This is a genomic window from Enterococcus sp. GC34 (assembly GCF_040886645.1).
In the GTDB taxonomy this organism is placed as follows: domain Bacteria; phylum Bacillota; class Bacilli; order Lactobacillales; family Enterococcaceae; genus Enterococcus; species Enterococcus faecalis.
In genome coordinates this window covers 115,344-230,686 of sequence record NZ_JBFOEF010000001.1, presented here as the reverse complement: position 1 = coordinate 230,686, position 115,343 = coordinate 115,344, and the positions used below count along the sequence as shown (strand labels likewise).

Sequence of the window (115,343 nt, the reverse complement as noted above, 5' to 3'; positions counted from 1 at the left end):
TTCTGGGAAAGGTACCCAATTTGATAATCACTTGGCTGCTGAATCGCAGCAAGATCACCATCACCGCTATCTACGCCAGCAATAATATTTAATAAACTGGTTTTCCCTGTGCCGTTAATCCCAATTAAACCAATGCGATCTTTTTCATGAATCAAAAAAGAAAGATGATCAAATAGTGTTTTTTCCCCATATGTTTTGGTTAAATCTGTTACTTTTAATTCTTTCACCGACACTACCAACTCCTTCTATTTTGGTCTTGCTTATTGTATCAAAAATTGGATTATAAAAAAAGTGCATGAGATAAAAATCGTCTTGGTTTCATCTCATACACTATTACTTATTCTTTATTAAAATTTTTAACAAATCGTTTCAGCGGAACATTATTCACTTCGCCGCTAATCGAATAACTCTCTAATAAATTGACATTTTTTCGTAACTCGTTCGCTTCGATAATTGAAATGCGTTCAGATTGTTCGTAATGATCAATCATCCGTCGTTCTTCTTGGAAGCCTAATAATAGGTCTTTGACATAGTCTGTCTCCGTATGAACAATATAAGAATCAATAAATTCGCCTTTTTCAAACTTATGGGCTAAATCCAAGCGTCCGTCAATGAAGAAATCAATTAAATCATCATCATAGACACCGCGCAAATTATCTAAACTCTTTAGAATAACTTGAGAATTTCTTAGAAAAACTTGGCGAATATTTTCTAGTTCTTCATTTCGTAATTCTTTTTCTTCTTCAGAAGCTTCACCACGATTGAAAAATAGCTTAGGATGTAAAAGAATCGAAATGATTTGTCGAGCAAATAATAACCAAAAGCCTACAATCGATAATAATTGTTTGGCAATCGACCGTTGCATCCGTGTAATCAAGCGTTGATACATACGATAACTTCTGACACTAATTTCTCCTTGTTTCAGACTTTCTTCTAGGCCGTCTCGTTCAATGGACACAATTAACGTCCGCAACTCTTGCACTTCTTGTTTTCGTTCTGCACTTAGCTGCTCGGTATACAATTCTTTTAAACGATCTTGATAATTTTCAATGACCGCATTCATTTCACCACGAGGATTCTCTTCATTTTGCTGTTTTAAGACATCAATGACATCACGTAATAAATCAATTTCGACTGACTCTTCATTTTCCACTTCCGTCTCTGAATCAGTTAAAAATGGTAAAACTAGAATCCCGCCAATCAGAGTCACCAAAATAACACAAGCCGTAATGAATAGTAATAACGGTCGTTCTTTAAAATGCTCGCCGTTAATCGCTGTTGGCAAAATAAAGATGGTGGCTAAACTCACTGTTCCTTTAACACCGCCAAAAGTTAAAATCAGCATTTCATTCATTGCGTTTTTAACTTTCTTAAGGCCATGTTGAAGCGTGTAAACACTGAAAATGGCTAAGAAACGAATCAAAAAGACAACGGCGCTAATAATTAGAACAACCAGTAGTAGGAACCAGTTTGAATATTGTTGGTCAATCCAAATTGGCGAAAACACTTGAGAAAGTTCAATTCCTAAGAATAAGAAAACTAAGGCATTTAAAGTGAACTCAATCATACTCCAAATACTTTCGCCAACATTTGACAGCTCTGCTTCAAAAAGCGAAACTTTTTTCAAACTAGACGCTTGCATAATTCCAGCAATCACAGCGGCAATAATTCCAGAAACGCCAATCAACTCTGAAATTAAATAAGCAATAAATGGCAAGAGTAATTCAATCAACAAGTAGCCTGTAACATCTTTTGCCACTGCAGTTTCAAGTAAATGAACAATTTGCTGTTTTAATAGAACTAACACGATTCCGACTACCGCTCCACCAATACTGGAAATAACTAAGGTCCCTGCCGCTTCCACCGGCGAAAATGACCCCGTTAATAAAGCCGCTAATGCAAATTGAAAGGCTGTAACGCCTGATGCATCATTAATGAGTCCTTCACCAGATAAAATGTTCATCGAACGTTCAGGAATGTCAATTCGACCTGATAACGAACCTACCGCCACCGCATCCGTTGGCCCTAGAGCCGCTCCAAAAGCGAAGCAAGCGGCTAATGGTAAAGTAGGCAAAATCATATGCAAGGTCCAGCCGACTCCGACTAAGGTAATTAACACACCAAAAAAGGCCAAGAAAAGAATCATCCCGAAATTTTTCATCATTGCTTTCAGATTGATTAGCTCCCCTTCTCTAAATAAAAGCGGTGCAATAATCATTACTAAAAACACTTCAGGCTCAAATTCAATTTCCTGCCCCATTTTAGTTAAACCAATTAGAACGCCTACAATAATTTGCACAATTGGCAGCGGAATGACGGGAACAATCCGGTTGAATATGTTTGAGAAGGTAATAGACAGTGCAAAAACAATGATTAGAAAGGTAAATTCCATCCTATCATTCCCTTCTATATTAAATTTTTATTGACTTACCGATCAAAACATTTAAGTAATTTTTTCTTTTTAAGAATAATTTTCTTTTCGACTTCTTCTAACTCAGAACTGCGTTCGCAAAGTTCCAATTGAGCGCGTCGTGCTTCTAAACGAAGAAGTTCTCCTTTAATTAATTCAATTTTTTTGTAGCGTAAGAAATTTTTCTTTTGCATACGTTCTGCAAAGTGTTGTCGTTTTTCTTCAGGGATTGCTTGATATTTCTTTTTCAAGTCAGCGACACACTTTTCAAATTCTTCACTCACCGAAACAACTTCCTTCCAAAATTTAATCTGACTAATTATAACAAATTTCACCAAAAGTACAAGCAAAATTGCTTTCTTTTTTTCAAAAGAAATTCAGACAAAACTTAACGCGGGAAAAGCTGATTTCTAGGAGCTGAACATGGTTAATCTTCATTAACAATAATATCAATTTCTGCCTCTTCATTCATCCGTGTTGAAAGAAAAAGAACTATTTCTTCTAGTGGCGCAGAAAAGCGTAAAACCACCCCTCTTCTGCCTTTTTTTAAATACCCTAAACGAATACCGTTCGGCTTTTGAACAAGGACAATCTTTTCGATATCTTTAAAGGCCGTGCCCCGATTGTCAAAAGGATGCGTAATAATACAGTCCTCCGCAAAACCTCTTGCATCGTAAAGAAAACTGAAGATAATCAAAATATATAACACACTTCGAATCATTTCAATTTTATCTCCTGCCGAAAATGCATTGGCCAGAATCATTAAACTAAAAAAAGCAACTAAATATTTTGTTGTAGGATGTTTTGCAGCCGGAATTACAATACTTTTACGTACGAAGTAAAAGTAACCATACATAACGACGACAAATAAAAATAGCAATAACGTAAATCCATCGATAATCACAAACGACTCCTTTATTTCTTTTTCTTTTGAATATCTGTTAATATATCATTTATTTCTTTAATTTCTTTTTTTGATTCATTAATCTTTTTGATAACCGCCTCACGGTTTTTTCCAGGCGGTAAGTCAATTGATTCTTGGTAGTAGTTTGCTAAAGCTTGAACTTTTTTCATTTTTTCGCTTTGCAACAAGGCTATATTTCTTTTCATTTAACCGCCTCCTCTTCCTTAGTATACATTACTTTGTAAGGAATTGCTTAATTTGCAAGATATTTTCTAATAAAAAGGAGTAATTTTACATTTTCTTATAAACAAAAAGTATTCGGCTGAGTAACAGCAGCAAACGACAAAATAATAGAATAAAAGATGAGACAGAAGTAGTTTACTTTTGTCTCATCTTTTATTATTGAGCTGAAATCGCTAAACCAATTGCTTTTTCCCCTAGGTGGGTCCCAATAACTGGACCAAAATGACCGATTTCAATTTCTGCATTTGGGTATAGCTTTTGTAATTTTGCTTGTTCTTTTTCAGCAACGATGCGGTTATTAGCATGAATCACATACAGTTTAACTGGTGTTTCAATCCCAGCGTTTCGTTCACCAATAATCTTTTCTGCACGAGCAAAAGCTTTCTTTGTTGAACGGATTTTTTCAAATAATACAATCTTTCCATCTTCAAAAGTCAAGATAGGTTTAATCTTCAATAGTCCAGCAATCAAGGCTGCGCCATTCGTTAAGCGACCGCCACGAACTAAGTTGTTCAGATCTTCTACAATTAGATATGCATACGTATTGTCACGAATTAAATCTAATTTGGCAAAAATTTCTTCTAAGCTGGCTTTTTCTTCTGTTAAATCTAAAGCAGCTTCTACCATGTGTCCCATTGGCATACTTGTAATTTTTGAGTCATATGGATACAAAGCAACGCCTGGGATTTCATCAGTAAGTCCGTGCAATGTATGAACAAAACCAGAGATTCCTGAAGAAAGATGAATGCTGATGATGGTGTCGTACCCTTGTTCAGCGATTGATTTGTAAAGCTCTAACACTTCTCCTAAAGCAGGTTGTGAAGTCGTCGGAAATTCTTTACTATTATTTAGCAATGCATAATATTCATCTGCTTCAATGTCAATGCCTTCGTTGTATATTTTTCCATCTAAAATGACTGGGATGGGAATTACAAAAAGATTCGGATGATCTTTAATGCGCTCGGGTAAATAAGCTGTACTATCTGTCACAATAGCAATTTTCATTTTGTAACCTCGTTTCACTAATTTTCCACGTTGTTTCTAATATAGCATAAAAAAGGATATTTTAAAATGCTTTCCTTATTCGTTCAGGAATTTTTCGATGGCGTCAGCATTTTTTTGTTCATCTACTTCTAAAATACTGCCTGCATAAGAGGATTCACCAAAATTCCAAGAATCTGGTACCGGAACCGATAATGACTCAACCCCTGCTTTTCCTTTAATCAGCAATGATGGTCCGTTCGTTAGCATGAAACTGACAGGCACATCTGTCGACATATAGCCGACTAATTTCCCAAGTGATTCTGGGGTTCTTAATAAAGTCATTGGATTTTTCATCTGGCTCATTACAGCTGACATAACTTGTTGTTGGCGACGAACCCGACCAAAGTCGCCTTCTTCATCCATCCTAAAGCGAGCGTATTGAAGTAAGACATGTCCATCCATGACCTGTTGCCCTTTTTCAATATCAACGCCATCTAAATTCAGTGATTTTTCTGCATCGATTTTGACACCTTTTGGAAACATAGAGTCAACAATTTTTTCAAATGATTGGAAATCTACCTTAGCATAATATTTCGTATCTAAATTAAAATTTTGTTTTAACGTTTCACGAACCAATTCAGCACCGCCATAAGCGTATGCGGCATTAATTTTATTCGGCCCGACACCAGGAATGTCCACGAATGTATCACGCATAAATGAAATTAATTTCGGTTTTTTTGATGGTCCATTTAGTTGGAGAACCATTATTGTGTCGGCTCGTCCAGCATCTTCCCCACGTGTATCGCTGCCAAGAATTAAAATATTCTTAGCCCCGTTGCTACTTTTGACACCATTAAATGTTTCTACTTTTTCTTGAGGCAACGAGTCATCATGTTCTGCTGCAGATTTTCCTTTTAAAAACATGACTGTACTATAGGCAAATAACAGAATCAATAGGATCACTAGCCATTTGAAAAAGCGTTTTGTTTTTGATTTTTTACGTTTCTTTTTTGGTTTCTTGTCTTTTTTTCCGCGGGGTGGTTGGTCAGAACCGTTGCCACCACCTGAATCTGTTTGATGTCGCCTCTCACTTCTGCGACTGTCCTCAGTATAGCTGTCTTCGTAAACTGGCTCTTGAAGGCTTTCAGCTAGTTCTTCTGGTTCTTCTTCTCTATGTTCACCCATTGATTTTCGGGGATTAAAGGTCTTTTTATGCTCTGCTGGTCTCGATTTTTCATGAATATGTTTATAACGATCTACACGACTCATCGTGTCACTCCTTTACCTCTGTGTTTTATCACCTTTATTAGGATACCTCATTTCGCAGGAAATTCCTATTACAAATATGTAATTTAATAAAAAATGAAACTCACTTTATCTAATAAGTAAGCTTCATTTTCATTTTTAACTCTTTAAAGTGTGGACAAAACATAGATCGGGTAATCCCCTAAAATTTTTATTTCTGCGCCAATCAGTTCCAGTTCTGTTAAAGCTGCTTCAATTAGTTTTTCTGGTTGATCATTCACTAAGTCCATTAAAAAGAAGTACTCTCCGAGCTTTGTTTTCAACGGCCGCGATTCTATTTTGCTAAGATTAATCCCTCGCCAACTAAACACGCTTAATGCTTTGTGTAAAGAGCCAGGAACATTACTTGGCATCGTAATCGCCAGCGTTATTTTTTTCTCAGATAGCGGGAAAGAAATCGCTAAATTTTCAGAACCAAGAACCCAAAATCGGGTTTGATTTACCGATAAATCTTGTATATTTTTTTCAACAATGGTCAAATCATACATTTTCGCAGAAAGTTTTGGTGCAATAGCTGCAAAAGGCAATTCTGGATGTTCTGCAATGTATTTGGCGGCGTAAGCTGTTGAAGGCGTTGCTTCTAAAATCGCTTCTGGAAAGTTTTTCTCTAGAAACATCTGCGATTGAGCTAATGCTTGCGGATGTGATAAAATTTTCTGACTTTGTTGCCAGATCGCTTGATTCTCTTTTGCCACCATTAATTGTTGTTGAATCGGTAAAACTAACTCTGCTTGGACAGGTAACTGCGCTTGATGATACAAATAATCTATCGATGCGTTAACAGTTCCTTCAATCGTGTTTTCTATTGGGATAATGCTCCATGCCACTTCTTGCTGTTCAATTGCTTTCAAGCAAGCTGGAATCGATGCGTACGGCATCAACGTAGCTTCAGGAAAAGCAGCCAACGTTGCACTGTACGTAAAGGAACCCATCGGACCTAAATAACCAACTTTCATCGTTTCTCTACTCCTTTAATTGTTGCATAATTTCATTGATAATTTCTTCTGGCGAGCGATTGGTCGTATCAATTGTCATCTTCGCACATTCTTCATAAAAATTTTTACGAGACTCAAATAAAGTAATGATTTCTTTTGAAGAACGTTCTATAGCTAAGGGCCGCTGGTTTTCAGTATCTTCTGTGATTCTTTTTAACAGCTCTTCTGGTGTCGCATGTAAATAAATCACTTGCTGAAAAGATTTTAATAAGCTACGATTTTCTGGTCCGACAACAATCCCGCCCCCAGTTGAAATGACGGCTGTATTTTTTAACAGCTCCTTTAAAAGTTGGGTTTCCTGTTCTCGGAAAGCTGCTTCACCATATTTTTCGAAATAGTCAGGAATTGAGCGTCCTATTTTTTCAATTAACGCTGTATCTAAATCAAGATGAGACATCTTTAGTTTATTGGCCAAACTTTGACCAATAGTTGTTTTACCCGCACCCATGAAACCAATTAAAACAATGCTTTCCATGGTTCGTTATCCTCCTTCGTTAACAACTTAAACGTTCTAAGTCGTCAAAAAATGCTGGATAAGAAACTGAAACTGCTTCAGCCTTATCTAATTCAACAGTGCCTTCTTTTACAAGTAATGCAGCAATTTGTAACATCATCCCGATACGATGATCCCCATAACTGGTAACTCTTCCACCATGTAAAGAAGTTGGTCCATGTATAATTAAGCCATCATCAGTAGGCGTGATGTCGGCGCCTAAAATTGTTAATTCTTTCGCTACTGCATCAATCCGATTGGTTTCTTTGACTTTCAATTCTTCTGCATCTCGAATGATTGTCGTGCCAGTAGCCTGAGTAGCTAACAAAGCAATAATCGGTAACTCATCAATTAAACGTGGGATAATAGCGCCACCAATCTCTGTAGCTGTTAATTGACTCGTTTTTACAAGTAAATCGCCAGAATGATTGGCCTCATCTTCATTTAAAATAGTGACGGAACCGCCCATGTTTTTAATCACATCTAAAATACCTGTCCGCGTTTGATTTAAGCCAACATTTTTCAGAAGTATCTCGCTATCTGGGACTACTAAACCCGCAACTAAAAAGAAAGCTGCAGAAGAGATATCACCAGGAACTACCACATTTTGACCTGTTAATTGTTGCGGTCCAGTTAACATAATTTTTTTATCATCTACTTCAAGCGTCCCACCAAATTGTCGAATCATCTCTTCTGTATGATCACGTGTCTTTTCTTTCTCAACCACTACAGAAGTGCCCTCGGCTTGCAAAGCGGCGAATAAAATAGCCGATTTCACTTGAGCACTCGCAACAGGCATTGTGTAGTCAATAGGTTGCAAATTTTGAGTCCCGCGAATAGAAATTGGCGGAAACTCCGTTTGTTGAACCCCTTGACATTCCGCTCCCATTTGGTTTAAAGGAAGCATCACACGATTCATCGGTCGTTTAGCAATAGACGCATCACCAGCTAGGCGCGTTTCAAAGGGACAGCCAGCTAAAATGCCTAGCATTAGACGAATTGTTGTCCCTGAATTTCCAACATCAATTGTATTCTTCGCCTTTTTTAAGCCTGCAAATCCTTGCCCCTCAACGGTGATTGTCGTCCCGTCATCTTCAATGTTCACACCTAAAGAACGAAACGCCGCTAAGGTACTTAAACAATCTTCGCCTCTTAGAAAATTTGTAATCGTCGTTTTTCCAGAAGAAATCGCTCCAAACATAATACTTCTATGGGAAATCGATTTGTCGCTAGGAACCATCAGAGTCCCTTGTAAATGTTTCACATTTGTACGTAGTTGCACCCTCATCACCTCTTATTTTTCGTAACACGTATAGTTCGTTTTTTTAGATAAAATTTGTTTTGCAGCTTGGCAGTCTGATTGATTTTTAAAAGACAATTGAAGAATCCCATAGATTTCTTCTCTCGTTTCTAAAATTTTAATATTTGTAAGAGAAAGGTCCGCTTCGCCTAAAATTTGCGTAATTTCAGCAATTATTCCTGGTTGATCTGGTACATCAACAAACAGATCATAGAAAGCTGGGATTGCGCCTTCTTTGTGAATAGGCAATTGAGCACGTGTTTCTTTGGCCTTATCAAAAAAATTACGAATAGCTGGGGCGTTTTTTTCTGTTAACCATTGGCAAACAGTAGTCATCTCTTTTTGCCAATTTTCTAGTAAGTCCAATAATACTAAGCGATTGCTTAATAAAATATCCGTCCACATCGTTGCATCAGAGGAAGCAATTCGAGTAATATCTCTAAATCCTCCAGCCGCTAGCTGCTGTGCTCTAGGGTAAGTGGTATTCAGTTGCTGACTTTCGTTCACTAAAGCTGCGGCAACAATATGTGGCAAGTGACTTAGAGCACCAGTAATTTCATCATGTTCCTGTGCAGGCATCGTAATAAACTTCGCATGCGTTCCTTTTAGTAACGTTTGTAACTCCTGAATCTGTTTGTTTTTTTCGCCATGGTCATCGGTAAAAATATAGTAGGCATTTTCAAACAAACGTTCATCAGCGGCTGTTACGCCGGATTTATGTGAACCAGCCATTGGATGACCACCAATAAAATTTTTCATGTTAAGCTTTGTTGCTAACTGATTAATTTCCACCTTGGTACTACCCACATCTGTGATCAGAGCAGTTTCTAGTGATAATTGGTTTAATTCTTCTAGTTGTACTAAAGTTGCTTTAACTGGGGAACAAAGAAAAATAATCTCTGCTCGTCTTGCCCCACTTGTTAAAGATTCAGCTATCTCATCAATTAGACCCGTTTTCTTAGCAAATTCAGTTGACTCCGCTTGATTATCGAAACCGATAATCTCACTGTTGGGATGCCCTTTTTTGATACACAAAGCCAGTGAACTTCCGATTAGCCCTAATCCTACGATTAAAATACGTTTCTTCATTTTTTCCCTCCATATACTTGCGACTTTCTTCCATTAAAAGTTTTGAGTATATAGACGATAACGTTTCACTGCTTCTTTCATTTGTTCAAATGAGTCACTATCAAATTTTTCGAGCATTGCCTTCGCTACTTCCGTTGCAACAACGGCTTCACAAACAACGCTAGCGGCCGGTACCGCCGTGCTATCAGAGCGCTCAACGCTAGCCTTATAAGGCTCTTTTGTATCAATATTCACGCTTTGTAATGGTTTATAAAGGGTTGGAATAGGTTTCATGACACCACGAACGATGATTGGCATTCCGTTGGTCATTCCTCCTTCAAAACCGCCTAAATTGTTGGAAGTTCTGGTATAACCTGTACTTTCGTCCCAAACAATCTCGTCCATCACTTGACTACCAGGGCGTTGCGCCATTTCAAATCCAATGCCAAACTCAGCACCTTTAAAAGCATTGATGCTTACAACGGCTTGCGCAATTTTGGCATCTAGTTTACGATCCCATTGAACATAGCTACCTAAGCCAGCTGGAACGCCACCCACAAGTACTTCTACTACCCCACCAATTGTATCGCCATTTTTCTTGGTTTGGTCAATTAGTTCTTTCATTTTTTCTTCTACGGAAGGATCTAATACGCGAACGGCAGATTGTTCAGACCGTTCTTGAATTTCACGGATCGTTAAATTTTCAGGAATCGTAGCTTCAATCCCGCCTAATACCGCGACATGCCCAGCGACTTGGATATCCAGTTCAGCTAAGAGTTTTTTAGCAACCGCACCAATCGCCACACGCATCGTTGTTTCTCGTGCCGAAGACCGTTCTAAAACATTCCGTAAATCATCATGTTGATACTTTATGCCACCGACTAAATCAGCATGTCCTGGACGTGGTTTGCTGACGCGGCGGATTTTCTTTTGTTTTTCAGGAACTGGCTCTACTGACATCACGGAGGTCCAATTTTTCCAGTCTTTGTTTTCGACAATCAACGTTACTGGTGAGCCAAGTGTTTTACCATGCCGAATGCCCGAAGTAATACGTACTTGGTCTTTTTCAATTTTCATCCGTCCCCCACGACCGTAACCGCCTTGACGTCTTGCTAATTCTCGGTTAATCTCTTCGCTACTTAAAGGCAGACCGGCTGGTAAGCCTTCAATAATAGCAGTTAATTCAGGTCCATGTGATTCGCCTGCTGTAATAAAGCGCATCTTAAATTCCTCCTTCTCTGTTCAAAAATGCTCGAATTTCTTCCGTTGGTAAAGAGACAATTTTCGCTTGACCAATTTTTTCTAAGACAATGATTTTAATCTGTCCCCCACGTGTTTTTTTATCATGTGTAATTGCTTGATAGAGACGTTCTTCTGACCAACGATCTGTGGTTACTGGTAAATGGAACTTTTCTAGCATGGTGACCAACTCTTGGGTAGTCCCAAGTGGAGAAAGCCCTTGTTGTTCTGCGACTTGAGTTATTTGAATCATTCCTAAAGAAACGCCTTCACCGTGAGCAATCACCCCGTAACCAGCTGTATTTTCTAATGCGTGGCCGATCGTATGCCCAAAATTCAGAATCAAACGTAAGCCCAAATCTAGTTCATCTTCTTCGACGACATCACGTTTAATCTTGCAACAGGCCGTGATAATTTCTTCTGCATGTGCCACTAAATCTTGTTCATTTTCCAAAGAGAATAAACGATGCCACAATTCAACATCAGCGATAGCTGCTGATTTTACAATTTCTGCAATTCCTTCACGCACACGTCTAGGTTCTAATGTTTTAAGTGTATTAGGATCAATTAAAACCCCATCTGGTTGGGCAAAAGTACCGACAAGATTTTTGGCTTTTTTAGTATTAACCGCTGTTTTACCTCCAATGCTACTATCTACTTGTGCCAGTAAGGTTGTTGGTACTTGCAAAAAGTGAATGCCGCGCATATAGGTTGAAGCGACAAATCCAGCTAGATCTCCCACAACGCCTCCACCTAAAGCAATTAGACCATCACTTCGAGTCAATTGCTGTTCCGCTAAAAAATCATAAAGCAGTTGAGCTGTTTCGAGGCTCTTACTTTGTTCACCTGCCGCTACAGCAATCAATGATGTTTCAAAACCAGCAGCTTGCAATTCTTTCTCAACAGCTGCGCCATATAATTTATTCACCGTTTCATCGGTAATAATCGCTACCCGTTGTGGCTGCCACAGGCTACGTACCCAGGTGCCAATTTTATCTAAGGCACCTGTTTCGATGGTTAAATCATATGAATGTGTAGGTAACGTTACGGTTAATTTCATGTCCTCTACTCCTCTGTCTTTACTAATCTTCTAAAGCATTAATTTCTTTCATTGCTTTTTCGATGATATGAACTTCTTTCATCATACGTAGGTAAGTTTTTTCATTCAAGGATTGTGGCCCATCTGACCACGCATTCGCTGGATCTGGGTGAATTTCTACAATCAAGCCGTCCGCACCTGAAGCAACACCTGCTCGGGCCATTGGCGGTACTAAATCCCAGATACCAACACCATGACTCGGATCAACAATAATTGGAAAATGACTTAATTTTTTAATTAAAGGCACCGCACTTAAATCAAGTGTATTGCGCGTAGCGGTTTCGTACGTACGAATCCCACGTTCAATGAAGATCACATTGAAATTTCCTTGCGCAGCAATGTATTCAGCTGCGTTTAGCCATTCATCAATCGTACCGGCAATCCCGCGTTTTAAGCCAATAGGTTTTCCAGTTTTACCAACCGCTTGTAATAACTTGAAATTTTGCATGTTGCGCGCACCGATTTGTAAAATGTCACTGTATTTTGCGACAAGTTCTAAATTCGCTTCATCCATCACTTCTGTAATGACTTGCATATCTAATTCATCAGCCGCTTGGCGAATGTATTTCAGTCCTTCTTCTTCTAGCCCTTGGAAAGCGTATGGCGACGTTCTAGGTTTGAATGCACCACCTCGTAAAATTGTTGCACCGCCAGCTTTAGCAATTCGCGCACATTCACGAATCTGATCTAAGCTTTCGATTGAACAAGGGCCCGCCATCATGGTCATACTGCCGTCACCGATTTTAACACCGTTCACATCAACCACTGTATTCTCTGGATGAAATAAACGACTCGTTAGTTTGTAAGACAACGAAATGCGGACACTTTTCTCCACGCCTTCTAATGCTGTTAACTCTGCTTCAACTAATTTTTCTGTATCACCAATCAAGCCTATCACTGTTTTTCCATTATCTTGACTTGTTTGAGTAGTTAAGCCTGCACCTGTTACTAAATCAATGACTTGTTTCATTTGCTTTTCGGTTGCATTTTCTTTCATAATTACGATCATTATATTCTCTCCTCATGCCTTTAAACGGCGCTCTTTTTATCTATTTTCAATTTTACGTTTTACGACTGATACAGGCATTTTTTGTCCTGTCCATTGTTCAAAAGCAGCAGCTCCTTGATAAAGTAGCATGTCCAAGCCGTTGCTTGTTTCTGCGCCACGTAAACGGGCTTCTTTTAATAACTGTGTTTCTCTGGGATTATAAATAGCATCATACACGAATAACTTCGGTTGAATCATTGCATAATTTTCTATAGGACTACTATGTGCATGTGGATGCATACCCACACTCGTTGCATTAACTAACAAGACGCTTTCAGCAACATCTTTTGCTAGTTTTTCAGTATCTGCTAAATCGTTTAAATGAATTACACAGTTGGTTCGTTCAGTGAAATTTGCCAGTTTTTTTTGACTGTCGTTAAACCCCGCGCTTTTCCTGTTGTAAACGGCGATTTCTTTCACGCCATCTAAAGCAGCTTGGGCAATGATTGATAAGGCTGCACCACCTGTTCCTAAGATGGTCATTTTATTCTGAAAAACGTCAACCTTTTTCTCTTTCAAACTCCACATAAAACCAGTACCATCCGTGCTGTCTCCGTAAAGTTTTCCATCTTTGTTGACAATCGTATTAATTGCGCCAACCAGTTGAGCGGTAGGACTTAGTTCATCCATATAACTTACAGCCGCCACTTTATTGGGCATTGATAAGTTGGCCCCTAACATGTGAAACGTTCGAATCGCTTCAATTGCTTGTGGCAATGTCTCTTGTCCAACGTCAAACGCCAGATACCGAGCATCAACTCCTAAATTTTGAAATGCTGTATTATGAATCAACGGTGAAATACTGTGTTGGCTGGGTTTCGCGAATAGCCCAGCTAAACGAGTAGATCCAGTTATTTCTTTCATCCTGTGTGCTCCTTTACGAAATTTTTTTAGTAAGTTTCTGAAATCCTAATTTTTGGCCAAACAAAAAGGATATTCACAGTAAATTTTAAGAAAAATCTACAGTGAATACCCTACAAAAAAGCAATATAAAAGCCACTATAGATTTTCTTAAATCTACATGGCTGAAAGTCATCTTAAATTTCCCTAGCCATTATAGATACAAACGTTTGTTGTCTGTACCCATAATGTTATGAATACAAACCTATCTAAAATAGCTAAAGTAAAAGTTATTCAGTTGTGTATGGTTTTTCTTCGTTGTTGTCATAAGAATCACTCCAAAACTGATTTAATTAAGAATTGTTAACAGTATACCGCTAGAAAAAACATGTGTCAACACTTATTCGCTTATTTTTTTGACTATTCTATTAAAAACAATGTTATTTTATTCGCCAAAAGACTAAAAAAGCCACAGGAACCAGTCATTTCACTGATTCCTGTGGGGCAAAAATTATTTTAATTCTTCAGCGTATACATCATCAACTGTTTGTGTTGGGTCGATAACAATGTATAAGTTTTTAGTTTTTTCGCTGACTTTTGTAGATTGATAGATGTTATCCAAGCCCTCATCTGTTTTATCTTTGTAAGGGAAATAAACTAAATCTGGTGTGCCATTTTTGTAAAGAATTTCCATACGTTCGATATCTTCATATTTTAAAGCACGAGAGAACATCCCTAATTCTAAGCCACCTAAGTTAATATCGTGGGTTTGAACATGATCTCCTTCTTGGAAAATTTCAATTTTGAACCCTTCACATGGATGAATTTCAACAAATTCACTACCATGGATACGGCCAAAACTTGTTGTAATATGTTTAATCCATAAATCACCAATAAAACGACGATCAATCGTCCAAGTTTCACCATTTCTGAAATAAAATTTAAGTCCTGTCATTTCTCTAGCCATAGCACAAATCTCCTTACTTAAAAATAATTTCTTACATTATTAGTTTACCATACTTTTGATAAACGGTCACAAACTTTCGCTGTAGATTCTTAATCTTTTGTTATTCTTTTTAAAAAAGAATCAATCTCAACTACTGCACGTTGGTGAGAACCTTTGGCAATTTGTCGTTCTCCTTCATAAGCAACAAATTCATAGCGTATTTTGTGTGCAGTCTGTTCAATGCTGGTCATCGTAACAACGATTGTCGCCCCTACCGCGGATGGATATAAGTGGCGCAATTCTAACACCGTTCCGACAGTTGTTTTCCCAACTGATAATTGGTCCTTCACAGCTTCTTTGGCTGTTTGTTCAATCATGGCAGCTAAAGCAGGGGTTCCTAAAACTTCTAAGTCACCAGAACCGAGCATTTTAGCCGTTTGTGATTCTTTCACCAAAAATTCTTTTGTAAACATTTCTGTTGGCATTATGCTTTCTCTCCTTTTGAACGTTGTTTTTTGGCAAAAGAAAGCAGAACTTCTTGTTTATTCTCTAAGCTACCTTCAACAACGTGTTGCTCGATTTCAGCAATCAGTTCCCCTAACCATTTGCCTGGTGTTTCTTCTAAGACGGCTAAAAGGTCTTTTCCTGTAATGGCCAATTCATGTCTTTGATGGATGGGTAATGCCTTAACTAACTCTTTTGTTACTTGTACTTGACTCTCTTGTTGGTAATAATATAAAAGCCTTTCAACAAGTACGGCTGATTCTTCGCCTAATTCATAAAGCATCATTGGCTGCCAGTCGTTATTCAAACGAAAACGCAGACCACGTACTAATTGTGAAACGTTTTGAATTAATTGATTTGAAAGTTTCCAAGCCTTTAAGAAGGAGCGGATTTCTGCTTCTGGTAAATTCAATGATTGGATAAGTAACGTCCACGCTTCTGCTTCTGTTTCAATTTGACGAGCAGGCAAGTCCATTAAACGAAAAAGTCCAGCCCCTTGTTCTCGTAATTTGGGACAATATTGATAGCATTCTGTTTCAATAAACGGAGCTAAGCCACCTTGTCGATTAACCCCTAAAAGCATTTTTACAAATTCAATCGTAATGCGTTCTACTGAAATTTTTTCTAATAAAGGATGAAATTCAGCGATAGCGGCTAAGGTTTTTTCTTCAATTTTAAAATCTAATTGGCTAGCAAAGCGTAAGCCCCGCATCATCCGCAGAGCATCTTCATGAAACCGCTCATGGGGATTGCCGACTGCACGAATGGTTTGATTAGTTAAATCTTCGATACCATCAAATAAATCAATGATTTCGCCTGTGCTGTCAAGCGCCAAGGCATTAATCGTAAAATCTCGCCGTTTTAAATCTTCTTTCAAGGAGCGAACAAAGGTGACTTCATCTGGTCGGCGAAAGTCTTGATAAGTTGACTCGGTACGAAAGGTTGTTACTTCATACTGTTGGTCTTCCATCAATACAAGGACTGTGCCATGTTCGATGCCCACATCAACGGTTCGTTTAAAAATTTGCTTAATTTCTTCTGGATAGGCACTTGTCGCAATATCGACATCATGGATTGGTTTATTTAATAAAGCATCACGGACACTGCCCCCGACAAAATACGCTTCAAAGCCCTGTGCATTGATTTCACGAATAACGGGAGCGGCTTCTTTAAATTCGTTTGGAATAGTTGTCAATTTCATAGCATCTGTTCCAATCCGTAAAGTAGTTCTGTTCTCTGTACCACTTGCCGACAAGCTAACGCTACTCCTGTCATGAATGAACGCCGATCATAAGAATCATGCCGAATAGTGAGCCCTTCACCTACACTGCCAAATTGGACTTGTTGGTGTGCCACTAAACCAGGTAAGCGTACACTATGGATTCGCAGACCCTCGAAATCAGCCCCACGTGCCCCTGGTATTGATTCTACCTCTTGCGGATTCCCTTGTTTTTTTGCTAGCCGAACTTCTTGAATCATTTCTGCAGTTTTTATAGCCGTTCCACTTGGTGCATCTAATTTGTTATCATGATGTAATTCAATGATTTCCACATCCGGAAAATACTGTGCCGCTTTTTGGGCAAATTGCATCATTAAAACTGCCCCAATTGCAAAATTTGGCGCAATTAAGCCGCCGATGGCTTTTTCTCGAGATAGGTTTGTCAATTCGTTGATTTGTTCCTCAGTAAAGCCTGTCGTCCCAACAACTGGCGCCATACCGTGTTCCAACGCAAAACGCGTATTTGGATAGGCAGCTTCAGGAACCGTAAAATCAATCCAAACATCTGGTTTGACAGCTAGGACTTCTTCTAAGCGCTGAAAAACGGGAATTGCTGTTTCATCATTGAAAGAAACAGTTTCTTGTGCTTCATGAGGATCATACACACCTACTAATTCAAAGTCTGCGGTTTCTAAGACCATTTGTGTAGCAGTACTGCCCATCCGTCCTTTAAACCCAGCGACAATTATTTTAATCATGTGTTTTCCCATCCTTTCTTTCAAAGCGATAGCGATCCCGCTTGTTAAATTTGGCCATATTTTCTTCAAAAACTTCGGTTAAATCAATCTCTAAAGAATTTGCCATGCTAATCAATACAAAAAAGACATCTCCAAGTTCCTCTGATACTGTCTTTGGTTTTTCGTCTGCTTTTTTCTGTTTTTCACCATAATAATGATTGACTTCACGGGCTAATTCTCCGACCTCTTCCGTCAAACGAGCCATTTGTCCTAATGGTGAAAAATAGCCTGTTTTAAACTGTTGAATATAATCATCAACTTCTGTTTGCATCGATTGCAAACTACGTTGTTCTGATTCTGACATTTTACCCCAACCTTTCTTACTCTACCTCCTACATCTTATCAAAAACTTGGCTATCTGGAAAGGTTCTACTTGTTGTTTTATATAGAGAATGATACAGTTTATACTGTAAAAGGACGTGATTAAATGGAAGAACAAAGATTTTATTTTAAAGATGTGTTATTTATTGTATTAGGAAGCTGTATCTATGCCTTTGGTTTGGTTACTTTCAATATTGCCAATGACCTGGCCGAAGGTGGTGTCACAGGGATTACTTTGATTTTAAGAGCCTTATTTCATTTTAACCCAGCATATACGACATTATTAATCAATATTCCGCTCTTATTAATTGGTGGTAAAATTTTAGGCAAACGTTCCCTCTATTATACGCTAATTGGTACCGTGTCGTTATCGGTATTTTTGTGGTTTTGGCAAAAATTTCCTGTTGAAATTAATTTAGATCATGATTTATTGATTGCTGCTCTCTTAGCTGGTTTAGCCGCAGGATTCGGGAGTGGCCTTGTTTACCGCGTAGGCGGAACCACTGGTGGGACCGACGTCATTGCCCGCATTTTCGAAAAATACTTTGGGATTAGCATGGGCCGCTCGTTGTTACTTTTTGATGTTGTAGTCTTACTCCTCTCGTTGACCTATATTGATGTCAAACGAATGATGTATACTTTAATTGTGTCCTTTGTTTTCAGTCGTGTTGTCGATTCTGTACTCGACGGAGCCTATGCTGCGAAAGGAATTTTAATTGTTTCCAATCATTCCGAAGAAATCGGTCAAAGTTTAATGGCTTCTTTAGAACGTGGGGTAACATATTTAAATGGTGAAGGTGCTTATTCACAAGTGGAAAAACGGGTTCTCTACACGGTAGTCAGCCCTCGAGAAATAATGGAAGTCAAACGAATTGCTAATGAAATAGATGAAAAAGCCTTTGTGTCCATCATTAACGTACATGAAGCAATTGGCGAAGGCTTTACTTATGCAAAACCCAGCAAACAACGGCGCTTTAAATTAAAACAATAAATAAAACCCAGCATTTATTGAAAATGCTGGGTTTTATTTATTGTTGTTTCAAACGATTTAATTCATCGGATAATTCTAAAAACGCTTCTTTGTTGCCTGTTTCTAAAGCATCATCAATTTGAGCTTTAAGTAATGCCATTCGTTGCGTTTGTTCTTCTTGCTTAAAGTATTGATCAATCGCTCTGGCAACTTCCTCATCCACTTGTTCATTCCATGGCGCAAACGGATTATCTTCTAAAACAGATAAATACTGGCTCGTTTGCCATGCCTCTGGAAATACACATTCTAAATAAAGAGCTTTCCGCCAATTCATTCGAATCTCATGAAAAATTTGTTCCGGATCTGTAAATTCTTGTGCTTGGATAAAAAGCAATAACGGCTCCTTACCTAAACCATCTGCTACCACGCGGATCCCTCGATCAGTCTTCTCTACGTTCTCAACAAAATGAACATTATTTAAAATCGCATCGTGCGTTAATAAGTAATTTAAAATCCACAGTACTTCTCTTCTTCCAAAAGGCACGGTATTCACTAACCAAGTTAAAAATTTTTTCTTTTCTGATAAACTAACAAACATCGTCGTTTCCTATCTTTCTTCCATATCTGCTAGTACAGATTGCATGTCGACATCACCAGGTTCATGTTCCAAATAATGGTGCAACAAGTGTTTTGCTTTTTCAAGTTCGCCTTCTTCTCGTAAGAACAATGCGTATTCTTTTAGAAATTCTGGTTCGTGAGACAATTCTTGCGCTGCTTGTTCGTAATGAACTTTAGCGACGGCAAAGTCTTCTAATTCGTTGTACGCTTTTGCTAAGTTCCATTCAGCATAAGGATGATCCGTTTCCTCTAAATCATTTAAGATAGTAATTACTTCCTCAAAACGCTCTTCCGTGATGTAGAGATTACTTAAGGTCAAACGACTTTCATCTGTTTTCTCACCTAATTCCAAAGCTTTTAACAACCAATTTTCAGCACCAGCAATGTCGTGTAAGCGATAGGCATTTTCAGAGGCAAATTGGTATAACTCTACTTGGAAGGGATTTTCCGCAATTCCTTCTTCGATCACCGCTTTTGCTTCCTCTAATTGCTCTTCTTCTTGGAGCGCTTCCGCTAAATATAGATAAAGTGATTGAAAATGTGGGTTTAGTGTTTTTAATTGCTGGAACAACGCAATGGCTTTTTGATTCTCATGTAACTGTAAATAAGTGAAAGCTAACTGGAATAAACGATCGTCTGTTTGTTCTTCTTTGACCGCGGCTTCCAAATAAGGAACTGCTTCTTCAAAATCACCTAACATGCTGTAACTACTTCCTAAGCGTTCATTCAAGGAAATAGCAGAGATTTGCGCTGTCCCACTTTCTACAATGCTTTGATAACGAGTAATAGCCTCGACAAATTGACCATTTGTAAAATATAGTTCTCCCAAAGCAAATTGAATTAACGGCTCTTCTGGCATAAGATTGGCTGCTTCTTTTAATTTCGCTTCACTGACTTCTGGAATCCCTAAAACTTGGTACAAATCCGCAGTAACTAAGAGACTTTGGACATAACTGTCACTAGTTTCTGGAATTTTTTCTAAATAGATGAATGCGTCATCTATTTCATTATTTTCAATGGCGATTTCTGCTAATGGAATGTTTAAGCCATCTGCATCGGGAAATTGTTCCAACAATTGTTGGAAAATTTGTTTGGCTTCTTCTAGAAAACCTAAAGATAATAACGTTTCCCCTAAATCAGCTAAGGTATTTTCATCATCTTTCTTTAATGCTTCTTCAAACATTAACTGTGCTTCTGCTAAATTTTCAGCTTGTAATGCTTGAACCATTTTTTCACTATATGACATAATTTCCCCTCAAATCTCTTTTAAAATTTCTTGGTATCTTTCAATCGTTGTTAACAGTTGATCGGGCGTTGGCTTTAAAGCTGCTCCTAGTTGACCGATTTTTTCCAACACCATAGGAGGACCTAGTGTTTCTGTGTGAGCCAAGACTTGTTCTGCGTAATCAGCACTTAAAATTTCTTTTGGAAACGCCACCGGAAAACCTAAGCGAATAAACCAAACGATAAAATTCTTAAATTGAAAGTCAAAGTGATTGACTTGCTGGCTCCATAAAACTTGTAACAATAATCCCAATAATCGTTTCATGGGACCTGATAACAAATGGCCGTTTTCGGTTGTAGCAAAGGCCGCTTCAAAAACTCGGCCAAATTGATCCACTTTTTCCCCTGCTTGTTCATAAAAAGATAACAACTCGTCTAAAATACCATTAAATGACGTTTGATTCAACCGTTTTTTATCTGGATACGTTTGGTATAGCATTTGTAAATAAGTATAATCACAGACAAGACCCGCTCGAATAAAAACGAGCAAATCAATTAAAGGAGCGGCACCTTTTTTATTGGTCAAGGTACTATCAAACAAAATTTCTTCTGAATGATTTTCTATATGCATAGTTGCATGCTGTGCTTGCTGAATTGTGACACTTGGTAAAAGTCCTTGCCGTAACGCTTGAACAGACACAGGCATCAGCCAACATTTGGAGGAACACTTACTTACTTGGTGCAAAAATGCGGTTAATTGTAGTACCCCTTCATTACCTAAACCAATCAATAAAACATCCTGATTTTCTGGCCAATCAGCTAAGAAACGTAACACACTTTCTAATTCTGATAAGTCATTGCAATGAACATCATTGCGACAAATATACCAGTTTAATCCCAACTGTTCCCCAAAGGCATAATTAATCTTCTCCGAAAAAAGATCATAGTAACGCTGATTCGCCAAAACAACGATTGACTCCGTCGTTACTGGTCGTTTTTTTAGGACGGAAGCAAATGTTTCTCCATAAATAATAGCGACCTTGTTTTCCCCTCTAGAATAGTTGTATTTCATTGATTCACCACCTTAAGACTGTTTCCTCTTCCTTCACCCCAAGTCTAGCATAACCACTAAAAAACAGCTACTGGCAACAACTTATTTTTGTCCTTCATTCATAAATCTTTCTCTTTTTATCAAAAAAGCAAGGAGCGAGTGTCGAACCGTTCCCGCTTGATTCTCGGAGCGAAGCACGTTTTTCTCACCCAAGGTTCGTTACAGTTTAGCCTTTTAGCGTGCTGTTTCGACCACCTCTTAAAATAACATTTTTTATGTATGATTCAAAAAAGAACCCTTGGAAACCAAGGGTTCTAATTGTCTGTCTTATTTCACTGCATCTTTCAATGCTTTACCTGGTTTGAATGCAGGTACTTTGCTTGCAGCGATTTGAATTTCTTGTCCAGTTTGTGGGTTACGTCCTTTACGAGCTGCGCGTTCGCGAACTTCAAAGTTACCAAAACCGATTAATTGAACTTTTTCACCTTTAGCAAGAGTTTCTTGAATTGTTGAAAAGACAGCGTCTACTGCTGCAGTAGCATCTTTTTTAGTTAAACCAGTTGAAGATGCAACGTTTTCGATTAATTCTGCTTTATTTGCCATGGATCATTTCACCTCCTCTATAAGAGATACGATGTTTTTACACACCTAAAGTTCCGTCTATTTTTGAGTGGTCCAAAAACAGACAGCAAATATTGATCTGGTTCAATATTCTGTTAACAAGATAGCATAAGAAAGTTGTAATAGCAAGGTTTTTAGTGTATTTTAACCAGTTTTTTCAAAAAATAATCATTTTTTCTCAAAGTTGATAAATTTATTTGAATATCTAAAAAAAGTATGGTAGAATGCACTATTTTCGGCGTCGCGGAATGATTTTAATTGGCGTGCCCTCAAACGTAAATGCTTTTCTGATTTGATTTTCTAAAAACCGGGCATAAGAAAAGTGCATTAGTTCTTCTTCGTTGACAAAAATAACAAATGTAGGTGGTTTGACTGCCACTTGTGTTGCATAAAAAATCTTCAAACGTTTTCCTTTATCGGTTGGTGTTGGATTAATTGCTACAGCATCCATTACAACGTCATTTAACAACGCTGAAGGAATCCGTAAGTTTTGATTCATACTTACTGTTTCAATTAGTTCAGGCAGTTTGTTTAAACGTTGTTTGGTTAATGCAGACACAAAAATAATGGGTGCATAATCTAAATATTGGAATTCATCACGAATTTCCGCTTCAAAATCACGCATTGTATTTGTATCTTTTTTGACTGTATCCCATTTGTTGACCACGATAATAATACCACGACCTGCTTCATGGGCATATCCCGCCACACGCTTGTCTTGCTCACGAATACCTTCTTCTGCATTCAAGACCATTAAAACAATGTCTGAGCGTTCAATCGCCCGCATTGCGCGCATGACGCTATATTTTTCAGTTGATTCGTATACTTTCCCACGTTTACGCATACCAGCCGTATCAATCATTAAGAACTTTTGACCTTCTTCAGATTCAAAATACGTATCGATTGCATCTCGCGTTGTTCCTTCAATATCTGAAACAATCACGCGATCCTCACCAAGAATAGCATTAATCAATGATGATTTACCGACATTTGGACGCCCGATTAAACTAAATTTAATTGTATCTTCGTCCTCTTCTTCTGAAGTGTTAGGAAAATGTTTAACTGCTTCGTCTAACACATCGCCAATGCCTAACCCGTGACTACCAGAAACTGGGAAAGGATCCCCTAGTCCTAAAGCATAAAATTCATAAATATCATTACGCATTTCAGGATTGTCAACTTTATTAACAGCTAAGATCACTGGTTTATTACTACGATATAAAATTTTTGCTACTAACTCATCTGCATCAGTAATTCCTTCACGGCCACTAGCAACAAAGATAATCACATCTGCTTCATCAATCGCAATTTCTGCTTGGTGTTTGATTTGGTCCATAAATGGTTCGTCACCTAAATCAATCCCACCTGTATCAATAATACTAAATTCACGCCCTAACCATTCTCCAGTTGTATAAATACGGTCGCGTGTTACACCAGGAGTATCTTCTACAATCGAGATACGCTCACCGGCAATGCGGTTAAAAATAGTCGATTTACCGACATTCGGTCTACCGACAATCGCAATAGTTGGATTTGCCATTTGATTCCCTCCTTGAGAATTTCAATCCTTACTAGTTTACCTAATCAAACCTTAAAGTGCAAGAAAAGTTTTAGTTTCTGCTGATTTTCTAACCAATTCAAGAAAAAATGAGTTTGACATAGCCGATCTGTTTACGGCTATGTCAAACTCATAAATTTCAAGAAAGTAACGGGTTATTCCTCTTCTTTCGCATCAGATAAAGCGTCACCTAAAATATCGCCCATGGTAAAGCCAGTATTTTCTTCAGGCAATTCATATTCCTGTTCTTCTTTTGGTTCTTCTTGAGACTCAGGTTTTGGTTCTAACGCTTTGATACTTAAAGCAATACGATGTTCCTCTGGATTAACTTCTAAAACTTTCACTTGTACTTGATCCCCTTCATGAAGGACTTCATGAGGCGTTGCAATATGCTTGTGAGAAATTTGAGAAATATGCACTAATCCTTCCACACCAGGGAAAACTTCCACAAACGCACCGAAGCTTGTTAGGCGTTTTACTGTTCCATCTAAAACAGTCCCAGCGGCTGCTTTTGTTTCGATATCTGTCCATGGTCCAGGCAATGTTTCTTTAATAGATAAAGAAATACGTCCTTCTTCTGGATTAATTGAAAGAATTTTTACTTGAACGTCTTCGCCAACAGTTAACGCATCACTTGGTTTGCCCACATGCTGATGAGCAATTTCAGAAACATGAACTAAACCATCCACGCCACCTAAATCAATGAATGCGCCGAAATCTGTTAAACGAGCTACTTTCCCTTCAACAACGTCTCCGTCATGTAAAGAAGAAAGTAATTCTTCTTTTTTCGATTCTTTTTCAGCTTCAACAACTGCTTTATGTGAAAGAATTAAGCGGTTTTCTGAAGGTTCGATTTCAATAATTTTAAATGCTAGTGTTTGACCTTTATATTCAGAAAAATCTGCAACAAAATGATCTTCAACCATTGAGGCAGGAACAAATCCGCGAACACCGACATCAACAACCAAACCACCTTTAACAACATTTGTAACAGGTGCTTCGATTACTTTGCCCGCTTGGAAATCTTGTTCAATTTCTTCCCAAACTTTTTTAGCATCTAAACGGCGTTTTGACAGTAAATAACTGCCGTTTTCTTTATCTTTGCCAATTGATGTGATAACAACTAAATCTAGCACATCACCGACTTTCACAAGTTCGTGTACATCTTCAACTGGTAAAGTCGATAATTCCTTTGCAGGAACAACGCCTTCAACGCCCGCTCCTTCAATGCCGACAACAACTTGTTTGTCTTCGATGGCTAAAACTTCGCCTTTAACAATATCGCCAACACTGACTTCTTGAACGCTGTTCATTGCATCTTCCATTGTTTCGTTGTTTGCTACTTGTTTGTCTTCAAAATCTGTCATGCCTCTTATCCTCCTATGCCAACAAAAATTCCAAAACTTAGCTATATATACTTACATAGTACGAGATTTTTGTAAAAAAATAAAGCGATTTCTTCTATTTTTCTTAAAATTCTTTAAAAAAGTTCAAAACCTTTTTGTTTAATCACATTTTGTATGGCGGCGACGACTTCTTCAATCGTCAAGCCTGTTGTATCGATTTTCACAGCATCACTTGCTTGGACAAGGGGTGATACTTCTCTGGTTGAATCTAAATAATCCCGACGTTCAATCTCCGCCTTCAAGGTTTCAAAATCCGTCTCAATCCCTTTTTCTTGATTTTCTTTAAAACGACGTTCTGCACGTTCTTCAACGCTAGCCACCAAGAATATCTTTACTTCGGCCTTTGGTAAAACTGCAGTACCAATATCTCGACCATCCATGACAACTCCGCCGGCTTGACCAATTTTCTGTTGTAACGCCACCATTTCTTCTCTAACTTTTGCATGTTTTGAAACAGCTGAAACAGCATTCGTTACATCTGGCTGGCGAATCGCTTCGGTCAATTCATGACCATCGATAAAAACACGTTGGCCATTCTCTGCTTGCTGAAAAGAAATAGTGTGGTTTACACAAAGCGCTACTAATGGTTCTTCCGCTTGAATGTCGATTTGATTTTGCAAGGCCAGATACGTAATCGCTCGGTACATGGCCCCCGTGTCACAATACACATAATTCAATTGTTTTGCTAAAATTTTTGCAACTGTACTTTTGCCTGACGAAGCTGGTCCGTCAATAGCAATACTGATTTTCCCCATGAAAAAACTCCTTAACTGATATGCATCCTTTAAAATGCGCTTCTTCTTTTATATTAAAATCAGAAGAAAAGAACTTGGATTTAAACTGATGACGAGTCTCTAACGAAAAAGCAATAAGCCGAAATCCCTCGAAAGACGCAAAACATCTTTCGGAAATTTCTGCTTATTGGCATTCTCATGTAATCATCCGTCGCGGTTTAGCCCTTGAAAGTGCTGTCCAAACCTCTTTTTCTGGATTATTTAATACGTAATGGTTGTCCTGGATAAAACACAGATGTATCAATCCCAGGATTTAACGCTAAAATTTGTTCTAATGTCATTCCGTTACGTTCGGCAACTTGACGTGCCCCTTCGCCACTTTGAACGGTATCATAAACAGGTTGTTGGTTCTGCGCTTGTTGCTGTTGTTGATTTTGAGCTTCTTGTTGTTGTTGCTGCTCTTGTTGTTGTTGCTGTTGCTGTTGTTGTGCTTGTTGGTCCTGTTGTTGCTGTGCAGCAGCATCTGAACTTGAAGGTGTTGTATTTTCAGCTGGTTGGCTGCTTGCTGGTTCTGAGCTTTCCACTGATTTTGACGTACTTTCTTTTTTCTTCTCTTTTGATGATGATTGGACTAATGAAGAAGATGGCTGGCTATTTTTGCTAGCACTTTCGTTCGGTTTCTTGTCTTGCATCATCCATAAGAAAGTCCCAATTGGAATGGCAATAATTAATAATAGCAAAATAACTAAAACAGTTAGAAATAATGAATTTCCTCGTTGCTGTTGGCGTTTTGCTAAACGAGAACCACCACCATTTTGATCAGGTTCATAAATTGATTGTTCCCATGGCTCACGAGCTTGGTTTTTCTTTTTGTCCTTTTTACTCACTGCTAATTTCCTCCTAAACTTCTCTCGCTTGTTATTATATCATAGCTTTTGCCAACTGCCGACTAAAAAAATGAATTAATCACGTTCTTTAAATAATTTTAGAAATTTAGAACGCCAATCTTCTTCATTTTGATTGCTGGTCTTGTTCGATTTTACTATTGAATCTTGGTAAATGTCAAAGAATAACGCACAATTATCACAACAAGTTTCCGGTGATTGTTTTACAATCGATTCTTGAAAATAAGTTTGAATCAACGTTCTTCGACAGGTTGTGGTTTCAATATACGTCAGCATCCCTCTTAATTGTGCTTGACGATCTTTTTCTTTCTCCTCTAAACGATGCTCTAGCTCTTCAAAAGAATAATCCTTGGCTAAATAGCCTTGGACCCATTTTTGTTGTAACTCGGTGGCATTTTCTAGCAAATCTGCTTGTTCTTCTCCTTCAATCAGCGATTTTAAGGTCGCTCGATTCGCTCTTGTCTCTTCTAAGAAAAACCGATGAATAAATTCATCCCCTTTTTTATACAATAATAGCGCCCAACTTTTTTGACCATCACGTCCAGCTCGCCCGATTTCTTGCAGGTAATTTTCTAAGCTATCAGGCAAATCAAAATGAATCACTCCACGAACATCAGGTTTGTCGATTCCCATCCCAAAAGCATTCGTTGCACAAAGAATATCGATTTGATTATCAATAAATTGTTCTTGCAAGCGACTACGTTCACTAGCCTCCAAGCCCCCATGATAATAGGCCACCTTAAAACTGGTTTTCGCCTGAATAAGTTGACTAATTTGTTCTGTTTTGTTGCGCGTGGCGCAATAGATAATGATTTTACCAGCCGTTTTAGATAAGTAATCTAGTAACACTTCTTCTTTTTCTGACGTTTCCTTCACGAACAAGCCAATATTTTTTCGATTCACTGAAGAAAGAACTTCTTGATAGCTACCATGAGAAAATAATTGTTTTATAATTGCGTGCTGTACAACGGGTGTCGCTGTGGCAGTTAACGCCAAGGTCAAAGGAAAGTCTAGCTGTTTTTGGACCAGATCTAATTTACTATATTCAGGGCGAAAATCGACGCCCCACTGATAAACACAATGGGCTTCATCCACCACAAATAATGCAATTTTTTGGCGTTGTAACACACTAAGTACTTCTTGCTGCAAAAGCATTTCTGGGCTTAAAAACAGATAATCGTATTGGAACATTTTCGCTAAAATATAACGCTTTTCTGAATATTGTAACGTACTGTTTAAGGCAACCGCACCTTTAATTCCTTGTCTTTGTAATTGACGCACCTGATCTTCCATTAACGAAAGTAAAGGAGAAACAATTACCGTTAGTCCCTCTAACTTCTGGCCCACAAATTGATAACACAATGATTTACCGGTGCCTGTTGGCAAAACAGCCAATGTATTCATACCGTCAAGTAAGTTTGTAATCACTTCTTTTTGACCAGGCTTAAACGCTGCATAACCAAATCGAGTGAATAATTCTTGTTCTAATGTCAACAACACTCACTCCTTTTCTTGCCAAATTTGTTGGATTTGATATAAGCGGAAATCTAAATAAGAAAGCGTCTCTTCTTGCGCTCGCCAATCCCGATACACCCACAACCGCGGATCTTGTTCTGTTTGAGCCAATTTTTGGAGCATTGCCTCCTTTTCAAGATAAACAGACGCCTGCAGCTGCCCTTGAATAGCCAACTCTAATAGATGATCATGAATGGTACTCAGTTTTATTTTTCGCTGCTCAGCAATTTCTTGAAGCGTCTTGCCTTCCGTTAACAAACGTTGAGTTTCTTGCATACTTTGGTTTAGATTTTTTTCTAGATACGGCCATACAAGCGTTTGTAAAGCAGGATAGTTTCCTCCGTACATTATCAACTGCAGTAAATGATGAACCGCTTGCATATGCCATAAACGCTGTTCAAGAGCTGTCTTATGGCTTGTTAATTGCTGAGGAACTTTGCCAGTTTGCTGATAACCAGAAAGTTGCGCAACCAAATAGTCGCTTTCTGCTTCAGGTAGTAACTCAAACCCTCGCAACAGTTCTCCTTTGATTGATTGAATGCGCTGCTCTTTCTTGTCTTTTTGTAACCATCGTTTCAAATATAGTTGCGGAATCGGTGTTGATAAAAGTGGAATATACTGTTTTTCCTCAAATGATAAATACGAAGTCACTTGCACGGCAAATTGAATGAGTTGCCAACTTTCTCGATCACTTCTGCCAAAACGATAAAGATCAATTGCAGGATAATCCAGCAACGAAAAATGGTGCTCCTTTAAAAATAGTTGCCCTTCTTTTGTTAGTTGAATTTCATTTGTCTCTTTGTGATACTGAATTTGTTTCGCCTTCGAAACTTTTTCAAGAAATTGAAAATAGGCTTGTTCGGAAATCGTTGGCCACCAGCCAATGAATCGTAAACAATCATATAAAAAACCATAAATCAAAACAGAGCTAGTCCGTTTGCCTTTTAAAAGATGATACAAAGTTGATGCACGTACCTTGTATCCATGAGATAATAACGCTAAAATAAAAGTTGCTTCCATAGTAAACCTCTTTTAGATAGGATGTGTCACTGTTTATGCAATCACGTTTAGTTCCTGAAAAATGTATTGCTTGTGGACTTTGTCAAGTTTATGCGCCCAATATATTTGATTATGATGATCATGGGATTGTCCTTTTTAAAGACGAGCCGCATGCTCGACAACAATTTATTCCAGAAAACGAACGCGAGAATGTGTTAAAAGCGTACCGCAAATGTCCCACGCGTGCAATAGAAATAAGCAAAAATGAGTGCTAAATAATTTAGCACTCATTTTTGCTTAGAGTATTTTTTCGAGCCAAGCAAGTGTTTGCTCATCTATCGAAACAAACTGTAATTGTCCTTCTTTTAGCGGTTCTTTGACTAAATGAATTTGATCATTTAGGCCATTGATCCATTCATAACGAAGACCATTTTCTTTTGCTTTAGAATTTTTGGTTTCTAAATAATAATTGACATGGTAATTTTCTTTACTATCCAATTGTAGCGTATTAATGGTCACTTCAAAATCTGGTGAACCATCGGTCGATTTCTTTTCACGTAATCGTTCAAGTGCTTCTATAAAAGAAGGAAATTGAGGATTATTTTCCCCACCAACGAGATATTTTTTAGCAAATTCTGCACTATCCGTATGACTTTTCACTTGTTTGGCAAATGCTTGATAAAAGGTTTCTAGCGCTTTGCGGGCATCATAGTCGCTAGCTAATGGAAAATTCAATTGTAGCGTAGGATTATCGGAGAGCGCTTCGACAAAATCATTTTCACCAATCGTTTCTTTTGATGTTTGAATTTCTTCTCCATTAATCGTCTTTTTAAGTTGAATCGTCATCCCTTTGGACCAGAACAAAGGGCCAATCGTTTTGCTTCCATTCGTTAGCGTACCAACTTTCCGATCATTAATATAAATATCTGCGTCTGGCAGATTGCTCTCCACAACAAAATTCATTCGTTTAAAATCTAAAGGTATACTAGAAATATAATTCTCTTCTTCTAATAAACGATACTCTTCTGTGATAACAGGTTCGCCGGTGCTATCTTTCACTGTGGCTGTAAAGGTATATTGTCCTGGCGCTAAGGGTCCCAATTCCTTTTGATAAGTAGTTGAGTCGGAAGTGCCCACTTCCCGCCCGTTCATTGCCAGCGTCACACCGCGCTGATTCGTCGTTAACTGAACAGAAACAGGCGTTAAAATGAATTGATAACGGTGAAAGAAAAATGCTGTTTGACTCGTTTCACGAATAGTTAAACCATGTAGCTTTTTATCCTTTAATAGCGCTTTTTCTAATTTTTTTAGCTCAGTTGGATTTTTTTGATAATAAGTGATTAAAGGCTTAATGCTTTGCGGATTCACTTGAAATTCAGACTCGTTCGTCCTCATTTTTTTACTTAATTCTTGGGCATCACCATTCTCAATCGCTTCAATAAAATGAGAAATTTGTTGTTCCTTAGAAAAATAATGCGTCCCGAGAAAATAGCTACCCGTTCCAAGAACGATGAACACAAAAAGAAACACCCAGATCCAGCTTCTTTTTGATCTGAGAGGAGTAGATTCGTTCCCTTTATTCATTGATGGTTGTGCTTGGTTTTCCTCTTGATGCATTGATTCATTCATTAGCGGAGCGCCGCATTCTTCACAAAAGGACTCCGTATCACGATTCACGTGACGACAATTTTTACACTTTTTCACTCAGGAAAACTCCTCTTTCTTTGATGGTCTCTATCATACCAAGGGAAAGTTAAAATTACAATGCAGATGGTTTAGTATTTTTTAACAGAATGATGACAGATTATGACAACCTCTTTTCTTTTAGGCGTAAATTTTAAAAACCCACTGTCAAACATTGTTCAACAGCAGGTTTTTTATCATTTATTTTGTTAACGGTGTTTTTTTCTGAATAGTATGTTGTTTTTTTGATAGCCATGGCAATAACTTCGCATGTAGTACTAGAAAAACACCACTGACTAAGAGGCCTTTAATAAGGTTGAATGGCACAATACCAATCGCCACATAGCTTGCTAAAGATGTTCCTAAAAATTGTTGTGTGGTCACACCATATAATTGTAAGTAAATGGGTGTAATGACAAAATAATTCGCAATACTCATGAAAATTGTCAAGGCTAAAATCCCACTTACTAAGCCCACTATCCGATTTGTACGGATATTTTTCTTTTTACCAAAGAAATAAAAAATTGGCAAGGTGAAGATACTACTTGCTAAAAAGCTAGCGAAATCTCCCACCATATTTTGCGGTGCTAGTCCGGTTAAGAACAGGTGTAGCAACGAACGAACAAAAGCAGTAATTACTCCTGCTAACGGTCCGTACAAGAACATTCCGAGTAGAATCGGAATATCACTAAAATCGATTTTCAAAAAACTAAACGCCGGCATAATCGGAAATGCCACAAATTGTAATACTGTACCGATTGCAGCCAACATTGCAATGCTGACCATTTTTTGTACCTTGTTGTTCATCTGAAATCCTCCAATTAAGGACCCATCTTCAACGAACTTTTTGATTCGCTTCTTTGTCATACAAAAAAACCCTATTTTTCTGCAGGGAAAAATAGAGTAGGATTATCTGATGAAAAAGCGTCTCAAATAAGCCCTATCTTCTTTATCCAGACTATACTGTCGGTATTGGAATTACACCAATTCAATCGTTAAAAACGAGTCGTGGACTATAACCACCGGTCGGGAATTACACCCTGCCCCTGAAGACGAACCTTGTATTATATTTTTTTACTTACTTAGTGTAACCGATTTGAACAATGAATGCAACTAACTAAGCTTTTTTATTAAATTTCATTGATTGTTTCGTTTCTCAAAAAAAAAAACAATCCCTCCGCCATAAGCGCGAAGAGATCGAGTCATTTTATCTTATTTAGCTTGATTTAATAATTGACTGATTTCTTTTTTAGTTAAATCACGATATTGCCCTGGTCGCAAACCTTGTAAGGTCAACTCACCGTAACGTTCACGTTTTAATTTTTGAACAGGGAAACCAACAGCTTGAAACATTTTCTTCACTTGATGATTACGTCCTTCATGAATCGTTAATTCCACGACACTGCTACCTGTTTTAATGTCCGCTGAAAGAATTTGAAAATTGGCTGGTGCTGTGCGTTTGCCATCAATGCGAATGCCTTTGGCTAATGGCAATAGATCCCGTTTAGTTGGTACACCTTTAATTTTTGCTACGTAGACTTTATCTACTTCATGTTTAGGATGGGTTAATTTTTGTGAAAAACTTCCATCATTCGTTAAAAGTAACAACCCAGAAGTATCATAATCCAGACGACCGACTGGATAAATTCGCTCAGTAACATCTGTAAAATAATCCGTTACTACTTTACGGCCTTTATCGTCAGACACCGCAGAAATAACCCCTCTTGGTTTATAGAATAAATAATAACCATATTCTTCTTGATAAATTGGTACGCCATCAACCTCAACAGTATCTTGTTTACTTACTTGCGTTCCTAATTCTTTGACCACTTGGCCATTGACTTTTACGCGACCTTTGACAATTAATTCCTCTGCTTTGCGACGCGAAGTCACCCCAGCATGAGCAATTGCTTTTTGTAATCTTTCCATTGTTTAAGCTTCCTCGCCTTCTGTTGTTTCAGACATTGGGTTCGTTTCTTGATAACGATCAAAAAATAGATCCATTGGTAGTTCTTCTTCTAATTCATCTTCCATTTGTTGGATATCTGGTAATTCATCTAAACTTTTCAACCCAAAGTAATCCATAAAATACTTCGTTGTGCCATACAAAATCGCTCTACCAGGACCATCTACACGGCCTTTTTCTTCTATCAACTGACGGGCAACTAACTTTTGGATAGAGCCAGAAGTCTGTACGCCACGAATTTCATCAATTTCAATACGCGAAATTGGTTGCTTATAAGCAATAATGGATAATGTTTCTAGCGCCGCTTGTGATAAGGCGTTCGACATAGGCGATTGCGCATATTTTTTTAGTAATGAGGCATATTTTTTCTTAGTTGTTAAGACAAAATGATTGCCGACTTCTAAAATATTCAACGCCGATTTATTGTCAGAAGCATAATGTTCTTTCAATTTCGTTAATTCTTCATAGGTTTTTGCTGTTGACTTCTCTAATAAGTACGCAAGCTCTTCCAAGCCAATTCCTTCTTCGCCAACCACAAATAAAATTGCTTCAATTTGACTAACTAATGTCACTGTGTTTCCTCCACCTCTGTTGTATCTTCCTGCTGGGTTTCTGTATTAAATAACAAAATTTCACTATAATTATTTTCTTGTTCAGCATAAATCACGCCCGTTTTCATTAATTCTAAAAGAGCCATGAACGTTGTCACAATTTCTTGTTTGGAATAAGAATCGAAGAAAGAATCAAACGACACTGCCTTCCCTTTCTGTACTTGACGCATACGCTCTGAAATAGCGGAGATTTTTTCTTCGATGGAAACATCGTCACTGGCAACAGTTGTTTCAACAGGCTGGCGATTTTTTTTCTTTTCTAACATGGAATGAAAGGCTAGAAATAAATCAATTGTATTGATTTGATTAGGCGGTAGTGTTGTATCTTCCTCTTTATAATCATCCATATCCATTGGTTCTTTTGTATAATAGAGTTTACGTTCTTCTTCTTTTTCGTGTAAAACAGTCGCTGCATATTTAAATTTCCGATACTCCAATAACTGAGCTACTAAAGCTTCCCGTGGGTCTTCCTCTTCAAAAAAATCTTCATCATCAATGATTTCAAGCTCTTGTTTTGGAAGCAACATCTGACTTTTAATAGCCATTAAGGTGGCAGCCATGACTAAATATTCTCCAGCGACTTCTAACTCTAAGGTTTGCATCGCATGAATATAAGACATGTATTGTTCAGTTACTGCTGTAATGGGAATGTCATAGATATCGATTTCTAATTTTTGAATTAAATGTAGTAGAAGATCCAGTGGTCCTTCAAAGACATCTAGTTTTAAATTAATTTCTTGCAAAAACGACACCTACTTTCTTTTCTCGACTTCCTAGTTTACCATAAATTTATTCGTTTGTGGGCATTCTCGCAAATTAAGCCCGAGGAAAATGTTCCTTATAAACATCTGCCATTCGTTGTTTGGTAATATGTGTATAAATTTGTGTCGTGGAGATATCTGCATGTCCTAATAATTCTTGCACGATTCTAAGATCTGCGCCATTTTCCAACAAATGTGTCGCAAAGCTATGCCGTAATGTATGCGGCGTAATATTTTTCTCTATCTGGGCTTCTCGAACAATCTGTTTTAAATTTTTCCAAATGCCCTGTCTAGATAACGGTTCGCCATGATGATTAACGAACAGGTGTGTTTCATTCGGATGGTTTTTAATCAATTGAGGTCTGGCTTCGTTCATATAGCGCTCAATCCATTGAATCGCATAATCGCCTAAAGGAATAATTCGTTCTTTGTCGCCTTTTCCGATTGTTTGCAATAAACCAATGGATAAATGCAGATCCCCTAATTTTATTTCAATTAGCTCACTAACTCGCAGGCCCGTTGCATACATCACTTCTAAAATAGCACGATTCCGCATACCTAGTGGTTTACTTGTATCAGGCGTTTCAATTAATCGAGTCACTTCGTCAACAGATAATGTACTTGGCAATTTTTGAACTTTCTTGGGGGAGTCAATATGTTGCATCGGATTATGTTCGCTTAAGCGTTCTTGACGTAAAAATTGATGAAATCCTCTCAAACTAGAAATCATCCGAATCACACTTGCTGAAGCTTGCTGTTCTTCGTGAAGGGATTGCAAAAATTCTGTAATCATGTAACGGTCAACTTCGTCCCAAGAATGCAAGCCTTGTTCTTGTAAAAAGGCTACGTATTTTTTTAAATCTCGTTCGTAACTCCGTCGTGTGTTATTTGATAAGCCCCGCTCTATTTGTAAATAGTGTAAATAATCGACTAATTGTTCTTCCATTATCCTTCCCTCATTTCTAGTACTATCCTATCAGATTATGCCCTAGATTGCATGGGTAAATTCCAACTTATTAAAAAAAATCAACTGACAACAAAAGACTTGTTCACTAAGTCGTTAACTTAAGAACAAGTCTTTTGTTTTTGCTACTATTAGTAAAGAATAAATTTGTTATTTTATATATTTATCTAGAAAAGCAGCTACTGTTTCCTTATATTTTTCTGGGTTTTTATTATAAGCTTTCGCATGCTCTGCTCCAGGCACGACATATTTCTCTTTAGGTCCTTGGGTTGCATTATAAACTTCGTCTAACATACTAAACGGCACAAACGTATCATTTTCACCATGAATAAAGAGCATTGGTAAATGATTCTTTTGCAATTGCTTAACAGCGCTTGCTTCCCCAAAGAAATAGCCAGCTCTAAGTTTCGTAATCCCGCTAGTAACATTAACTAATGGGAAACTTGGTAAATTGAAAAGCTCTTTCAATTGATATTGCAACTCCTGATTGACTGTAGAATAGCCACAATCTTCCACAATGGCTTTCACGTTATCTGGTAATTTTTCCCCGCTCGTCATCATGACTGTAGCAGCACCCATACTGACACCGTATAAAGTGATTTGTTCTTGCTGACCATTTTCGGTTAAAACTTTCTCAATCCATTGGACATAATCTTTACGATCGGGCCAGCCGAACCCAATATAATCTCCTTGACTTTTCCCGTGACCACGCGCATCTGGCGCTAACACATTGTAGCCCCAATCATGATACATTTTCGCAAAGACAGACATCGTTTCTGCCGAACCCATATAACCATGCGCCATAATAACGGTACGATTACTTTTTTTGTCGGCTGGTAAATAAATAGCCTTTAGACGTAGCCCATCTTCCGAAGTAATTGACCATTCTTGTCGATTTTTGTCATCTTTAAACCACGCGCCTTCAGGTGTCTGGACCACTTTTGACCCTGGGGTATTTTCATTTATAAAGTCTTTCTTTCCTGGAACTACTGCATAATTATAAAAATATAAGCCTGCCGCAATTAAACCAATTGCAATTACTACAATAAGCGCAATCAAAATTTTTAACCATCGATTCATCTACGTACTCCTTTTATTTAAACTGTATGATTCATTATAAGTTGTCACCCTTTTTTTGACAACTACCATTCAAAGATTCAACCATCTTTCTTTACCACTACAATGGGACAATTTTGTTGCGACAAAAAAGCATAGCACAAAAATGTTACCTTTTGCGCTATGCTCCACTTATCTATTTATAGGAAACTAAAAATTATTTATTTTCAATAAGTTTAAAACTTGACCATGGCTTCAAAAATTCTAATAAGAAACGTTCGTCATCAGAAATACGACCAACCACATTTACACGGCCATCATTTTTCATTTCTTTTAAAGCAATTTGTGTTTCCCCTTTGTATTGTCCATAGCCAACGTTGTCAATCAAGACATCGCCTCGAACAATATCTCTCGTTGTATGAGCTGGGAAAGGACGATCTTTATAGTAAACACGTGTCATTGTTGAACGCAAAACGTAATCAGAACGATCTCCACGATAACTGTGTAAGTTATCGAACAATGCAATTCTTTCATCTTCTGTGATTTCTGGTTCTGTATCCACTTTGATCGAAGGATACGGTGCACGAAAGGCTTCTGCCATTGCTGCTAATTCTGCTTCTGAGGCATAAGCATTTCCGACAGAAATATCATCGATTAATCCTGTTAAAACTAAATGCTTAACTTGCGTTGCAATTTCTAAATCGCGGTGGTCTTCCAAAGAACATAACCCATCTTGTGTCGGCCATGGCCCAAATGTAGCATCGTGTGAGTTCACAAACGCCATCGTATTTAAATTATATTTTCTAAATTTTTCTGAACAATAAACAAAATGATCATAGCCTAAGCCTGTATAGCGATGTGGATAGAAATTATGTGAGCCTAGTAAATTTTCTGTGTTTGGTGAGTAGGCCATAATATTATCAACATAACTTGTGCCTGAACTCATATTAATTTCAATTTTAATGCCATAAGGGTTTCTTGTCATATTCGCCTCTTCTTGCCCAGTAAAGCCAAGATCTAAACGAATACCGTAAGCGCCCATATCATGGAAAAATGATAAATCATCATAAGAGATGCCTAATTGTTCGAACAATGCAGGATTAATATCGACCATCACTTCCATACCTAATTGGTTGGCGTAATCTACGACTTTTTTAAACTCTGCTAATACCTTTTCCCGATCATCATTGATTTGCAATAAACTAGTAAAGACACGCTTAAAGCCGTATTTATGAGCCAAATCCAAATATGCTTTGTCCTTTTCAAATGTTGAACGTTCTGGATAAATTGAAATACCTAATTTTCCCATGTGATTGCCTCCTAAATTGTAAAACATAATAATGTATCTGCTTACATTGTAACAAAAAAAACAAAAGTGGTCTACACCTTTCCTATAGGAAATCTTATAAAAATTCCACTGGTTTGTTATCTTCTCTTTTGTTATGATAAAAAAGAACCTAATTGTCAGTGTGAAAGGAAGAGGAAAACAGATGAAACATAAGAAAATGCTTGCTGTTGCTTCAGTTGCAGCATTCACCTTGCTTTTAGCAGGCTGTAACACAACCAATAATAAAAGCACGACCGCAACGAGTGATTCTATCGCTAAATCCAATGAAAGCAAAACAAAGGATTCGGTCGACTTAAATTCACTAGATTTACCACAACTAGATGACAAAGTTGCCGAAGATCAAGACTTAGTCCAAATGGTTACTTCAATGGGAAATATTGAAATCAAATTATTTCCTAAACAGGCTCCAAAAACTGTCGAGAACTTTATGAAACATGCCAAAGATGGCTATTATGATGGCTTGACTTTCCACCGCGTCATCAATAACTTTATGATCCAAGGTGGCGATCCTAGCGGTGATGGAACTGGCGGAAACAGCATCTGGAATAAACCATTTGAAGATGAATTTTCAAACCAGTTATATAACATTCGTGGCGCATTATCAATGGCGAATGCAGGACCTAATACTAACGGCAGTCAGTTCTTTATTGTCCAAAATACAGATGATCAATCTGATGGTCTTTTATATGATGATTATCCAAAAGCAATCATTGATGCTTACAAAAAAGGCGGCTATCCTTCTCTTGATAAAAAACATACTGTTTTCGGTCAAGTAACCAAAGGAATGGATATTGTCGATAAAATTGCCAAAGTCGAAGTTGGTGCCAACGATAAACCAAAAACTGATGTTAAAATTGAAAAAATCAATATTCTTCAAGAAGCAAAAAAATAACAAAAAGTCAGAACGTATCTTCAGCGTACGTTCTGACTTTTTGTTATTTTTGAATCGCTTGTAATGCCTTTTCTGGCACTTGGTCTTGATTGACCTCTTCATACGTATTGATGTGGGCCCCTTTATTTGAGACTTTTAGATAATGATCTGTTTTTAATTCATGGTCCGCTGTGAAAGTAATTTCTCGCGTTTTGCCTTCCTCATCTGCGGCTACTTGCGTATAACTAGCAATTCCATAGCCATTAACACTATCGGCTTTCTTTGTTTTAACATACACATTTCCTTCTTTAACCAATGGATTTAATTGATCTAACACACCAGCTAATTCGCCAGAGTTCTTCTCTGCGTAAAACTTGGCCCCAAATAAACCACCACCAATAACAATTGCTGTCACCACTAAAAATTTAATAAATTTCATCACATAAATCCTCCCGAGTAATTATTCTCTGTTACTTCTTCCAAAGTATAGCAAGTTTTAAACAATCCTTCCTCGGGCGCAACGACCAGTTTTTTCTCAGACTTATGTCGTATTTTTGTTATTTTGAATAAATAACAAAACACTACTCTTCTATCAATAATTGACTTAATAATTGAATTTCTTGATTCTTAGTTAAGTCAATTGTTTTCATTGTAACCGCTGTGGCTAAACCTAAATAGATTACCACCATTTTAGGAAATAATTCGACAAATTTTCCTTTGTCCATTTGTACATATTTTTTATCCAATAATAAACGCTCTTCAAAAAAAGTTTGAAGCATTTGCTGCAATTCTTCTTCATAACCATGTGCTTTCATAAATAACGCCGTATAGATTTTTTGATGTTTTTGGGCAAATAATATAAAGTTCAGACCCAATGCAATCACTGGGTCTGAGGCACCGACATCTGCTTTATAAAATAATTGCATACGATGAAATAACGATTTAATTAAGGTTCGTTTTAAATCGTCCATGTTGACAAATTCTAAATAAATTGGCTGCGTAGAAATCCCCATAGTATCTGCAATATTTCTAGCAGTTAAATTAGAAAAACCTTTATCTACTAAAATTTTTTCAGCTACGTTTAAGATTTTTTCCTTTGTATATACCTTCGTTCTAACCATTTTCATACCCCTTTTCTCTTTTAGTTAACAATAACTTTATTATGTTCACACAAAAGAAAACCATTTTCATTATATATATAATATTTTACACTTTTTTATGCGTTTCTTTTCTCAAAATTTTCTATACATTTCAAAAAAATTGAGAATTTTCATCACCTATAAACAAATAGGTCCAGAACAAAAGGTCATCACCTTTTGTTCTGGACACTAAACGGCTGCACTCTTTATTCTTCTATTTGTTTGCCTTGCTCTTTGGCAAGCTCATTTTTATCATAAGCTACAAAGAACGGATAGTAAATCAAGATGGCCACTAGAATTAAAACAATATTCAAAACAGCAGCACGCCAATCGCCACCTGTCGCCATAAAGGCGCCAATTGGTCCTGGTAAGGTCCAAGGTGCGGTAAAGACAACTTCACTAACTAAACCTAATTTAGTGGCAAACCAAGCAATCGTTGCTAAAACCATTGGTGCAAAGATAAAAGGAATCATTAAAATCGGATTTAAGACAATCGGTACACCGAAAATAACTGGCTCATTAATATTAAAAATAGACGGTGCTAAAATAGCTTTTCCTAGTTTTGAACCATATTCTGATTTTGCCCGAAAGGCTAATAATATAGCTAAGCCAATTGTGGCTCCAGCACCACCAATCCAAATGAACCATTGGTAAAATGGCTCTGCCGCAATCCGAGGCAATGCTTCGCCAGCTGCTTTAGCAGTCGTGTTTTCCTCTAATAGTTGTAGCCATAGAGGACGCGCCAACGATCCTACGATTGAAGCACCGTGAATCCCAAAGAACCAGAAAAATGTGGTTAAAAAGACTAACAGCAAGACACTCAATAAAGAATCTGCTGCTTGAACTAGTGGTCCTACTAAGTTCCCTACAAATGTGTGCCAATCAAAGCCTAAATAATAAGTGATTGAACCAATCAATAACATGACAATTAACGTCGGCGTCAATGATTCAAATGAACGAGCAACAGCAGGTGGAACGTTATCAGGCATTGTAATTTTGAACTTAGACTTATCTGTTACTCGATAGATTTCGACAGCAATAATTGACGTCACAATCCCGACAAACATCCCTGCACCACCCAAATTAGCCATTGGTAAAACAAACCCAGAAACGCCAGCTGCTTTACTGGCTTCTTCAGGAATCGCTACAGGTACTAATGTTAATAAAAAAGCAATCGTAGCCAAAATCCCTCCAGAGACTTGATCAAGATTATATGATTTCGCTAAACTAGCGCCAATGCCAAAAGTCGCATATAACGCCATAATGTACATTGTCATTCGGTAAGGCAGTAAGATTGTAGCAGCATTACTTGTTAAAAATTGAGTAATGCCCCAAGATTCTGGTAACGGCGGAAACGCAATAATTAGAAAAAAAGAACCGACAATAATTAAAGGTAATGTCGCAATAATTCCATCCCGCACCGCACGTAAATGGCGCTGATTGGCAATTTTAGCCATTGGTCCAGCTAGATGATTTTCAATCCAAACAGTCAGTTTATCTAACATAAATAACACTCTCCTCTGTTTTTCTCTTAAAAAATAACTCCTTTAATCAGCCATAAATAAGAGATAAGCTCTAATAAAATAAGAGAAATTAAAAACAACCAAATAAAACGCTTACAAAAACCTGTTTTCGTTTCAATAAAATAATGACTATACGCTAACGCAAAAGCAATCCCAACAGGCAAAAAAATCATGGCACCAATATTAAACGGCAGATTGAAAGTCCATAATAAAACACTCGGCAACAGGACACCACATAAGAGCCCCATACTAAAAAGAAAACCAGCACTTTTAACTGAAAACTTAGGAACAATTGCTTGATTGTTTTCCATTTCAATTTCGCTCCTTTCGTTTGTTATTTTGTTACATTTAAAATTATAAGCTATTAAAAATATTATTTCAATCTATTCGCTGATTTAATACTAATTTTAAAATAAAAAACCAGTTCACTGAGTGAACTGGTTTTATGCTTATTCGACAAATTCAAATTCAAAATTACCAATCCGAACAATGTCGCCATCTTTCGCGCCACGTGCTCGTAATGCCTCATCGACACCCATACCACGTAATTGACGTGCAAAACGCATTACTGTTTCATCATGATCGAAATTCGTCATTTCAAATAATTTTTCTAATTTTTCACCAGATAAAACCCATGAAGCATCTGGTTCACGATCAATCGTAAATTCTGGACCTTCTGGTTGGAAGCCATAACGAACGGTTTCTTCCTCTACTACTTCATCTTCATATAATGGGAATTCAGGCGTTACTTCCAACAAGTCAGCTGTTGCATTTAATAAAGGTTCAATACCTTTACGAGTAACCCCAGAGATTGGGAAAATAGGTAGCTCATCAGCATACTCATCTGTGCGTTCCTTCGCAAGTTGCTCTTTAAATTTCGCTAAATTCTCTTCTGCTTCAGGCATGTCCATTTTATTGGCAACAATAATTTGAGGTCGCTCCATCAAACGTAAATTGTGTGAAGCCAATTCTTTATTGATTGCCAAATAATCTTCATAAGGATCGCGTCCTTCCATACCACTCATATCAATGACATGTAAAATAACACGCGTCCGTTCAATGTGGCGTAAAAACTGTGTTCCTAAGCCGACACCTTGAGAAGCTCCTTCAATTAAGCCTGGCAAATCTGCTGCAGCGAAGCTTCGACCGTCACTAGTAGTCACCATCCCTAAGTTTGGAACTAACGTCGTAAAATGATAGGCACCAATTTTCGGACGAGCGGACGAGATAACAGAGAGTAACGTTGATTTCCCTACAGAAGGAAACCCAACTAAGCCAACATCTGCTAAAACTTTTAATTCTAATTCGATTTTACGTTCTTGGCCCGGTTCGCCGTTTTCGGCAATTTCTGGTGCAGGGTTTCTTGGGGAAGCAAAGCGAATATTCCCGCGACCACCGCGTCCGCCTTTTGCTACTACTAAGGTCTGACCATTCTCAATTAAATCCCCAATTAAAGCTCCAGTTTCTGCATCACGAACTGTTGTACCTGGTGGAACTTTGACAAGTAAATCTTCTGAACCACGACCGTGCATTCCTTTACTCATACCATTTTCTCCAGGTGTCGCCTTAAAATGACGATTAAACCGGAAATCCATTAATGTGCGTAATCCTTCTTCAACAACTAAAACAACGTCGCCACCGCGACCGCCATCACCACCAGCGGGACCCCCGTCTGGTACATATTTTTCTCTACGGAAAGCAACCATTCCGTCGCCGCCTTTACCAGCTTTGACATCAATCGTCACTTGATCTAAAAACATGGACATATAATTTGTCCTCCTATTCTACTTCTACTATCTTTAATCACCTCAAAAAGCATGATTCGAAAGTCTTTATTATTGTATCGGGAAAACAACCGTTTGTCTAGCAATTCTAGTTAGTTATCGTTGGAAAAAGCAAAATTTCTCATGAATCTTTCGCTTTCTTTTTGTCGCTTCGCTATCAGTCTTTTGACAAAAAAATTTTAGAGGTTCATACTATAGATAGTTGAAGAAAATCACTTTTTCAGCAAGGGTCCAAAGAAACACAAACATCTAAAGGAGGAATTTTTGTTATGACAGTCAAAGTAGGAATTAACGGTTTTGGAAGAATTGGTCGTTTAGCCTTTCGCCGAATAAAAGAAGTTTCTGATGATATTGAAGTTGTGGCAATCAATGATTTGACTAGCCCAACAATGTTGGCTCACTTATTACAATTTGACTCTACGCATGGCACCTATCCTGGCACCGTGACAGCCACTGAAAATGGCATTGTGGTTGACGGCGAAGAAACCCGTGTCTACGCAGAACCAGATGCAAGTAAAATCCCTTGGGTTAAAGAAAACGGAGTAGACATTGTCCTTGAATGTACAGGTTTTTATACCTCTGAAGAAAAAGCACAAGCTCATTTAGATGCAGGTGTGAAACGTGTGGTTATCTCTGCTCCTGCAGGCGCAATGAAAACAATCGTTTACAACGTCAATGATGATACACTTGATGCCAACGATAAAATCATTTCTGCTGGTTCATGTACGACAAACTGTCTAGCACCGATGGCTTACTTCTTAAATAATGAATTCGGTATTGAAGTTGGTACCATGACAACTGTCCATGCCTACACATCAACACAAATGCTATTAGATGGCCCTGTTCGTGGCGGAAATCTTCGTGCGGCACGCTCTGCTGCAGACAATACTATTCCCCATTCAACTGGTGCTGCTAAAGCAATTGGCTTAGTTATTCCAGAACTTAATGGAAAATTACAAGGCCATGCCCAACGTGTTCCCGTTGTGGATGGATCCTTAACAGAATTAGTTAGCATTTTAAAAACAAAAGTAACAGCTGATCAAGTAAATGAAGCAATGAAAAAACACACCATTGATAACCCTTCTTTCGGTTATGATGATCGTGAAATTGTTTCTGGAGACATAATCGGCACGACAGAAGGTTCGATTTTTGACCCAACGCAAACAGAAGTAACGACAGCTGGCGATTTCCAATTAGTGAAAACTGTGGCTTGGTATGACAATGAATATGGTTTTACTTGCCAAATGATTCGCTTATTGGAAAAATTTGCTAATTTATAATGCCAATAAATAAAAAACTGCCTTGCATAAATTAATGCAAGGCAGTTTTTTTAATGTTTACTTTGACAACTTTGACAAATACCATGAAAAGTTAAGCGATGATCTTTGACTAAAAAATGATACCGACTTTCAACAATTTGCTCTACTTCACCAAGCAAGTCTTCTTCCACTTCCTCAATTGTGCCACATTCTAAGCATAACAAATGGTGGTGAAAGTGTTTGGCGCCTTCTTTTCTTAAATCATAGCGAGCTAAACCATCGTTAAAGCTCACTTTATCAACGACTTTTAAGTCTGTTAAAATTTCTAGCGTTCGATAGACTGTTGCTAGACCAATTTCCGGACTTTTTTGTTTTACCAAGAAGTAAATTTCTTCTGCTGATAAATGATCTTTTTCATTTTCCAATAATACAAGTACGGTTGCTTCCCGTTGTGGTGTTAATTTAAAGCCTGATTCATGTAATTGTTTTTTTGTCTTTTTTAAAGCAGCAGTCGAATCCATTATTACAGCTCCTTGTTTAGAATGATTACAAATTAAGAAACTTAATTTATCAATCAAATTAAAATAATTATAAAAGAAATAACTGTAATTTGCAAGATATTCTCAATTAGCTACCTTAATTTTTTTCTTTTGATTGTTCCAACGAGCCAATTAGAATTGTTTTACCATCTTCTTGTTTAATTAATTTTTGTTTCATTAAATGGCCTAAGGCGCGTTTAAATTGAGCTTTACTAATGCCAAAGGTTTGTTTAATTTCATCAGGGCTTGATTTATCGGTGAAAGGAATTTGGTGATCGTTTGCTCTTTCTAAGAAAGTTAGAATCATTAACGCATCATCGCTGATTACTTCATGACTTCTTGGTTTTAATGAAAGATTCAATACGCCGTCTGGCCGCACGCCAATCACACGTCCCACTACTTTTTCACCTAAACGTGGTTCCTGGAATCGTTCAGAAGGATGGATAAATCCAATGTATAAATCATCAGTTAAAATATACGTTCCTGCAAGTTTCAGACGATACACATGCCCAGTTAAGTTTTGGTTTTGCATTTCAGCATTCCCGCGTTTTGCCATTGCCTTAAAGACTTTTTCATCTGCTAATTCGCCCCAAATGCGGTCTTTACTGTCCACTTTTAAAGTAACCATTACTCGGTCTTCTTTTTTAGGCCAAAGTTCCCGCATGGTTGGTAATTCATCCAACGAAATAACAACATCTTTATCTGGTAAGCCAACATCCACAAAAACACCTAAATCACGTCTCGTTCCTGTGACAGTACCAAAGCCATAGCTACCAATGCGCACAGTAGGAATTGTAGTTGTCAGTGCTGGCTCTTGTTTTTGATTTAAATAACCAAAGCCTTCTACAGCCTCCCCTATAGCATGCGTACCTTCTTCTTTTTTTAAACGGAATGTGATGCCATTTTTTTGAACAAAATAAAATTGTTCATTTTCATCGACCACAATGCCGGTAAATGTTGTTGCTAGTAATTCTCTCATTTATCATTAACTCCTCAAGGAAAATCAATCGAACAAAAGATTTCTGCTTTTGTTCGATTGTTTCTATTTTCTTTTATTGCCCTGCATTACGAGAAGCGTTCCCTTTGAACCAACCTGTTTTAGCATTGATTGTAACTAAATACATGTGAACATTTTTCTCTGTAGTGCCTTCTAATAATTTTGATTGATTGTTTGTTGCATAAAGATTGTAGTAACCTTCGCCATTCACAATTTTGGCAGGTTCTAAAGAATATCCGCCAGGAACCACATAGCCACGAGCAATCACTGTGTCTAAGACTTTTTCTTTCACACCTGGTGCCCATGTCCACGCTGGATTGCTACTATCAGCGATATCGGCAGCATCTGGCGCATAAAGCGGACTAGTGTAAACCCCGTCACTATTCGGCGCCGTGTAGCCATTCGCTTCTGTTTTTGCTGTTTCTTCCTTCTTAGCGTTCTCTTTTTTCGCGGCAGCAGCTTGTTTCGCTTGTTCTTCTGCTTGTTTTGCTTGCTCTGCGGCAGCTTGTTCTTCTGCAATTCTTTTCTGTTCTTCTTCAACCTTGGTTAACGCTTGGTCAGCTGTCGTGACTTGTTTGACCAATTCTTTTTTCAGCTTATCACTTGTTACTTTATCTACTTCTGCCTTAGCAGCTTGATACGTGTCTCGATTCAGCTGATTGGTAGTTTTTCCATCTTTATAAATGACCTCAACCGCTTTTTTAGCTTTTTGTAATTGGTTGTATTGTTGGTTCGCTTGATCGATTGCTTGGTTCATCAATTGGTCAAATGGATCATTTCCTGTTAATTTCTTTACGGAAATTGGTTGATCAGCCGCTAGAATCGCCGGTTTCAACTCATTGCCATTGACAATCGGCGCCTCAAATAATTGGTTGATTTGTTGAATGGTTTGTTGCTTCTCTTTCAATGTTTGAATTTGTTTATTTAATTGAGAATACTCTTCTGAATCTTTAATTTCCGCGACTTGTTTTGAGAGTTTTTCTGGACTAACAGTCACCATATCTGGTTTAATAAAAACTTGCTCCTTCGTGGTATAAAAGGCTGCTAGTTCATCTTTCAGCGTATCTGTTTTCTTGGTTAGTGCCGCCGCCTCTTGCGCGGCAGCTTTTTGCGTTTGATCATGATACGCCCAAGCACTACCTCCAGCTAATAAAACAACCGCAAGCGCAACGAAAGCCACTTTTTTTGATGGTTTCTTCGGAGCAGGCGCTGGTTGAGCATTCCCGGTTTCATTCATCGGTGGTATCACACCTGAATCTGAAACTTTTTCCTCGGTTGCATCAGCGTCGCTCGGTGCCTCTAGCGACGCTGCACTTGTTAACCCTTCTTCAGAATCTGAAATGGATTCAGTTGGTGTTTCGGCTTGGGTTAATACTGCCTCACCGCTGTTTTCTAACTCTTGGGTCTCTGCTGTTTCTTCTGATGGATTTTCAGACATTTCTGTATCTGCTCGATGCGCTTGAATATAAGCTTGCAAAGTTTCGTTTGGTGTTACATCTTGATCTTCTATCGGTGGTTGTGAAAAAATTTCTTCTTCAGAAGTAGTAGAGATAACTTCAGTTCCTGAAATCTCTGTTAAAGCTTCCTCTTCTGACTTCACCGTCTCAGATACCTCAGCTGTTTCTGCTTCAACAGTAGTTGTTTCTTCTGTTGTTTCTTCTAAATTAACTGCTTCGTCCGTTGCTAGTTTTTCTTCTGTTGAATGAGTAGGCGTCGCTTCTGTCGCTGGTATCGTTTCCTCCACCGAATCATGAGTCTCCTCACTAGCCCCTTCTTGAAGCGCTGCTTCTGAATCAGAGCCTATTAAGTTATCTTCTATCGACTCTTCTTTTTTGTCATCATTACTTTCTTCTTCTGGTGATTCGCCAAACAGTTCCATCACATGGCCTAAGCTCATATCTTTTAACTCAGACCATTCAATATTCTCATTTAATTGATCTTCGTGTTGTTCATTTTCCTGTGTTTCAAAATCTATATTTGTTGAAGTCGTTTCCACTTCTTCTTTATCAACTGTTGTGTCAGTTAGTGAATAGCCACATGTTGGGCAGGTCGTTAATTCTGCATCGAATTCGTTCCCGCACTTCGGACATTTTTTTGTCATTCTTCCGCCTCACATTCTGCTAATATTCCATTACTTCTAATTTACCACAACTTGCGCCTTCTTCCAATAACTAGCAATGACATTTAGAGACTTTTTAAAAAACAAAAGCGGCTCTTCTCGCATGCACGAAAAGAGCCGCTAAACGGTATGTTTATTCTAAAAAGTCTTTTAATTGTTTTGAACGAGAAGGATGTCTTAGTTTTCTTAACGCTTTTGCTTCAATTTGACGAATACGTTCGCGAGTGACACCGAAAACTTTTCCGACTTCTTCTAGCGTACGTGTCCGACCATCATCTAAACCAAAACGTAAACGTAAAACATTTTCTTCACGGTCTGTTAAAGTATCCAGAACATCTTCTAGTTGTTCTTTTAACAATTCGTAAGCTGCATGTTCAGCAGGACTTGTAGCATCTTGGTCTTCAATGAAATCACCTAAATGTGAATCATCTTCTTCACCAATTGGTGTTTCTAAAGAGACTGGCTCTTGTGCGATTTTTAGGATTTCACGAACTTTTTCTGTTGGTAAATCCATTTCCGCACCAATTTCTTCTGGCGTTGGTTCTCTACCTAAATCTTGCAATAGTTGGCGTTGAATCCGAATCAATTTATTGATTGTTTCAACCATGTGAACAGGAATTCGAATCGTTCTAGCTTGGTCCGCAATTGCCCGCGTAATCGCTTGACGAATCCACCAAGTAGCATACGTAGAGAATTTGAATCCTTTACGGTAGTCAAATTTTTCAACAGCTTTCATTAAGCCCATATTACCTTCTTGAATTAAATCCAAGAATTGCATACCACGACCTACATATCGTTTGGCAATTGAAACAACCAAACGTAAGTTAGCTTCTGCTAAACGTTGTTTTGCTTCTTGATCGCCTTCTTCAATTTTAAGTGCCAATTCAACTTCTTCTGCGGCAGTTAATAATTGAACGCGCCCAATTTCTTTTAGGTACATACGCACGGGATCATTAATTTTAACACCTGTTGGCGCAGATAAGTCTTCTGCTTGGGCCTTTTCCGCTTCTTTTTCATCTTTTTTTAAGCTATGTTCACTTGGGTCTCCATTTTCATCGACCACGCTGATACCAGCATCTTCAACTTTTTGGATCAATTTTTCCATAGCTTCTGCATCCAAAGTATACGGTGTGGCTAATTGATTCGCTAAATCATCATAAACCACTGTTCCTTTAGGCTTGTTTTCTTTGATAAATGCTGCCACTGCAGCTTCATATTTTTTACTTGTTTCTTTTTCCATGAAAGAAGGCCCCCTTCATTTTTCGGTTCACGCTTGAAATAACTGATAAATCACTGGGACTTATCAAAATAAAATGAACAAAACGCTTAGTTCTATTCATTTATTGCTTAAGTAAATGTTCGTTGAGCTTTAAGCTGTCGAGCCAATTGGATAATCTCCATTGTTAATTCGGCTTCAAGCTGTTGGTTGCCCACTCGTTTTGCTTCTTGCTGTTGAATCTTTTTCTGCTCAATTGCCTCTGCAATACTTGATAAGGCAATTACATGTAATAAATCGGCAACTTCTCGCTCAGAGCTTTCTTCCGATAAATTCTGATATGCAATTTCAATTGCTAATTGTTTGGTTTGATTATCTTGCAAGAAATTAATAAAATCGGCAATGTCGAAACTTTGATGCAATGTCGCATAACTTTCTAGCAAGAAATATAATTCTTGGTATTCATCATGAGCGAACGAAAAATCTGGCAATTGTTGAACGGTTTGCCGTACTCCTTGTTCATTCATTAAACGAAATAATAAAGAACGTTCTGCTTTTTGAACTTGGGTTAACGGTAACTTGTTTTGGACGTGATTCTCTTCAAAAACAGGTTCTTCTATTGGTGGTGGCATCATTTCATCTTGATAAAATTGTTGCCTTTCTTGCCGTTGGACTGAACGTTGCTCTTGCTTCAATTGATTGAATTGTTCTTCTAAACTATGAACAGAAAGTTGAAATTCCTGAGCAATTTGGTTTAAATAACGATCACGTTCCAAGGGAGATTGAACATTGGTTAACTCCCGTAACAATTCGTTCACATAATCCAATTGTTCTTTTTCGTTATTCATGTTTCTAGTTAACCGATGATAATTCATTTTAAAACTAAAAACTGTTTCTCGGCCATGATTGGCTAAATTTTGAAAAGCTTCTGCGCCATATTTCCGCACATATTCATCAGGATCCAGCTTTTCAGGGATGCTGACAATACTCAAGTCAAAATGACTGTTTTCTTGCAATAATTGAATCGCACGGTTTGTGGCTTGAACACCGGCATTATCGCCATCGTAACAAATAACTACTTCCTTAGCGACCCGTTCCAAACGCCGAATTTGTTCATTGGTCAAACTAGTCCCCATTGAAGCCACACCACTTTTTACACCTGATTGCCAAGCAGCGATAACATCCATGAATCCTTCAAAAAGCAAGACTGTATTTTCTTTACGAATTTCTTTTCTGGCTTTATCAAAGTTAAACAGCGTTTCTCGCTTATTAAAAAGTGTTGTTTCAGGACTATTCAAGTATTTAGGCATCTCATCCCCTGGAAAATCAGCTGTTTTTAACAAGCGACCAGAAAAGGCGATGACATTGCCTTGGGGATCATTAATTGGAAATATGATTCGTTGATAGAAACGATCCAAAAACGTACCGTTATCTCTTTGGACAAACAGACCAGAAGGCTCAAAAAGCGTTTCATCCAGTTGTTCATTTTTAAAAACTTGACTTAAGAAATCACGTTTTTGCGGCGCAAATCCAATTTGAAAGGTCTCAATTAGTTCTTGTGTTAACCCCCGCTCTAATAAATAGTTTAATGCGGGTTCGCCAATTTTAGTATTCACTAAAATATGATGGTAAAGTTCTGCGGCTTTACTATGCAGTTGTAACAAACTCCGTCTTTGTTGGTTTTCTGGGGTATCCGCTACTTCACGCGGCTCTGACCAATCAAAGTCCACAGATAAATGTTCCAAATCTGCAACACGTTTCACGGATTCTGGAAAACTAATGCCTTCAATTTCTTGCAAGAAATTAAAAACAGTTCCACCTTTCCCGCAGCCAAAACAGTGAAAAATTTGTTTGTCTTCTGCTACTGAAAATGAAGGGGAACGTTCTTCGTGAAACGGACATAAACCCATATAATTTTTACCGGATTTTTTTAACTGGACATACTGCCCAATAATATCTACTATATTCGTTCGGTGACGAACTTCCTCAATGACTTCCTGAGGAATGCGTTGTGCCATTGTCCTCACCTCCTAAGAATAGCATTGTGCTAACTCATGTGATTGACCGTTTAAAAAACGCACTGTCATTTCAGTGCGAATTCCAATGGACACATTTACACATGATTTATTGTATCACATAATCTCTGTTTTTCAAGTATCTTGTTTCAACTCAACAAAAAAAGAAAGTATCTAGGACAAAAGTCATCCTGACTCCTGCCCCAGACACTAACTCTTAAAATAATCAATTAAACATCAAACTTGCTCCGACTCCCTTCAAGATTTAAAGAAGAACTGCATTTCTGGAGACGAATGCTTTTAACTCAACCTCTGTTTTTTATAAATCTTTAATTGTTTTTCCAGCACGTTTCATTTGTACGAAACCAATTGCTACACGCACCACAATATTAATGGCCATCATAATAAAGAAGAGACCCATTGTTTGCGAAGTTAAGAAACCAATTTCTAAAATGTTGTGGAATAACATAGCTGCTACATAAATACCAATAATGGTACTGAAAACCAAGAAAATGCGTAATGGATTGAAAGGCAGACATGCTCGAACAACAGCCATACAGCTAATTCCAACTAATAAATAATACATTAACGTCGTGGTGTCTAAAGAAGAAAATCCTTGATTTTGTCCAATCAGATAAACAGCAATGATATTCACTACAACTAAAAGCGCATTAACAGACGCATTTTTCAAAGCCGTTGGTAAAAACTTCCCGACAACTTTTCGTTTGTCCCCTTCGAAAGATAAGAAGAAAGCAGGATACCCTTCAATTGCTAAATCAATCAAGGTCACTTGAATCGGAATGAACGGGAACGCAATGGCCGTTAAGGCACAAATGATTGAGAGAATAAACGAATAAATCGTTTTAATGAAGAAAACGCTGGAAACTCGAGTTACATTATTTACCACACGCCGTCCTTCAAACAAGACATCTGGTAACGTTGTAAAATCAGAATCTAGTAAAACTAGATTAGAAATTTGCCGAGTAGCGCCATCTCCTTCTGCCATAGCGATACTACAATCCGCTTCTCGTAACGCCAAAACATCGTTGACGCCATCGCCGGTCATCGCCACCACATGCTCTGTGTCTTTCAACTCACGTACAATGGTTCGTTTTTGCTGAGGAGATACACGTCCGAACACTGTGTATTGCTGAACTGCTTCACGCACTTCTGCTTCTGTCGTTTTGGTCGACAAATCAACATAAGACTCATAACCAGGTAGCCCAGCACGACGAGCAATATTTGAAACAGTCACCGGATTATCGCCAGAAATTACTTTTAAGTCGATTCCTTCTTCTTTTAGATAAGCCAGTGTTTCTTTGGCATTTTGGCGAATTGGATCATCAATTTCTAGAATTGCTAACGGCTCTAAATAAGGCATTTTGGTTTCGTTTAACGGTTGTTGCTCCGCAATAGCTAACATCAAGACGCGATACCCATTCTCTTGTGCTGTAAAAACAGCTTCTGGCAACCGACTATCGTCTACCAAACGCTCAGGAGCCCCTAAATAAACTGTCCCAATTTCTGGAAATTCAATAGCTCCCCATTTTCGTTCAGAAGAAAAAGCCAAGACTTCTTTTGCGCCAAATCGATTGGATACTTCATAGTGATCACGAATTGCTTGCATTGTAATATTATTATCCGTACTTTCAGATAGGTAGCTTCCGATAATCTGCGGGAAAAGTTCTTCATATTTGTCATGCAAGATAATCGCCTTTTGCACTTTCATTTTACCTTCTGTAATCGTTCCAGTTTTATCTAAACACAAAGTGTCCACATGGGCCAATGTTTCAATTGAGTACATGTCTTGTACTAGAATACGTTTTTTGGCTAACTTAATGACACCTGTTGTCAGCGCAATACTAATTAATAGTACTAATCCTTTTGGTAACATCCCTAACAAAGCAGCTGCAGAAGCAACAACAGATGTTTTAATGCCAGCATCTCTTAACCAAAAAGCTTCAACAAATAAAATAATCCCCAGAGGAATAATCACCCAACTTGTAAATTTAGAGACTTTACGAATCGAATTGACTAACTCTGATTGAATTGGTTTATGCACTTTGGCTTCTTGGGTGATTTTCACAGCATAGTTTTCGGCACCAACGTGGATAACACGGGCATAGGCTTGTCCGCTAACAATGAAACTTCCAGAAAGCAAGGTATCGCCGATTTCCTTTTCAATTAAATCTGATTCACCTGTTAACAACGCTTCGTTCGCTTCGACTTTACCGTCAATAACTTCCATATCAGAAGGAACTTGTTCCCCTGCAGAGATAACAACAATATCTTCCATAACTAGTTCTTTTGTATCAATTTCTTGTTGTACGCCATTTCGAACAACATGAACATTTTCTTTTGCCACAATAGATAATTTTTGAACTAAATTACGGGCATGAATTTCTTGGAAAATCCCGATTGACATGTTCACAATAATAATCGCTAAGAAAGCCAGATTGGAATACGCTCCGACAAATAGTAAACAAACAGCGATTGCAAAGTTTAAAAAGTTGAATAACGTCATGACGTTATCAAAAATAATATCTTTTGTAGATTTTGCTACATTTTCCTCATAATTATTTTGAAGGCCTAACTCTTTCTGCTTGGCAACTTCTTCTGTACTTAACCCTTTTTTCAGGTCGACTTTATTCAACATCCAGCTCTTTCCCTACCTTTTCAATTAATCAGTTACATCCCTTCTAGTTTACTTGCATTTTCATGAAACTGCAAGAAAAGCCTAAAAAATTCCTATAAGTTGAAAGAATTCTTTAGACTTTTCTCGTTTTAATTTAACTTTTCAATAAACCAACGATTCATTTTGACAATTTCCGCATAGAACATATTGCCACCATTTTGATAAAGGTAACCACCATTGTAAACTAACGCTTGCCAACGATAATAACGATATTTCGTATTTTGGTCATTCCCTAGCAACGGTGAAAGGACTTCTCTTGAATATTCTTCTGCTAACTCTGTCGTGTGTTTCCCGCCGCGTTCTTTAACAAACTGAATATAATCCAGTCCATAATTATATGCTTGTACGCCTGTCCACTCATCACAGCCAGCTTCTTTTGCTTTCGCTAACGCTTCCGCGAGAAATTTTACGCCATGTGCGATACTTTCCTCTGGTGTTTCAATCACTTCTTGTTGTCCATAAACACTTTCACTGCTCTGCATAATATCGCCAGATTTCCCTTTAGATTCTGTATAGATAATCGCTAAAGCTAATGTTTTGTATTCAGGTATTTTATTTTTTTTGACTTCTGCTTCTACTTGTTTTTCAAAGGTCATTACCGTTTCAACATTTTGATGTATTTTATAGCCAAGATAGCCAAGACCAGCAACTAAACCAACAAACAAAAGTAGCATGATTTTATAAATTATTTTTCTTACTCTACGCATCGAATCATCCAAACTTTTTCTTTTAAGATACGTTCTATGTTACTTGAAATAACTGAAAAAAGCGAAGTTTTTGTTACTTCTTTAGTTTTATTTAATAAAAGTAACTTTTTTGTGAACAAACCGTAACTTCGCAAGATTGAACGTTTTCACCTAGAATAGAATAACAAGTAATTTTATCGAATTTCATCAAAAAAAGGGCTGCCTTACGGCTAGCCCTTTTTTACTTTTATTTTACGGTAACATTCCCGATTACATCATTTATTGAAGTCGTTTGACCTGCTTTTTGTAAATCGTATTGAGCAACGATATCTTGATTTGTGAAAACAACAATTAAATCTGATTTTTTGCCAGCTTGTTCTAATGCGGCTAAATCAATGGTTGCAATTTTATCGCCTTGTTTTACAACTTGGCCTTCTTCAACATGTAATGTAAATGGTCCACCTTGTAACTCAACAGTATCTAGACCCATGTGTAATAATACTTCAATGCCTGAATCTGTTTGGATACCTAACGCATGCTTTGTTGGGAAAATGCTAGTAATTTTACCAGCAACGGGTGTTGAAACTTCGCCGTCTGTTGGCACGACAGCAAAACCGTCACCCATCATTTTTGCTGAGAAAACATCATCTGGTACTTCAGAAATAGGAATAACTTTCCCATTCGCTACAGAATATAATTCAGTTTCTTTCGTTGAAACTGGCGCTTTTTCTTCAACAACTGGTTTAGAAACAGGTGTTTCTTTGACTGGTGTTGTTGGTGCTTGGTGGTTATATAATCGTTGCATTTCATCAGCAACAAATTGTACTTCCGTACCAACGATCACTTGGATATTGGTGTCATCAATGACTTTCACACCAGGAACCCCAGTTGCTTTAATTTTTGCTTGATCCACTTTGCCTGTATCTTTCACTGTTAAGCGTAAACGAGTTGTACAGTTATCAATAGAAGTTACATTGGCATCAGCGCCTAAACCATCATAAATACGACGAGCTAGAGAAGCAAATTTGTTGTCACCTTCTGCAACATCTGGCGTTTCTTCGCCATCGCCTTCTTCACGTCCTGGTGTCATTAAGTTAAACTTAGTGATTGCAAAACGGAAACCGAAGTAGTAAATTGCTGCAAAGACAAGTCCTTGAACCACCAACATCATTGGATGATTCGCGACTGGGTTTTTCAAACTTAAGAAGAAGTCTACAAAACCTGCACTAAAGGCAAAGCCAGCTGTCCAATGCATAAACGCAGCGAATGCTAAAGAAATACCTGTAAAGACTGCATGTAAAACATATAAAGGCCAAGCAACGAACATAAATGAGAATTCTAAAGGTTCAGTAACGCCTGTAAAGAAAGCCGCAAAACCAGCAGCTAACATTAATGAAGCTGTAACTTTTTTCTTCTCAGGACGTGCACATTGATAAATAGCAAACGCGCCTGCTGGTAACCCGAACATCATTACTGGGAAGAAACCAGCTTGATACATCCCTGTTTGCCCTACAATTGCTTTACCAGTATCTAACGCTTGTTGACCAGCTAAAAAGTTCCCAATATCATTGATACCAGCAACATCAAACCAGAAAACAGAATTCAAGGCATGGTGTAAGCCTGTTGGAATTAATAGTCGGTTAAAGAAACCATACAAGCCAGCTCCTACGAAACCTAAGCTAGAGATTCCTTTACCAAAAGCAACTAATCCGTTATAAACAACTGGCCAGAAGAAGAATAAGACAGCTGAGATTGCTAACATCGAAATAGCTGACATAATAGGAACTAAACGTTTTCCACTAAAGAATGATAAAGCCATTGGCAATTTCACACCAGAGAAACGATTATACATTGCCGCAGCAACTAAACCAGCGACAATCCCGACAAAGACATTGTTGTCCATGCTGTTGAAGGCTGGGTTTACTTCAGCAATATCCTTGAAGCCTTTAATGGCTTGGATAGAAGCAGGCGCTAAAACAGTTTTTGGCACTAAATAAGCGACTAAACCAGCTAATGCTGCCGATCCATCTTTATCTTTTGACATTCCTAACGCCAAACCAACCGCAAATAATAATGCTAAGTTGTTTAAGATAGCCAAACCACCATTCATTAGAAAAGTTGTGGCTGGACTAGCGCCGATTGTTCCCACGATCCAGTTAGCAATACCGACTAATAAAGAAGCCGCCGGTAATACAGCAACTGGTAACATTAACGAACGTCCCATTCTTTGCATATACGCTTTCATTATACGTAACTCCTCACATACACTATTTAATTTTTATTATTTGGTCATTCTTAATCGTTCAATGTGAATCGATAAATAACCAAGTTCTTCATTTGGTACTTGATAATGAAAATTTCTCATTAATAAGACTTGTACTTTTTTTGAGATTTCATAGCTTTCAGCATACTTTTTCTTTACGACTTCCAAAATTTCTTCATCTAAAACAGCATATTGATTTTGTTGGAAGCGATGAATAAACAAACGTAAATGATTCACCAGACGTGAATAACTGAGACTATTTTTATCATCATGAATATCAATAGCCAATTCCTGCTCGATTAAATGAATAATTTCAGAAACGATTGTAACTTCACGGATACTTTTACTATTATCAGTACGCCCGCTGCGAGCACTATGGATATGAATTGCAATATATCCCGCTTCATCATAACTAAATGGAATTTCTAAGGTTTGTGTTAAATATTCTACAGCCCATTGAGCAATAGCAAATTCTTCACTATATAAAATCTCAATTTCACTTAAAAGCTTGTTCCGAACAATAATATTATTTTGAATATTTTCAGCTGCAAAAGCAATGTGATCACTCAACCCAATATTAATATGTTCATTCAACTTTTCACCCAATACCGTTTCAGCATGTTGGATAATTTCTTCACTCGCTAAAAAGTATTTGTCTTCAATTTGTGATAGCAATACTTGAAGTTTTTTCAGTCCTTCTGGCTCCATCACAAACATCCGCTCCACCAATTGTCGAGATAAGACATCATTTTTAGTCTTATTAAACCCGACGCCTTTACCGACAGCTACTTTCTCCTGTCCTTCGTCAAGAACAAGTACAGCATTTTGATTTAGCACCTTTTTAATTTTCATAAATGACCCTCTTCTGCAGAAGTAATTCTAACATTTTCAGTGAAAACAACAAAAAAAGCATAGAACAATCCCGTTAAACATGTTGCGTAACCATTGTACACCACATTGTATTACGAAATTCTTCCATGCCTAGTATTATCTAGTCACATGAAAACGCTATTCATTTGTTAACAGTGCTTATTCTAACGAGTATCATTATTTTTGTCAACCTTTTTCAATTATTTTTTTATTAATTGTTGACTATTAACAAAAAAGAAGCTCTTATCGGGAAGAGGTCGGGACAGAAGTGTTTAACTCCGAGAACCAAGTAGGTACTGTTCAACATCTATTTGCTTTGCAAATAGTGTTTCTCAGCAATAAGAAGGAATTTCCGAAAATTGTCATAAAACACAACGAGGTACGAGTTGATGTTGCATGATACACTACACTCCGTTTCGTTCGCATCAATTTCTACGCATGGAACATGCTAGAATTGAAGGACCCGGTGTTCTTTAATTTTTGGAGACCAAGTAGGTATTGTTCATCATCGAATCACTACGTTCTTCGTGATTCTCAACACTTGGAAGGATTAAGATACGCCGAACACTTGTGTGAGAAAGTCAATTTCGGCTTATTGTTTTCTCGCCAAAGGCTCGTCACAGTTTTATCCTTGTAAGTTCCGAAGTACCTTCACCAAGTAGGTACGATGATTTCATCTGTTCATGCTTCACAGTGAAACATCGCAACTCTTAGAGCTGTAGCTCTTTTGAAGGCTGTACTGTGACGAGACGCATGTCGAGAAAACACCTTAGAAGTTGTTGAGATCGGAGCAACGCGTAGTGTTGCTTCTGTTCCCGCCGTTTATCAGTTTTTGAGCGTGGAGCAAAAATCCAAAGTGATTTTTGTCCCACGCTCGTTCACTAATTTATTCTTTATAGGCATACTTATATGTGCTCGTTGCACCAAAGTTATGATACTGAATACCTTTGACACCTGGTCGTACAAGCTGACTACGGGCCTCTTGGTATAAAGGAATTAAAGCGGCATCTTCTTCCACCAATACTTTTTCAGCTTTAATTAATGTTTGCCAACGAGTTTCAGGATCATTTGCGTATTTAGTTGTTGCTTCTTCAATTAGTTGATCAAACGTTGGGCTAGAATAGTTCATACGGTTACCACTAACTGAGCTTTCTAAGAAAGTCATTGGATCCTGATAATCAGGTCCCCACATGCCAACAGACAATTCATAATCCCCTTTTCTCATTAATTCAATCGCATTATTTAAAGGAACTGTTTTGACATTAATAGTGAGACCTGGCAACGTTTCTTGTAACTGGCCTTGGATAAATTCAGCAACTTTTCGGTCACTATCACCATCTCTTGAAAGAAGTTCAATGGCTACATCTCCGTTTAGCTCTGCTTTTGCTTTATCTAAATACTCTTTGGCTTTTTTGGCGTCTGTTTTGACAAGGGCGCCTGCTTCTTGACGAAAATCTTCATTCGTTTCTGGGTTATATACAAATTTTTCTGGAATGTACCCATAAATTTCTTTTGAACCATCTGCTAAAATATTGTCGACTAAACTTTTTTTATCCAAAGCATAAGCTAAAGCTTTGCGGACATTCTCATTTGCAAAAATGGATGGTTTTTCGTTTCTTTTTTGGTTTAAACGTAAGGAATATACTTTTGACCGTTCGATTGCTTCATAGTCTGGGTTGTCTCGATTTTGTTTAGCAAAATCTCCTGTTAAGACAGCCACATCTAATTCACCTGATTCGTACAAATTATAAACGGTATTGGTTTCTTTAAGAACTTCAAAATGAATCGTTTCTGATTTTACTTTTTCTTTATCGTAATAGTCGGGATTACGCACAAAATCCCACGACATCGCTGACTGATCCCAATTTTTCATTAAAAACGGACCATTAGATACAATCATTTCACTAGAAGTGCCATAGGCTTGTCCTTTTTCTTTCACGAATGCTTCGTTTTGTGGGAAAAATGGAGAAAATGCCAATAAGGACGTAAAATATGGTACAGGCTTTTCCAAAGTAACCTCCAAAGTATAATCATCAAGCGCTTTGACACCCAATTCCTCTGGTGCTTTTTCCTCTTTTGTAATAGCTGTTCCGTTCAGAATCGTTCCTTCTAACAAGAAAAAGTAATTGGCTTGGTTTTTGGGATTCGCTAATTTACGCCAAGCAAAAACGAAATCATTGGCTGTTACAGCATCACCATTGGACCACTTGCCATCTTCTCTTAGTTTAATGGTATATCGTTTGCCATCCTCAGAAATTTCTGGCATCTCTTTAGCAGCAGCAGGTATTAGTTGATCTTTTTCATCCAATTGATATAACCCTTCAAAGACATTGGACTGTGCGTTTATACTGGCTTCATCTTGTGTAAAAATAGAATCCATTGAACCAATTTCCGAGTTCTCCATTAAATTTAAAACTTTTTTCGAGACACTGGTTTTCTCAGTTGCTTTCTCGTCTATTTTTGTTTCTGCTGTTGTGCCACAACCTACCAAGACCGTACTAACAAATAACATAATCCCCATCATTTTTAACTTTTTCATACTATTCCCCCTATGTGTCAATCAAACGGCAACTCTTCCATGGAAAGCCGTTCTTGCGAAACTATCAAGCATGCGTAGGGCAAGCCCTCATTTTCGTACTCAAATTCTCCCCGCTGGTTGTCAATTGGGTCTGCACGCAATTGCATTTTTGCCGGCTGAAAGTCTGCCTGGATCTCACTATTTGCGACCATTCTAAAAACATCTAAATTGCCGAAATAATGATTCCACCGCTGTCTATCCCCGTCTCGGTAAGCACCTCCGCCAAAAGATAAATCCGCAAAGAGCCAGCCGTACGGTTCTATATAAAATTGTGCCCAATCATGACAGCCTGTATAATGTGTAGAAACATATAATCCCGATTGCCATTTGGCTGGTATCCCTGCAATCCGACAAAGCGTGATAAACAAAATCGCTTGCACGCCGCAGTCACCTTTTAAATTAGTTGCAGCATACTCTGAAATATTGGAAATTGTAAAATATTCACGCATGAAAGAATAATGAATCTTTGTCGTCACAAAGTCATAAATCAAGCGTGCCTTTTTTAAGGGATTACTTTCATCGCCCACAATCTCATCTGCTAAATTTCTTAAATAAGGCGTGAATCGAATATGCGGTAACTGTTCCTCTAAATCAAAGCTTGGTTGCATTTTGTCTACGTTATTTTCTTCTAACTGTTGGTAAACCATCCGATTAACATAACAATATTCAACTGTAAACGTTTGATTTTCTTTTAAGATTGTTTCAAAACACAGTGTTCGTTGAGGCGCATCTTCTGCCGCAATATAGGTTGCCTCAGGTGACGTAGCTAGGATTTCAATTTCTGATTGTTGTTGACACGCTTTGGGCAGCGGCAAATGGACACGAACACGCTCACCTGGACGCTCAAATTCTTTTTTCACCTGAATGGTGGCTTTAATTGTTGTTTTCACTTTTCTACCACCGTTTTTTTGCATTTGTTCGATGTTCTCTTTTAGTTCTTTTTTGCGGAGAATTTCTAATTGATTGCTTTCTGCTTCCCGCAAACGTGCAACATATGCCGCATTTGTTTTAATTAAATTGGCCAAAAATCGAAGTTGGAAATACGGTTCACCGTCAATATAAACCCAGTCCACTAATCCCGTTTCTTTTAAACGAATTAATTCCTCTGTTTGATAATCCTGAAAAGTGTCTCTCATCATTTGATCAGCTTTTGCAAAGCTATGAGGATACTCATTCATACGCATCATTTTAATGACATCTTTTTCAATTATCAAACGTTCTTTTAATGCCTGCGGAAGTTCTTTTGTCAACCAAAAATCAATGGCCATATCCGCACTTGCAAAATCGCCAAATTCTTTCACCCTTTGAATTTCCTCAGGCAAAGGGACACTAAGATACTTTAAATCATACTTCATTTGCTTTACTCCTTTTTTAATGAGAAATGCCTAATCCAGCTGCTTCTCCTAAATCCAATAGTGGTTTTGCTTCTAAGGATACGCCCCCAGTTACGGGCGCAGTTTCTAAACCGAATGTCGCATCTAAATCTGCTCGTGTGATATTCTTTTGAGCAGCAGCTAAATGGGCAGCAGCCGTGATGCCAATGGTTGTTTCTTCCGCCATGCAACCAATCATGCATTCGATGCCTGCTGTTTCACAAATCTGATTAATTTTCAGCGCTTCATGAATGCCGCCACACTTCATTAATTTTATATTGATAACATCGACTGTACCCTTTTTAACTAATTCCAACGCATCTTGGGCATCAAAACAGCTTTCATCAGCCATAATTGTCGTATTGACTTGTGAGGTAACGTATTTTAGACCTTCTAAATTGCGCCTTTTAACTGGCTGTTCCACTAATTCAATTTGATAATCTGCCAATTCTTGAATTGCTTTAACAGCATCTTTGGGCGTCCAAGCCTGATTTGCATCTAAGCGGAGCTTGATATCAAATCCAACTGCTTCACGAATCGCTTTTACTCTTGCAATATCAGCTTCAATTCCTGTTCCGACTTTAATTTTTAACGTATCAAAACCTAGTTTGACTTTTTCGACGGCTTTTTGTGCCATCACATTTGGTTCATCAATGCCTAGTGTAATATCCGTTATTACTTGGTTATCATAGCCGCCTAACAATTGATAAAGAGGCAGTTGGGCTTTTTGACCCATCAAATCATAACAAGCAATATCGATTGCTGCTTTTGCCGCTGGAGCGAAAGCAGATATTTTATCCATCACTTCATGAATTTTCTCAATATTAAAGGGGTTTAAGCCAATGATTGCTTGGCCAAATAATTCGATCGTTTCAAGCGTGCCAGCTAACGTTTCACCGGTAATAAAAATGCCTGGGCCTCCTTCTCCATATCCAATAAGGCCCTCTTCTGTTTCAATTTCCACAATTGCACTATCCGCGGATTCAATCGTCCCCAAAGCGATTGTAAATGTTTCTTTCAGCTTGATTTTCGATGCCCTAACATGTACCTGCTTAATTTTCATAAAATCCTCCCTTTGATATTTCCAATTGATTGAAAATTCAGTTTTTTAAAACACCCAAAAAAATTAAATTTAGATTGTTATCGATCATTCTAAACTCATTGTTTTCTAATGTCAACAAAATAATGAGATTTAGATTAAAATAAAATGAATTTCGAGTTTTACGAGCTTTTTTATAAATCAGTAAATTCCAGACATGTGAGATACTTCTCATTTACAAACATTCTTAAAAAAGGTATGATAGTAAAGAGGCAACTTGCAAAGGAGTAGAAGACGAATGAGTGAACAACCTCAACAACGCTCAACCGAAGAAGTTGAAGCAATTAAAGAAGATATTTTAACTGCATTAGAAACAGTGATTGACCCTGAATTAGGCATCGATATTGTTAATTTAGGACTAATTTATGAAGTTGAATTTGCAGAAGAAACTGGTGATACTGTCATCAAAATGACCTTAACCACAATGGGTTGTCCGTTAGCAGATGTTTTAACAGAACAAATCCATGGTGTTTTAAAAGATATTCCTGAAGTAAATAATATCGAAGTAAAATTAGTCTGGTACCCTGCTTGGACAACGGACAAAATGAGCCGTTACGCACGAATTGCTTTGGGTATTCGCTAGTTATTTCGAGACTAATGATAAAAAACATATGAAAGAACCGATTGGTCCGTTCTTTCATATGTTTTTTTGTTTGTTTAATTTACTTATTTGAAACAAATTGCCTAATGGCATCAATACTTGGCTTTTTCCAAATTTTTGCTACTGGATGGAAGTCTAATAAAAACTGTAGCTGCGTTCCACTGAAGCCTGATGCTCCAGCAAACATGATATGAAAAGTGAGCCCTCTATCCATAATCAGATACCCTGTATCCTGCACGCCATTTCTTTCATAAAACTGATAACGTTTTTCTCTTTGGGCTTCGTTCACTGCATTTTTGCCAATTTCTTCACTCTCTAAAAGAACTCCCTTAGGATAACGTGTCTTCAATAACGCTAACACGGTTGAGCCTAATCGTTTGTTCCGATGGTGCTGATCAATTGCGAAGAAAAAGACATAAGTTGCTTCAGGTGCAATTGGACTATTTAACAAAATCCCCACGTTCTCATCCGCCTCTTGAATAACAAACAAATGAAATTTTCCTGCTTGAGAAGACGTCAATAATTGATCAAACGGCAGTCTCTCTTCTTCTGGAAAAGCTTCTGTGTAGGTTGCTTCCCAATAGGCTTGATTTTCTTGATTTAATAATGTGAATTGCATAAAAGCTCCTTTCTAAAATGATTGCTTCGTACTAATAACTTTTGTTACTTACATAATACCTAAAAATTATTTAAACATGCGACTGGTTATTCCTATACGCAATTATTTTTTGATACTAATCTAGTAGTTTAATCGTTCTCTGTTCCTGAGTCAATACAAGAGCACACGATTCGAGACTTTCAACGTTTAGTGAAAAGGCGATTCTTATTTCATTGCAACCGATTCACTATTCGCTGCCCTCTTTTTTCTATTCGTTGATTTACTTGAACTAAATATTCATTTATCTCCTCTAGATTCTGAGGTAAGATAAACGAGTCTTTTTTCAAATGAGTTTTCCATAGCGCTATTGGTTGATACTGTTCATTTAAAAATGGTTGCATCTCGTACATATGAACGTAGTTTTCCCATGAATGAAACGAAGCTAAAAATATCGAAAGTTGTTCTAAGGAATAATCCCAATAATCTTTAAACGATAAGCTTCTTCCGCTGTTAAATCCTAGTGGAACTACTGTAATGTTTCCAATTGAATGGGTAAGTTCGGCAAAACGCTTTAATTGTGGGTCCTGATGGACTTGATTAAATTTAGTAAAATTGTCGAGAAGAAATTCATTCCATGTATATTTTTTGGGTACAGGATTTGGTAAATAGTCAGGAAAAACTTGATCAAAATAAGTTAAATATCGGTCCGAAATCACAGCCGATGTCCCGGAATCATGAGGCGGATACTTGCTATTTACTGCAAGCAAATTCTGTTCAGAAGGTTTTTCTAAATAGCTTTCTTGATTTTCCCCAATTACTTCCGCTGGTCTAAAGAAATCGGGATAAACAAGTTGTAACATAATTTTATACGTTGTCCAAAATGAGTTCATAATATCTTTGTGCGCGGTCGCCTTCCCAGTTAACTTTAAAAAAACATCCTCCACAACCTCGTACTTTTCAATATGGACATTCGATGTTCTAGCTTTTAAAATATTTTTAACTGGCTGCTGTTGGTCATACTCTTGACCCAAAAGCAACTTCTTTAAATCATCTTTCGCTGAAATTGTCTTAACTGTAATTTCCGCCACTTTGAATAACTCCCATCCTACGATTTTCTCTATATTCTTTTATATTATTATACTAGAAAAACGCTCCCTCCTGCCCTTTTTTAATCAACAAATCAGCAATTAGAAAACACCAACGAAACAGAAGTGCAACACTAGCATGCGAAAAAATGCGATCGCAACTTATTTTTTAGACACTCTGTGTGTTTCGTATAGTCGAGGCTGGTTGCGTGTATTTTTTTCAAGAAAATTGAGAACAGCTATGGTATAGTCAAAACTACGATTATTTCAAACACGGAGCGACAGTTTATGGAAATGTACCAAGTAATTAGATATTTTTTAAATGAAATGGAGAAAAAGATTTGGCATGCCTTGTTAACATTAGTACTTTTTTGTCTTTATATTTCCATTTTTGATGTTCCTTTTACAATTAAAAATACATTCATCGGCAGACTACTTTTCCCGAAAGCTTTTATGAATGCAGGAAGTGCGAATCTGATTTTTTATTTGATTAGTTTTTTTGGTTTTTTATGGTCAATTTTCATTTTTGCTTATCTATTGAATAAGACACGCCTCAAATTATTAAATAAAACCTTTCCTTATCTTTTGGAAATATTAGAAGTCTGTATTTTGCCTTTAGTGATTCTTTTTGCTTACATTTATATTTATTTGCGGGTCCATGGCGAAGGTTTCAGCTATATACGAGAATCTCTTTTACAGCAAGAGTTAACTTATTCAATGAAATGGTTCCTTTGCCTTGGTAGTTTGGCGCCGTTATTTTTCTTTTTAAGCACTTTAAATTTAGCTAAACGAGTCAGACAAAAAAAAGACATGGAATCATGAAAATCCATGTCTTTTTTAGTCGGATATTGTTTTTACCGCAGGACAGTTTTCTTCCAAAAACTCAAAAATACTACTGTAATAATTTTCAGGTTCGTAGACACTTGAAGATAAATGTGGTGCTTTAGCAACAATGAGGCCTTTTTTTATCCCCTGAGTTGCCGCTAAATTTTCTTCAAACATTGTCATTGGAACAAAGCGATCACCTGTACCGTGAATAAAAAATGTCGGCAACGTATTTTTGTGTAATTGTCTCACGGAAGAAGCGGTTTTCAATTGAAAGCCATAGTTATTTAATGCTAATTGATTAGCAATTGTTAAAATAGGAAAAGCGGGTAAATGAAAAGATTCATGTAGGACATATTTAAATTCATCATAAACAGAAGTGTAGCCACAATCCACTATTAATCCGCGGACATTCGTTGGTAACTTTTCACCACTTGCCATCATGACAGTAGCCGCTCCCATGGAACCGCCCACTAAAATAATTTCTGCTTCCATATCAATGGCAAGAACTTCACTAAGCCAACTTAATAAATCTAACCGATCCAGCCATCCCATCCCAATTTTATCCCCTGAACTTTTCCCGTGCGCACGCAAATCGGGAACTAAAACATTGTAGCCTTCTTCTGCAAAACGTAATGCAGTATATGCCATATCGCGTTTTCCGTTTGAACGATAACCATGCACACAAATCGCCCAACGATGGTTATCTGGATAAGGAATAAAGCACCGTGCATACAATGTTTCATCTTTAATTTTCAACCAACGATCTTCAGCAAAAGACTCTGTCCAAAAAGCTTCGCCTTCTTGTTTTTGTTGTTCTTCTATTTTTGTATATCTTGTTTCTCGTTCTTGAAAATTATCAGGATTTAATAACCGATGCCCTTTTTTATGATACCAAGGGTTGTCTTTAAGCAACGCGATTTTCAAAAAATAATTGGCAATGTAAACAGAAAAAACAACGCCAATCATTGCAAAAATGATCAGTAACCCGAGGAGCCATTTCATCTGCAAATCACACCCTCTTCTAAAGTATTTCCTTCTTCATTTAATATACTATGGATTTTTCATTTCTGAAAGAAATCACCCTTACATTTTGTTATTTTTTGAAAAAAAGCAGCCGTCTCAAAAAGAGGCGGCTACTTTTAATCTATCAACAATCCAACGTTGTCATATCTTCATATGTCTCACGGCGAGCAACTAATTTTGCTTGTCCATCTTCGACAAAAACCACCGCTGGTCGAGGATTTCGGTTGTAATTACTTGCCATTGAATAACCGTAAGCCCCCGTACTACTGATGGCCAATAAATCCCCTGCTTTAACTTCTGGCAATAAAATATCTCGAAGTAAGACATCGCCTGATTCGCAATATTTACCAACTACTGTGACTTTCTTGACTGAATCATGCCCCTCACGATTCGCTAAAAATCCATCATAAACCGCTTGATACAAAGCAGGCCGTATATTATCACCCATGCCACCATCTACGGAAACAAAATGACGAACACCAGGAACCTCTTTTTGCGCGCCAACTGTATATATCGTTGTGCCCGCTTCGGCAATTAAACTGCGGCCTGGTTCAATCCAAAGCTCAGGCAGTGGATACCCTAATTGTTCACAATGACCTTTCAAGGAATAAACAATTTTTTCAACAAAAGTTGCTGGTGCTAATGGCTCATCTTGCTGCGTGTACTGCACACCAAAACCACCACCCATATTTAAAACACGTGCTGTAAATTGATGGACTTGCCGCCAGTCTTCTAAAATAGTGAACATTTTTTCAACAGCAGCTAAAAAGCCTTCCACAGCAAAAATTTGCGAGCCAATATGGCAATGGACCCCTTGTACATCAAAAGAGGGGTTTGATAAAAGACGAACGAGTGCTTCTGTTGCCTGGCCACTTGCAACATCAAAACCAAATTTTGAATCTTCTTGGCCTGTCAAAATGTAATCATGTGTTTCTGCATCCACGCCAGGACTCACCCGAAAAAGAACTTTTTGTGTTTGGTTTCGTGTAGCTAATAATTCTTCCAACAAGTCAATTTCGTAAAAATTATCAATGACAATTGTACCTATTTTGTTATCCAAAGCATAACGTAATTCTTCAGGGGTTTTATTATTTCCATGGAACTCAATTTCCGCTGGCTCCATGCCCCCTTTTAAAGCTGTGAATAGTTCTCCACCAGAGACAACATCACAAGCAATATCTTCTTCCTTTAACACTTGATAAATAGCTAAACAACTAAATGCTTTACTTGCATAAACCACTTTATTTTTGATACCTAATTGATTTAACGTTTGTTTAAAACCACGTGCCTGCGCGCGAATATGAGCGACATCATAGACAAATAACGGCGTCCCGAATTTTTGCGCCAACTTTACGGTGTCACAACCACCGATTTCTAAATGATTTTCCCGATTCATTTTTGCTGTACCAAATAACATGTTTTCCCGCCCCTTCATTTTGTTTTATTAAAAATCATAGCATAAAACCCAGTAGCTTCCTATAATTTTCCACATTTTTCTCTGACTTTCTCCTGTTGCTTTTTTTCGCCAAATAGCCTACAATAATTGGCATACGAATAAAAAACCTTTATTATCAAGACTTTAATCTTTTAAATAAAAATTGGTATATACGAAAAAGAAAGAAGGCAGATGACTTGGCTACACTGAACCGTGATCAACAAATTGAAGAAATTATTAATTTGGAAGCAATTTTGAATTTACCGAAAGGAACAGAACATTTTGTCAGTGATTTACATGGTGAATTTGAAGCTTTTGACCATATTTTAAGAAATGGTTCTGGGCGAATCCGAGAAAAAGTTCAATTTTTATTTAAACAAGAATTAAATGCCCATCAGATGGACGAGCTTTGTTTTATTATCTACTATCCAGAAGAAAAATTAACACTTTTAGAAAATGAAAGCGCCCTCTCTTATGAATGGTGGCTATTAACGATTCGCCGTCTGGTTGAAATCGTCCGTTCTTCTTCGATGAAGTACACACGTTCTAAAGTTCGCAAAGCCCTTCCTGAAACCTATGGGTATATTCTCGAAGAATTGATTTATCAATATGATGAAACAACAACCAAAAACGGTTACTATCAACAAATTATTGAAAAAATTATTTTACTAGGTGAAGCCAAACGTTTCGTGACAGAATTAGCTTATCTAATCCAACGTCTGATTATTGATCACCTACATGTTATTGGTGATATCTATGATCGGGGGCCAGCACCAGATAAAATTATGGACCGATTAATGTCCTATCACTCCTTGGATATTCAACTAGGCAATCACGATATGATTTGGCTGGCTGCTTATAGTGGTTCACTGGCTTGTTTAGCCAATGTAGTACGTATTTGTGCTCGCTATGGAAATTTAGATCTGTTAGAAGAACGTTATGCTATCGATTTAACCGCCTTAAAAAAATTTAGTTTAGAAACATATAAAGATAATCCTGCTTTTGCACCCAAGAAAAATCCCTATCGTGCGTTAACTGAAGCTGAAAAACAAGTAGCGATGCGTGTGCAACAAGCCATTGCCATTATTCAAGAAAAACTAGAAGGCCAAATTATTGGTCGACGCCCTGATTTTAACTTGGCACATCGGCTACGCTTAGATAAGATTCAAGGGGAAACTATTACTTTTGACGAATGTCGTTATACATTAATTAACAGCTGTTTCCAAACCGTTTCTGAAGAGCAGCCTTACCAATTAACACGTGAGGAAAAACAGATAATTGATGATTTATTAACGCAATTTCAGTCTTCGCCGCGGTTAACAAAACACATGCGCTTTCTAATGGAAAAAGCCTCTCTTTACCTTGTGTATAATCAAAATTTATTGATTCATGGCTGTCTGCCTCTGAATGCGGACGGTACTTTTCAAGCTTACACATTTAAAGGCCACTCCTATTCAGGAAAAGCTTTAGTTGACTTCTTTCAGGAAATGTTAGAAGAAGCTTACGCTCAGCCTGCTATTACAGATGACTATGCGACAGATTGTTTATGGTATCTTTGGTGTGGCGAAGGCTCCTCATTATTTGGTAAACGAGCTATGAAAACCTTTGAGCGTTATTTTCTCGCTGAAAAAGAAACACATCATGAAGAAAAGAATCCTTACTACTCTTTGCGTGATACGGTTGAAGTTTGTGAAAGAATCCTAGATGAATTTGAAGTGACTGGTGAAAATCGACATATCATTAATGGCCATACACCAGTTAAACGAACAAAAGGCGAATCGCCAATCAAAGCAAATGGCACGCTTCTCGTAATTGACGGCGGCTTTTCAAAATCTTATCAGACAATTACTGGAATTGCTGGTTATACATTGTTGTACAACTCGTTCGGGTTACAACTGACCGCGCATAAATCTTTTTCTAGTAAAGAAACAGCCATTTTAAATAATCAAGACATTCATTCCATCAAACAAGTCATCGATCGCCCCTTACAGCGGCTATTAGTGAAAGATACCACTATCGGCAAAGAGCTATTAAAGCAATCGCAAGCACTCCAAAAACAAATGAAACAAAACCAGTAGTGCCATTAAAAAGACGCTTGCGCTCTTATCCGAAAAATGATTAAATGGAGGAGTTGAGAAAATATCTATTAGAGAAACGGAAAGGGTTTTACATTGAAGAAACAGCAACTCTCACTTTACGGCACCATTTTCTTTCTTTGCTTTTTCCTAATTGAGGGCTTCTTCTTCTCAAGTCGTGGCGAAGATTATGCCAAAGAATCTGAACAAAAAGTTACAATTGATTCCGCCAAACATGAGAAACATACGAAAGACAAGAAAGAAAATAATTCAGCAAATACAGTATTTTTTGATAAAATAAATGACCTGCTCGTCGCTTCTGTCAAAGAATTTGAAGGAACGGTCGGGATTAGTTATTTAGATTTGGAAACTGGCGAACAACGTTCCGTGAATGGCCAACATGAATTTTATACAGCTAGCACTATTAAAGTGCCACTGACGATGCTAGTCGCCGACACGGTTGCTTCTGGTCAAAAAAAATGGACAGACCTGATTCCCTATAACGCCGAAGAAGATTATGAAGAAGGAACTGGGATCATTGCCTATAATATCCAACCAGAATATCCATTAAAAACGTTACAAGAATATGCCATCACCTATTCTGATAATATCGCTAAAAATATGCTCTATGACACATTGGGTGGTGATGCAAAAGCAAAACGAGAAATGTATCAGCGTTATTTGCACAAGACACCTTCGATTGAAGAGCCACAATTTTCTTCGGAAGATGCGCTTGTTATTCTACAAAAATTATATACTGAAAAAGCAACAAAACCAGATTACCAAGCGATTTATGATTCTATGAAACAAAGTGTTTTCCATGAAAGAATGGAAACTCCCACAACTCAAGGAAAAGTTGCTCATAAAATTGGTTCCTATGATGAATTTATTCATGATATGGGGATTTTAGAAACACCTCACCCCTTTGCTTTAGCAATTTTTACTAAAGGAACTGATAATGCTAAGAGTGCTGCGTTTATTGCTTCAGTGACAGATAAGTTATGGCAATTACAGGTGTCTGAATATCCTAATGATAACCATTGATAATGAAAATAAAAGCATCTTTTTTTACTGACAACGCTCAATAAAAAAGATGCTTTTTTTAGTAGTTATATTAATTAAAATATTTGTATTTTCCATAACCTTTTTAGCAATTATTTCTGAGTATTTTTTAACTCCAACGAACCTAATTCTTTTCCTGCTGCATCATCTTCATAAGAATTTCTAACGATTACTTTATATAATGACTTATGATCCAAACTACTTAAGTCAAAAGAAATGTTAATTGTAGCATCTTCCCCTTTATTAAAACCACTACCAATCTGACGTGCAATAGGTATCTCAAGACCGTTTTTATAAACTGAAATTAGAATCTCACGACTTTTTTTATTTTTTTCTGGATTTGGAATGTCCATAATCAGCGTAGTTTGAAGCGCATCACTTTGGGCCTTAATATTTTTAATTTTTTTCACGTTTTTAATGCTAGGTATCGTTTCTTTCATAATGGGTTGGTAAGGAATTTTAAACGTCCAATCGCCTTGATACTCTAATGCATTCTCAACACTAAAAGATCGGCTACTTGCTTTGATTGCTTCTTTTAATTCATTATCATGCTGTTCTTGATCTTCCCAAGCTAATCGGTAGATATGGAGCGTTAATTGATCTTGACTAACAAGTTTTTGCTTATTGAAAGTTGAAATCACTGAACCATAAAAAACATCCTTCTCGATTCTATATAACGATGTTGAACTTACACCCCCAAATAAATCTTCTTTGCTTCCTTCTCTAAATAACCCTAGTTGAATATCTTGAGAATAATTATTTCTAGCGATTTTTTTCTGTAATAACTCTTTTAATTTCTGATCTTTAATCTTAAATTGATAATCAAACGCCATTTTATTTTTTGTCGATACAAATTTTGTTAATACGATTTCTCGCTCATTTTGTACACTCCGCAATTCTAGTTTTGTTGGAACACCAGAAGATTCTACTGTTTGAACACCTGTATCTTGACTAATCCCCAATACCTCTTCTATGGCACGTCCAATGGGTGTTTTTACTATCAAAGTAAAAGTGGTAGCAATACTAATTAGCCCTATAATTAAATGTTTACGCGATATCTTTTTCTTTGGCTGTCTGTATTGTTTTATTTCTCCCATTAATATCTTAGTTCTTTGTGTGTTTAAACGTTCCACTGTTTCTAAAGGCATCTTTTTTTCATATTTTAATATATCACTTCGTTTTCTATCCATTTACCATGTCTCCTTTAAATATGTCCTTAATTTTTTTCGACCACGAGAAAGACGAATTTTGATGGTATTTGTTGAAACATCAAGTTGCTGAGCGATTTCTTTTATACTAAAGCCAACATAATAGTACATAACTAGCGGAACGCGATAATTATCAGGTAATTTATGTAATCCTTTATCCAAATCATATAAATCATCAAAAGCAGGAACAGGAGAATAAGTATCCATCCAGTGAGTTGTTTTCTGCTTTTCTCTAAAAATATTTTGAACTTGGTTTAACATTATTTTAAAAATCCATGAATTAAACGCATATTCATTTTTTAATGTTGTTATTTTTTCCCATGCACATAGTTCAGTTTCTTGTAAACAATCAGCAACGTCGACTTCGTTTAATAGCATTTTATATGCGGCATTGTATAAAACTGTTTCATATTTTTGACAAAGGTGAACAAATGCTTGTCCATCTCCTTTTTTTGCTTTCTGAACTAATTTTTTTGTTAAAATTTTATCCATAAAACACCTCTTTTCATTTAACTAACTATTAGACGTTAAGTATCTGTAAAAGGTTTCATATTTTTATAAAAAAAATATCTGGGACAAAAGTCATTTTGACTACTGTCCCAGATACTAAAATTCACAATGAGTAGCTGGCTACTTTACAGACAACAACTTCGTAAAACGTTCTGCCAACATTTGGTGGGCATCAATTTTTTTGGTTCCTTGTGCTTTTGCTGCAAAACTAGCAAAGTTTAAGCCAGCCCCAAATAGTTGTAACGCACCGTTGCCTAAATCTCCCTTTTTAAGAGCTTCAAGCCCATCTTCGATAAATTGGTTACTTTCATCTAAATGACACTCAGGAAGATATTTCACGCCGTGATGATATCGTTTTACATTCAGAATGATTTGCTTCGCGGCTTCTTCTGAAATAGCCGCTCCCAAGTTTAACAGTAGCTCATTGATTGGTTCCACCAAGCGAGCATAGTCACTTTCGTATTTTTGACAATTCAGTGCAATCGCTTTGCGGCGTTCTTCATTTTTCATTTTTTCCACTCCCTTTTTTATTAAAAACGAGCACGAAAGCTACCAACTGGCTTCGCACTCGTTCTTTCTAACCACTAATTTTCTTTGTTCATGCTTTTAATTTTAATTAAACGTGTAATTTCGCCACGTTCATTTTCTTCTAATTTCATTTGAATGTAGTAAATTGTTTCTTCTAATTGTGGAATCGTCATATACTCTAAGGCGTTGACACGACGACGCGTTTTTTCAATTTCTTTTGATAATAATTGGCACGTCTTTTCAACATTTGCAAGTGCTAATAATTTCGGTAAAATGCTTGAAATTTTAGCAAAAGCTTGATCAAGCTCGCTGTTTGAATTCACGTAGCCATAATCTAAGGGTGCTTCTTGAACCGATTCATCGTAATCAAAAATCATTTTAGGAACTGGCACACTTAAGATGTTCTGTTCAATAATTTCTAATTCAACTTTTTCGGCTGGAATTGCCACTAACTCTTCAATAAAGGCTTCGTTCAACGTTGCGTTTGCCAATACAAAATTTGATAACGCATCCGTCACTTCTTGTTCAACCTGAATACGTAACTCATTGTTTTCTTTGACTAGCGCAATAAACCGTCGCATCAATTCATCTTGTTTGTCTTTCAGCAACTTATGACCTCTCGTGGCCGTAGTTAACTGTTTTTTCAATCGGGAAAGTTCCATACGGGTTGGATTAACATTTAATCGAGCCATTTTTCTACTTCCCTTCAGTTAAGTATTGATCGAGCATATCCTCTTTAATTCGTTTTAGTTCTGTTCTCGGTAGCATACTTAATAGTTCCCACCCAAGATCTAACGTTTCTTCAATCGAACGGTTTGTATCGAATCCTTGATTGACATATTCTTCTTCAAAACGTTGAGCAAAAGCTGCGTAAATTTTATCGACATCGGAAAGAGCTGATTCTCCTAAAATGACAGCTAATTCTTTGGCTTGTTTCCCTTGTGCATAGGCTGAGAACAATTGATTCATCGTTGCTGCGTGATCCCCGCGCGTTTTGCCTTCGCCAGTTCCTTTGTCTTTAAGACGGGAAAGTGATGGCAAGACATCAATTGGTGGTTGGATACCGCTCTTATATAGTTCCCGGGACAAGATAATTTGCCCTTCTGTAATATAGCCAGTTAAATCGGGAATTGGATGTGTTTTATCCTCCTCTGGCATTGTTAAAATAGGAATCTGTGTTACGGAACCTTTTGAGCCACGAATTCGTCCTGCCCGTTCATACAACGTTGCTAAGTTCGTGTAAAGATAACCCGGGTAACCACGACGTCCTGGAACTTCACGGCGTGCTGCTGAAATTTCTCGCAACGCTTCGCAATAATTGGTCATATCCGTCATGATAACTAAGACATGCATGCCCTTTTCATAAGCTAAATATTCAGCAGCTGTCAAAGCCATTCTAGGTGTTGCAATCCGTTCAATGGCTGGATCATTCGCTAAGTTCATAAACAAGACTGAACGATCAATTGCGCCTGTTTGACGGAAATCTTCCATAAAATATTCCGCTTCTTCAAAGGTAATCCCAATGGCCGCAAAAACTACGGCAAATTCTTCTTCACTATTTAACACGTTGGCTTGTCTGGCAATTTGTGCTGCTAATTCTTTATGAGGTAAGCCAGATGCTGAAAAAACAGGTAATTTTTGACCACGAACTAAGGTATTTAAATGGTCAATCGCTGAAATCCCTGTTTGGATGAACTCATCGGGATAATCACGAGCAACTGGATTGATAACTTCGCCGTTAATATCTAATTTTTTCTCAGGTAATAATTCTGGTCCATTATCTTTTAAGCGACCTAAGCCGTCAAAAACGCGCCCCATCATATCTGGCGAAACCCCTAATTCTAAAGGATGTCCCAGAAAGCGAACTTTTGAATCACGAATATTGATGTTACTCGTTCCTTCAAATATTTGGACCATCGCTTTATCTCCATTGATTTCTAAAACTTGCCCTTGGCGAATTTCGCCATTTTGCATGCGTACTTCAATTAATTCTTCGTACTTTACGCCTGCCACTTTTTCAACAATCATCAGAGGACCAACGACTTCATTGATTGTGCGATATTCTTTAATCATTCGTCATTCCTCCTTCAGCAATGATTTCTTTTATCGTTGTTTTAATTTCTGCTTGTAAACGATCCAATTTTTCTAATTCTTCTTCTGGTAAATACTTGCTACGAGCAATGCGATCACGGATTTCAACTGTTCCCGCCATTAACTCAGAGAAATAAGTGCCTAAACTTAAGGCTTTTTGACCTTCTTCACCAAAAGTTAGAATCAATTGCAACATTTTCGCTTGTTTGGTTCGAGAAGTGAACGTATCCACGTCATCAAAAGCATTTTGTTGCAAATAGTCTTCCCGTAATGATTTGGCTGTTTCCAACGTTAAACGGTCTTTATCCGACAAGGAATCAATCCCAACCAAACGAACAATTTCTTCCAATTGAGATTCCTCTTGTAAAATCCGCATCCCTTCAGCTACCATAGCGGCCCAGTTCCCTTGCAATTCCAAGTCTAAATATTGCCCTACTTCTGTGGAGTAAAGAGAATAACTTTGCAACCAGTTAATAGAAGGAAAATGACGTTTTTGTGCTAACTGGGAATCTAAGCCCCAGAATACTTTAACAACGCGTAACGTATTTTGGGTGACAGGTTCTGATATATCCCCACCAGATGGCGAAACCGCACTAATCGCTGTGATGCTTCCTTCACGATGATCTTTTCCTAACGCGATGACTTGTCCTGCTCGTTCATAATATTCAGCTAAGCGGCTACCTAAATAGGCTGGATAGCCTTCATCACCAGGCATTTCTTCTAACCGGCCACTCATTTCTCGTAACGCTTCTGCCCAACGAGAAGTAGAATCTGCCATAATTGCGACTGAGTAACCCATATCACGGAAATATTCTGCAATAGTAATCCCTGTATAAATCGAGGCTTCCCGTGCCGCTACCGGCATATTTGACGTATTCGCAATTAAAATCGTCCGATTCATCAAAGACTCACCAGTTGTTGGATCAATTAATTCTGGAAATTCATTTAAAACATCTGTCATTTCATTCCCGCGTTCCCCACAACCAACGTAAACGACTAAGTCGACATCGGCCCACTTAGCAATTTGGTGCTGAACGACTGTTTTTCCAGCGCCAAATGGTCCTGGAACTGCTGCCGCTCCGCCTTTCGTAATTGGGAAAAAAGTATCAATTACGCGTTGTCCGGTCACCATCGGTACTTTGGGACTTAGTTTTTCTAAAATGGGACGTCCCCGCCGAACGGGCCATTTTTGCATCATGCTAAAACTTTCTGTTCCTTTAGCCGTTTCCACTGAATAAACTGTTTCATCAATGGCAAAGTCCCCTGCTTTAATTTCGGCAATCGTTCCTGAAACGCCGAAAGGCACCATAATTTTATGTTGAATAATCGCTGTTTCTTGAACCACACCGACGATGTCACCTGCCGACACTTCTTCACCAACTGCCACAGTCGGTTCAAACGTCCATTTTTTCTCACGATCTAACGCATCAATTTTAACGCCACGGCCTAAAAAGTTACTGTGGGTTACTTCTTGAAATGTATCCAATGGTCGTTGAATACCATCAAACATTTCGGCAATTAAACCTGGGGCTAATTCAACAGATAATGGTTCTCCTGTTGAAATAACTGGTTCTCCTGGTCCAATGCCTGTTGTTTCTTCATATACTTGAATCGAAGCGACGTCGCCTCGCATTTCAATAATCTCTCCGATAACGCCTAAATCTCCTACATGACAAATGTCTTGGATACTAGCATCTGACATGTTTTCAGCTAAAATCAAAGGACCTGAAACTTTGACAATTTTTCCAATTTGCACGCTCATTCTCCTTTGCATTATAAAATATTTTGTCCAATTGCTTTTTCAACATTTTTTTCAATCTCACTTAAACCGATTCCGATTGTACCATTATGACTTGGGATTAAAATAATCGCTGGTGTCACTTGTTCTTTGTATCGTTCAATCGTTTCTTCTGCTAAAGTAGAGGCTTCTTCCGTTATGAAAATGACCCCAAACTTATTTTTCGCCATAGTTTCAATGGCTTCTCTAACTTGCATTTCTGAAATGGCATGATGGACCTCAAAGCCAAACAGTTTAAATGGTAAGATTGAATTTTTGTCTCCAATGACACCAATTTTATACCCCATTGACTTTTCGCATCCTTTCTCGAATTTTTTCATTTGAGAACCCACTATGTTTTCCGACCAAAATTAAACGTAGATTTTTCCATTCAACCTCTTTCGCATTCAAAAAGGCTAGTAATGGGAGCGGTCCAAAAGCGACCGTTCGACCGTTTTCATACATTGAGGTCAGGTAATCATCTTTGAGTTTTTCAAAAGCCAATAAATTTAATTCATTGGTTTCTTTATTGATAATCTTTTCTAATAGTTGTCCGTAATTCGTTGTTCTGACAAATGCTGTAAATTCTACAAGTGACTTTTCCGCATAGGTCAACAGTTCTTTCTTTGTGATACTGCCAGCGCTAGAAAGTACGGTTGATAAAAAGTTGCTGTTTTGATGTTGAACAATCCCTCTAGCCATCGTTGATAGATTGGTTAAATCAATAAAAGCGATGACTTCCTTCGTTAACTCTTCATAGCCCAATTCATCCGCCAATTTTCGTTGTTGCTGTAAAAATGCTCGATCATAAAGGATATCAATTGCTTGTGGTAAACCGCCCTCTTCCAGATAGGCAAAAACATCACGAATCACTTCTAATAATGCTGGCTCAAGTTCGGAAGAGTTTTTTGTATGAATGGCACTTTTGACTGTGTTTAGAGAATAACGACCATCTTCTAAATAAAGATAATCAAAATCTTTACCTGTTCGCTCAGCTTTCGTCAAAATTTTCAAGTTATGGAAGGTAAAACGCATCGTATACAACGTTACTACAGCTGGTTCTGGAGCCATTTCATATAACCAGCGATAAAGACTTCCCAGCGCTTCAGAAGAATGGTAGTCAAATTTTTCTTCAAAAGTTTCGGTTAAATAAGGTTGATAAACCGTACTTTTTAACATATTTTTAACGTCTTCAACTGTTTCCGCTTCTAAAAGTTGTTGAAACTGTTGCTCAGAAAGCAGCTCCGTTTCTTTTAAACGAATCAGCGGATTAATTTGATGATACGTTGGTTTTCTCATGCTACGTCCTCCCTTCTTAACTGAAAAGTTTTTCTGCTACTTTAAAGCCTTCTGTTTTTTGAATCTCTTCAACTAATGCTGAAAAGAGAAAATTATAATCCAAACCGTCTTTTGCAACGATAAAGCCACTTTCTTTTGGAACAACTTCCTCTGAAAGCTCCCATTGAACAGTAGCATCAGAAAGGGCGGTCAGCCATTCTTGCGTCACTTTCGTTTGAGAATACTCGCCTAAAAGAATGGTTGCTTTTCCTGTTAATTCAAGTGAACCTAATTGTGCTTTCATGAATTCTTGAAATTCTTCCGCTGACCATTCACTCATCTTTAAGACCACTTCGTCAAATAATTGGTTAAGATATGCTTGTTTTTTATTTAATGCATCCTGACGAATTTCTAGTGTTTGCCGTTGTTGGCGTTGTTTAAATTCTTTTAATAATTGTTGTTGTCGTTTTTCTATTTCATGTTCTTGCTTCAGCAAAATTTCTTGTTGTGCTGCTTGGAATTCTTGATCGATGCGCGTTTGTTCACTGGTGACATAGGCTTCGATTTCTTGCTTTCCTTGCTGCTTAATTTCACTGATGATTTTTTCAATGGCATCCATCCATCTGCCTCCTCAATTATTTGACGTTCAATACAAGTAAGAAGGAAATTACGAACCCTAAGATGGCATAAGTTTCAACCATGGCAGCATAGATAATTCCTTTTGTTGCATGTTCTGGTTTCTTCGCTAAAATTTGGATCCCCGCAGCGGCTACACGACCTTGGGCAATCCCAGAGAACAATCCAGCAAAGGCAATCGGTAAAGCTGCTACAAAATAGTTCAATCCTTGAACCATACTCATATCGTTTCCTAAGTTAATATAAATTAAGAAAGCAATAACGAAACCGTATAGTCCTTGTGTACCTGGTAATAACTGTAAAATTAACGCTTGACCAAATTTTTCTGGCTGCTCCGTCGTTAAAGCTGCTGCTGCTTCCCCAGTAAAGCCAACCCCTTTGGCTGATCCAATCCCAGCAAAAATTGTCGCCATCGCCATTCCTAATACTGCAAAAACAATTCCACCATTATTATTAATTAAGTAATCCATCATCTCTATTTTCCTCCAATAAATAATTTTCTATTTTTTCTCAACATTGACATACTTTTCTTTTGTTTTTAGCGGATTAAACGCCCGGCCACCGCCTGTGTAAAATTTTCCAAAGAACTCAACATATTGCAAACGTGCGCCATGAACATAAGCACCTAATAACGATAAGAATATGTTTAACGCATGTAAAACAATTAACAGCAAGATGCCCACGCTAAAACGGGCAACTGGCGGCATGAACTCAACGAGCATATTAAACGCTGAAGCAATACTTCCCCCAGCAATTCCTAACGCCATCAAACGTGTATAACTAACTAAATCACCGACATAACCTGTCACACCGTATAGTCCATACAGTCCTTTGGCTAAGCCTTTTAATTTGGCCTTCGATTGAATCATTGGAATCACAATAATTGCAATGGCAGAAAGACTAGCTAAAATCGCACCTGCTGTAAATAAGCCTTCATTTTTAACCACTAATTTACCAACGACTAACAATGCTAAACCAAACAAAATCCCTAACCAAGCGTAACTTTCGTTAATACTATCTAAATAGCGCTTTTGTTTTGATAACTGAATCCCATTAATCATTAGACCGACAACCAATTGGATAAACCCAAAAATAACCGATAAAATAAGAATCGTATTTACATCTTCGGTCGTTGATAAAATCGGAAATGGTGATTTGATTCCAAACATTGTTGGCGGTAATGCTGCACCGAAAAACGAACCGTAAATGAAGCCCCAAATAATTGTTGGAAATGATAAAATCAAGAAAAAGTCGGCAAAACGTTTCATGCCTCTCGGTAAAACAAATGCTTTCAACGCAATAATAGACAAGAGTAGCATCAGTAAGCCATAGCCAATATCCGCTACCATCATACCAAAAAAGACTAGATAAAACGGCATCATCGCAGGTGTCGGATCAACTTCTTCATATTTTGGTAAGCTATACATCTCTGTTAACATTTCAAACGGCTGCACCAATTTATTATTCGCTAGTTTAACCGGTATATCTGTCTCAATTTCCGCCTTCGTAGGATTTTCAAAAGTAAGAGCTATTTCGTCCTTAGGAACTTTTTCTTCAATCGCTGTCAAAATCTCAGCTTTTTCTTCGACTGGAATCCACGTTTGCAAGATGAAAAATGACGAAGCATTTAACAAATGTTGACGTGCTTGTTCTCTTTGGATAACCGCCAATAAGACTTCTTCAGCCAAGCAAAACGTTTCATAGAAATCATGATAAGAAGCCAGTTGTTGCTTTAAGGCTTTTTCTTCTTTTTGTAAAATTTCATATCGTTCTTTGACTTGTTGATATGCCTCTTTAGGCGGAACATCATAACGGTATTGGAGTGGTTCAAAGCTATATTGGTTTAATAACTCGGTTACACTCTGCTGATGTTCCTTCAGGTAAACGAGTGTAAAGTAACTATGATGCATACTTTGATAAATTTCTTCAAAATAAACCGTTGGCCATTGAGACAAAGCGCTCAAGAAACTGGCTTTATTGGCTAGATTTATCGAACCATGAACGACATAACTACTTTTTAACTGCTGTTTATGCGGTAAAATATCCAGATATTGCCAGCGGCCTAATAATTCTTCTTCAGCTTCTAATCCTTGACGATCCGTTTGAATTTGTTTCAAAGATTCTTGAATATTCTTTAATTCCGTCAAATAGCTTTGTAATGTTTCTTCATCAAAGGTTTGTTCCAACTCTTCCAAAGTATAGACTTTTCTTTTTATCTTTAACCCTTTTCCTGAAGAGCGTGTCAAAAATAAAAGAAGCTCTTGCAATTGTTGTAGCATCGTTTCATATTTACGTAGCTGTTCAGTTGACTGTTCTGCTTGTAAAAAAGAATATTGACTCTTTAAGGCTTGTTCTTCTTCAGGCGAATGAAAAATCCGTTTTACTTCGACAATTTGCAAGCCTTGAATGGCTTGTAGAATTGCTGCTTCTTTTTCGGCAGCGGCAATTATTGTCATTTTTTCCATTTTACTAACTGCCATAAACGTCTTTCACCCTCTCAATAATTGAATCAATGACTTGTTCTTTGTTCGTTTCGTAACGTTCGTGAAGCGCTTGTTCAGTGCGCTTTGTTTCATCTAAAAGTTGTTCTTTTTCAAGTTGTAACATCTTTTCTTGCGTTGCTAGTGAATCCGTCAGCACTTTTTCAACAGCTTCTTCACTCTCTTGACGTAGTTCAGCTAAACGTTCTTGCTTCTGTTCTTCATATAAACGACAATTCATCTTAGCTTGTTGCCGATGCTCTTCCACCGCATCTTCCGCTGCCTTGATTTGCTCTAGTACTTCTTGTACCATTGTCTCCACCTCCTTAGTTTTTACACCTTTAGCATATAAGAAAAAGGACTAGCGAAATAGAGATACGCTCAGCCCTTTTGTTTTAGGTATGCAAAAAGGCGCAAACTCAAAAATTGTTCTTCTCACCCCTTGAAGAACTGAATCCTTGAAGCTTTCGCCCAACCATTCTTTATTCAATACTCTACCATCTTAGCAAAGTTTTTCGCAAAATTCAATACTTACCCAAATGAATTAAAATAACAAATTTTCACTTTTATAATAGGTAATAAAAAGGCATTATTTTTTTCGCTTTATAATTATTGATCTTGAATTTTTTTCACATAGATGTGCTATACTTACGTAAACAATTAAATTTATTTGGAGGGATCTCTGATGAATATACGATATATTTCAATCTCTGGTAATACACGCTCATTTGTTCAACATTTAACAACTTATGCTGAAGAGCAACATCAGCAAAACGAAAAAAATCCTACGATTACTTTCAAAGAAATTTCGGAAAATTCTCCGTTAGAAGTAGAAACAGAACCATTTTTTACCTTTGTGCCTACCTATTTAGATGGTGGCGATGGCATCAACAACGGCAATACCGAAATTTTAACAGAAGTCATGCGAGAATATCTTGCTTTTGAAAATAATTATCGTTATTGCTCTGGCGTGGTGGGCAGCGGCAATAAAAACTTTAATCACCAATACTGCCTGACAGCTAAACAGTATGCGGAACAATTTAACTTTCCCTTCTTAGCTGACTATGAATTAAGAGGCACCCAAGCGGATATTGAACGAATTTATGCTATTTTAAAGGAAAACCAATAAGCAAGTTTCATTACTAAAAAGCTCACCTATGATAGACTACATTTTGAGGTGAAGAAAAATGAGAAATACATGGTTAGCAGAACAACTTCAGTCAATCAGTGAAGAACCCAATTCTTTTATTATCGAGGAAACCATCAAATATATTGAACAATTAGAAGATGATAATGAAAGTCTTCAAGTTGCATTGGAAGGAACCATTTGGAGTCCTAAAAAATGGAACGAACCATTGGAAAAATAATTTAAACAGAAGAAAAGAGCCAGAAACGTAAGTGTTTCTGGCTCTTTTCTTCTGTTATTTACAAATTATAGACGCGCATTTAAATCTTTTGCTAATTCTTCAAAACCTGGTTTACCTAATAAAGCGAACATATTGCGTTTGTAAGCTTCAACACCTGGTTGGTCAAATGGATTAACCCCATTTAAGTAACCTGAGATGCCCACCGCAATTTCGAAGAAGTACATAACATAACCTAATGAATAAGCATCCATTGTTGGCACTTTAACGATCATGTTTGGCACACCACCATCTGTGTGAGCAAGCAACGTACCTTCGAACGCTTTTGTATTGACGAAGTCAATTTCTTTTCCTTGTAAATAGCCTAAGCCATCTAGATCTTCATTTTGTTCTGGAATTGAAATGCTATGGCGTGGATTTTCAATTTTAACCACTGTTTCAAATAAGTTACGCATACCTTCTTGAACATATTGACCCATAGAATGTAAGTCAGTTGAAAAGTCTGCGGCTGCTGGGAAAATACCTTTGCCATCTTTTCCTTCTGATTCACCATATAATTGTTTCCACCATTCAGAGAAATAGTGCATACCAGGCTCATAGTTAATTAACATTTCAGTTGTTTTACCTTTACGATATAAAATGTTACGTAACGCAGCATATTGATAGGCTTGGTTTTCTTTTAAGTCGCTCGTTGCGCCGTATTCTTTACGTGCATCATTTGCACCTTCCATTAAACGATCAATATCCGCACCGCTAACAGCGATTGGTAAAAGACCTACTGGCGTTAAAACAGTGAAACGGCCGCCCACATCATCAGGAATCACAAATGTTTCCCAACCTTCCGCATCAGCTTCAACTTTTACTGCTCCTTTAGCACGGTCAGTTGTCGCATAAATACGTTTATTGGCTTCTTCTTTGCCATATTTATTAATTAATAACTCTTTAAAGACGCGGAAAGCAATCGCTGGTTCTGTCGTCGTTCCAGATTTTGAAATAACGTTGACAGAAAAATCACGATCACCAATCACATTGATTAAATCAGCTAAATAAGTTGAGCTGATGCTATTTCCAGCAAAGAAGATTTGTGGCGCTTTCCGTTCTTCTTTTGATAATAGATTATTAAATGAATGTGTCAAAAATTCAATTGCTGCACGGGCACCTAAATATGAACCACCGATACCAATGACTACTAATACCTCAGAGTCAGATTGAATTTTTGCTGCTGCTTTTTTAATGCGCGCGAATTCTTCTTTGTCATAGTTTTCTGGTAAATCAATCCAGCCAGTAAAATCATTACCAGCTCCTGTACCTTCACGTAATGCTTTGTCCACTGCAGTGACTTGTGTTTGCATGTATTCCAATTCATGGTCAGCAACAAATGGTGCTAATTTGGAATAATCTAATTGAATGTGTGACATTCCTTTTCCTCCTCGAAAGTAAACTTACTACATGTATACTTTACGTGTTTTTAGACATTTTTTCAAGCAAATTCTTTTGGATAGACCAATTGTTTAATTTTAACTATTTAATTAGAGATATTTATTCTCTTAATCAAACAAATCAATAAAAAATGCTAGGAAATCCTAGCATTTTTTGTTATTAAACGAGTCCTTGACTTAGCATCGCTGCCGCTACTTTTTCAAAGCCAGCAATATTCGCACCTAAAACAAAGTTATCTCGTGCCTGATATTCGTTAGCTGTATCACGACAAGTCTCATAAATGTTTTGCATAATTTGATCTAGCATACCGTCAACTTTTTCAAAGGACCAAGCTAAACGTTCAGCATTTTGGCTCATCTCTAATGCAGAAACCGCAACACCACCTGCATTAGCGGCTTTACCTGGACAATAAATTACAGCTGATTTAGCAAAAACGGCGACTGCTTCTAGTGTACAAGGCATATTTGCGCCTTCTGCCACGACTTTCACTCCATTTTTCACTAAAATAGCGGCTTGCTTTTTGTTGATTTCATTTTGAGTTGCACATGGTAACGCAATATCATACGCTGTTTCGAAATCCCAAACAGATTCTTTATCATAATAAGTTGCGCCTTTACGTGTTTCAACATATTTTGAAATGCGTTCACGATTTTTTTCTTTTAGTTCTTTTACTAACGCCACATCAATTCCTTCTGGATCATAAACAAAACCAGACGAATCGGAACATGTGATTACTGTGGCGCCTAGCTCAGTTGCTTTTTCCATAGCATAAATTGCGACATTCCCGCTACCAGAAACAGCGACTTTTTTGCCTTCAAACGTATCGTTTTTATCTGCTAATAAATGTTTAACAAAATAAACCGTTCCATAACCCGTCGCTTCTGTTCTTGCTTGGCTTCCCCAGTATCCTAAAGGTTTTCCAGTCAACACTCCTGCATCATAGTTGCGCAAGCGTTTATACATGCCAAACAAATAACCAATTTCACGAGCGCCTACGCCAATATCGCCTGCTGGAACATCTGTACTTGGACCAATATGTTTTTGAAGTTCGGTCATGAAACTTTGACAAAAGCGCATCACTTCAGCATCTGACTTACCTTTTGGATCAAAATCACTACCGCCTTTGCCGCCACCGATTGGCAAACCAGTTAAACTATTTTTAAAAATTTGTTCAAAGGCCAAAAACTTCATCACACTTAAATTCACACTTGGATGAAACCGCAAACCACCTTTGTATGGTCCAATCGCTGAATTATATTGGACACGATAGCCTCTGTTCACATGCCAATTGCCCTGGTCATCTTGCCACGGCACACGAAATTGAAAAATACGTTCAGGTTCAATCAAGACACCTAAAACATTTGCTTCAATGTATTGAGGATTTTTTTCTAAAAAACCTTCTACGGTTGGTAAAAACTCATCGACTGCTTGTAAATATTCTGTTTGACCTTGGTCTAATTGGTGAATTTTTTCTTGAATATTTTTAACATATTGTTTTGCGTCCATTTAATCATCCTCTCATTGTTATAGGTTTATTTTAACTGAAAATTCAAAAATTACCATAGTCAAACGTTTATTTTTTCCTTAAATCCAGAAAAAATCCTGTAATTATGGTACACTACCTATTGAATTGGAGGAGAACTATGAAGAAATTTGATGTAATTATTGTCGGTGCTGGGACGAGTGGTATGATGGCCACGATTGCGGCCGCAGAAGCTGGTGCTCAAGTATTATTGATTGAAAAAAATCGCCGTGTTGGGAAAAAATTATTAATGACTGGTGGCGGCCGCTGTAATGTAACTAATAATCGGCCCGCAGAAGAAATCATTTCATTTATTCCTGGGAATGGAAAATTTTTATACAGCGCATTTTCACAATTTGATAACTATGATATCATGAACTTTTTTGAATCCAATGGTATTCACTTAAAAGAAGAAGATCACGGACGCATGTTCCCTGTTACAGATAAATCGAAGTCAATTGTTGATGCGCTATTTAACCGCATTAACGAATTAGGAGTCACTGTTTTTACAAAAACACAGGTCACAAAATTACTACGAAAAGACGATCAAATAATTGGCGTTGAAACCGAACTGGAAAAAATTTATGCGCCGTGTGTTGTATTAACAACTGGCGGCCGCACTTATCCTTCCACAGGAGCAACTGGTGATGGCTATAAACTAGCCAAAAAAATGGGGCATACCATCAGCCCACTCTACCCTACCGAATCACCTATTATTTCTGAAGAACCTTTTATCCTTGATAAAACGTTGCAAGGTCTCTCTTTACAAGATGTTAATTTAACTGTTTTGAACCAAAAAGGAAAACCTTTAGTTAATCATCAAATGGATATGCTGTTTACACATTTTGGCATTTCAGGACCTGCCGCGCTCCGCTGTTCTAGTTTTATTAACCAAGAATTAACTCGCAACGGTAATCAACCTGTCACGGTAGCCTTGGATGTGTTTCCGACAAAATCTTTTGAAGAAGTGCTGAAAAACGTTGATTACATGATTGAGGAACAGCCAAATAAAGTGGCAAAAAATGCCTTTCATTCTTTAATACCAGAACGTCTGCTTACTTTTTATCTAGAGAAACTAGCAATTGAAGAAGTGCCTGCCAAACAACTGACAGAAAAGCAACGTCTTTCCTTTGTGGAACTACTGAAAGACTTTCAGTTCACTGTTACGAAAACATTGCCTTTGGAAAAATCTTTTGTCACAGGCGGTGGGATTTCCCTCAAAGAAGTGACCCCTAAAACAATGGAGAGCAAATTAGTCAATGGTTTATTTTTTGCTGGTGAACTTTTAGATATTAATGGCTATACTGGAGGCTACAATGTTACAGCTGCATTTGTCACTGGACATGTTGCTGGCTCCCATGCCGCAGAAATTGCAGAATACACCTATTTACCAATTGAAGAAGTCTAAACAAAAAGTCGCTAAAATAGCGACTTTTTGTTTACTTTTTTTATTTATCAATAATTTTCCCGTTTTCTAAATAAATAGTGCGGGTGGCTACTTTTTCCACAAACGTTTCATCATGCGAAGTGAAAATTACTGTTCCTTGATAGGCACTTATAAATTCTTCAAGTGCTTGGATTGTGTCTAAATCAAGAAAATTGGTGGGTTCATCCAATAAGATGATATTATTTGGTTCTATAAATAATTGCGCCAAAGTAATTTTTATGGCTTCGCCACCACTTAGAGAAGATATCTTTGTCTGTAAATTTTCTTGTTGAAAACCTAGTCGATATAAAAGTGAACGCACAATCTTTTCAGAATAATTTGTCCGCTTCAATAAATAAGTCAACAGTGGTTCATCATTTTTTAATCGATAATCTAATTGATGATACGTTCCTAACCGGACTTTGGGAGAAAAGTAAATGGCCGGGTGACGGGCTTCAATTTGTTGAAGGAAGGTACTCTTCCCAGCACCATTTTTTCCACAAAGTGCTATTTTTTCGTTTAAAGGAATTTGAACGTTCACTTGGTTAAGAATTGTTCGATTCTCATAAGCGAAAGTTAAATTTTCAATTCTAATTGGATATGGATTGTATAAAGAGAACTGATTATTAGTAGGAAAAATAATTTTTCGCTCTTGTTTTGCTTGCGCAACATCGGGTAATCTGTCAATTCTGGCATTAATCGCTTTCGCTTGTTTTTGGAGTGCTTTTTGTACGGTATCTTTTTGTTTAGAACCAGCTAAACGACTAGGTTTAATTTGCTTTTGTTTTTGTTTTTTTGAAACATGACTAGATTTTTGCGCTTGTGCTTGTTTCTTTGCGTAAGATTCCTGTAATTTTTTCTTTTCCTTTTGATATTGATGATAGACATTATATTGTGTTTGCTGTTCCAATTCTTTTTGACGACAATACGCATCGTAGTTCCCTAAATATTCTTTGACATGTCCATCCGAAACTTCCCAAATTTTCTCTGCTAATTGATTCAAGAAAAAGCGATCATGACTAACAAACAAAACGGTCCCATAATAATACGTTAAATCTGCCACTAACAACTGACGATGTTCTTTATCTAAATGTGTGGTTGGTTCATCTAAAATAACCCCGGTTGGATACTCTGAAAATAATGTTGCTAAGCGTTTTTGGACTTTTTCGCCACCACTTAGTTTTTGATTTTTCTGATTTAGCAAACAGTTTTTATCAGTTTTCTCTGATTCATTCGTTATTTCTTCAGCTACTTGTGCCAAGTAATGAAAGTCGTTCAATCTTTGAACTTTTCCTTTGTCTGATTGAATCTTACCCATAATTAAATTGAGCAGTGTTGATTTTCCTGCGCCGTTTTTACCAATAATCCCAATTTTTTCATTTTCATATACAAATAATTCATCAATTTCTAGAATTGGTTTTCCCGAAAAGTGAATACTTACTTCTTTCAGATGAATACTTAATTTTTTCATTTTGCCCTCTTCTTTCATTTCTGAAACGAAAGAATCTTGGGTACGCAAAAAAGGACAGCCTAATCGCTATCCTTGTAGTTTCGTATAAAAGTACACACGTCACCCATGAATTTTAATTTCAGACTTTTTGATAAGATTTATTCAATTTATTTTGTCAAAAAGTCAATCCAAATTCTGATAGATGCCAACATACAATTATACCTCCTCGTTTAATTACTCCCACATTAACACCTCTGCTTTCTTTTGTCAATTCTGACCCTAAAATGAGAGAATCGGACTTTAGTAGGATACAATTTTACCCAAACTATGGCAAAATAAAGACGGAGGTGAAAACCATGAAGATTACATTGACACGAAAAACATCAGCTTGGGGCGCGTTACGCTATTTTACATTTTATAAAAATGGTGTGCATCAAGGGAAACTTTTTACTAATGTACCTATTGAAATTGAGGCTGATCATGGGGATGTTTTAACGTTCTATGAAGGCTGGTTCCAGTTTTATCGGCGCATTGAAGTTACTGAAGATACCAAAGAAATCACGATTATCAATTCTAAAAAATTGCAACATGTTTTTTATACCTGTGTCGTCTTATTTTTAATTTTAACGCTATTATTCCTTTCCGCACAGAAACTTTCGACATTTATTATTGCTGAAATTTTAATTTACTCTGGTATTCAGTGGCTGTTCCGGCAACAAACCTATCATTTTACTGTCAAGAAAAAAACGGAACCCTTTGCTTCCTATTCTAAAAAAAGTATCGCACACTAAACGAATCTTTAGCGTGCGATATTTTTTAATTACTTTTCATTAATTCGGCCACATATGTGACTGTTTCTGGTTGTGTTTCTTCAATTTTATTAATCGCATCTGCAAAATTCGGTAAATGCGCTTTGTGGGCAATTAATAATTCGTCCAACAAGGTCTTCGCCATGACGCCGCCAGGAACTAATGGATTAATAGTGAAAGCATGCAATGCTGCGCCGTAATCACCATTGATGGCTGCTCGAATAACCGTTTCTTCCATAGCTTTCATATTTTGAATAATTCCTCGTGCTGCTGGTGGAAAGGCCCCCCAGTTGTAAGGTTCATGGCCATGTGCTGTTACAGGTCCAGATACTTCTACAACACAATCATACGGTAAATCAGTAATTGTCCCATTATTTTCAGTAGAAACAACCATATCCGTTCGTTTATCATTATAAATTGATGCGATCATTTCACAAGCTGCATCACTATAGTGTGTGCCGCCCCGTTCTTCTAATTCTTTTGGTTTGTAATCTAGTTTGGGATCTTTATACAATTCAAACAGACGACCTTCCGTTTCTTTAACCACTTGTGCTCTTGTTTCGCCCCGTTCATACTCTTCGATGGAATGCTTCAACATCTCATCTTCAATATAATAATAGCGATGATAACCACATGGTAACATTCCTAAATCTTTTAACTGTTCATAATGGAACGGCGCATCAAAAATATTTTTCAAATGACTTTCTTGCTCTTGCTTAGGTCCGTAAATTAAATCAATGAGTTCTTGTGTTCGCTCTTGTCCTTCTTTGTCCCAAACGCGGTGCCAATGGAAATGATTAATTCCAGCAAATTTAAAGAATAAGTCTTCTTCTGGAATTCCCAGCATTTCGGCCGCTTGTTTTCTATGACCAATCGGCACATTACATAAGCCAACTGTTTTTTTCCAACCGCCATGTTTAATTGCAGCTTCCGTAACCATTCCAGCTGGATTAGTAAAATTCACTAACCAAGCATCTGGGCAAAGGCGTTTCATATCGTCAATAATAGCTAAAATGACAGGAATTGTTCGAAATGCTTTAAACATTCCTCCCGCGCCATTTGTTTCTTGGCCTAATACTCCATGGGACAAAGGAATCCGTTCATCTTTAATGCGAGCATCTAATAATCCTACACGGAACTGTGTTGAAACAAAATCCGCCCCTTCTAAGGCTGCTTCACGGTCCAATGTTAAATGAACTTCCCAATCTAAACCAGCAGCTTTAATCATGCGCTTCGCCATTGCCCCAACAATTTCCAATTTTTCTTTACCAGCTTCAATATCGACTAACCAAATTTCCTTAATTGGCAGTTCATCTTTTCTTTTAATATATCCTTCAATTAATTCAGGTGTATAACTAGAACCGCCACCAATTGTTGCAATTTTTAATGCTCCTCTTGTCATCCGTCTTCTTCCTCCTTGATTAAATTGTTATCGTTTACATCTTTAGGATAAATTATGGGAATGTTCCCATGTCAAGCACTATTTTCAAAAAAATGTATGCTATACTTCTTATAAGAATACATTCCACTTTGGAGGTAAAAAATGACGTCTATCATTGATGTAGCAAAAGTTGCCGGTGTCTCGAAATCGACTGTTTCTCGCTTAATTTCTGGAAAAGGATATGTGAGTGCCGATAGTCAAGAAAAAATTCTCAAAGCAATGAAAGAATTAAATTATACCCCGAATTATGTGGCGCGGAATTTACGAGCAGGTGCCACAAAAACTATTGGCTTTTTAGCCCCTAGCTATTTAGGTTCCTTAGGCATTTTCTTGAATCGCTTTATTTCAATTGCCAAAAAATACAATTATTCCGTAACCTTATTTTTTACAGATGGCGATCAGCAGAAAGAAATTGATGCCTTGAACCAATTAAAATACAAACAATTAGATGGCTTGTTTTTATTGACACGAACAAATGAATGGTCGGTGATTGAGCCTTACAGCGCATATGGTCCTTTAGCAACCTGGCATCGTATCGATTCACCTAATATATACTCTTCCTACATTGATCATTACTCTGGTTACTATCGTTCCTTAGAATATTTACAACAACAAGGATACCAAAAAATCGGTCATGTCCTCGGTAATCCCGAAAATTTAAACACGCACGCACGAAAACGTGCAATGAAAGATTTTTATGAAAACACTCAGGCACCTTGGCAAGCTGAGTGGCTGATTAATGATCAGTATACTAACCATTCTGGTCGCAAAATTGCCCATTACTGGCAACAATTAACCGAAAAGCCAGAAGCTTTGGCCTTTTATAATGATCACGTAGCAGCTGAGTTTATTTCAGAACTTGAAAATCTAAATTATGCCGTTCCTCGCGATGTCGCTGTCATTGGCTTTGATAATAGTTATGTCAGTGAATTGATGCATATTACGACTGTTGATTATGCCATTCAGTATCAAGCCGAAAACTCATTTATTTACCTATACAACCAATTAAATCAGACGAACATTCCTGAAAAAAAATTAACCGTTCGTCTAGTTGAACGACGAACGGTGCCTAAAAAAGACCCGGCAGATCAGTCACTTTGACTGATTTACCGGGTCCTTTTAGAGTTAAACAAAAATTATTTATGCTTTTGTTCATTTTTTAAAATAGAAATTGACTGTTTTAAGGATTGAATCATGCCGCCTTCGCTGTATACAAGAACGTTTGATTTGTATAAACGAGCAGAGAAGATTGTTAAAATAATTCCAAAAACTGCCAAAATCACTAATGAGACAATTGCTTCCATTGTTGATGCCGTTTCGGTCGCCAAGCGTACTGGCATAATGTATGACGAAATCAGCGGAATAAAGGAAGTCACTTTCACCACGATATTTTGCGGATCATTCGTCCCAAACGTAATGCCAATCATATAACCGATTAAACCAATATACATGATGGGCTGAACTGCTTTTGCTGTATCCTCTGGTTTGGAAACAAGAGAACCACAAAGTGCTGCCAAAACAGCAAAAACGAGAATACCAATAACGAAAAAGCCTAATGTAAAAATAAAGGTTGATGAAAAAATACTTTGTGGTGAAATACCACTTAATAGACTTTTCATAAAATCAAGATTTTTCAATTGAGAATAGCCGAGAACAAACGCCACTCCGTAAATGAAAATTTGTGTTAAAGCTACTAGAATAACCCCAGTTAATTTGCCATAAAAATGGGTTTGCGCTTTTGTACTAGAGAGAATAACTTCCATGATTCTAGTGCCTTTTTCAGAAGCAATCTCTTGGGCAATAATTGAAGAATAACTGCTGATGAAGACAAATAACAAAATTGTTATCCCCATTGCTAACGCCATTTGAATCCCTGTGTTATCTTCTCCTGTTTTTATTTTGCCATTTTCATCAAAACTAATTTTGGCTTTTTTAAATGTTGCTTGTTGATTCAACATGGCAACTTGCTCAGCTGTTAAATTTAAACGATTGGCATTCGCCATTGTTTGTAATTGGTTTAACATTTGAGGGATTAGCATCTCGGTTGCATTTCCTAAAGAGCGTTCAGAGTAAAGCTGACCAGAAATCTGATTATCTGTAGTGTCCAAAAGTAAATAGGCATCAATTTTCTCGTCTTTTAATTGTTCTTGGGCCTTTTTCTCAGAAGAAACAGCTTTGAAAGAAAAGTCCTCTGTTTTATTCTTTGTCAACTCTTTAACGAGCGCTTGATTTTCCGAAACCAGACCAATGGTAGTATCTCCTGAAAAACCGCTAGCTAGAGAGCCCGCTAAGTAAACAATTCCTACAAGAAGAAATGGCGCTAAAATCATGATTAAGAAAGACAGCGACTTCACATTTTTCTTATAGACATCAGTCGCAATAATCCAAAATTTACTCATCTTGCCCACCTACTTTCATTTTGAAAATTTCTTCCAGTGTTGGTGGTTGTTGATTAAACATTGGAATGTAGCCGTTGGCTGTCGCTTTATCAAACAACACTTTGCCCACTTCAGCGTTTTCTAATGTCGCTTCTAAGACGCCATCTTGTCGCAAGTGTGCTTCTTTCACACCTGCAGTAGCAGCAACTTCCTCAACAGATAACGGTGATTCTAAAAATAATTTTGTTCGACCAAATTGTTGTCGAATTTCATGAACCTGACCATCTAAAACCATGCGTCCATTTTTTAACATGACTAAATGGTCACAGATTTTTTCCACATTGTCCATATTATGACTGGAAAAAATGACACAAGAACCTTGATTTTTCAATTCAATAATGCCGTCTTTTAATAATTCTGCATTAACTGGATCCAAGCCACTAAAAGGCTCGTCTAAAATAATTAACTTCGGCTCATGAATAAGTGTCGCAATCAATTGAACTTTTTGTTGATTGCCTTTTGATAAAGATTTAACTTTATCCGTTTTTTTGCCTTTAACTTGAAATTTTTCCATCCAAAAGTCAATTTTAGGTTCAATTTCTTTTTTAGTTTTTCCCCGCAATGAAGCGAAATAAATTAGTTGGTCTTCAATCGTAATTTTAGGATATAAACCCCGTTCTTCTGGTAAATAACCAATAATATTATATTCTTTTTCGTTTAATGGTTGACCATTCCATAAAACCGACCCGCTATCTTGTGTTAAAAAATTTAAAATCAAGCGAAATGTAGTTGTTTTCCCGGCACCATTTTGGCCAATTAATCCTAAAATTTTCCCGTCCGGTATCGTAAAGGATACATGATCAACTGCTTTAAAATCCCCAAAGGTTTTGACTAACTCTTTTACCTCTAACACATAAACGCCCCCTTCACTTTTTCTAAACCGCTGTTTAGTTACTCATATCGTATCTTTCCTGTGTTGGCTTGTCAATGACAATTGTTATGGAAAGATGTTGCACTTTAATCAGACGCTTTATTTTCTGCTAAGTGAAAAAGGCCATCCGTCTCGGCAGAAATATGCACTTCATTTGCGGTCAAGCCTGTGCTTTCATAAAATTTATTTTTAAATTCCTTTGCCGATTTTGATGATTGGCAGGCCCAAATTCGACCTGTACGATTCAGCCACGTACCCAATTCATTCATTAAACGCTCATCAATCAGTAATTGATTTGGTACTTTTTTAAATTTTATTTGATAAACGGGTGTTAGTATTTTCATGATCAGACGTCCTCTCTTTTAAGTTAGTATTAGTATATCACGAAAGAAATCGTTATCATATTTTCTTGAGAGTTCAACTTTTCATGAAAAAATTGAATAAAAAAAACAGACAAATTAGGAAAAGCACCTAATTTGTCTGTTTCATTTTCATTTATTTTTCTATCTCAGAGGTTGTTTCTTGGTGCAAATGACGATACACATTCTTCGCGACAGTTTCAGGTAACCCAGCTTTTCTTAATTCTTCAACACTGGCTGCCGTAATATTTTTAAGCGATTTAAATTCTTTTAAAAGATTTTTTTTGCGTTTCGGTCCCAAGCCTTCAATGTTATCTAATTTGGAAGCAAAACTATTTTTACTACGTAATTGACGATGGAATGTGATGGCGAAACGATGGACTTCATCTTGGATTCGTTGCAACAAGAAAAATTCTTGTGAGTTTCTTTCCAATGGTACAACTTCTAAGTCTGGACCAAATAAAAGTTCACTCGTTTTGTGCTTGTCGTTCTTGGCTAATCCAGCTACAGGAATATCGACTCCTAGTTGATTGGCTAACACATCTTTGGCAACATCGACTTGACCTTTACCACCATCGATTAAAATTAAATCAGGAAAAGGCAAGCCTTCTTTTAAAACTCGTGAATATCTGCGATAAATGACTTCTCTCATAGAAGCGTAATCATCAGGACCTTGCACAGTTTTTATTTTATATTTTCGATACTCATTTTTAGCTGGCCGTCCGTCAATAAACACAACCATCGCAGAAACAGGGTTGGTTCCCATAATATTTGAATTATCAAATGCTTCAATTCGAATGGGCGCAGGTATGTTCATCGCATTGCCTAATTTTTCAACTGCGCCAATTGTTCGTTCTTGTTTCCGTACAATCAAATCGAATTTTTCATTTAAAGCAACTGCAGCATTTTTACTGGCTAATTTAACCAGTTTTTTCTTTTCTCCCCGTTGCGGCTGCAAGATTTTCGTAGCTAATAAAGCTTCAACGCTTTCTTTATCAATGTCATCAGGAATCAAGACTTCTTTTGGCACAAAATGCTCATTCTCTTGATAAAATTGTCCAATAAAAGTTAAAAATGCTTCACTGGCATCATCATAAAATGGAAAAATCGATACATCACGTTCGATTAATTTTCCTTGTCTGACAAAGAATACTTGGACACACATCCAGCCTTTATCAACAGCATAACCAAACACATCACGATCAATTAAATCCACATTCGTCATTTTTTGGCGGGTCATAACTGTTTCAATCGCTTTAATTTGATCGCGAAATTCTGCAGCTTTTTCAAATTCCATATGTGCAGCTGCATAAGCCATTTTTTCTTGTAAGCGGTCTTGAATTTCTGTATGTCCACCAGAGAGAAACCCTTTAATCTCTTCCACCATATCTTTGTAGACTTGCGGATCTACATCAAAAGCATAGGGACACAGACATTGCCCTAAATGGTAATACAAACAAGGTGTTTTTTGCGACGGATTACATTTTCGCAAAGGAAAAAGCCGATCTAACAGTTTCTTTGTTTCATTCGCTGCATTTACATCTGGATATGGGCCAAAATATAACGCTTTGTCTTTTAAAACCTTTCGAGTGATCATTAAACGAGGATATTTTTCGTTTGTGATTTTGATAAAAGGATAGGTTTTATCGTCTTTTAACATGATGTTATATTTGGGATTATTTTTATGGATTAAATTAATTTCTAATAAAAGTGCTTCAATATTCGATTCTGTCACAATATATTCAAAATCATCGATTTCACTGACTAATCGTTCTGTCTTAGTATCATGGCTACCACGAAAATAAGATCGGACACGGTTTTTCAAAATTTTGGCTTTCCCAACATAGATAATCGTGCCGTTTTTATCTTTCATTAAATAACAACCAGGTTGATCAGGAAGCAGTGCTAATTTATTTTTTATTCGTTCGTTCATACGATACTTCCTTTCTAACAAAATGCTTCGTCTATTATACACCTCTTTTTGTAATTAAACAAAAAAAGCCGCTACTTTATGTACGAAAGAAACAGCCTGAAAAGACAATCGCTAATGATTTCTCTTCAGACTGAATCAGACTATTCGTAATGACTAATCAACGTTTATAAGTGTTTGGCAATCATTGCTTGCAATTGGTCTTTTGTATGAACACCGACTGCTTTTTCAACAACTTCGCCATCTTTTTTCAATAGCAATGTTGGGATGCTCATGATTCCAAAACTTGCTGGTGTTGCAGGATTTTCATCCACATCCATTTTGACGATTTTTACTTCGTCTTCATCATATTCTTCAGATAATTGTTCTAAGATGGGTGCTTGCATACGACAAGGGCCACACCAAGTTGCCCAAAAGTCGATTAAGACTAATCCTTCATCTGTTTCTGTTGCAAAATCTTTATCGGTAATTGCTTGTGTCATTTCACAAACCTCCTACTCTTTACTCTTACTACATGCTTAGTATAACACGTCATCTCTAAGATAGCGAGTGTTCTGCTTACTTATTGTAAGTCCTTGTTTATTGGAATTTCACGACAGTCGCACCATTACCACCTTGGTTTTGTGGCGCAAATTCATAGCTTTTCACACTGCGGTGATTTTTTAAAAATTCCGTTATTCCGGTTCTTAATGCACCTGTTCCTTTACCGTGAACAATGGTTACTTGTGGATAGCCTGCTAGAATCGCAGCATCAATATATTGGTCAACTTCTGCCAATGCTTCTTCGTAGCGTTTGCCACGTAAGTCTAGTTGTGTGCCAACATGACTGCTTTCTGCAGAACGAACCGTTGTAACTCTTGGTTTTGCTTCTTTTTGTGGAGCGACAGGCGTCATATCCTCTTCAGATACGTTCATTTTTAAAATGCCTAATTGGACTTGCCATTGTCCTTTGCCGTTGTCTTTTAATAAGGTCCCTCGTTGGCCGTAAGTATTGACAATTACTTCATCGCCAGCTTTTAATTTTTTCTGTTCTTTCGCCTTCTTTAGCACTTTGTTTTTAGCAAGCTTGGTTTCTTCATGGTGTAATTGAGAAAGTTGTGTTTTCGCATCAATTAACTGATGTTCTTTGACACCACCTTGTTGGCCACTTTCCAATTGCATTTTGCGAATATCAGAAATAATGGTTTCTGCGTTTTCTTCCGCTTCTGCAATAATTTTATTTGCTTCTTTCCGCGCTTTTTGTAATTCTTTTTCTCGTTCTTCAAAAAATACTTGATAGGCTTCTTTCAGTTCTTTATGCAAAGCGGCCGATTCATCAACATAGTGGCGAGCTTCTAAATATTCAGTTTCGGCCATTTTGCGACGGTTTTCCAAGTCTTCAATCATTTCGTTTAAATCTTGACTTTCACCGTCCATTATTTGTTTTGCAGCTTCAATAATACTATTGTCTAATCCAAGACGTTTCGAAATTTCAAAAGCATTACTTCGGCCAGGCACGCCAATTAATAAACGATAGGTTGGACTCAAGGTATCTACATCAAATTCCATACTGGCATTGATTGTTCCAGCTCGATTATAGCCATACACTTTTAATTCAGGATAATGGGTTGTTGCCATCACATAAGCTCCTTTAGCGCCCAATGAATCTAAAATGGCAATCGCTAAAGCGGCCCCTTCTTGCGGATCTGTCCCAGCACCTAATTCATCAAATAGTACTAAACTTTGATGATCGACTTTCTTTAAGACAGACACGATATTCGTCATATGTGAAGAGAAAGTACTTAAACTTTGTTCAATTGATTGTTCATCCCCGATATCCGCAAATACTTCTGTAAAAATACCCATTTTACTCTCTTCTTCAACTGGAATAGGTAGTCCAGCTTGGCCCATTAATTGTAAAAGACCTAACGTTTTCAGAGTAATGGTTTTCCCGCCGGTATTAGGCCCTGTAATCACAATTGCTTGATATTCTTCACCAATCACAATGTCATTGGCTACAGCTTTTTCTGAATCCAATAGCGGGTGCCGGGCTTGTTTAAAAACTACATGATTTGCTTGACTAATTTCTGGAACAACTGCTTTTAGTTCTTTTCCTAGTCGCGCCTTAGCATTAATAAAATCAAGTTTACCGATTACATAAGCATTATGCGTAATTTCACGGCGATAAGGGACCAACTCGGCCGACAGTTCTGCCAAGATGCGAGTAATCTCATTTCTTTCGGCAATTTGTTGTTGTCGCAAGCGATTATTCATTTCTAAAATTTGTTTAGGTTCAATAAATAAGGTTTGACCTGAAGCACTTTGATCGTGAACCACGCCACCAAAAATATTTTTATATTCTTGTTTGACTGGAATCACGTAGCGTTCATTTCGCATAGTAACAAGGGCATCACTTAGGTAACGTGCGTTTTTCCCACGAATAATACTATCTAGTTCTTCTCGAATGGTCTGCTCACTACGACGAATATTTTGCCGAATTGCCTTTAAGGCTGGCGAAGCTCCATCTGTGACGTAGCCATCATCATCAATGGCTTGTTTGAGTTGGCGATTTAATTCAGGCAAAACTTCTAGTTGCTCTCGCCACATATATAAACGTTCAAAATCCACTTCATTTTCACTTAGCTCATCAAAAAAACGAGTCAGTTCTGAAGTAGTCGACAAGACACGGCCTACTTGTGCTAATTCTACACCATTTAAATCCGCACCAATTTCAATCCGTTTCATGTGTGGTTGGATATTTTCTAATTTAGGAATAGGGATTCCACCACGTAATCGTTGAACTTTTAAACCATCCTGTGTTTCATTTAGCCATGCTTGAATTTTATTTTCATCAGCAATCGGTAATAATTCCGAAACTTCGTTTGTCCCCTGAGCTGTCACAATAAATTGCAACAACTGTTGTTTTACTTTATCAAACCCTAATGTTGATAGAATACGCTGATTCATTTTTCCACCTACTTTTCTAACTTTTTCATTTGTTGAAAAGACTGAGACATAACATAAGAAGTTTCGCTTTGCTCACTTACTTCTTATCTCTATCTCAGTCCCATTCAGCTTTATTTCGTAATTGGTTCAACCCATAATTCATATGCTTGTTTTGTTAGAATTGGGGTATTTTTTACAATGCCTCGTGCCAAGCCACTTGACCGAAACTGATTTTGGACAATATCTGACGGAATCATTGACGCCGTAGCTAACACTAGAAAAAGACCCACGTATAACACAAGAACACTTAATACGCCACCTAATAGTCCATTTACCTGTTTCAAAACTGGAATAAATGTTAATCCATGTAAAAAGATAGCTAAAAAACGAACGACTAACCAGCCTACAAACAGCAATAATAGAAACGCAACCGCTGAATAAAAGGCTTTGTCTAAGTCTAAAGAAATCTCTTGATTAAAAAAGACAAGCTTTGACGTTGGCGTAACCGATGGATATGGAATATACAATTCTAAATGAGAGGCGACCTCTTTGTAATAGGTTCGAGCAACAAAATATGAAATTAAGTAACCTACCGAATAGAGCACTTGTAAAATCAAGCCTCGTTTAGCTCCTGTATAAAATCCAAAGGCTAAAAGTAATAAAATAAGTATTGTTAACATCTTGTCATCCTTTCAGGAACTACTCCGAAACACCTTTATTTTGAATCTGCTGTTTTCGATTTTCATTCAAAATTTGTTGGGCTTCCACATGATTATGAATTTCTACATCTTCTTGTCCATTCTTTTTCAAAACATCTCGTGCTTCTTCTTCGATAATTTCCATTCGGCGCACACGATTCTCTAATTCAGCCAAACGAATGGTTTTCTGTTTTAAATCTGCTACTTGTTTTTCCAATTTTAAAGCATATTCTTGTTTTTTTAGTTGATCTGAAATTGCATTAATTGCTAATAAAACAGAAGCTTGTTCCGTATCAGTTTGCGGAGAAAGATGTTTAATTTCCGCCAGTTGTTCGTTGACAATTTTTGTGACTAAATCCATATGTTGTTTTGACTCTTGGCCAATAATTGTATACGTATGGTCTGCAATGATTGCTTTATATCGTGTTTTTTCATTTGATGCCATGTTGAGGTTCCCTCCTGTAAATCAATCCATTCTTGCTTATTGTACCATGAAAAAAAAGCGAAGCGCAATTTTCGTACAAATTCTCTCTTATTATATGCCACAAAGCGAAAAATTTAAAGATTTCTTTACAAGAACTCTGGCAATTTAAGAACGAATAGAAATTGTGTAGGAGAAAAAGCGTGGAACAAAAAGTCAAAGTGATTTTTGTCCCACGCTCAAAACCTGATAATCAGCTAAAAATGTTTGTTTCAGCTGTACTTTTTAAGGCTTAGTTAGTATCTTTCATCTTTTCTACACGTAAACAACGCATAGCATTTAAAACAGCGATAATAGTTACACCAACATCAGCAAACACTGCTGCTTGCATTGAAGCCAAGCCTAATGCACCTAGTACCAAAACAATGATTTTAACAGCAATCGCAAAGATAATGTTTTGTTTAACAATTCTCAATGTTTTTCTTGATAATTTAATCGCAGAGGCGATACGACTTGGTTCATCATTCATAATCACCACATCAGCAGCTTCAATTGCCGCGTCACTTCCTAAACCACCCATGGCAATCCCAACATCAGCCCGGGCTAAAACAGGTGCATCATTCATGCCGTCACCAACAAAGGCAACTTTGTTTTTAGGTGAAGATGCTTTTAACAACTCTTCTAAACGATCCACTTTGCCATCTGGTAAAAGTTCTGCATAAACTTTGTCAACACCAACTTCTTTTGCAATAGCTTCTGCAACTTGTTGATTGTCTCCAGTCAGCATAACAGTTTGTTTGACCCCTTCAGCTTTTAATTCTTTTATTGCTGAAATGGCATCTGGTTTCAATTGATCCGCAATCACTAAGTAGCCTGCAAATTGATTATCAATAGCGACAAAAATTAAAGTTCCCGCTTCCTTCACTTCTGGTGCTTCGATACCAAATTGTTTCATTAACTTCGCATTACCGACTAAAACTGTTTTGCCTTCAATTGTGGCTTTGATACCGTGTCCGGCAACCTCTTCAATTGCTGTTGCTGGAACAGTTTCTTTGCCATAGCTTTCTTTAATAGAAATAGCAATTGGATGAGTGGATAACTGTTCTGCTGTTGCTGTTAAACGCAACAACTCTTCTTCGGGTAAGACAACACTAGTTATGTTTTGAACCACAAAATTTCCTTTTGTTAGCGTACCAGTTTTATCAAAAACAATTGTTTCCGTATTCGCTAAAATTTCTAAATAGTTACTTCCTTTAATTAAAACACCTAGCTTGCTGGCTCCGCCAATTCCACCGAAGAAACTTAAAGGAACAGAAATGACTAAGGCACATGGACAAGAAATAACCAAGAACGTTAATGCCCGATAAACCCATTCATTAATAGAAGTATCAGGGAAAATAAATGGTGGAATCACTGCCAATAAGACAGCTAAAACAACGACAACTGGTGTATAGTAACGAGCAAATTTAGAAATAAAGTTTTCTGCAGGGGCTTTTTTACTGCTAGCATTTTCAACTAAATCTAAAATTTTGCTAACTGTTGAATCCCCAAATTTTTTCGTAACATTAATGGTCAAGGCCCCATTTTTATTGATAAAACCACCTAAGATTTCATCGCCGACTTTGACCGTTCTTGGAACGGATTCACCAGTTAACGCAGAGGTATCTACCATACTTGATCCATCAATAATTTGACCATCTAATGGAACTTTTTCACCTGGTTTCACTAATATTTGTTGCCCAATTTCAATTGTATCTGGAGCGACCGCTTTTATTTGTCCATTTACTAAAAGATTTGCTGAATCTGGACGAATATCCATTAATTTGGCAATTGATTTTCTGGATTGATCAACTGCAGCACTTTGGAACCATTCGCCGACTTGGTAGAATAACATTACTGCCACAGCTTCGGGATATTCCCCAATAAAGAATGCCCCAATCGTTGCCACAGACATTAAGAAATTTTCATCAAATACTTCCCCACGAAAAATATTCGTTACCGCTCGTTTGACAATGTCGCCACCAATTAAGACATAAACGACTAAATAAGACGCCAAAGCAACCCAATTATTACTTGGTTTAATGATAATAAGTGCTAAAAATAAAACAAATGCAATAATGATACGAATTAAGCGATTCTTATTTGGATTACGTCCCTCTTCTTCTTTGACATCTTTTAAAGAAATAACTTTGACATCTGGTTCTAACTTACTAATCACTGCACGCGCTTCATTTTCGACTTCTAAATCATGTCCTGATTCAACTTCCAGTGTCATTTTTTCAGCCATGAAGTCCACACGCGCTTTTTCTACTCCGTGAATTTTTTGGACAGATTTTTCAATTTTGTCTGCACAACTTGCACAATCAAGTCCTTCTAGTTTATAACTCTTTTGCATTTAAACACCTTCACTCCCTATATAATAGCGATTATTCCGTTTACATGAATAACCTTTCATGAATCTATTATAAATGAAGATGCAATCATATGTCAATCGCTTCACGTAATCTTTTTTCTATTTTATAGACATAATGGCATAATTGCTGTAGGTGGAATGGATAACTGAGTAATAACTTTCGGATTGAGTCTATTGCTGCCTTTCCACCAAATTTTGGTTTGTTGGTGTTGAAACCAAGCACTTTGTTCAAAAGGTGCTGACAATGTTTGTAAGTGATGCACTTCGATCTGATTGGTTGCCTGCGGTTCTGTTGTGAAATCATGGGCCCGAATACCAATAGAATGACAAGAAATAGGAACTTCTTGTGTAACCATTAGTGTTTGTTGCCAACCAATCACTTGGACTCTGTGCGCATCTATGCGTTTGACAGGCCAAATATTTTTACAACCAGTGAGTTTAGCTGCTTCAATCGTTTGAGGTTGGTTAAATAATTGATTTGTTGCACCAAAAAGTGTTTGGTTTTTTGTGATTATCACTAAACTCTGACATAACTTATACAGTTCATCTAAACTATGACTCACAATTAAGGCATGTTGATTTAAATTACTTAATCGCTGTTGAAGTTCAATTTGCAGCTCTTCCTTTAAGGGTGCATCTAATGCGGAAAATGGCTCATCTAATAATAGGTAAGCCGGCTGAGCCGCTAGCATTCGCGCAAAAGCCACTCGCTGTCTTTGTCCTCCAGAAAGTTGACTAGGATATTGTTGTTGGACTTTAGTTAAGTGAAAAGACGCAAGCAATTGAGTGACCAATTGTAAATCTTTTGTCACGCACGTCAGATTTTGTACTACCGATAAATGAGGAAACAACGCATACTGTTGAAACAAAAGACCAATTTTTCGTTGTTGCGGCGACAAATTGATCTTTTTTTCAGCATCGAATAAGACTTGATCATTTAAAACAATCTGACCTTTATCCGCAGTCTCAACACCCGCAATACATTTTAATAACATACTCTTGCCACAACCAGAAGCACCTAAAATTCCTGTTGTTTGCGTCTTTGTTTCAAACTGAATTTGCAAAGTATGACTTTTCAATTCTTTTTGAATATCAACAATTAATCTCATTCCGATCTTCTCCAAGCGCGCTGACTAAAAAATTCCGTAAAAAATAAAATAATCAGGCAAAGTAATAACATAATTACAACATATTGATTGGCTAAGCGCCAATCCCCACTTGCTACAGCAGAGTAGATAGCTAAAGGAAGCGTTCTTGTTTTGCCAGCAATATTCCCTGCTAACATTGTCGTCGCTCCAAATTCGCCTAACCCACGGGCAAAGGCTAACACGCCACCGGCCAAGAGACCGTTCATCGACAAAGGTAGCGCAATTTTTCTAAAATATCGACTTTCCGAAAATCCGAGTGTCTGGGCCACCGCCAACAATTCACTATCCATTTGTTCAAACGCCGTTAAGGCTGAACGATACATTAAAGGAAATGAAACAGCAACGGCAGCAATAACCGTAGCTGGCCATGAAAAAACAACTTGAATGGCAAAAAAATCAAGTAAAAACTGACCCACTGGTTGCTGAACACCAAAAATAGTTAAGAGAAAAAAACCAAAAACAGTCGGCGGTAAAACTAATGGCAACGTAAATAAACTATTCAAAAGAATTTTTAATTTACGATTTTTCAAACGAAAAACAATGTACGCAACGCCTGTTCCTAAAACAAAAGTAAATAAAATGGCGATTATTGCTGTCTGAAAAGATAAAAGAATTGGTCGAACATCCATTTTCCCACCTACTTTGTTAACTTAAAGCCAATATTTTCAAAATATTTTCTGCATTGTTGACTCTGTAAAAAATTTAAAAAAGCATCCGCTGATTTTTGTTTCTTAGAGGCGGCAACTTTACCAACTGGATAGATGATTGGCTTTTTCAAAGCAGCTTCAGGCATGGCCGCAACAATCGCTACTTTTGAATTGGTTGCTGCATCTGTCGCATAAACTAAGCCAGCTTCTGCACTTGCATTAGCTACCCATTCAAGGACTTCTGTTACATTCGTGCCAAAGCTTGCGTGTTTTTCTACATAGGACCAAGCACCTAAAGCTTTTAAGCCTTCTTCGGCATATTGACCAGCTGGAACACTCGCAGGATCACCAATTGCTATCATTTGGGCCTTTTTTAAATCAGAAAAATCATGCCACTTTGCTTGATCTTGATTAGGTACGATTAGAACGAGCTGGTTTTCCAATAAAGGAACGACACTTTTCTTACTAATTAGTTTTTCTGCAACCAATGCATTCATTTGTTTTGTCGAGGCCGAGAAAAATACATCGGCTTTTAGGCCTTTTTCAATTTGCATCTGTAATTTTCCAGAACTATCATAGGTTCCAGTTACCTGAATATCTGGATGCTCTTTTTCAAAGGCTGGAATAATTTTCTTCTCCATGACTGATTCTAAGCTAGCTGCTGCCGCAAGGGTTATTTCTTCTTTTTTTGTTGAAACTGTTTCTTTTTGCGGCTGATTTGTACATGCAGCAATTAGGGCAACTAAACTGAATAAACTAAGCAAGAACACAGCCTTTTTTTGTTTAGACATTTGAACGCCTCTTTTCTTTTATAAATACCCGCCATAACTCAAGTCAATAATTTCAGATTTTTTTATCACTTCTTTGGCCATTAATCTTGGTAACAACAAATCAAAAACCGTTTTTTCTGAAAATAAAACACCACCTGGTAAGCCAATGATCGTTTGCTCTCCTTTATAAGCCAGCAAAAACATTGAGCCTGGTAAGACTGGTGTCCCATGGGTTACGATTTCAGCACCTGTCTGCTTAATTGCTAACGGTGTCAAGTCATCAGGATCTACACTCATACCACCTGTACAAACAATCAGATCAAGCCCTTGTGCTAACATCTTTTTGATCGCAACAGTAATTTTTTGCGGCTGATCATCGACAATTTCTTGCTTGACAATCGTAACTAAAGGATACGCGGAGAACTTGGCTTTTAACACAGGGTAAAAAGCATCCTCAACCAATCCTGTGTAAACTTCACTGCCAGTAGTTACAATCCCGACCCGTATTTTTTTGAAAGGTTTCACAGAGATTAGTGGCTCAGACGTGCTGAGCTGGCGTGCCTTCTCTAATTGGCTTTTAGAAATCGTTAGTGGAATCACTCGAAAGGCTGCAACTTTTTCATCTTTCTGAACTTCTATATTGGTAATTTTAGTTGACAAGGCAAGACCTTCAATTTCATTTAAAGCAATTAATTTTTCTCGATTGACTTTTAAAAGACCTCTCGTGCTAGCTTTAGCAACAATTTTTCCTTCATGGACTTCACTCGGCTGACATGAGTCATCTGTTAACAGGTTATACAAAAATGTTGCTGCCTCTTCTTCATGTATTTCTGCTGGATCCAAGGAAACAAACAGATGTTTTTTCCCTAATGATAAAAGAATTGGAATATCTTCTTGAACAACTATATGTCCTTTTTTAAAACACACTTCCTTGGTCTTTCTATAGTCAATTCGCGTAATATCATGACTCAACGGAAGGCCAACTGCCTGTTCTGTTCGAATTGTTTTCATGGTTTATTCCTCATCATGTATGATTTTTTTATTTGTGATTAAATCCAAAGCGTGGGGCAAAACAGGCAATAAAAAATGCAAATGTTCTGTTACACTTTTTGGACTACCAGGCAAATTAACAATGAGCGTGCGTCCTCTTTGAACAGAAACGCCTCGACTTAACATAGCAAATGGTGTTTTTTCCAAGCTAAGTTGACGCAAGCCCTCACTGATCCCAGGAATGATTCGCTCTGCTACACGTAAGGTAGCTTCTGGGGTCCGATCCCGTTCACTCAACCCTGTGCCGCCTGTCGTTAAAATCAAATCACAGGTCTTAGACCACTCTTGCAATAGCTCTACTAATTGATTTTCTTCATCTGGTAAAATGGTTTGTTTGGTTACCTGGTAGAGCACAGGTAACTGTTCACGAATCAAGGGACCCGATTGGTCGACAGCAAGTCCTTGAAAGCAACGATCACTTAATGTTACAATGCCCACTTTAAACAACGTCTAACTGGTCTCCTTTTTTAATATGACCTTCTGTCACAACAACTGCAAAGATTCCTTCTCTAGGCATGATGCAATCGCCCACTCGCGCATAAATCTGACAGTGTTTATGGCACTCTTTCCCAATTTGAGTAACCACCAATTCGGAATCGCCTATTTTCATTTTCGTTCCAACAGGTAATTGACGTAAATCAATCCCTGAGACGATTATGTTTTCCCCGAAAGCACCATTGCCAACCCGAGCTCCTTTTTCATTGAAAGCCGTTATTTCTTCAAAAGATAACAAACTGACTTGTCGATGCCAATTACCGCCGTGCGCATCATTTTCTAATCCAAAGCCTTTAATTAAGTTGACTTCAGGAATTTCCTTTTTCTGTGTGCCTCTTCGTGGGCTAATATTTATTGCAATAATTTCTCCTGTTTTCATACTTACCCTCCTATTTGTGACATAAATCGTTGTTCTCCTTGTTGTTCCAAGAAAAGATGTTTTTCAGGCTTACAGGCAATGCCACTCTTGATAATCCCTAACAATTCTGCTGTTTGTTCCTTAGCTAAAGCTTCCTTTAACGAGTAGCCGTCTGCAGAATGCAGGCACGTTTTTAAATGGCCGTCTGCAGTAATTCGGATTCGATTGCACGTCTCGCAAAAACAATGCCCTAATGCACTAATAAAACCTATTTTCCCTTTAAAATCTTTTAAGGCGTAATAACTAGCAGGGCCATTGCCCAATGGTTTTTGGTATGGTTGCAACGTTCCATAATGTTTGGTTAAAATGGCTTCTACTTCTTCTTGTTGCTTACCTGGATGCGCCTTCCCTAATCCAATTGGCATCATTTCAATGAAACGAAGATGCACAGTCTCTTTCTTAGCGATTTCAGCCAGTTCTACAATTGTTGCTTCACTTAGCTCTTTCCTAGCTACAGTATTAATTTTGATATTAGGTAGTCCCGCATCAATCGCTTGTTCTAAGCCCGCCAGAACATTCCTTAACTGACCAACTCTTGTTATTTCTCGAAATTCTTCTGGATCCAAAGTGTCTAAGCTAATATTAACGCCGTCCAAGCCCGCCTCTTTTAATCCTTGAGCCTCACGAGCTAACTTCATGCCATTAGTCGTTAGGGTTACTTTTTCGATGCCTGAGATTTGCTTTATCCTTTTAATTAAAGAGAGTAAATTCGGTCTAACAAGCGGTTCACCACCTGTTAATTTAACTTTTTTGATGCCTTCTTTCGCTAATATCCTCAGTAAAAAAATAATCTCATCATCTGTTAGAAGCTGCTCTTTTTTTAAAAAGCAAAGACCTGTTGCTGGCATGCAATACGTGCAACGTAAGTCACAACGATCTGTTAAAGACAAACGAACATAATCAATTTCACGGTTAAATGCATCTTTCATGCTGTTCACTCATCACTTTCCTTTGATTTAATTGAAGAACGAATGAAATGACCACTGCGTCCACCATTTTTCTCTAATAAACCAATGTTTGTCATTGTCATTCCTCGATCAATTGCTTTACACATGTCATAAATTGTTAAGAGTGATGCCTGCACACCTGTTAGCGCTTCCATTTCAACGCCAGTTGAACCCACTGTTTTTGTAAAGCAACGTACTTCTAAACAAGTTTGATTGCGCCAATTAAACTGAATTTCACACTTTGTCAAAGCAACCAAATGACACAAAGGAATCCATTCAAACGTTCGTTTTGCGGCGGTAATCCCAGCGACTCTTGCTACCTGTAATACTTCACCTTTTTTAATCATTTGGGTCTGGATCGCTTCTGCTGTCGCTTCTAACATGTGAATTTCTCCATAAGCGAGGGCTGTTCTTTCAGTGTCATTTTTTTCCGAAATATCAACCATATGCACTTCTCCTTGTGTATTCAAGTGCGTAAATTCCTTACTTTGAACCATTTCTCCACCTCACATTTGACATTTGTTAACGTTTACACAATACTTCTTTTTCAAGTGTATCACTCTTGCATCAAAAAAACAATCTGGCATCCACAATTTTTTTTAGCGAGAAATCGAAGTAAAAAACGTTAAGCGACAAAAGTTACGTGCTTTGCTTAGTCTGACCAGACTTTTGTCTAAGTCTTAAACCTTGATAAGCAATAAGCCACCAGTCGACTCGACTGATGGCTTACTTTCATACTAATCTTAGGTCAGGTTGTCATCAAGTCTGCCAATAATAGACTTTTACAAGCGCGCCTTTTTTGAGTAGTACACCAGCTGGTTGTTCTAGCAGGCAATTTGTTTCTAAAGTATTTGATAAATTGGATGAAAGATGACTTTTTGTCACTAAATTTACTGTGCCATCTATTTCTTTCGCTCGGTAAAATCGATGTAGTCTACTTGGTGCTAATTCATGCGCTAAAATTACTGTTCGTTCCTTGAGATTTAACTCGACACAATTAAAAAAAGTAGCTAATAATGTCCAGTAAAAAAGATGTAAATTAACCATTGCCGCAAACGGATTGCCTGAAACGCTTAAAATGAGTGTTTCTTGAAATTGACTTCCCATAACTGGGGTTCCAGGTTTCATATTTACAAAATGAAACAACTCTGTTCCTCCGATACGTTTAATCGCTAAAGGTAAATTGTCCTTTTCACCTACCGAAACACCACCACAAGTAATTAATAAATCAAGTTTTGGTGAAATCTCAATCAGCCTATTCGCTAATTCTTCAGGATCATCTGAACAATGATCTAGGTGCATTACTTCATTGCCACTCGCTTTGACAAAAGCTGCTAACATGTAGAGATTACTATTATAAATTTTCCCAACTGACAGTGGTTCTTCCAAAGAAACTAACTCACTACCGGTCGCTAAAATCCCCACTTTCATGCGCTTCAAAACAATAACTTTATCAATCCCTTGCATTGCCAACAAACCAATCATACGACTATTAATCTGTTGATGTTTTGCTAAAATTTTTTGCTGAAAAGCAATATCTTCTCCAATTTCCGCATAGTTTTGGCCCGCAGTGACAGAGCGAAAAATTTTAACATGGTCCTGCCCAAAATCCGTCCATTCTTGTGGCACTACAGCATCAAAATCGGTTGGAATAAAAGCACCTGTTGTTATTTTAATCGCACAGTTATTCGTCTGATTACAATAAAACATGGAATCCCCTGCCACTAAAGAACCGACGACTTTTAAACAACTTGGGCTTTCAGCAGTCGCACCTCGTGTTTCTACTGCACGAACGGCATACCCATCCATCCCGGCACGAGGAAAATGAGGAATCGCTGTCTCTGCAAAAATGGTTTCTCCGCTAATCCGCCCCAAGGAATCAAGCAACGCCACTTCTTCTGTTTCACATTGACTCTTCATATGTTGGGTCATTTTCTCTCGTGCTTCTTCCAACTCGATCATGTTTTAACCATCCTTTTTTATTTATTCACTGGTTTAATCGCAACGGCACAAACTTTATATTCAGGAATTGTGGCGATATCATCAAATACAGCATTAGTGATTTCGTTAACATTCCCATCTGGAAAGTGGAATGTCATAAAGACTTCTTGCGGAAATACTCGATTTCCGACAGCCGCATAGGTTTCAATTTTGCCACGGCGAGAATGAACTTCAACTTTGTCACCTTCTTGGATTCCCAGAGCTTGTGCATCGACGGCATTTATCTCAATATAAGAGTGATTCGCTATTTGGTTAATCCCTTCCGTTCGTCCTGTCATTGCTCGGGTATTGTAATGGTAAAGCATTCGGCCTGTCGACATTAAATACGGGTACTCTTCATCTGGTAATTCTTGTGCTTGCTTATACGGAATTGCTTTAAATAAACCTTTCCCACGAGCAAAACTGCCCACATGCATAATCGGCGTTCCTGGATCTGTCAAACTACGACAAGGCCATTGTAAGCTCTCCTTCTCTAATCGTTCATAATTAATTCCACCAAACGAAGGTGTCACAGCTGAAATTTCTTCCATAATTTCTTTTGCAGATTCATACGCACAAGGATAGCCCATCCGTGTCATGACTTCACAAAAAATTTCATAGTCTTCTCGCGCTTGTCCCCTTGGTTCAACAGCTTTGCGGACTCTTTGCACGCGCCGTTCTGTATTTGTAAATGTCCCGTCTTTTTCTGCATAACTGATGCCTGGTAAAACGACATCTGCATAAGCAGCCGTTTCTGTCATAAATAATTCTTGAACGACTAAAAAGTCTAAACTTTCTAAAGCTTGACGAACATGTCCTGTGTCTGGATCCGTAACAATTGGATCTTCTCCAAAAATATAAAGACCTTTGACGTTTCCTGCCGTTGCTGCTGGTAAGACTTTAGTAGAAGTTAAACCTGTGTTTCGATTTAACGGCACATGCCAAGCTTTTTCAAATTTGTCGATTACTTCTGGATTATTGACTTTTTGATAGCCTGGGAAATCATAAGGCATACAGCCCATATCGCAAGCACCTTGAACATTATTTTGACCTCGCAAAGGATTGACACCACAGCCAGGTTTTCCAACTTTACCAACCAACATTGCCAAATTAGACATACTCATAACACCCTCAGTTCCTGTCGAATGTTCCGTTACGCCTAAACAATAAATGATTGGTGCTTTTTCTGCTTTTGCATACATGCGTGCTGCTTGAATTAGATCTTCTGGATGAATATGACAAATTTCTGCGACTTTTTCCGGCGTATAATCAGCCACCATTTTTTCTAAATCTGAAAATCCTTCTGTCCGTTCTTCAATAAAGTGGCGATCTGCTAAACCTTCTTTCAAAATCACATGCATCATGCCATTAGCAAATGCGACATTCGTTCCCGCCTGAACTTGTAAATGCAGTGCACTATCCTTCACTAAGTTAATTTTCCGCGGGTCAACAACAACAACTTGCGTTCCTCTTTGGACAGCTTGACGAATTTGCGCACCAATAACTGGATGAGCTTCTTCTGGATTGGAACCTACTAATAAAATCATGTCGACATCTTCAGTGATATCAGCAATAGGATTAGTCATCGCACCAGAGCCTAAGGTTTGGGCTAAACCATGGACCGAAGCCGAATGACAAACACGGGCACAGTTATCAACGTTATTGGTACCAAAAGCAGCACGCACCATTTTTTGAAAGACATAATTATCTTCATTTGTCGCTCTAGAGCACGAAAAACCAGCAAGAGCATCCGGACCGTTTTCTGCTTTAATTTCGTTAAATTTTGACGAAACAAGCGCTAAGGCTTCTTCCCAAGAAGCAGGTTCAAAAATGCCATTCCGTTTAATTAATGGCTCTGTTAAGCGATCTCCTGACCCAACAAATTTATATGAAGCAAATTTTCCTTTCACACAAAGTAAATTTTTATTAGCTGGTCCATCCAGGGGTTCAACACCCACCAAACGATTATTTTTAACGAGTAAATTCATCTGACAGCCTGTCCCACAATGTGGACAAGTTGTAGGAATTTTCTGGGTTTCCCATTTGCGGTACTCTTTTGTATCTTTTGCTGTTAACGCACCTGTAGGACAGGAAGAGACACAATTGCCACATGATTCACAGATAGATTGATCAAACGCCTGCCCATAACTCGGCATCATTTTTGTTTCAAAGCCACGATTAGCAATACTAAGTACATCTCTTCCCTGCCGCAATTGACAGACACGGGCACAACGACGACACATGATACACTTTTCTGGATCATAAGAGAAAAATGGATTACTGGTATCTTCTTGGTGGCAAGGCATTCTTTTCCCCTCGGTAAAGCTAGTGGCATCAATCCCATAATCTAGCGCATACTGTTGTAATTGACAATCCCCGTTTTTTCCACAAGAAAAACATTCTAATTTATGATTACTCAATAATAAATCAAGAATAAAACGTCTGGAATCAGCAACTTTTTCAGAATGTGTTGACACAGCCATGTCCTCTTGACAATGTGCCGTACAAGCAGTTGTTAAGCCACCACGTCGGCCGCCTTCCACCTCAACCACGCACATCCGACAAGAACCATCAGGCGCTAATTCTTTTAAATGACAGAGCGTTGGGATTTCAACACCTAGCGTTTTCGCTGCTTCGAGAATAGTAGTCCCTTTAGGCACAGTTACTTCTTGGTTATCAATAGACAACGTAACTGTTTGCGTATGCAACTTTGTTTTCATTTTTACCAACCTCCTTTGCTGGTGGCATAGATTTCTGTTTCAGCGGTCGTTTCAAATTCTTCAGGAAACAAAGCCAATGCACTCTTCATTGAAGTTGCGACGGATTGGCCCAAACCACAAGCTGATAATCGCGTGACATGCGTGAGCATCTTTTCCAATCGTGGCAAATCACTAGCTGTTGCCTCTTTCCGATTGAATTTACTCAATAATTCCAAAATCCTAGTTGTTCCCAATCGACAAGGGGTGCATTTACCACAGGACTCATGAGCAAAAAAGGCCGCTACGTGTACTAAATAGTCCACAACATTGACTGAATCATCCATTACTACAATTGCGCCAGAGCCGACAGATAAGTCATGCGCCCATAAATCTTCGTAAGAATACAAACAATCCGTTAACGTTGCGACAGCACCAATTGGACCGGATTGTCCACCGAAGTGAATAAATTTCAATGCTCGACCAGTTGCAGAGCCTCCGCCGTATTGCTCGCCATAAATTATTTCTTCTAATGGTGTTCCAAGGTTGACCTCGTATAAGCCCCGATTTTTAATATGTCCAGACAAACAAATTAGCTTTGTTCCGCCACCATCGGCAGTACCCATCTCTAAAAAGGCTTGTCCACCTTCTCGTAAAATTACAGGAACACTTGCAAATGATTCAACATTATTTACTAATGTTGGTTGCAAATATAAACCAACATCTGCTAAGTGTGGTGGTTTGACACGCGGCCGCCCCGTTTTTCCTTCAATTGAATTTAAAAGTGCTGAATTTTCCCCACAAATATAGGCGCCAGCACCAGAAATAATCGTAATATCATAATTGAATCCTTCAATGCCTAAAATGTTTTCCCCTAAAAAGCCAGCTTGTCGTGCATTATCGAGTGCTTCTTGAAATGTTTTTTGGATTCTGCGATATTCTCCTCGCATATAAATATAACCTGCTTTTGCTGAAAATAAATAGCCAGCAATGATCATTCCTTCAATCACACTCAATGGATCTTCAGATAAAAGTACTTTATCCTTAAAGGTCCCTGGTTCGCCTTCATCAGCATTACAAACAATGTACTTTGTGGTTCCTTTTGCATGATAAAGATGGCGCCATTTTTTTCCTAAAGAATAGGCTGCTCCACCGCGACCTCTTAAGTGAGCAACATCCAGTTCGTTTAAAATTTCTTCATCTGATAGTGAAATTGCTCTTTTTAAACCATCAAATCCATCGTATTTACAATATTCAGCAACATCGGTCGCAGATTGCATTTTCCCCATTCTCTCTAATAACATTGGTTGGTTTCTCTTAAGCATTGACTCACCTCCTACAATCCTTCATAGCAATCATTTTGCAAATGTTGAATTAATTGATAAATTTTCTCTTCTGTTAGTTGGCTAAAAACGGTGTCCTTAATTTTAATTACTGGACCTAAATCACAAGCCCCAATACAAGGAATACTGTGATACATAAATAAGCCATCTGGGGTCGGCTGATTCTCTGGCACTTCTAAAATGGTTTCTAAAACCTCTGCAACCATCGCTCCACCAGTATAATGACACGGCGTACTGTTACAAATCTTCAAGACATACTTCGCTTGCGGTTCCGTCTTTAAAATGGCATAGAAACTGACGATTTCATAGACTCGCGCTTCCGTTAAATGTAGATGCTCTGCAACTAATTGAGCTGTTTCCTGATCGATATACCCTTCCTCTGAAGCAAATTGTAAT

109 protein-coding genes, 1 riboswitch and 1 other annotated feature (2 of these 111 cut by a window edge) are annotated in these 115,343 nt (G+C 37.6%); of the genes, 13 read left to right on the top strand and 96 right to left on the bottom strand.

Annotation, left to right across the window (positions count from 1 at the left end):
• The 20 genes from AB3I72_RS01080 to AB3I72_RS00985 form a co-directional block, all read right to left on the bottom strand.
• A protein-coding gene (locus AB3I72_RS01080) for an ABC-F family ATP-binding cassette domain-containing protein (RefSeq protein ID WP_368023505.1) crosses the window boundary here: on the bottom strand, positions 1 to 227 show its start. 1,663 nt of this gene lie to the left of the window's left edge; the window shows 227 of its 1,890 coding nt (coding positions 1-227); the start codon lies at positions 225 to 227; its stop codon lies beyond the left edge, outside the window.
• Between the two features lie 110 nt (positions 228 to 337).
• A complete protein-coding gene (locus AB3I72_RS01075; protein WP_002371149.1) occupies positions 338 to 2,392 on the bottom strand; it encodes a sodium:proton antiporter in 2,055 nt (684 codons plus the stop codon).
• A 35-nt stretch (positions 2,393 to 2,427) separates the two neighbouring features.
• On the bottom strand, positions 2,428 to 2,760 hold the full coding sequence (locus tag AB3I72_RS01070; RefSeq protein WP_002357572.1) for an ACP phosphodiesterase: 333 nt from the start codon (positions 2,758 to 2,760) through the stop codon (positions 2,428 to 2,430).
• A 77-nt stretch (positions 2,761 to 2,837) separates the two neighbouring features.
• Positions 2,838 to 3,314, bottom strand: coding sequence for a hypothetical protein (locus AB3I72_RS01065; protein ID WP_002365662.1), 477 nt, complete (start codon positions 3,312 to 3,314; stop codon positions 2,838 to 2,840).
• An 11-nt stretch (positions 3,315 to 3,325) separates the two neighbouring features.
• The gene (locus AB3I72_RS01060; protein WP_002357574.1) at positions 3,326 to 3,520 is read right to left on the bottom strand and encodes a hypothetical protein; all 195 of its coding nucleotides are present in this window, start codon (positions 3,518 to 3,520) and stop codon (positions 3,326 to 3,328) included.
• Positions 3,521 to 3,713: 193 nt separating this feature from the next.
• Entirely contained in the window at positions 3,714 to 4,562 is an 849-nt protein-coding gene (locus tag AB3I72_RS01055; RefSeq protein ID WP_368023420.1) for a DegV family protein, read from the bottom strand.
• A 75-nt stretch (positions 4,563 to 4,637) separates the two neighbouring features.
• Positions 4,638 to 5,810 carry an LCP family protein gene (locus AB3I72_RS01050; protein WP_002365661.1) on the bottom strand — a complete coding sequence of 391 codons (1,173 nt, stop codon included), beginning with the start codon at positions 5,808 to 5,810 and terminating at the stop codon, positions 4,638 to 4,640.
• 143 nt (positions 5,811 to 5,953) lie between these two features.
• Positions 5,954 to 6,802 (bottom strand): prephenate dehydratase, encoded by an 849-nt coding sequence (gene pheA, locus AB3I72_RS01045; protein ID WP_368023419.1) that lies wholly within the window; start codon positions 6,800 to 6,802, stop codon positions 5,954 to 5,956.
• 7 nt (positions 6,803 to 6,809) lie between these two features.
• Positions 6,810 to 7,316, bottom strand: a complete 507-nt coding sequence (locus tag AB3I72_RS01040) for a shikimate kinase (RefSeq protein WP_368023418.1) — start codon at positions 7,314 to 7,316, stop codon at positions 6,810 to 6,812.
• Between the two features lie 19 nt (positions 7,317 to 7,335).
• Entirely contained in the window at positions 7,336 to 8,622 is a 1,287-nt protein-coding gene (gene aroA / locus AB3I72_RS01035) for a 3-phosphoshikimate 1-carboxyvinyltransferase (RefSeq protein ID WP_002420201.1), read from the bottom strand.
• 6 nt (positions 8,623 to 8,628) lie between these two features.
• A complete protein-coding gene (locus AB3I72_RS01030) occupies positions 8,629 to 9,723 on the bottom strand; it encodes a prephenate dehydrogenase (RefSeq protein ID WP_002374855.1) in 1,095 nt (364 codons plus the stop codon).
• Positions 9,724 to 9,756: 33 nt separating this feature from the next.
• Positions 9,757 to 10,923 (bottom strand): chorismate synthase, encoded by a 1,167-nt coding sequence (gene aroC / locus AB3I72_RS01025; RefSeq protein ID WP_061101168.1) that lies wholly within the window; start codon positions 10,921 to 10,923, stop codon positions 9,757 to 9,759.
• 1 nt (position 10,924) lies between these two features.
• Positions 10,925 to 12,001, bottom strand: coding sequence for a 3-dehydroquinate synthase (gene aroB / locus AB3I72_RS01020; protein ID WP_061101169.1), 1,077 nt, complete (start codon positions 11,999 to 12,001; stop codon positions 10,925 to 10,927).
• Between the two features lie 22 nt (positions 12,002 to 12,023).
• Positions 12,024 to 13,049, bottom strand: a complete 1,026-nt coding sequence (aroF, locus tag AB3I72_RS01015) for a 3-deoxy-7-phosphoheptulonate synthase (protein ID WP_002363948.1) — start codon at positions 13,047 to 13,049, stop codon at positions 12,024 to 12,026.
• 36 nt (positions 13,050 to 13,085) lie between these two features.
• Positions 13,086 to 13,952, bottom strand: coding sequence for a shikimate dehydrogenase (gene aroE, locus AB3I72_RS01010; protein ID WP_002377421.1), 867 nt, complete (start codon positions 13,950 to 13,952; stop codon positions 13,086 to 13,088).
• Between the two features lie 487 nt (positions 13,953 to 14,439).
• On the bottom strand, positions 14,440 to 14,895 hold the full coding sequence (locus AB3I72_RS01005) for a hypothetical protein (RefSeq protein ID WP_002357586.1): 456 nt from the start codon (positions 14,893 to 14,895) through the stop codon (positions 14,440 to 14,442).
• 89 nt (positions 14,896 to 14,984) lie between these two features.
• Positions 14,985 to 15,359, bottom strand: a complete 375-nt coding sequence (locus tag AB3I72_RS01000) for a thioesterase family protein (protein WP_061101170.1) — start codon at positions 15,357 to 15,359, stop codon at positions 14,985 to 14,987.
• Positions 15,359 to 16,579 carry a CCA tRNA nucleotidyltransferase gene (locus tag AB3I72_RS00995; protein ID WP_025189204.1) on the bottom strand — a complete coding sequence of 407 codons (1,221 nt, stop codon included), beginning with the start codon at positions 16,577 to 16,579 and terminating at the stop codon, positions 15,359 to 15,361. Before AB3I72_RS00995 ends, AB3I72_RS01000 begins: the two co-directional genes overlap by 1 nt.
• The gene (gene dapB, locus AB3I72_RS00990) at positions 16,576 to 17,355 is read right to left on the bottom strand and encodes a 4-hydroxy-tetrahydrodipicolinate reductase (RefSeq protein WP_173958463.1); all 780 of its coding nucleotides are present in this window, start codon (positions 17,353 to 17,355) and stop codon (positions 16,576 to 16,578) included. The genes AB3I72_RS00995 and dapB overlap by 4 nt, the downstream gene beginning before the upstream one ends.
• The gene (locus AB3I72_RS00985; protein ID WP_002363944.1) at positions 17,348 to 17,698 is read right to left on the bottom strand and encodes a nucleotide pyrophosphohydrolase; all 351 of its coding nucleotides are present in this window, start codon (positions 17,696 to 17,698) and stop codon (positions 17,348 to 17,350) included. Before AB3I72_RS00985 ends, dapB begins: the two co-directional genes overlap by 8 nt.
• 123 nt (positions 17,699 to 17,821) lie before the next feature.
• Between AB3I72_RS00985 and AB3I72_RS00980 the strand changes: the two genes are divergently transcribed.
• Entirely contained in the window at positions 17,822 to 18,706 is an 885-nt protein-coding gene (locus tag AB3I72_RS00980) for a YitT family protein (protein ID WP_368023417.1), read from the top strand.
• Positions 18,707 to 18,743: 37 nt separating this feature from the next.
• Here AB3I72_RS00980 and AB3I72_RS00975 read toward each other — a convergent pair whose 3' ends face one another.
• The 10 genes from AB3I72_RS00975 to AB3I72_RS00930 form a co-directional block, all read right to left on the bottom strand.
• Positions 18,744 to 19,283 carry a ReoY family proteolytic degradation factor gene (locus tag AB3I72_RS00975; protein WP_368023416.1) on the bottom strand — a complete coding sequence of 180 codons (540 nt, stop codon included), beginning with the start codon at positions 19,281 to 19,283 and terminating at the stop codon, positions 18,744 to 18,746.
• A 9-nt stretch (positions 19,284 to 19,292) separates the two neighbouring features.
• Positions 19,293 to 20,549, bottom strand: coding sequence for a lipopolysaccharide assembly protein LapB (locus tag AB3I72_RS00970; protein ID WP_010816518.1), 1,257 nt, complete (start codon positions 20,547 to 20,549; stop codon positions 19,293 to 19,295).
• A 9-nt stretch (positions 20,550 to 20,558) separates the two neighbouring features.
• Positions 20,559 to 21,599 carry a hypothetical protein gene (locus AB3I72_RS00965; protein ID WP_002374878.1) on the bottom strand — a complete coding sequence of 347 codons (1,041 nt, stop codon included), beginning with the start codon at positions 21,597 to 21,599 and terminating at the stop codon, positions 20,559 to 20,561.
• Positions 21,600 to 21,905: 306 nt separating this feature from the next.
• Positions 21,906 to 22,181, bottom strand: a complete 276-nt coding sequence (locus AB3I72_RS00960; RefSeq protein ID WP_002357604.1) for an HU family DNA-binding protein — start codon at positions 22,179 to 22,181, stop codon at positions 21,906 to 21,908.
• 247 nt (positions 22,182 to 22,428) lie between these two features.
• The gene (der, locus tag AB3I72_RS00955) at positions 22,429 to 23,739 is read right to left on the bottom strand and encodes a ribosome biogenesis GTPase Der (RefSeq protein WP_002357608.1); all 1,311 of its coding nucleotides are present in this window, start codon (positions 23,737 to 23,739) and stop codon (positions 22,429 to 22,431) included.
• A 173-nt stretch (positions 23,740 to 23,912) separates the two neighbouring features.
• Positions 23,913 to 25,124 (bottom strand): 30S ribosomal protein S1, encoded by a 1,212-nt coding sequence (rpsA, locus tag AB3I72_RS00950; RefSeq protein ID WP_002360341.1) that lies wholly within the window; start codon positions 25,122 to 25,124, stop codon positions 23,913 to 23,915.
• Between the two features lie 113 nt (positions 25,125 to 25,237).
• A complete protein-coding gene (gene cmk / locus AB3I72_RS00945) occupies positions 25,238 to 25,918 on the bottom strand; it encodes a (d)CMP kinase (protein WP_061101173.1) in 681 nt (226 codons plus the stop codon).
• Between the two features lie 236 nt (positions 25,919 to 26,154).
• Positions 26,155 to 26,784, bottom strand: a complete 630-nt coding sequence (locus tag AB3I72_RS00940) for a LysM domain-containing protein (protein ID WP_002369411.1) — start codon at positions 26,782 to 26,784, stop codon at positions 26,155 to 26,157.
• A gap of 75 nt (positions 26,785 to 26,859) precedes the next feature.
• Positions 26,860 to 28,302, bottom strand: a complete 1,443-nt coding sequence (locus tag AB3I72_RS00935) for an ATP-dependent DNA helicase RecQ (protein WP_061101174.1) — start codon at positions 28,300 to 28,302, stop codon at positions 26,860 to 26,862.
• Positions 28,303 to 29,337 (bottom strand): helix-turn-helix domain-containing protein, encoded by a 1,035-nt coding sequence (locus AB3I72_RS00930; protein ID WP_368023414.1) that lies wholly within the window; start codon positions 29,335 to 29,337, stop codon positions 28,303 to 28,305.
• Between the two features lie 35 nt (positions 29,338 to 29,372).
• Here AB3I72_RS00930 and AB3I72_RS00925 point away from each other — a divergent pair, with 35 nt between their 5' ends.
• Positions 29,373 to 29,591 carry a ferredoxin gene (locus AB3I72_RS00925; RefSeq protein WP_002357617.1) on the top strand — a complete coding sequence of 73 codons (219 nt, stop codon included), beginning with the start codon at positions 29,373 to 29,375 and terminating at the stop codon, positions 29,589 to 29,591.
• A 22-nt stretch (positions 29,592 to 29,613) separates the two neighbouring features.
• On the opposite strand, the gene AB3I72_RS00920 is transcribed toward AB3I72_RS00925, so the two are convergent.
• The 8 genes from AB3I72_RS00920 to AB3I72_RS00885 form a co-directional block, all read right to left on the bottom strand.
• On the bottom strand, positions 29,614 to 30,945 hold the full coding sequence (locus AB3I72_RS00920; protein WP_368023504.1) for a zinc ribbon domain-containing protein: 1,332 nt from the start codon (positions 30,943 to 30,945) through the stop codon (positions 29,614 to 29,616).
• A gap of 255 nt (positions 30,946 to 31,200) precedes the next feature.
• On the bottom strand, positions 31,201 to 31,866 hold the full coding sequence (locus tag AB3I72_RS00915; RefSeq protein WP_002382314.1) for an ECF transporter S component: 666 nt from the start codon (positions 31,864 to 31,866) through the stop codon (positions 31,201 to 31,203).
• A 71-nt stretch (positions 31,867 to 31,937) separates the two neighbouring features.
• Positions 31,938 to 32,057: riboswitch (FMN riboswitch) on the bottom strand.
• Between the two features lie 154 nt (positions 32,058 to 32,211).
• Positions 32,212 to 32,928 carry a pseudouridine synthase gene (locus tag AB3I72_RS00910; RefSeq protein ID WP_002357624.1) on the bottom strand — a complete coding sequence of 239 codons (717 nt, stop codon included), beginning with the start codon at positions 32,926 to 32,928 and terminating at the stop codon, positions 32,212 to 32,214.
• 3 nt (positions 32,929 to 32,931) lie between these two features.
• Positions 32,932 to 33,537, bottom strand: a complete 606-nt coding sequence (scpB, locus tag AB3I72_RS00905; RefSeq protein WP_002357625.1) for an SMC-Scp complex subunit ScpB — start codon at positions 33,535 to 33,537, stop codon at positions 32,932 to 32,934.
• Positions 33,534 to 34,328 carry a segregation/condensation protein A gene (locus tag AB3I72_RS00900; RefSeq protein WP_002384532.1) on the bottom strand — a complete coding sequence of 265 codons (795 nt, stop codon included), beginning with the start codon at positions 34,326 to 34,328 and terminating at the stop codon, positions 33,534 to 33,536. Before AB3I72_RS00900 ends, scpB begins: the two co-directional genes overlap by 4 nt.
• A 64-nt stretch (positions 34,329 to 34,392) precedes the next feature.
• Positions 34,393 to 35,283, bottom strand: a complete 891-nt coding sequence (xerD, locus tag AB3I72_RS00895) for a site-specific tyrosine recombinase XerD (RefSeq protein ID WP_002360354.1) — start codon at positions 35,281 to 35,283, stop codon at positions 34,393 to 34,395.
• A gap of 168 nt (positions 35,284 to 35,451) precedes the next feature.
• Positions 35,452 to 36,381: an alpha/beta hydrolase gene (locus AB3I72_RS00890; protein ID WP_002357629.1), complete on the bottom strand. Its 930-nt coding sequence runs from the start codon at positions 36,379 to 36,381 to the stop codon at positions 35,452 to 35,454.
• A gap of 193 nt (positions 36,382 to 36,574) precedes the next feature.
• Positions 36,575 to 37,666, bottom strand: a complete 1,092-nt coding sequence (locus AB3I72_RS00885; RefSeq protein ID WP_010816511.1) for a DUF871 domain-containing protein — start codon at positions 37,664 to 37,666, stop codon at positions 36,575 to 36,577.
• Positions 37,667 to 37,847: 181 nt separating this feature from the next.
• Between AB3I72_RS00885 and AB3I72_RS00880 the strand changes: the two genes are divergently transcribed.
• Positions 37,848 to 38,597, top strand: a complete 750-nt coding sequence (locus tag AB3I72_RS00880) for a peptidylprolyl isomerase (protein ID WP_271852144.1) — start codon at positions 37,848 to 37,850, stop codon at positions 38,595 to 38,597.
• A gap of 43 nt (positions 38,598 to 38,640) precedes the next feature.
• On the opposite strand, the gene AB3I72_RS00875 is transcribed toward AB3I72_RS00880, so the two are convergent.
• The 5 genes from AB3I72_RS00875 to obgE form a co-directional block, all read right to left on the bottom strand.
• On the bottom strand, positions 38,641 to 39,015 hold the full coding sequence (locus AB3I72_RS00875; RefSeq protein WP_002357632.1) for a YxeA family protein: 375 nt from the start codon (positions 39,013 to 39,015) through the stop codon (positions 38,641 to 38,643).
• A 142-nt stretch (positions 39,016 to 39,157) separates the two neighbouring features.
• Entirely contained in the window at positions 39,158 to 39,703 is a 546-nt protein-coding gene (locus AB3I72_RS00870; protein ID WP_002360361.1) for a TetR/AcrR family transcriptional regulator, read from the bottom strand.
• Between the two features lie 218 nt (positions 39,704 to 39,921).
• Entirely contained in the window at positions 39,922 to 41,220 is a 1,299-nt protein-coding gene (locus AB3I72_RS00865) for a PTS sugar transporter subunit IIC (RefSeq protein ID WP_002363934.1), read from the bottom strand.
• Between the two features lie 26 nt (positions 41,221 to 41,246).
• Positions 41,247 to 41,549, bottom strand: coding sequence for a hypothetical protein (locus AB3I72_RS00860; RefSeq protein WP_010817272.1), 303 nt, complete (start codon positions 41,547 to 41,549; stop codon positions 41,247 to 41,249).
• A gap of 138 nt (positions 41,550 to 41,687) precedes the next feature.
• Entirely contained in the window at positions 41,688 to 43,004 is a 1,317-nt protein-coding gene (obgE, locus tag AB3I72_RS00855; protein ID WP_002384537.1) for a GTPase ObgE, read from the bottom strand.
• Positions 43,005 to 43,291: 287 nt separating this feature from the next.
• On the opposite strand from obgE, the gene gap reads away from it, so the two are divergent.
• Positions 43,292 to 44,302, top strand: a complete 1,011-nt coding sequence (gap, locus tag AB3I72_RS00850) for a type I glyceraldehyde-3-phosphate dehydrogenase (protein WP_002357638.1) — start codon at positions 43,292 to 43,294, stop codon at positions 44,300 to 44,302.
• Positions 44,303 to 44,352: 50 nt separating this feature from the next.
• Here the strand turns inward: gap and AB3I72_RS00845 are convergent, their stop codons facing one another.
• The 12 genes from AB3I72_RS00845 to AB3I72_RS00790 form a co-directional block, all read right to left on the bottom strand.
• Positions 44,353 to 44,802, bottom strand: coding sequence for a Fur family transcriptional regulator (locus AB3I72_RS00845; protein ID WP_002357640.1), 450 nt, complete (start codon positions 44,800 to 44,802; stop codon positions 44,353 to 44,355).
• Positions 44,803 to 44,917: 115 nt separating this feature from the next.
• The gene (locus AB3I72_RS00840; RefSeq protein ID WP_002361792.1) at positions 44,918 to 45,799 is read right to left on the bottom strand and encodes a S1 RNA-binding domain-containing protein; all 882 of its coding nucleotides are present in this window, start codon (positions 45,797 to 45,799) and stop codon (positions 44,918 to 44,920) included.
• 73 nt (positions 45,800 to 45,872) lie between these two features.
• Positions 45,873 to 47,918 carry a cell division site-positioning protein MapZ family protein gene (locus AB3I72_RS00835; protein WP_368023413.1) on the bottom strand — a complete coding sequence of 682 codons (2,046 nt, stop codon included), beginning with the start codon at positions 47,916 to 47,918 and terminating at the stop codon, positions 45,873 to 45,875.
• A 151-nt stretch (positions 47,919 to 48,069) separates the two neighbouring features.
• Entirely contained in the window at positions 48,070 to 49,176 is a 1,107-nt protein-coding gene (gene rpoD, locus AB3I72_RS00830; RefSeq protein ID WP_002360364.1) for an RNA polymerase sigma factor RpoD, read from the bottom strand.
• Positions 49,177 to 49,283: 107 nt separating this feature from the next.
• On the bottom strand, positions 49,284 to 51,170 hold the full coding sequence (dnaG, locus tag AB3I72_RS00825) for a DNA primase (RefSeq protein WP_061101475.1): 1,887 nt from the start codon (positions 51,168 to 51,170) through the stop codon (positions 49,284 to 49,286).
• A gap of 316 nt (positions 51,171 to 51,486) precedes the next feature.
• Positions 51,487 to 53,823 (bottom strand): cation-translocating P-type ATPase, encoded by a 2,337-nt coding sequence (locus tag AB3I72_RS00820; RefSeq protein WP_061101474.1) that lies wholly within the window; start codon positions 53,821 to 53,823, stop codon positions 51,487 to 51,489.
• A 128-nt stretch (positions 53,824 to 53,951) separates the two neighbouring features.
• Positions 53,952 to 54,569 carry a lysozyme family protein gene (locus AB3I72_RS00815; RefSeq protein ID WP_002357646.1) on the bottom strand — a complete coding sequence of 206 codons (618 nt, stop codon included), beginning with the start codon at positions 54,567 to 54,569 and terminating at the stop codon, positions 53,952 to 53,954.
• A 226-nt stretch (positions 54,570 to 54,795) separates the two neighbouring features.
• Positions 54,796 to 56,793 (bottom strand): N-acetylglucosamine-specific PTS transporter subunit IIBC, encoded by a 1,998-nt coding sequence (gene nagE / locus AB3I72_RS00810; RefSeq protein WP_061101472.1) that lies wholly within the window; start codon positions 56,791 to 56,793, stop codon positions 54,796 to 54,798.
• Positions 56,794 to 56,829: 36 nt separating this feature from the next.
• Positions 56,830 to 57,663, bottom strand: coding sequence for a PRD domain-containing protein (locus tag AB3I72_RS00805; protein ID WP_002357655.1), 834 nt, complete (start codon positions 57,661 to 57,663; stop codon positions 56,830 to 56,832).
• A 904-nt stretch (positions 57,664 to 58,567) separates the two neighbouring features.
• Positions 58,568 to 60,220 carry a peptide ABC transporter substrate-binding protein gene (locus tag AB3I72_RS00800; RefSeq protein ID WP_002363926.1) on the bottom strand — a complete coding sequence of 551 codons (1,653 nt, stop codon included), beginning with the start codon at positions 60,218 to 60,220 and terminating at the stop codon, positions 58,568 to 58,570.
• A gap of 17 nt (positions 60,221 to 60,237) precedes the next feature.
• The gene (locus AB3I72_RS00795) at positions 60,238 to 61,614 is read right to left on the bottom strand and encodes a transglutaminase domain-containing protein (protein WP_307771690.1); all 1,377 of its coding nucleotides are present in this window, start codon (positions 61,612 to 61,614) and stop codon (positions 60,238 to 60,240) included.
• A gap of 16 nt (positions 61,615 to 61,630) precedes the next feature.
• Positions 61,631 to 62,695 carry a dipeptide epimerase gene (locus AB3I72_RS00790; protein ID WP_176944436.1) on the bottom strand — a complete coding sequence of 355 codons (1,065 nt, stop codon included), beginning with the start codon at positions 62,693 to 62,695 and terminating at the stop codon, positions 61,631 to 61,633.
• Between the two features lie 274 nt (positions 62,696 to 62,969).
• Here AB3I72_RS00790 and AB3I72_RS00785 point away from each other — a divergent pair, with 274 nt between their 5' ends.
• The gene (locus tag AB3I72_RS00785) at positions 62,970 to 63,314 is read left to right on the top strand and encodes a metal-sulfur cluster assembly factor (RefSeq protein WP_002357660.1); all 345 of its coding nucleotides are present in this window, start codon (positions 62,970 to 62,972) and stop codon (positions 63,312 to 63,314) included.
• A gap of 79 nt (positions 63,315 to 63,393) precedes the next feature.
• Here the strand turns inward: AB3I72_RS00785 and AB3I72_RS00780 are convergent, their stop codons facing one another.
• A complete protein-coding gene (locus tag AB3I72_RS00780; protein WP_086280619.1) occupies positions 63,394 to 63,951 on the bottom strand; it encodes a GNAT family N-acetyltransferase in 558 nt (185 codons plus the stop codon).
• Positions 63,952 to 64,160: 209 nt separating this feature from the next.
• Complete coding sequence (locus tag AB3I72_RS00775) at positions 64,161 to 65,018, bottom strand: hypothetical protein (protein WP_368023411.1); 858 nt, start codon at positions 65,016 to 65,018, stop codon at positions 64,161 to 64,163.
• A 285-nt stretch (positions 65,019 to 65,303) separates the two neighbouring features.
• Here AB3I72_RS00775 and AB3I72_RS00770 point away from each other — a divergent pair, with 285 nt between their 5' ends.
• Positions 65,304 to 65,837, top strand: coding sequence for a hypothetical protein (locus AB3I72_RS00770; protein ID WP_002365632.1), 534 nt, complete (start codon positions 65,304 to 65,306; stop codon positions 65,835 to 65,837).
• A 15-nt stretch (positions 65,838 to 65,852) separates the two neighbouring features.
• On the opposite strand, the gene AB3I72_RS00765 is transcribed toward AB3I72_RS00770, so the two are convergent.
• Positions 65,853 to 66,845 carry an alpha/beta hydrolase gene (locus tag AB3I72_RS00765; RefSeq protein ID WP_002413817.1) on the bottom strand — a complete coding sequence of 331 codons (993 nt, stop codon included), beginning with the start codon at positions 66,843 to 66,845 and terminating at the stop codon, positions 65,853 to 65,855.
• A gap of 145 nt (positions 66,846 to 66,990) precedes the next feature.
• Positions 66,991 to 68,301 carry a diaminopimelate decarboxylase gene (gene lysA, locus AB3I72_RS00760; RefSeq protein ID WP_002360386.1) on the bottom strand — a complete coding sequence of 437 codons (1,311 nt, stop codon included), beginning with the start codon at positions 68,299 to 68,301 and terminating at the stop codon, positions 66,991 to 66,993.
• A gap of 197 nt (positions 68,302 to 68,498) precedes the next feature.
• Here lysA and AB3I72_RS00755 point away from each other — a divergent pair, with 197 nt between their 5' ends.
• Together AB3I72_RS00755 and AB3I72_RS00750 are read left to right on the top strand one after the other, a co-directional pair.
• Positions 68,499 to 70,379 carry a fructose-1,6-bisphosphatase gene (locus tag AB3I72_RS00755; RefSeq protein WP_368023410.1) on the top strand — a complete coding sequence of 627 codons (1,881 nt, stop codon included), beginning with the start codon at positions 68,499 to 68,501 and terminating at the stop codon, positions 70,377 to 70,379.
• Positions 70,380 to 70,472: 93 nt separating this feature from the next.
• Entirely contained in the window at positions 70,473 to 71,420 is a 948-nt protein-coding gene (locus tag AB3I72_RS00750; protein ID WP_368023409.1) for a serine hydrolase, read from the top strand.
• 110 nt (positions 71,421 to 71,530) lie between these two features.
• Here the strand turns inward: AB3I72_RS00750 and AB3I72_RS00745 are convergent, their stop codons facing one another.
• The 12 genes from AB3I72_RS00745 to AB3I72_RS00690 form a co-directional block, all read right to left on the bottom strand.
• Positions 71,531 to 72,628: a hypothetical protein gene (locus tag AB3I72_RS00745; RefSeq protein ID WP_010713425.1), complete on the bottom strand. Its 1,098-nt coding sequence runs from the start codon at positions 72,626 to 72,628 to the stop codon at positions 71,531 to 71,533.
• Positions 72,629 to 73,138, bottom strand: coding sequence for an RNA polymerase sigma factor (locus AB3I72_RS00740; protein ID WP_368023407.1), 510 nt, complete (start codon positions 73,136 to 73,138; stop codon positions 72,629 to 72,631).
• 138 nt (positions 73,139 to 73,276) lie between these two features.
• Positions 73,277 to 73,666 carry a hypothetical protein gene (locus tag AB3I72_RS00735; protein ID WP_002357671.1) on the bottom strand — a complete coding sequence of 130 codons (390 nt, stop codon included), beginning with the start codon at positions 73,664 to 73,666 and terminating at the stop codon, positions 73,277 to 73,279.
• Positions 73,667 to 73,740: 74 nt separating this feature from the next.
• Positions 73,741 to 74,376: a V-type ATP synthase subunit D gene (locus AB3I72_RS00730; RefSeq protein WP_002357673.1), complete on the bottom strand. Its 636-nt coding sequence runs from the start codon at positions 74,374 to 74,376 to the stop codon at positions 73,741 to 73,743.
• 4 nt (positions 74,377 to 74,380) lie between these two features.
• Positions 74,381 to 75,757, bottom strand: a complete 1,377-nt coding sequence (locus AB3I72_RS00725) for a V-type ATP synthase subunit B (RefSeq protein WP_002357674.1) — start codon at positions 75,755 to 75,757, stop codon at positions 74,381 to 74,383.
• Complete coding sequence (locus AB3I72_RS00720; protein WP_010713426.1) at positions 75,750 to 77,531, bottom strand: V-type ATP synthase subunit A; 1,782 nt, start codon at positions 77,529 to 77,531, stop codon at positions 75,750 to 75,752. Before AB3I72_RS00720 ends, AB3I72_RS00725 begins: the two co-directional genes overlap by 8 nt.
• Before the next feature lie 17 nt (positions 77,532 to 77,548).
• Complete coding sequence (locus AB3I72_RS00715; protein ID WP_002357676.1) at positions 77,549 to 77,860, bottom strand: V-type ATP synthase subunit F; 312 nt, start codon at positions 77,858 to 77,860, stop codon at positions 77,549 to 77,551.
• The gene (locus tag AB3I72_RS00710; protein ID WP_002371188.1) at positions 77,850 to 78,851 is read right to left on the bottom strand and encodes a V-type ATPase subunit; all 1,002 of its coding nucleotides are present in this window, start codon (positions 78,849 to 78,851) and stop codon (positions 77,850 to 77,852) included. Before AB3I72_RS00710 ends, AB3I72_RS00715 begins: the two co-directional genes overlap by 11 nt.
• Positions 78,852 to 78,867: 16 nt before the next feature.
• Complete coding sequence (locus tag AB3I72_RS00705) at positions 78,868 to 79,449, bottom strand: V-type ATP synthase subunit E (RefSeq protein ID WP_002363907.1); 582 nt, start codon at positions 79,447 to 79,449, stop codon at positions 78,868 to 78,870.
• Between the two features lie 16 nt (positions 79,450 to 79,465).
• Entirely contained in the window at positions 79,466 to 79,939 is a 474-nt protein-coding gene (locus tag AB3I72_RS00700) for a V-type ATP synthase subunit K (protein ID WP_002363905.1), read from the bottom strand.
• A gap of 27 nt (positions 79,940 to 79,966) precedes the next feature.
• Positions 79,967 to 81,946 (bottom strand): V-type ATP synthase subunit I, encoded by a 1,980-nt coding sequence (locus AB3I72_RS00695; protein WP_002394429.1) that lies wholly within the window; start codon positions 81,944 to 81,946, stop codon positions 79,967 to 79,969.
• Positions 81,936 to 82,259 carry a V-type ATPase subunit F gene (locus tag AB3I72_RS00690; protein ID WP_002404376.1) on the bottom strand — a complete coding sequence of 108 codons (324 nt, stop codon included), beginning with the start codon at positions 82,257 to 82,259 and terminating at the stop codon, positions 81,936 to 81,938. The genes AB3I72_RS00695 and AB3I72_RS00690 overlap by 11 nt, the downstream gene beginning before the upstream one ends.
• Positions 82,260 to 82,375: 116 nt before the next feature.
• Positions 82,376 to 82,423: a sequence feature (sodium ion sensor (DUF1646 type); this cis-regulatory element may regulate processes involved in with the transportation of sodium ions), on the bottom strand.
• 208 nt (positions 82,424 to 82,631) lie between these two features.
• On the opposite strand from AB3I72_RS00690, the gene nrdI reads away from it, so the two are divergent.
• Positions 82,632 to 83,075 (top strand): class Ib ribonucleoside-diphosphate reductase assembly flavoprotein NrdI, encoded by a 444-nt coding sequence (gene nrdI, locus AB3I72_RS00685; protein WP_002413821.1) that lies wholly within the window; start codon positions 82,632 to 82,634, stop codon positions 83,073 to 83,075.
• Between the two features lie 58 nt (positions 83,076 to 83,133).
• Positions 83,134 to 83,313, top strand: a complete 180-nt coding sequence (locus AB3I72_RS00680) for a hypothetical protein (protein ID WP_002357684.1) — start codon at positions 83,134 to 83,136, stop codon at positions 83,311 to 83,313.
• A 65-nt stretch (positions 83,314 to 83,378) separates the two neighbouring features.
• Here AB3I72_RS00680 and AB3I72_RS00675 read toward each other — a convergent pair whose 3' ends face one another.
• Positions 83,379 to 84,728 carry a glucose-6-phosphate isomerase gene (locus AB3I72_RS00675; RefSeq protein WP_002357685.1) on the bottom strand — a complete coding sequence of 450 codons (1,350 nt, stop codon included), beginning with the start codon at positions 84,726 to 84,728 and terminating at the stop codon, positions 83,379 to 83,381.
• 181 nt (positions 84,729 to 84,909) lie between these two features.
• Entirely contained in the window at positions 84,910 to 86,256 is a 1,347-nt protein-coding gene (gene gdhA / locus AB3I72_RS00670) for an NADP-specific glutamate dehydrogenase (RefSeq protein WP_002378306.1), read from the bottom strand.
• 137 nt (positions 86,257 to 86,393) lie between these two features.
• Between gdhA and AB3I72_RS00665 the strand changes: the two genes are divergently transcribed.
• Positions 86,394 to 87,680: an NAD(P)/FAD-dependent oxidoreductase gene (locus AB3I72_RS00665; RefSeq protein WP_002357691.1), complete on the top strand. Its 1,287-nt coding sequence runs from the start codon at positions 86,394 to 86,396 to the stop codon at positions 87,678 to 87,680.
• A 40-nt stretch (positions 87,681 to 87,720) separates the two neighbouring features.
• Here AB3I72_RS00665 and abc-f read toward each other — a convergent pair whose 3' ends face one another.
• Complete coding sequence (gene abc-f, locus AB3I72_RS00660) at positions 87,721 to 89,187, bottom strand: ribosomal protection-like ABC-F family protein (RefSeq protein WP_033599303.1); 1,467 nt, start codon at positions 89,185 to 89,187, stop codon at positions 87,721 to 87,723.
• Positions 89,188 to 89,432: 245 nt separating this feature from the next.
• Here abc-f and AB3I72_RS00655 point away from each other — a divergent pair, with 245 nt between their 5' ends.
• Positions 89,433 to 89,939, top strand: a complete 507-nt coding sequence (locus AB3I72_RS00655; protein ID WP_002404200.1) for a hypothetical protein — start codon at positions 89,433 to 89,435, stop codon at positions 89,937 to 89,939.
• A 25-nt stretch (positions 89,940 to 89,964) separates the two neighbouring features.
• Here the strand turns inward: AB3I72_RS00655 and AB3I72_RS00650 are convergent, their stop codons facing one another.
• Positions 89,965 to 91,359, bottom strand: a complete 1,395-nt coding sequence (locus tag AB3I72_RS00650) for a 6-phospho-beta-glucosidase (protein WP_010715171.1) — start codon at positions 91,357 to 91,359, stop codon at positions 89,965 to 89,967.
• 141 nt (positions 91,360 to 91,500) lie between these two features.
• Here AB3I72_RS00650 and AB3I72_RS00645 point away from each other — a divergent pair, with 141 nt between their 5' ends.
• Complete coding sequence (locus AB3I72_RS00645) at positions 91,501 to 92,499, top strand: LacI family DNA-binding transcriptional regulator (RefSeq protein WP_002360405.1); 999 nt, start codon at positions 91,501 to 91,503, stop codon at positions 92,497 to 92,499.
• 35 nt (positions 92,500 to 92,534) lie between these two features.
• Here AB3I72_RS00645 and AB3I72_RS00640 read toward each other — a convergent pair whose 3' ends face one another.
• From AB3I72_RS00640 to AB3I72_RS00540, 21 genes are all read right to left on the bottom strand, one after another.
• A complete protein-coding gene (locus AB3I72_RS00640; RefSeq protein WP_033599298.1) occupies positions 92,535 to 93,797 on the bottom strand; it encodes an ABC transporter permease in 1,263 nt (420 codons plus the stop codon).
• Positions 93,790 to 94,689 carry an ABC transporter ATP-binding protein gene (locus tag AB3I72_RS00635; RefSeq protein WP_002357699.1) on the bottom strand — a complete coding sequence of 300 codons (900 nt, stop codon included), beginning with the start codon at positions 94,687 to 94,689 and terminating at the stop codon, positions 93,790 to 93,792. The genes AB3I72_RS00640 and AB3I72_RS00635 overlap by 8 nt, the downstream gene beginning before the upstream one ends.
• Positions 94,690 to 94,793: 104 nt before the next feature.
• On the bottom strand, positions 94,794 to 95,051 hold the full coding sequence (locus tag AB3I72_RS00630; protein WP_176944446.1) for a DUF3884 family protein: 258 nt from the start codon (positions 95,049 to 95,051) through the stop codon (positions 94,794 to 94,796).
• 151 nt (positions 95,052 to 95,202) lie between these two features.
• A complete protein-coding gene (uvrC, locus tag AB3I72_RS00625; RefSeq protein WP_002398263.1) occupies positions 95,203 to 96,999 on the bottom strand; it encodes an excinuclease ABC subunit UvrC in 1,797 nt (598 codons plus the stop codon).
• Positions 97,000 to 97,163: 164 nt separating this feature from the next.
• Positions 97,164 to 97,478, bottom strand: a complete 315-nt coding sequence (gene trxA / locus AB3I72_RS00620; RefSeq protein WP_002357703.1) for a thioredoxin — start codon at positions 97,476 to 97,478, stop codon at positions 97,164 to 97,166.
• A gap of 97 nt (positions 97,479 to 97,575) precedes the next feature.
• Entirely contained in the window at positions 97,576 to 99,942 is a 2,367-nt protein-coding gene (locus AB3I72_RS00615; protein WP_368023405.1) for an endonuclease MutS2, read from the bottom strand.
• Positions 99,943 to 100,052: 110 nt separating this feature from the next.
• Positions 100,053 to 100,601 carry a CvpA family protein gene (locus AB3I72_RS00610; protein WP_174121076.1) on the bottom strand — a complete coding sequence of 183 codons (549 nt, stop codon included), beginning with the start codon at positions 100,599 to 100,601 and terminating at the stop codon, positions 100,053 to 100,055.
• 19 nt (positions 100,602 to 100,620) lie between these two features.
• Complete coding sequence (gene zapA, locus AB3I72_RS00605) at positions 100,621 to 101,064, bottom strand: cell division protein ZapA (protein WP_002357706.1); 444 nt, start codon at positions 101,062 to 101,064, stop codon at positions 100,621 to 100,623.
• Between the two features lie 268 nt (positions 101,065 to 101,332).
• Positions 101,333 to 103,435, bottom strand: coding sequence for a heavy metal translocating P-type ATPase (locus tag AB3I72_RS00600; RefSeq protein WP_368023404.1), 2,103 nt, complete (start codon positions 103,433 to 103,435; stop codon positions 101,333 to 101,335).
• Positions 103,436 to 103,557: 122 nt separating this feature from the next.
• Positions 103,558 to 104,562: an ATP-binding cassette domain-containing protein gene (locus AB3I72_RS00595; RefSeq protein ID WP_173958533.1), complete on the bottom strand. Its 1,005-nt coding sequence runs from the start codon at positions 104,560 to 104,562 to the stop codon at positions 103,558 to 103,560.
• Positions 104,559 to 105,230 carry a molybdate ABC transporter permease subunit gene (gene modB / locus AB3I72_RS00590; RefSeq protein WP_002357709.1) on the bottom strand — a complete coding sequence of 224 codons (672 nt, stop codon included), beginning with the start codon at positions 105,228 to 105,230 and terminating at the stop codon, positions 104,559 to 104,561. Before modB ends, AB3I72_RS00595 begins: the two co-directional genes overlap by 4 nt.
• Positions 105,231 to 105,238: 8 nt before the next feature.
• Positions 105,239 to 106,039: a molybdate ABC transporter substrate-binding protein gene (gene modA / locus AB3I72_RS00585; RefSeq protein ID WP_104806517.1), complete on the bottom strand. Its 801-nt coding sequence runs from the start codon at positions 106,037 to 106,039 to the stop codon at positions 105,239 to 105,241.
• Between the two features lie 18 nt (positions 106,040 to 106,057).
• Entirely contained in the window at positions 106,058 to 107,029 is a 972-nt protein-coding gene (locus tag AB3I72_RS00580; RefSeq protein WP_061101212.1) for a molybdopterin-binding protein, read from the bottom strand.
• 3 nt (positions 107,030 to 107,032) lie between these two features.
• Entirely contained in the window at positions 107,033 to 107,515 is a 483-nt protein-coding gene (locus AB3I72_RS00575) for a MogA/MoaB family molybdenum cofactor biosynthesis protein (protein ID WP_002365607.1), read from the bottom strand.
• Complete coding sequence (locus tag AB3I72_RS00570) at positions 107,508 to 107,942, bottom strand: MOSC domain-containing protein (RefSeq protein ID WP_002357714.1); 435 nt, start codon at positions 107,940 to 107,942, stop codon at positions 107,508 to 107,510. Before AB3I72_RS00570 ends, AB3I72_RS00575 begins: the two co-directional genes overlap by 8 nt.
• A 2-nt stretch (positions 107,943 to 107,944) precedes the next feature.
• Positions 107,945 to 108,919 (bottom strand): GTP 3',8-cyclase MoaA, encoded by a 975-nt coding sequence (moaA, locus tag AB3I72_RS00565; protein ID WP_368023402.1) that lies wholly within the window; start codon positions 108,917 to 108,919, stop codon positions 107,945 to 107,947.
• Positions 108,916 to 109,425: a cyclic pyranopterin monophosphate synthase MoaC gene (moaC, locus tag AB3I72_RS00560; RefSeq protein ID WP_061101214.1), complete on the bottom strand. Its 510-nt coding sequence runs from the start codon at positions 109,423 to 109,425 to the stop codon at positions 108,916 to 108,918. The genes moaA and moaC overlap by 4 nt, the downstream gene beginning before the upstream one ends.
• 262 nt (positions 109,426 to 109,687) lie before the next feature.
• On the bottom strand, positions 109,688 to 110,890 hold the full coding sequence (locus AB3I72_RS00555; RefSeq protein WP_061101215.1) for a molybdopterin molybdotransferase MoeA: 1,203 nt from the start codon (positions 110,888 to 110,890) through the stop codon (positions 109,688 to 109,690).
• Positions 110,891 to 110,907: 17 nt separating this feature from the next.
• Complete coding sequence (fdhF, locus tag AB3I72_RS00550; RefSeq protein WP_368023401.1) at positions 110,908 to 113,628, bottom strand: formate dehydrogenase subunit alpha; 2,721 nt, start codon at positions 113,626 to 113,628, stop codon at positions 110,908 to 110,910.
• Between the two features lie 2 nt (positions 113,629 to 113,630).
• Positions 113,631 to 114,929 (bottom strand): NADH-quinone oxidoreductase subunit F, encoded by a 1,299-nt coding sequence (locus AB3I72_RS00545; protein ID WP_368023400.1) that lies wholly within the window; start codon positions 114,927 to 114,929, stop codon positions 113,631 to 113,633.
• 11 nt (positions 114,930 to 114,940) lie between these two features.
• Positions 114,941 to 115,343, bottom strand: the 3' portion of a protein-coding gene (locus AB3I72_RS00540; protein WP_002357722.1) for an NAD(P)H-dependent oxidoreductase subunit E. The gene runs 86 nt beyond the window's last position; 403 of the gene's 489 nt are visible here — the last part of the coding sequence; its start codon lies off the right edge, out of view; its stop codon occupies positions 114,941 to 114,943.

Excerpts from the sequence above, each read along its gene's own strand:
- AB3I72_RS01030 (WP_002374855.1), bottom strand. The coding sequence starts at position 9,723 with ATGAAGAAACGTATTTTAATCGTAGGATTAGGGCTAATCGGAAGTTCA.
- AB3I72_RS00980 (WP_368023417.1), top strand. The coding sequence starts at position 17,822 with ATGGAAGAACAAAGATTTTATTTTAAAGATGTGTTATTTATTGTATTA.
- modA (WP_104806517.1), bottom strand. The coding sequence starts at position 106,039 with ATGTCTAAACAAAAAAAGGCTGTGTTCTTGCTTAGTTTATTCAGTTTA.
- AB3I72_RS00615 (WP_368023405.1), bottom strand. The coding sequence starts at position 99,942 with ATGAATCAGCGTATTCTATCAACATTAGGGTTTGATAAAGTAAAACAA.
- AB3I72_RS00835 (WP_368023413.1), bottom strand. The coding sequence starts at position 47,918 with ATGACAAAAAAATGTCCGAAGTGCGGGAACGAATTCGATGCAGAATTA.
- AB3I72_RS00600 (WP_368023404.1), bottom strand. The coding sequence starts at position 103,435 with ATGCAAAAGAGTTATAAACTAGAAGGACTTGATTGTGCAAGTTGTGCA.
- AB3I72_RS00610 (WP_174121076.1), bottom strand. The coding sequence starts at position 100,601 with ATGTTAACAATACTTATTTTATTACTTTTAGCCTTTGGATTTTATACA.
- AB3I72_RS00965 (WP_002374878.1), bottom strand. The coding sequence starts at position 21,599 with ATGAAATACAACTATTCTAGAGGGGAAAACAAGGTCGCTATTATTTAT.
- AB3I72_RS00735 (WP_002357671.1), bottom strand. The coding sequence starts at position 73,666 with ATGAAAAATGAAGAACGCCGCAAAGCGATTGCACTGAATTGTCAAAAA.
- AB3I72_RS00580 (WP_061101212.1), bottom strand. The coding sequence starts at position 107,029 with ATGAAAACAATTCGAACAGAACAGGCAGTTGGCCTTCCGTTGAGTCAT.
- AB3I72_RS00860 (WP_010817272.1), bottom strand. The coding sequence starts at position 41,549 with ATGGAAAACAATCAAGCAATTGTTCCTAAGTTTTCAGTTAAAAGTGCT.
- AB3I72_RS00815 (WP_002357646.1), bottom strand. The coding sequence starts at position 54,569 with ATGCGTAGAGTAAGAAAAATAATTTATAAAATCATGCTACTTTTGTTT.
- AB3I72_RS00840 (WP_002361792.1), bottom strand. The coding sequence starts at position 45,799 with ATGAGAGAATTACTAGCAACAACATTTACCGGCATTGTGGTCGATGAA.
- AB3I72_RS00675 (WP_002357685.1), bottom strand. The coding sequence starts at position 84,728 with ATGTCACACATTCAATTAGATTATTCCAAATTAGCACCATTTGTTGCT.
- AB3I72_RS00645 (WP_002360405.1), top strand. The coding sequence starts at position 91,501 with ATGACGTCTATCATTGATGTAGCAAAAGTTGCCGGTGTCTCGAAATCG.
- AB3I72_RS00865 (WP_002363934.1), bottom strand. The coding sequence starts at position 41,220 with ATGTTAGATAAACTGACTGTTTGGATTGAAAATCATCTAGCTGGACCA.
- AB3I72_RS00975 (WP_368023416.1), bottom strand. The coding sequence starts at position 19,283 with ATGTTTGTTAGTTTATCAGAAAAGAAAAAATTTTTAACTTGGTTAGTG.
- AB3I72_RS00730 (WP_002357673.1), bottom strand. The coding sequence starts at position 74,376 with ATGGCTCGATTAAATGTTAATCCAACCCGTATGGAACTTTCCCGATTG.
- abc-f (WP_033599303.1), bottom strand. The coding sequence starts at position 89,187 with ATGAAAGAAGAGGGCAAAATGAAAAAATTAAGTATTCATCTGAAAGAA.
- nrdI (WP_002413821.1), top strand. The coding sequence starts at position 82,632 with ATGAATATACGATATATTTCAATCTCTGGTAATACACGCTCATTTGTT.
- AB3I72_RS00880 (WP_271852144.1), top strand. The coding sequence starts at position 37,848 with ATGAAACATAAGAAAATGCTTGCTGTTGCTTCAGTTGCAGCATTCACC.
- AB3I72_RS00920 (WP_368023504.1), bottom strand. The coding sequence starts at position 30,945 with ATGAATGAATCAATGCATCAAGAGGAAAACCAAGCACAACCATCAATG.
- dnaG (WP_061101475.1), bottom strand. The coding sequence starts at position 51,170 with ATGGCACAACGCATTCCTCAGGAAGTCATTGAGGAAGTTCGTCACCGA.
- AB3I72_RS00800 (WP_002363926.1), bottom strand. The coding sequence starts at position 60,220 with ATGAAAAAGTTAAAAATGATGGGGATTATGTTATTTGTTAGTACGGTC.
- dapB (WP_173958463.1), bottom strand. The coding sequence starts at position 17,355 with ATGATTAAAATAATTGTCGCTGGGTTTAAAGGACGGATGGGCAGTACT.
- AB3I72_RS01060 (WP_002357574.1), bottom strand. The coding sequence starts at position 3,520 with ATGAAAAGAAATATAGCCTTGTTGCAAAGCGAAAAAATGAAAAAAGTT.
- AB3I72_RS00640 (WP_033599298.1), bottom strand. The coding sequence starts at position 93,797 with ATGAGTAAATTTTGGATTATTGCGACTGATGTCTATAAGAAAAATGTG.
- AB3I72_RS01040 (WP_368023418.1), bottom strand. The coding sequence starts at position 7,316 with ATGGAAAGCATTGTTTTAATTGGTTTCATGGGTGCGGGTAAAACAACT.
- gap (WP_002357638.1), top strand. The coding sequence starts at position 43,292 with ATGACAGTCAAAGTAGGAATTAACGGTTTTGGAAGAATTGGTCGTTTA.
- AB3I72_RS00915 (WP_002382314.1), bottom strand. The coding sequence starts at position 31,866 with ATGACAAAGAAGCGAATCAAAAAGTTCGTTGAAGATGGGTCCTTAATT.
- aroE (WP_002377421.1), bottom strand. The coding sequence starts at position 13,952 with ATGAAAGAAATAACTGGATCTACTCGTTTAGCTGGGCTATTCGCGAAA.
- AB3I72_RS00545 (WP_368023400.1), bottom strand. The coding sequence starts at position 114,929 with ATGCTTAAGAGAAACCAACCAATGTTATTAGAGAGAATGGGGAAAATG.
- modB (WP_002357709.1), bottom strand. The coding sequence starts at position 105,230 with ATGGATGTTCGACCAATTCTTTTATCTTTTCAGACAGCAATAATCGCC.
- rpsA (WP_002360341.1), bottom strand. The coding sequence starts at position 25,124 with ATGACAGATTTTGAAGACAAACAAGTAGCAAACAACGAAACAATGGAA.
- xerD (WP_002360354.1), bottom strand. The coding sequence starts at position 35,283 with ATGGAAGAACAATTAGTCGATTATTTACACTATTTACAAATAGAGCGG.
- aroF (WP_002363948.1), bottom strand. The coding sequence starts at position 13,049 with ATGATCGTAATTATGAAAGAAAATGCAACCGAAAAGCAAATGAAACAA.
- obgE (WP_002384537.1), bottom strand. The coding sequence starts at position 43,004 with ATGTCCATGTTTTTAGATCAAGTGACGATTGATGTCAAAGCTGGTAAA.
- AB3I72_RS00820 (WP_061101474.1), bottom strand. The coding sequence starts at position 53,823 with ATGTTGAATAAAGTCGACCTGAAAAAAGGGTTAAGTACAGAAGAAGTT.
- AB3I72_RS01055 (WP_368023420.1), bottom strand. The coding sequence starts at position 4,562 with ATGAAAATTGCTATTGTGACAGATAGTACAGCTTATTTACCCGAGCGC.
- AB3I72_RS00845 (WP_002357640.1), bottom strand. The coding sequence starts at position 44,802 with ATGGATTCGACTGCTGCTTTAAAAAAGACAAAAAAACAATTACATGAA.
- AB3I72_RS00995 (WP_025189204.1), bottom strand. The coding sequence starts at position 16,579 with ATGAAATTGACAACTATTCCAAACGAATTTAAAGAAGCCGCTCCCGTT.
- AB3I72_RS00930 (WP_368023414.1), bottom strand. The coding sequence starts at position 29,337 with ATGGAAGCAACTTTTATTTTAGCGTTATTATCTCATGGATACAAGGTA.
- aroC (WP_061101168.1), bottom strand. The coding sequence starts at position 10,923 with ATGCGCTTTATTACAGCAGGCGAATCACATGGACCTGAATTAACTGCT.
- AB3I72_RS00630 (WP_176944446.1), bottom strand. The coding sequence starts at position 95,051 with ATGAAAATACTAACACCCGTTTATCAAATAAAATTTAAAAAAGTACCA.
- AB3I72_RS00595 (WP_173958533.1), bottom strand. The coding sequence starts at position 104,562 with ATGAGATTAATTGTTGATATTCAAAAAGAATTGAAAAGTCATACTTTG.
- AB3I72_RS00700 (WP_002363905.1), bottom strand. The coding sequence starts at position 79,939 with ATGATGGATTACTTAATTAATAATAATGGTGGAATTGTTTTTGCAGTA.
- AB3I72_RS00795 (WP_307771690.1), bottom strand. The coding sequence starts at position 61,614 with ATGAAGTATGATTTAAAGTATCTTAGTGTCCCTTTGCCTGAGGAAATT.
- AB3I72_RS00555 (WP_061101215.1), bottom strand. The coding sequence starts at position 110,890 with ATGATCGAGTTGGAAGAAGCACGAGAGAAAATGACCCAACATATGAAG.
- gdhA (WP_002378306.1), bottom strand. The coding sequence starts at position 86,256 with ATGGACGCAAAACAATATGTTAAAAATATTCAAGAAAAAATTCACCAA.
- AB3I72_RS00740 (WP_368023407.1), bottom strand. The coding sequence starts at position 73,138 with ATGGATAAAATTTTAACAAAAAAATTAGTTCAGAAAGCAAAAAAAGGA.
- AB3I72_RS00790 (WP_176944436.1), bottom strand. The coding sequence starts at position 62,695 with ATGAAAATTAAGCAGGTACATGTTAGGGCATCGAAAATCAAGCTGAAA.
- aroB (WP_061101169.1), bottom strand. The coding sequence starts at position 12,001 with ATGAAATTAACCGTAACGTTACCTACACATTCATATGATTTAACCATC.
- AB3I72_RS00765 (WP_002413817.1), bottom strand. The coding sequence starts at position 66,845 with ATGAAATGGCTCCTCGGGTTACTGATCATTTTTGCAATGATTGGCGTT.
- AB3I72_RS00870 (WP_002360361.1), bottom strand. The coding sequence starts at position 39,703 with ATGAAAATGGTTAGAACGAAGGTATATACAAAGGAAAAAATCTTAAAC.
- zapA (WP_002357706.1), bottom strand. The coding sequence starts at position 101,064 with ATGGCATCAAATGAAAAAACACGATATAAAGCAATCATTGCAGACCAT.
- AB3I72_RS00970 (WP_010816518.1), bottom strand. The coding sequence starts at position 20,549 with ATGTCATATAGTGAAAAAATGGTTCAAGCATTACAAGCTGAAAATTTA.
- AB3I72_RS00655 (WP_002404200.1), top strand. The coding sequence starts at position 89,433 with ATGAGAGAATCGGACTTTAGTAGGATACAATTTTACCCAAACTATGGC.
- AB3I72_RS00985 (WP_002363944.1), bottom strand. The coding sequence starts at position 17,698 with ATGTCAGAATCAGAACAACGTAGTTTGCAATCGATGCAAACAGAAGTT.
- AB3I72_RS00770 (WP_002365632.1), top strand. The coding sequence starts at position 65,304 with ATGGAAATGTACCAAGTAATTAGATATTTTTTAAATGAAATGGAGAAA.
- trxA (WP_002357703.1), bottom strand. The coding sequence starts at position 97,478 with ATGACACAAGCAATTACCGATAAAGATTTTGCAACAGAAACAGATGAA.
- der (WP_002357608.1), bottom strand. The coding sequence starts at position 23,739 with ATGGCAAATCCAACTATTGCGATTGTCGGTAGACCGAATGTCGGTAAA.
- AB3I72_RS00715 (WP_002357676.1), bottom strand. The coding sequence starts at position 77,860 with ATGGGGTATAAAATTGGTGTCATTGGAGACAAAAATTCAATCTTACCA.
- AB3I72_RS01050 (WP_002365661.1), bottom strand. The coding sequence starts at position 5,810 with ATGAGTCGTGTAGATCGTTATAAACATATTCATGAAAAATCGAGACCA.
- AB3I72_RS00690 (WP_002404376.1), bottom strand. The coding sequence starts at position 82,259 with ATGGTACAAGAAGTACTAGAGCAAATCAAGGCAGCGGAAGATGCGGTG.
- AB3I72_RS00665 (WP_002357691.1), top strand. The coding sequence starts at position 86,394 with ATGAAGAAATTTGATGTAATTATTGTCGGTGCTGGGACGAGTGGTATG.
- AB3I72_RS00910 (WP_002357624.1), bottom strand. The coding sequence starts at position 32,928 with ATGGAAAGATTACAAAAAGCAATTGCTCATGCTGGGGTGACTTCGCGT.
- AB3I72_RS00785 (WP_002357660.1), top strand. The coding sequence starts at position 62,970 with ATGAGTGAACAACCTCAACAACGCTCAACCGAAGAAGTTGAAGCAATT.
- AB3I72_RS00695 (WP_002394429.1), bottom strand. The coding sequence starts at position 81,946 with ATGGCAGTTAGTAAAATGGAAAAAATGACAATAATTGCCGCTGCCGAA.
- lysA (WP_002360386.1), bottom strand. The coding sequence starts at position 68,301 with ATGAAGGGGCGGGAAAACATGTTATTTGGTACAGCAAAAATGAATCGG.
- AB3I72_RS00960 (WP_002357604.1), bottom strand. The coding sequence starts at position 22,181 with ATGGCAAATAAAGCAGAATTAATCGAAAACGTTGCATCTTCAACTGGT.
- AB3I72_RS00650 (WP_010715171.1), bottom strand. The coding sequence starts at position 91,359 with ATGACAAGAGGAGCATTAAAAATTGCAACAATTGGTGGCGGTTCTAGT.
- nagE (WP_061101472.1), bottom strand. The coding sequence starts at position 56,793 with ATGAAAGCGTATATGCAAAGAATGGGACGTTCGTTAATGTTACCAGTT.
- moaC (WP_061101214.1), bottom strand. The coding sequence starts at position 109,425 with ATGGTTCAAAGTAAGGAATTTACGCACTTGAATACACAAGGAGAAGTG.
- fdhF (WP_368023401.1), bottom strand. The coding sequence starts at position 113,628 with ATGAAAACAAAGTTGCATACGCAAACAGTTACGTTGTCTATTGATAAC.
- AB3I72_RS00705 (WP_002363907.1), bottom strand. The coding sequence starts at position 79,449 with ATGGATGCCATTGAAAAAATCATCAGTGAAATTAAGCAGCAAGGAAAG.
- AB3I72_RS01000 (WP_061101170.1), bottom strand. The coding sequence starts at position 15,359 with ATGCCAACAGAAATGTTTACAAAAGAATTTTTGGTGAAAGAATCACAA.
- cmk (WP_061101173.1), bottom strand. The coding sequence starts at position 25,918 with ATGGGGAAAATCAGTATTGCTATTGACGGACCAGCTTCGTCAGGCAAA.
- AB3I72_RS00570 (WP_002357714.1), bottom strand. The coding sequence starts at position 107,942 with ATGAAAACAGGAGAAATTATTGCAATAAATATTAGCCCACGAAGAGGC.
- AB3I72_RS00780 (WP_086280619.1), bottom strand. The coding sequence starts at position 63,951 with ATGCAATTCACATTATTAAATCAAGAAAATCAAGCCTATTGGGAAGCA.
- AB3I72_RS00885 (WP_010816511.1), bottom strand. The coding sequence starts at position 37,666 with ATGGGAAAATTAGGTATTTCAATTTATCCAGAACGTTCAACATTTGAA.
- AB3I72_RS00875 (WP_002357632.1), bottom strand. The coding sequence starts at position 39,015 with ATGAAATTTATTAAATTTTTAGTGGTGACAGCAATTGTTATTGGTGGT.
- AB3I72_RS00710 (WP_002371188.1), bottom strand. The coding sequence starts at position 78,851 with ATGAGAAAACCAACGTATCATCAAATTAATCCGCTGATTCGTTTAAAA.
- AB3I72_RS00925 (WP_002357617.1), top strand. The coding sequence starts at position 29,373 with ATGCAATCACGTTTAGTTCCTGAAAAATGTATTGCTTGTGGACTTTGT.
- AB3I72_RS01005 (WP_002357586.1), bottom strand. The coding sequence starts at position 14,895 with ATGGCTAGAGAAATGACAGGACTTAAATTTTATTTCAGAAATGGTGAA.
- AB3I72_RS01075 (WP_002371149.1), bottom strand. The coding sequence starts at position 2,392 with ATGGAATTTACCTTTCTAATCATTGTTTTTGCACTGTCTATTACCTTC.
- AB3I72_RS00805 (WP_002357655.1), bottom strand. The coding sequence starts at position 57,663 with ATGAAAATTAAAAAGGTGCTAAATCAAAATGCTGTACTTGTTCTTGAC.
- rpoD (WP_002360364.1), bottom strand. The coding sequence starts at position 49,176 with ATGGAAAAAGAAACAAGTAAAAAATATGAAGCTGCAGTGGCAGCATTT.
- AB3I72_RS00890 (WP_002357629.1), bottom strand. The coding sequence starts at position 36,381 with ATGAATCGATGGTTAAAAATTTTGATTGCGCTTATTGTAGTAATTGCA.
- uvrC (WP_002398263.1), bottom strand. The coding sequence starts at position 96,999 with ATGAACGAACGAATAAAAAATAAATTAGCACTGCTTCCTGATCAACCT.
- pheA (WP_368023419.1), bottom strand. The coding sequence starts at position 6,802 with ATGAAAGTTGGTTATTTAGGTCCGATGGGTTCCTTTACGTACAGTGCA.
- aroA (WP_002420201.1), bottom strand. The coding sequence starts at position 8,622 with ATGAGGGTGCAACTACGTACAAATGTGAAACATTTACAAGGGACTCTG.
- AB3I72_RS00680 (WP_002357684.1), top strand. The coding sequence starts at position 83,134 with ATGAGAAATACATGGTTAGCAGAACAACTTCAGTCAATCAGTGAAGAA.
- AB3I72_RS00725 (WP_002357674.1), bottom strand. The coding sequence starts at position 75,757 with ATGATTAAAGAATATCGCACAATCAATGAAGTCGTTGGTCCTCTGATG.
- AB3I72_RS00745 (WP_010713425.1), bottom strand. The coding sequence starts at position 72,628 with ATGGATAGAAAACGAAGTGATATATTAAAATATGAAAAAAAGATGCCT.